This window comes from Streptomyces sp. NBC_01190 (assembly GCF_045039895.1).
In the GTDB taxonomy this organism is placed as follows: Bacteria; Actinomycetota; Actinomycetes; order Streptomycetales; family Streptomycetaceae; genus Actinacidiphila.
In genome coordinates this window covers 6576028-6690599 of sequence record NZ_CP108580.1, presented here as the reverse complement: position 1 = coordinate 6690599, position 114572 = coordinate 6576028, and the positions used below count along the sequence as shown (strand labels likewise).

Below are 114572 nucleotides of genomic sequence, written 5' to 3'. Positions count from 1 at the left end.
GGATCCCGGCGGTGATCGGTACCGCCCTTCTGGGCCCTTGTCGGGCTTTCCTGATTCACCCTATGGCACCCTTCATGAGCAGCAACGACCGCATCAGCTACAGCTACGAACCGGGGCGATGAGGCTATGGGACGGGTCACCGAGCGGCGCCGTGTACTGCGGATCAGGGACGGAGCGGCCGGCCACCGGGCGGACACGCTGGTCGCCGAGGAGCCGCTGGAGATCAGGCTGAACGGGCGGCCGCTGGCGATCACCATGCGGACCCCGGGCGACGACTTCGCGCTGGCGATCGGCTTCCTGGTGAGCGAGGGCGTGGTCGCGGCGGCCGACGAGGTGGCCTCGGTGGTGTACTGCGCGGGGGCCACCGCCGACGGGGCGAACACGTACAACGTCGTCGATGTGGCGCTCGCGCCCGGGGTTCCGCTGCCGGACATCACGCTGGAGCGCAACGTCTACACGTCCTCCTCGTGCGGGCTGTGCGGCAAGGCCAGCCTGGACGCGGTACGCACCGCGACCCGGCTGCCGATCGCCGAGCCGGACGGCGCCTGGCTCACCCCGGAGTTGCTGGCGACGCTGCCGGAGCGGCTGCGGGCGGCGCAGGCCGTCTTCGAGCGGACCGGCGGGCTGCACGCCGCCGCGCTCTTCACCGCCGAGGGCGAACTGCTCGACGTCCGGGAGGACGTGGGGCGGCACAACGCGGTGGACAAGCTGGTGGGCAAGGCGCTGCGGGAGGGGCGGCTGCCGCTGGCCGACCGGATTCTGATGGTGTCGGGCCGGGCCTCCTTCGAGCTGGCCCAGAAGGCGGTGATGGCCGGCATCCCGGTGCTCGCGGCGGTGTCGGCGCCGTCCTCGCTCGCGGTGGACCTGGCGGCGGAGTCGGGGCTCACCCTGGTGGGGTTCCTGCGCGGCAGCTCGATGAACGTGTACGCGGGCGAGGCCCGTATCGCGCTGGGGGTCCGCGCGGCGGACTGACCGGCGCGAGGTCCGCGCGGTCCGCGATCACCGCGTCGGCCCGGGGTGGTGCGGGGCGATGGAGCGGCCGTGACAGGGCGGGGCAGATTTCGTGCAGATCCACGGCCGCCCGGCGCTCCCTGGGGCGGCGGGATCGCCGCGCCCTCCTTGTCAGGCAAGGGATGCGCACCTCACCAGCACAAACTTCCGAAAACTCGGGCTGTGCCGTACCTCTCCCGCCGGAGCCGGGGATCGGATACCTTACGGGCCCCCGAGCGCCCTCTAGGAGCACATCAGTTGCGTCAGTTCACTGTGCCACCACTGGTCACAGCGCCTCAGGCCGGCGGCTTGGCGGACGCCGTCTTCGGCAACGCGGCGGCGGCCCCCGACGCCGTGGTGCTCAGCCGGGCCGACGGAGCTGGCGGCTGGCTCGACGTGACAGCAGCGGAGTTCCACGACCAGGTGGTCGCGGTGGCCAAGGGGCTGCTCGCCGAGGGCGTCCGCTTCGGCGACCGGGTGGCGATCATGTCGCGGACCCGCTATGAGTGGACGCTCTTCGACTTCGCGCTGTGGGCGATCGGCGCGCAGTCGGTGCCGGTCTATCCCACCTCCTCCTCCGACCAGGTGCGCTGGATGCTCAACGACTCGGGCGCGGTCGCCGCGATCGTGGAGCACGAGGACCACGCGATGACCATCGGCGCCGCCGTGGACGAGCTGCCCCGGCTGACCCGGCTGTGGCAGCTCGACGCCGACTGCGTCGGTGAACTCACCGAAGCCGGGCGGCAGATCGGGGACGACGTGGTCGAGCGGCACCGCCTCGCGGTCACCCCGGACGCGGTCGCCACCGTCATCTACACCTCGGGCACCACCGGGCGGCCCAAGGGCTGTGTGATCACCCACGGCAACTTCATGGCCGAGACCGACAACGTGGTCGCCCGCTGGGAGCCGGTCTTCGCCGCCAAACCGACCGAGGTGCCGTCCACCCTGCTGTTCCTGCCGCTGGCCCATGTGTTCGGCCGGATGGTGGAGGTGGCGTGCGTACGGCACCGGATCCGGCTGGCGCATCAGCCGAGCATGACCGCCGCCGACCTCATCCGGGACTTCGCCGCCTTCCGGCCGACCTTCGTGCTGGCGGTGCCCTATGTCTTCGAGAAGGTCTTCCAGGCCGCGCGCCGCAAGGCCGAGACCGGCGGGCGGCTCGCCGTCTTCGAGAAAGCGGTGGACGTCGCGGTCCGGCACGCGGAGGCGGTCGAGGCCAAGGCGTTCGGCACCGGCCCCGGACCGAGCGCGAGTCTGCGGATGCAGCACCAGCTCTACGACAAGCTGGTCTACAGCAAGGTGCGGGACGCGCTCGGCGGCCGGGTGCGGCACGGCATCTCCGGCGGCTCGGCGATGGAACGGCGGCTCGGCCTCTTCTTCTGCGGCGCGGGCGTCACCATCTACGAGGGCTACGGCCTCACCGAGTCCACCGCCGCGGCCACCGCGAACCCGCCGGAGCGGACCAGGTTCGGCACCGTCGGTCTGCCGGTCCCCGGCACCACGGTGCTGATCGCGGACGACGGCGAGATCTGGATCAGCGGCGGGCAGGTCTTCGCCGGGTATCTGGGCAACAAGACGGCCACCGACCAGGTGCTGCGGGACGGCTGGCTGGCCACCGGCGACCTCGGCGCGCTCGACGAGGACGGGTATCTGACGATCACCGGACGCAAGAAGGAGATCCTGGTCACCAGCGGCGGCAAGAGCGTCTCGCCGGCGCCGCTGGAGGACCGGGTACGGGCCCATCCGCTGGTGGCGCAGTGCATCGCCGTCGGCAACAACCGGCCCTACGTGGCGGCGCTGGTCACCCTGGACCAGGAGGCGGTCGCCCACTGGCTGACCATGCGCGGCAAGCCGCGGCTGAGCCTGGCGGAGCTGGTCCTCGACCATGATCTGGAGTCCGAGATACGGCGCGCGGTGGTGGCCGCCAACACCCTTGTCTCGCAGGCCGAGTCGATCCGCACCTTCCGCATCCTGGCCGGGCAGTTCACCGAGGAGCACGGCACCCTGACGCCGTCGATGAAGCTGAAGCGGCGGGTGATCGAGAGCGCGTACGCGGGTGAGGTGGAGGCGCTGTACGGGGCGTGAAGCCGTACGGGGGCCGGAGCGGGGCCGGAGCGGTACGGGGTCCGAGAGCCGTACGGGCCCGGCCGCGCGGTCGGCCGGGGTGGACCCGGGCCCGGCGGATCAGCTGCCCGGCGGCCGGTCCCCGGCGGGGAGGGCGCCCTGCTCGTTGAGTTGGCGGGTGCGCGCGCTGAACTCCGAGCGCCACTCGGCGGTCTCGGATTCGACGTTGTCCCGCACCGCGTCCACGAGACGGCCGATGAGCGCCAACTGCCGCTCCACTTCGGCCGGTTCGAGCGGGCCGTGCGGTCGGACGCCGACCGGACCGGCGCGCAGCACGTCGGTGGCCCACTCCAGCCGTACGGCGTTCAGCTCGGCGCGCAGCGCGTGGGCGACGCCGATGTCGCGCATCCAGGTGGAGGAAAGCCCGAAGAAGTGGTCGAAGCCCTTGCAGCCCGCCGCCACGGCGAGCAGGACATAGCCCCAGCCCTGTCCCGAGCCGCCGGCCGCGACCGTACCGAGCGGGACGGCCGCGCCGGCCACCGCGAAGACGATGGCCAGACCCTGGAGGGTCCGGGAGGCGGTGCGCTTGCGCTGCTTGTCCCGCAGATACCAGTCGATGGTGTCCTCGGCGCTCCGCTCGGCCCACTCCCGCAGCCGGGCGAGCGCTTCGCGCTGAGCGGCGGGATCCTCCGCGCTGACCGCGGGAAAGGGCCGAATCTCCAGATCCCGACGCCTCCCCCGGCCTCCGTCCGCCCGCCCCTCCGGACTTGCCATCAGCTCCACCCCCACCCGCCCCCAGTTCCCCGGAAGCCCGAGATTAGCGCCTCAGCGACCGAGCAGGGACCCGGCCCTCCGGGCCCCGCCAGGGGCGCGAGGAACCGCGCGAGCAACCCCCCACCGGCGGACGATCCGGCGCCAACCCCAGGGGGCTGGGCGGTGCGGACCCCCGCCACAGCCCGGCTCGGCGTCACGGTCCCGCCAGGGGCGCGGGGAACTGCGCGAGGACCCCCCACCGGCGGACGATCCGGCGCCAACCCCAAGGGGCTGGGCCGCGGGGGCGGGTGACACCGGCCGACCGGAATCGCCACATTCATGACCTTGCGCGAAGTTCGTTGAAATTTACCTACGCCGAACTACGTAACCGGGCCGCAAGACGCCGGGGCAAGCTCCGTTCATGTGGCCGCCCTACGCTCTTCCCCATGCTGGACTACGACGTCGAGGCGGCGCACTACGACGCGACCCGCGGGGGTGTGCCAAGGGCCTGGTCAGCGGCCCGCGCCATCCTCGCCCTGGTGCCCGAGAGGGCAGGCACCCTGCTGGATGTGGGGTGCGGCACCGGTCTGGTCACCGAGCGGCTGATGCGGCCGGGGCTGCGGGTACTGGGGACGGACGCGTCACCCGGCATGGCCGAGCTGGCCGCCCGCCGCCTGGGTCCCTCGCTGGTGGTGCTGGGCAACGGCCACCGGCTGCCCTTCGCCGACGCCTCGCTGGACGCGGTCAGCGCGGTGTGGCTGCTGCACCTGCTGCCGGACGCCCCCTCCGTGGTCGCCGAGTGCGCGCGCGTGCTGCGGCCCGGCGGCACCTTCGTGACCACCGTCGACAAGGACGCGGGCCACGGCACCGACAGCGACGTGGAGGAGCTGCTGGCACCGTTCCGGGTGCGCAGGGCGTATGACGCGGCGGCCCGGATCCAGGCGGTGGCCTGCGAACACGGGCTGCGCCGGGTCGGCGAGGCCCGCTTCACCGGCCATGGCCAGGGCAGATCACCGGCCGGCACCGCGGGAGAGGTGGCCCAGGGCCACTACGCCGCCGCGCTGACGATCGACGCCGAGCAGTGTGACGGCCTGGTGTCACGGCTGTCCCGGCTGCCCGACCCCGAGGTGCCGCGCGCCGATCCCGTATACAGACTGCTGGCGCTCCGCAAGGAGTACTGAGCCGGACCGGGGCAGCGCGGACCGCGGCGGACCGAGGAGCCGCGCCGGGCCCCGAATCCGCGCCCGAAGCCCCGCCACCACGCAAGCCGTTACGCCGCGCCGACCCCCGAGCGAGGCTCCGTCACGCGTTCGCCGGCCGATCCGGCGGCCGATCCGGCCGCGGCGCGCGGAACGCCGAGCGCCGGTCCGCGCAGCCAGTCCCGGAACACCTCGTGCAGCGCTTCCGCGCCGACCAACGGCTGCTCGGGGAGGGTGAGCTCCACCGGGTGCAGGAGGAAGGGCCGGCTCTGGGCCCCGCCGAGGCCGCCGTGCGAGCCGGCCTGCTCCTCGAAGGCGTGCACCGACCCGGTCACCGGCTCGCAGGCCGAGTTGATCATGAGGTCGGCGGCATGCGGGAAGCCGTGACCGCGGAGCACCGCCGCCGCGGCCCCCGCACCGAAGGGTGCCAGCGGATCGGGTTCCACCACCCGGCCGGTGCCCAGCTCGCGCACACCCCCGGCGGGCCCGAGCACGAGGGCGCCGCGGTCGGCGCAGCGCACCAGCACGAAGCCGATGCCGGGATGGCCGGTCAGCGTGTCCAGCAGGTCGGGACAGCGCCGGTGGATCTCGTCGAGCGTGGCGCGTCCCTCGATCTCGGGGAAGCTGACCAGGCCGAGGTTGCCCGAGGCCAGCACGATCGGTTCGGACGGCGGCCCGGCGCACTCGGCCTCCTCCGCGAGCCGGCCCCTTTCCGGCCGGCGCAGCGCGGTGCGGGCCGCGCCCCGCGCCTCCGCGCCGCCCTTGCGCCGGACCCGCCGGCCGCCGGCGTCGGTCAGCCCGCAGCCGGTCCTGACGAGTTCCCGCAGGTCCGTCCCGTACGCGGCCTCGAAGGTCTCCCCGCCGCTCTGCCCGTGGTCGGAGAGGAGCACGATCCGGTACGGCCGGGGCGCGTACCTGGCCGCGTCCGCGATCAGCCGCACCGAACGGTCCAGCCGGGTCAGCACCTTGCGGGCGTCCTTGCTGTACGGCCCGGAGTGGTGGGCCACTTCGTCGTACGCCACCAGGTCGGCGTAGACCGCCGAGCGGCCCGCCAGCATGTCCCCGATCACCGCCGCGACCGCGACATCGCGTTCCACGACCGTGGCGAAGGCCCGCAGCAGCGGGTAGAGGCCGCCGCGCTTGACGCGCGGCCGGTCACCGCGCAGCCGTGCGGCGGTGGACTCCAGCAGCTCCCTGACCACCTCGGCGCTGAACGACCAGGCGGTGCGTACCGCGTTGGCCGGGTCGGAGAAGTAGGCGAAGTAGCCGGAGCGCGGCCGGCGGATGGTCCCGGCCCGCACCGCGACCGACATCACCAGTGCCGACTGCTCGGCGCCCCCGCTGAAGAGGTTGCCGCGGCTGGCGCCGTCCACCGCGAGCAGTCCGGGCGAGCCGGTGCGTGCCACCGCGCGGCGCTCCAACTCGGCCGCGCTCGACGGGCGGTTGCAGACCATGACCTGCCCGGTCTCCTTCTCGTACCAGCGGAAGGCGGGCACGTCGTGGTTGCTGCCGTGCAGGATCGCCAACTGGCTGGCGCCGGTCTGGCTGCTCCAGTCGGTGCGCCACGGGGTCAGCCGGTGGGTGCCGCCCAGCCAGCCCGCGACGGTGGGCATCGCGGGCGGGGTGCTGGTGAGCGCGTCGTGCAGCACATCGTGGCCGACGCCGTCGAGTTGGAGGAAGACGGTGCCGGGTGTGGCGGGCGGCGGCGGGTCGCCCGCGTGGGGCCGGTGCCGGCCGGCCAGCCGGGCCAGCCGGCGTCCGTAGGCGGCGTCGTCCCTGACGGCGAGCGCGGTGCTGGTCGCGGAGGACGCCGCGGACATCACGGCGGCGATCAGTACGGCGGTGGCCGGTGTCACCTCGCCCCGGCCGTCGGGGGTGAAGCGCAGCGCGATCAGCAGCAGCGAGCCGTTGAGGAAGAAGACCAGGCCGCCGAGGAGAAAGGCCGGGACCAGCAGCAGCGCGCGGACCAGCAGCGGCCACACCAGCGCGCTGAGCACGCCGAAGGCGCCCGCGCCGGCGGCCGCGGTGATCGCTATCTGGGTGGGGCTGTCGCCGCTCGCCGCCTCGATACTGAAGTCCGGCAGGACGGCGGCGAGCAGGGCGAGGGTCGCCGAGGCCACGGCCCACACCGCGAGCACCCGGCCCACGGTTCGCAAGGCGCCACGGGCCGCGGCCCGCCTTCGGCTCTCTCCCGGCAGAATCACCGCACCACCCTGTCATATCCGCTGGTGCCGCGGCTCCCGCGCCGCTCTTGCGCGGGCGAACAGAGGGCATACGCTCGGGGACGGCGGCGGACGGGCGGACAGGCGGACGGGCGGACAGGCGAACGGCGCCAAGTGCCGGCGGACGGCAAAGGGTGACGGCGGTGCCGCGATGGCGCCGGCGGGCCGGTGAAGGGACGGGCGCGGTGACGGTGGAGATCACGTGGTGGGGCCATGCCACGGTGACCGTGCGGGACTCGGGGGTGCGGGTGCTGACCGATCCGCTGTTCACCCGGCGGCTGGCACATCTGCGCAGGCGACGCGGCGCCGTACCGCCGCCGGTCGCGGCCGAGGCGGACGTGGTCCTGGTCTCGCACCTGCACGCCGACCATCTCCACCTGGCCTCGCTTCGCCGACTGGCCCCGGGGACCCCTGTCTTGCTGCCCAAGGGCGCGCTCGCCGCGGTGCCCGGGCTGCGACGGCTGCGGGACCGGCTGCGCCTCGTGGAGGTGGCGGCCGGGGACACCCGGCAGTTCGGGGAGTTGGCGGTACGGGCGGTGGCCGCGTCGCACGACGGACGGCGGCTGCCGTTCGGCCCGCAGCGCGCCCCGGCGCTCGGCTTCGTCCTCGCCGGTGAGGCGCGGACCTACTTCGCCGGCGACACCGGGCTCTTCGACACGATGGCCGACGAGGTCGGGCAGTGCGACATCGCGCTGCTGCCGGTGGGCGGTTGGGGCCCCTTCCTGGGACACGGGCATCTCGACCCGGAGCGCGCCGCGCGGGCGCTGGCCGAGTTGGCGCCCCGAGCCGCGGTGCCGGTGCACTACGGCACCTACTGGCCGATCGGCATGGACGCCGTGCGGCCCGATGAATTCCACCTGCCGGGGCGGGAGTTCGTGCGGCAAGCGGCGCGGATCGCACCGCGGGTGGCGGTGCACCGGCTGGACCACGGGCAGCGCGTGGTGCTCGAGGGCGCCGGGCGGCCGAGCGACTCCGGGCGGGGGGAGGGCAGGTGATCGCCCTGCTGGCGTCGGCCGCCGCGCATCAGACCTCCTCGCAGAGCGCGCAGCAGGCCATCGGCTATCCGTCGCTCTTCCTGCTGGTGGTGCTCGGCTCACTGGTCCCGGTGGTGCCGACCGGCGCCCTGGTGTCGGGCGCGGCGGTGGTCGCCTTCCACCAGACCGATCCGGCGGCGACCGCCGTGGTGTTCGCGGTGGCCTCCGTCGCGGCCTTCCTCGGGGACGTGGCGCTGTACTGGCTGGGGCTGCGCGGGGTCCACTCCCGTAACGGCTCCCGCTGGCTGCACCGGCTCCAGGACCGGGTCGACCCGGGGACGCTGGCCCGGGCCGAACAGCGCCTGGACGAGCACGGGGTGGTGGTGCTCGTGGTGTCCCGGCTGATCCCGGCGGGCCGTATCCCGGTGATGGTGGCCTGTCTGCTCGGCGAGATGCCGCTGCGGCGGTTCGTCCGCGGCGACATGGCCGCCTGTCTGGCCTGGGCGGCGGCGTACGAGGTCATCGGGGTGGTCGGCGGCTCGCTCTTCCCCGAGCCCTGGCAGGGGGTGGCCCTGGCCGTGGGTCTGACCTTCGTCATCGCGGCGGGCCCGGCGGTCCTGCGGCGGCTCCGGGCGGCGCCCGGCGAACCGGGCGAGCCGACCGGGTCCACGGCGCACGGTGGCCGTACCGCTCAGCCCGGCACCGGTGTCCCGCCCGCGCCCCGAACCCCGCAGGACCCGGTGCGGCAGGCGGACGGCTGACCCTGGCGCCGAGGGCCGGACGGCGGCGGCCGGCCCCGTACGGCGCCCCCGGCCCTCACCGGGCCGGCCGCACCGGCCGCGCCTCCAGGGTGCGCGAGCCCCCGACCGGCAGGTCCCACAGCGCCGTCCGCGGCAGGTCCGCCGCCGTCCAGGCCGCGTGCAGCCGGCGCAGCGGTTCCAGCGGGGGTTCGCTGGAGAGCAGGAAGGTGGCCCAGTGCATGGGGGCCATCGCGGCGGCGCCGAGGTCGAGGAAGGCCCGGACCGCCTCCTCGGGATCGATATGGACCGGCCGGAGCAGCGAGCGCGGTGCGTACGCGCCGATCGGCAGCAGCGCCAGCTCGATCCCGGGATGGGCGCGGCCGATCTCCCGGAAGGCGGGGCCGTATCCGCTGTCCCCGGCGAAGTAGAGCCGTGGCCGGGCGGGATCGGAGAGCACCCAGCCGCCCCACAGTGAGCGGCAGCCGTCGGTGAGGGTCCGCCGGCTCCAGTGGGCGGCCGGCACGAAGTCGAACCGGACCCCGCCCAGCTCCGCCGCCTCCCACCAGTCGAGTTCGGTCACCCGGGTGAAGCCGCGCCGCCGGAACCAGCCGGCCAGTCCCGCCGGTACGAACACGGCCGTGCCGCGCGGCAGCCGCTTCAGGGTGGGCGCGTCCAGGTGGTCGTAGTGGTTGTGGCTGATCACCACCGCGTCGACCGGCGGCAGCGCCGACCAGGGCACCCCGACCGGGGTGATCCGGGCCGGGGTGCCGGGGATCCGGCGGGACCAGACGGGGTCGGTGAGCACGGTCAGACCGCCGATCCGCACCACCCAGCTCGCGTGCCCCGCCCAGGTGACGCTGACCGCGCCCGGCCCGGGGCTGGGCACCTCGCCCGGCTCGACCGGCAGCAGCGGTACGTCCTTCAGCGCGACCGCCGACGGCCGCACCACGCACTCGCGCACCACCCGCACCAACTCCCGTACGGTCGGCAGCGGTTCGGTCAGCCGGTCGGCGAAGGAGCGCGGCCAGACGCGGTGTTCGCCCAGCGGGCGCGTCGGGGCGAGGGCCCGCTCACGCTGGTCGGTCATCCACGGCTCCCTTGCGGCGCTGCCTCGGCATCGGTCTCCCCGAGCCGCCCCCGGCACCGGCCGCGGACGGACGGTCCCGGACCACCCGACCCGCCCCGGCCCGGCTCGACCGGACCCGACCGGCTTCGGACGGCTCGGACGGTCCGGGCCGGACTCGCCCGGCCCAAAGGTCAGCCGCCGCCGCCCCGCGACCCCGTACCGGCCGGACCGCTCACCCCCGCCTCTCCCAGCGGTTCGGCGAACGCCTCGGCGAGGGCGGCCACCGCGGCCGCGACATGCGGGACGGAGAGCGGATCCGCGGCGGCCAGCGCGATACGCCGTTCCGTCTCGGTGGCACCGTTGAGCGCGCCGGTGTCGATCCGCACCCGGGGCTCGAACGGATCGTCGCCGAAGCGCTGGCCGCCCAGCACCCGGCGGCCGAGCGCGCCGGCGAGCCGATCCTCGAGACCGGCCGCCCGCAGACCGGCCGCGCCGACCGTCGGATAGAGCTGGAAGGCGGCCTGCGGCGGCCGGCAGACCGCCCCCGCCTCGATGATCACCTTGGCGGCGGCAGCGGCGACCAGCGCGTGCAGCCGGTTGGCGGCGGCCCGGAACTCGGTGACCTCGGCGGGTTCGGTCAGCACATACGTGGTCGCCGCCCCCACCGGGCCCGACTGGACGGCCCGCAGCGCCGCCAGCACCTCGGCGGTCCGCCGCCGCCACGCGGCGCCGTGCACGGTGCCGGGGAAGCGGGCGAGCGCGGCCGGCACCGACGACGGGACCAGGGTCGCCCCGAGGTCGCTGACCACCACCGTGTGGTCGGGCAGCATCTCGGCCGGGCTGAGCAGCACGGTGCGGCGGTGGTGCAGGGTGTCGCTGTAGGTCTCGTCGGAGACGATCAGCAGGCCCGCCTCGGCCGCCGCCTCGCATGTCTCGTGCAGCAGCTCGGGCGGGGTGACCGTGCCGCTCGGGTCGTCCACCGCGGACAGCACCAGCAGCCGGGGGTCCCCGCCGTCCGCGCGGGCCCGCCGGACCGTCTCCATCAGCGCGATCGGGTCGGGCACACCGCCGCCCTCGGCCGGGGTGGGCACGGTGTGGATCCGGCGGCCGAGCAGCCGGACCACCGGGGCCTGCCAGGCGGCCGACGGACGGGCGAGCACCGGCTCGCCCTCGGTCGAGGCGAGCAGCGCCAGCAGCAGCGGTTCGGCGCCGGGCGCGGCGAGCACCTGGCCCGGCTCGACGGCCAGGCCGCGGCGGGCCCAATAGCCCTCGGCGGCGGCGAGCAGCCGGATGCCGCCGCCGGGCGGCTGCGCCGCCGCCGAGCGGTCCAGGCGCGGGTCCCAGTACGCGGGCATCGGCAGCCCGGGGTCGGGCCGCAGGTCGTACGGCAGGGCGAGCCGCATTGCTGCACCTCCGCTGGGCGGGGGCCGTCCCGGCGTACGGCCCTATCAGCCCACCTTCCCCCGGCGCGGCGCTTCCCGCACCGCGAGCGGGCCGACCGAGCGGGCAGCCGGCGCCGGGCCGGGTCTGACCGACAGCGCCGTCCGCCCGCAGGGCGGGACCCGCGGCGTCCGGTGCTCTCCCCCAGGCTCCGTCCGGGGCACCCCCAGATCGCAAGGGCGGTGGGGGCACCCCCAGCGGTAGCTGTTTATCAGACGCGGCCCAGGGGGTCAGGCACCGCTCAGCAGCGCGGGCAGGTCGCGCATGTCGGCGAAGACGGTGGTGCCGGGGCCTTCGAGCCAGGCGGCGGGGGTGAGCCCGCCGCAGTAGCCATAGCAGCGCATCCCGGCGGCGCGGGCCGCCTGGACGCCGTAGCGGCTGTCCTCCACGACCACGCAGCGGTCCGGCGCCACGCCGAGGCTGCGGGCCGCGTGCAGGAAGAGATCGGGGGCGGGCTTGCCCCTGGGCACATCGGCGGCGCTGAAGATCCGCCCGGCGAACCGTTCGTAGAGCCCGGTGCGGCCGAGGGTGTGGCGCAGCCCTTCGTGACCGGTGCTCGACGCCACGCAGGTGCGCGAGGTGATCGCGTCGAGCGCCTCGACCACGCCGTCCACCGGGGCGAGTTCGCGGTCGAAGGCCTCCCGGTACAGCCGCTTGTACGGGATGTCCCAGCCGGCCGGCAGCGGGTGGCCGAGATGCCGCTCCACCTCGGCGGTCATATCGGCGAAGGAGCGGCCCACGAATCGCTCGACCACCTCGTCCTCGGTCATCGGCCAGCCGAGTTCGGTGAGCACCCGGACGTCGATCCGCACCGCGATCTTCTCGCTGTCGACCAGCACCCCGTCGCAGTCGAAGATCACCAGTTCGGGTGCCGGCCGGCTGTCCGGCGGGTTCTGACCGCTCACCCGGGGAGCGTACAGCGGCGGCTTGTCGGGCCCGCCGCAGGGTAATCGGCCCTCATGACGTCTCCCTGGAAGGGTCCCTGGAAAACCTGGGACCAGGCGCTGTTCAGCGCTGTGGCGAACCGGCACTGGCCCGGCGCTGAGCCGGTGCTGCCCCGGCTCAGCCGGTCGGCCAACCACGGCAGGCTGTGGTTCGCGGTCGCGGCCGGCATGGCGGTGACCGGTGGCCGCAGCGGCCGCCGGGCCGCGATGCGCGGCCTGAGTTCACTGGCGCTCGCCTCACTGACCGCCAACACGGTCGGCAAGGGCGCGTTCCAGCGGAGCCGGCCGCTGCTCGACGCAGTGCCGGTGATACGGCGCCTGCACCGGCAGCCGATCACCACCTCCTTCCCTTCCGGGCACTCCGCGTCGGCGGCTGCCTTCGTCGCCGGCGCCGCCATGGAGTCGAGCGCCTGGGGCACCGCGCTGACGCCGGTCGCCGCGAGCGTGGCCTTCTCGCGCGTCTACACCGGGGTGCACTACCCGAGCGACGTGGTGATCGGCGCCGCGATGGGTGTCGGCGCGGCGCTGACGGTACGCGCGCTGGTGCCGCCCACCTCGCCGCGGCCAGAACCGGGCCCGGCCACCAGGGCGCCCTCGCTGCCCGAGGGCGAGGGGCTGCACGTCGTGGTGAACACCGCCTCGGGGCCGCCGCCCCTGCTGATGACGTCGGCCGAGCGGATCCGCGCGGTGCTGCCGCGGGCCGCCGTCACCGAGCGGACCGAGGACGACGACCTGACCGAGCTGCTGGAGAAGGCGGCGCGGTCAGCGCTGGAGGCGGGCGGCGCGCTGGGAGTGTGCGGCGGCGACGGTACGGTCTGCCGGGCCGCCGAGATCGCGCTGCGGCACGGTCTGCCGCTGGCGGTCTTCCCCGGCGGCACCCGCAACCACTTCGCCTTCGACCTCGGCTTCTCCTCGGTCGAGGACACCGCGGTGGCGCTGCTGGCCGGCCGGGCCTCGACGGTGGACGTGGCCCGGCACACCGACACGCTGACCGGCGAGAGCGGGGTCTTCCTCAACACCTTCAGCATCGGCTCGTACCCCGATCTGGTACGGATCAGGGAGCGCTGGTCGCGGCGGGTGGGAAGCTGGCCGGCCAGTGTGCTGGCCGCCGTGCACGTGCTGCGGCACTGCTCCCCGGTCGATCTGGAGATCAACGGCAAGCCGCGTTCGGTATGGCTGCTCTTCGCCGGGAACTGCGACTATTCGAGCTGGGGGCCCGCCCCGGTGCGGCGCGGGGACCTGTCGGACGGGCTGCTCGATGTGCGGATCGTGGACGGCGGGCCCTTCGCGCGGACCCGGATGATGGGCGCGGCGCTGACCGGCGTCCTCACCGGTTCGCCCGTCTACACGGTGGCGTCGGTCAAGCGACTGCGGGTGCGGGTGCCCGGCGAGGGCGTCCACCTCGCCTACGACGGTGAGGTGGCGCCCGCGCCCGGCGAGCTGCTGCTGGACAAGGTGCCGGGCGGCCTGGTGGTCTACCGGAGCTGACGGCTCCCGCGGGGCGCCGGACAGGGGTCGGCGGCGGCACGGGGATCGTGCCGCCGCCGGCTTCGTACCGCTCCGACACCGGGCTGCTCACCCGCCTGTCGCGCCGGGCTCGTACCAGGGTCGTCCCGGCTCCTACCCGGGTCGGCTCAGCTGTCGCTGACCAGTCCGGCCAGCGCCCGCACCCCTTCGCCGGAGATGCTCAGCGCGTCCTCGCTGCCGGTGTCGATGGACAGGATCAGCTCGTCGGACGGCCAGGCACCGCTGAGCGCGGCGAGCTGGACGAGCCGGTAGCGGTTGGTGGCCGGAAGTGCCTCGGCCATCCGGGTCTCGGAGGTGAACACGGGGACGAGCTGGCGGCCGTCCTCCTGCTCGTAGACCGGGAGCTGGATCTCGCGGGGCGGCGTGTCGTCCGCCCCCGCCGCGGCGTCGTCGGGGTAGTCGTCGACCGCCGGCACCGGCAGCAGGACCTCGCTGACCGCGAGGGTACTGAGCGCGATGACGTTCTCGCTGCCGGAGGCGATCTCGTGCAGGGCGCGCTGGGCCGGAGGCAGGGCGCCGTCGGGGTTCATGTCCGTCATGCCGAGCATCCTCTCGCCGCGTCGCTTCGCGGTCCGCGGGATCAGTAGGGGCCAATGAGGTTCATGAGGCCATTGGGTTTCCAAAGGTGGCTGAGCCCGGCGCGTACCCACGGTCAGCCGGAGCATGCCGCCCGGGCCGGAAATCGCCGCCGGGACCGGCGTGCGCCCCGGGCGGGCAGGCCGCTCCGGCGGCGGACGGCTGTGCGAGGGTGAACGGATGCGATACATCATCATCGGCGCGGGCGCGATCGGCGGCACGATCGGCGGGCGGCTCTTCGACAGCGGTCACGAGGTCGTCCTGGTGGCGCGGGGCGCTCATGGCAGGGCGCTGCGTGAACACGGACTTCGGCTGGAACTCCCGGACGGGACACGCGAGTTGAGCGTCCCGGTGGCGGAAGGACCGGCGGACCTGACCCCGCGCGGCGACGATGTGCTGGTCCTGGCGACGAAGACGCAGGACACCGCGGGCGCGCTGGCGGTGTGGGGGACGTACGGCGACCGGCCGGCGGTGGTGTGCGCCCAGAACGGGGTGGAGAACGAGCGTCTCGCGCTGCGCCGCTTCCGCGATGTGCACGGGATGTGCGTTTGGCTGCCCGCCAGCCACCTGGAGCCCGGCGTGGTGCGGGCGCCGTGCGCGCCGCTGACCGGGATTCTGCACCTCGGCCGCTATCCGTCGGGATCGGACGGTACGACGCGGCGGATCGCGGCCGATCTGGCGGTCTCGGGGTTCGCCGCCCCGGTCACCGACGAGGTGATGGCGTGGAAGTACGCCAAGCTGCTGGCCAATCTCGGCAACGCGGTCCAGGCGGTGTACGGGTCCGACGAGGAAGGCCCGGCCTCGCGGCTGCACCAGCGGGTACGGACCGAGGGCGCCGCGGTGCTCGCGGCGGCCGGGATCGCCCACATCACGGACGCGGAACAGGCCCGGGTACGCGGCGACCGGATGCTGATCCAGCCGCTCAAGGGCGGTGCGCGGGGCGGCGGTTCGTCATGGCAGAGCCTGGTCCGCGGTACCGGCTCGATCGAGTCGGACTATCTCAACGGTGAGATCGTGCTGCTGGGCCGCCGGTTGGGCGTGCCGGTACCGGCCAACGAGGCGTTGCAGCGGACCGCCGGCCGCTTCGCCCAGGAGCGCCGCAAGCCCGGCGAACTGACGCCGGACGAACGGGCGACGCTCCTGGGCGCGCTCGAAGGTGCCTAGGCCGTGTCTGACAAATCCCTCCCCCAGCTACCGCTGGGGGTGCCCCCACCGCCCTTGCGATCTGGGGGTACCCCCGGACGAAGTCTGGGGGAGCACCAGACGCCGCGGGCCCCGCCCTGCGGGCGGACGACGCTACTTCTAAAACACGGCCTAGTGCTCCTCCCGGCAAGCTTTGCCCCGTCGCGGCACTAGCTCACTTCTCCGGTGCCGCGGCCGACTGCTCCGGCCACATCCGGAAGTCGTAGGCGGCGGGCAGCGGGTGCTCCTCGCGGGCGCGGGCGCGGATGGCTTCGTCCACCGGTCCGTCCCCCGCCAGCAGGCGCTCCGCGATCGCGAACCAGAGGTCGCTCAGCGCCTGGGCCCCTTCGCGCAGGTCCGGCACGGCGAAGCCCTCGTCGAAGAGGGCGCGGGCGCCCGCCGCGTCCCCCAGGGCCAGCGATACCCGGGCCCGTAGCAGCCGGATCCGGCCGCCGTCGAGCGGTTCCGTACCGCCGGCGGCGGGGCGGGCGAGGACGCGGGCCGCCTCGGGGAGGCGGCCGGCCGCCAGCAGCACGGGCACCGCCTCATGAGTGAGGGCGCGCTGGACGGTACGGGCGGCCTCGGCCGCCTCCTCCGTCCACTCGGGCTGGTCCGGAGGGCCGGGACGGTCCGCACGGTCCGGACCGCCGGGGCGGTCCGGACGGCGCGGAAACGTCGTATGGAGGCTGTCGTAGGCGGCCAGGTACCGCTCGGCCGCCCGCTGTGTCTCCCCCGCCTCGGTCTCGGCGACGGCGAGGGCCCGCAGCGCCCAGGGCGAGCGGTGGGCGGCGACGGAGCGTTCCCAGCTCCGTACCGCCTGGGCCCGGTCGCCCGCCGCCCACTGGGCGATACCGAGGTGGTAGTCGCGGAACCACGCGTTGCCGGAGTAGGTGTCGGCGGACTCCAGCAGCTCGCGCCACTCCGGGGAGACCGGGCCGGGACCGGGGGCGGCGTCGGCCGGCGGCCGGGGAAGGACGCCGGACACCAGCAGTTCGAGCCAGGGCTGCTGGGCCTCGCCCAGCAGAGTGGCGGGGAACGGCGTGCCAGGCAGGTGGTGGTGGCCGCGCTCGGCCTCCAGGGCGCCCCAGCCGGACCCGGTGGCGAGCACGTCCTTGGGGTCGGCGTCGGCGTGATCGAGCCAACTCTCGTACGCCGCCCGCACGGTGGCGCGCGGCAGGACGGCTTCGAGCCTCCCCTCGGCCTCGGCACGGGCCGCCGACCAGTCGGCGCCGTGCACCAGCGAGGGGTCGGCGTCGAGCGGACCGTACGCCTCCAGCCAGGAGAACTCCGAGTCGGCCGCCATCGGGATGTGTTCGAGCTGGGTACGGGCGAGGCCGGCCTGGATCTCCAGATAGCCGCCGGTGCCGGGTTCGGTGAGCCACTCCTGCCAGCGCCGGCCGCCACGGCCTCGGCCCCACCGGAAGAGCTTGCGGCCGCGCAGCAGGTCGGTGGAGGTGTGGACCAGGCCGTGCCCGTCGCCGTCGAGGGCGGTGATCCAGCGGCGGTCGTCGCCCTCGATGTCGAAGAAGTAGTCGGCGGCGTGTTCGGCGCGGGTGGTGTAGGTGATGTCCGGGGCGCCGTCGGGGCGTTGCGGGGCCCGCGGGTCCGGCGCCGCTTCCGGGCCGCGCGGCACCGGCACACGGCTGAGGGGGCGGGTGTAGCCGAAGTGCCAGGCGGCGTCGGCGGGGGCCAGCACGCGGGTGTGCTCGCTCTCGGGGACGGCGATGTTGGACCACCAGTAGGCGGGCACCACGCGGTGGTGCGGATTGCGGACCCGGATGCCGACGTAGAGGAAGTCGGAGTCGGCGGGCAGCCACAGGTCGATCTGGAAGGGCAGGTCGCGCAGCCGCTCCCACTCCCACAGGCGCAGCATCTCGCCGCCGTCCGGGGCGGGGACGCGGGCGGCGTGCAGGGGGGCGCAGGTGTGGGCCCAGTGTCCGGTGGCGCCGAGGTTCCATTCGACGCCACCGGAGAACCAGGCACCGGCCAGTGCCAGGTCGGCGGGCTGGAACACCGGGTTGCGGTAGAGGAGTTCGCGGCCGGTCGGCTTGTGCAGCAGGGAGTACAGCCGGCCGCCGAGACCGGGCAGCACGGTGGCGCGTATCCGCTCGTTCTCGATGACCAGGGCGTCGAGTTCGGCCGGGGCGCGGTCCCGGCCGTAGCCGTCGAGGACCGCGACCGGGAGCACGGAGCGCAGCGGTGCGTAGCCGATCTGCCGGGCCATGTCGGCGGGCAGGCCTTGGCGGTCGCGCGGGTCGAGCTTGTGGAGTTCGTCGAGCGGGCGGAGGGCCGGCAGCGGGTTCTCCGGGCCGAGGGGGGCGGCCGGAATGCTCACAGCGGTACGTCGCACGGTCGTAGCCAAAGCCACCTCATCCTGCCTGCGTTGCCGTCGCACCTGCCGCGGCGGCCTGCTGATGACCATGGAACAGCTTTCCCGGCCCGCCCGCCAGGGTCAGCCCGGGTCGGGTTGGACGCGGCGGCGCGGGTGCGGGCGGGCACGGTGCGGGCGCGGGGCGCGGGCCAGGGGAACGTCCACGGCGCGGGCGCCAGGCCTCCTGCGCCGCCGCTATACCACCTTGTCGCCCCTCACCACGGACAATTCCCCGGCCACACCCCGGGTGGCGGGGCGATCCCGCCGCGCGCGGGTTCCCGCTGCTACAACGGACGCCATGACGACTTCGCACTCTCCCGTGCCCGTACTGCCGTTCGCCGATTGGCTGGAACTGATCGACGATCGGTCCGCCGCGCTGCGCGTCGCCGCGGAAGCGGCGGATCCGCGGGCGCGGGTGCCCGGCTGCCCGGACTGGACGGCGCGGGATCTGGTCGCCCATCTGGGAGAGGTGCAGCGGTTCTGGGCGGCGACGGTGGCGGCCGGACCGGCGGCGCGGCCGCCGGCCGAGGCGTCGGTGCCACAGTCCGAGCCGGCGGGCGACCTCCTCGCCTGGTCCGCGGAGTCCACCTCGCTCCTGCTGGAGACGCTGGGTACGGCCGGGCCGGACACCGAGTGCTGGACATGGTGGGCGGAGTCCGGAAATCCGGCCACCTCGGGCGCGGTGGCCCGCCACCAGATGCAGGAGGCCGCGGTGCACGCCCGGGACGCGCAGGAGACCGCGGGCACCACCGAACCCCTGCCCTCGGACCTGGCGTTGGACGCGCTCGACGAGTTCCTGCACGTGGGATTCGGCTCGATGGACGGCTGGCCGCACGCGCCGGCCCGGGTCGCGCTCGCCTCGGACGAGGGGCACGCCTGGACGCTGATCCTGGACTCCACGGGGGCGTCCGCGGTCCGCGGCGGGCCGGGCGGCGGCCCGGAGGCGGACGCGGTGCTCTCCGGTTCCGCGAGCGATCTGCTGCTCGCCCTCTTCCGCCGGGTTCCCTGGGACGGTCCCGGGCTGCGGCTGATCGGCGATCCCGACCTGGTGCGCCAGTTGGTGGTCTGGCCGCCGCTGGGCTGAGGACGTACCGTCCTGACGAAGGGGTGATGCGGAGATGCCCATGTCGGGTCGAAGGTGGCGGTCGGCCGGTGTGGCGGCCGGGGCGCTGGCGCTGCTCGCGGGATGCACCTCCGGTGGCGGATCCGCCGACGCCACGTCGGAGCCGGCGCCGACAGGTTCGGTGCCTCCGCCGGTGGGCAGTGTGGCGCATCCGCGCCCGGTCGGTTGCGTGGAGGGCAGCGTCCGGGCCCTGCCCTCCGCCGGCTCGGCCTCCTCCTCGGCGTCCGCCCGATCCCCCGGCTCCCCCGCCTCCCCCGCCCCTCCCTCCTCTGCCGGCTCGACCGGTCGCGCCACCCCCCGCTCGACCCCGGCCGCCGGCAAGGACGTGACGGTCGGTCCGCTGACCTGGCGGGGCCTCGGCGCTCTGGCCACCGGGGACCAGGACGCCCACAGCGTCCACAACGCCGACGGCTGGCACTACCGCGTCGACTCCGAGGTGGCGGACGCCCAGGTGGTCACCGTCACCGTCGGCCCCGACGAACGGGCCCGCGCCGGGCTCCAGTACGGCCTCGCCTCCGGCATGGCGCCGGCCCCCGCGGTCACCTTCCACGGCTGCCCGGGGGTCTCCACCGTCTTCATCGGCGCGTTCTTCGTCTCCGGGGACGGCCGGGCCTGTGTGCCGCTGGACGTACGGGTCGGCGACGGTCCCCCGCGCCGTGTGGTCGTCTCCTTTTTTCACGGTCCCTGCCCTGCGTAGGCTGATGTCCATGACCGAGCCCACGAACGACGCGGCCCACCCCGACAGCTCAGCCGGCCCAGCGGACTCCACGGAGCCCGAGCCCGATCCCGAGGTGATCGAGTTCGCCGGCAAGCTGTTCGAACTGGCCCGGCAGGGAAACACCCCCCAGTTGTCCGCGTACATCGACGCCGGACTGCCCACCAACCTCACCAACGACCGCGGCGACACCCTGCTGATGCTCGCCGCCTACCACGGTCACGCCGACACGGTGGAGGCCCTGCTCGAACGCGGCGCCGACCCGAACCGGGCCAACGACCGCGGCCAGACGCCGCTGGCCGGCGCGGTCTTCAAAGGCGCGCAGGACGTGATCGTCGCCCTCCTCGAAGGCGGCGCCGACCCGGGCGCGGGCGCCCCCTCGGCGATCGACACGGCCAAGGTCTTCGGCAAGGACGAGCTGATCTCGCTCTTCGGCGGCCAGTGATCGTGCCGCCGGCCGGTGGTCCGGATACGACCGCAACAGCCGCTCTGCGCCGGTGACGACCCGCAGGAGCATCGCGGCCGAGCGCGCAGTTCCCCGCGCCCCCGTCGAGGCCGCGCCCCCAGGGGCGCGAGGAACTGCGCGAGCAACCCACCACCGGCCGGCGGCCCGGACACGACCGCAACAGCCCCTTCGCGCCGGAGACGACCCGCAGGAGCATCGCGGCCGAGCGCGCAGTTCCCCGCGCCCCCAACGGGGCCCCGCCGGCCGCAAAGTCGAGGCCGCACCCCTGACGGGCGCCGCTGACCGCAACGTCGAGGCCGCACCCCCCAGGGGCGCGGGGAACTGCGCGAGCAACCGGCCACCGGCCGGTGGTCCGGACACGACCGCAACAGCCCCTTCGCGCCGGAGACGACCCGCAGGAGCATCGCGGCCGGACTGCGGCGCCGCCGCGGCCTCCCAACACCTCAGGCCAGCGCCCGCGCCCTCGCCGCCAGGCGTGCCGCGCCCTCCTCGGTCAGCGAGCCGTGCAGCCGCAGGCGTGCGATGCCGCCGTCGGGGTGGATCTCGACCCGGGCGTGGGTCGCGGACACCGGGTCGACCAGGAAGCGGTGCGCCGTGTCGGGCTGGAGGCGGACCCGGGTCAGCAGGGGCACCCACGGTCCGTCCGCGCCGTCGCGGACGGCGAGGGACGCCCACCCCGCCGCGTTCCCCTTCAGATAGGCCGTGTCGATCTCGACGGCCCGGATCCCGCCCTGGGCCGCCAGCCGGTACTCGATCCAGTCATGGCCGGTGTCACGCCGGCGGCGGGTCTCCCAGCCGTCGTCCATCCGCCGCGAGCCGCCCGGCAGGATGGTGTGCTCGGGCGGCGAGTAGAAGCGGTCGGAGGCGTCCTCCACCCGGCCGCCGTTGGCCAGCGCCACCAGGTCGAAGGTGCCGAGCGCGGCCAGCCAGCCGGGATCGGGGACCACCTCGCCGTGGACCCGCAGCCGGGCGATGCCGCCGTCGGGGTACTGACGGAGCCGCAGATGGGTGAAGCGGCGCTCCGGGCGGATGGCGAAGGCGTTCCGGGCGTGGCCGCCGACCGCCGTACGGGGGACGAGTTCGGTCCACACCACCTCGGGCGCGAGCAGCTCCTCGGGGGCCGCCGACAGGGCCTGGGCGGTGGCCTCGACCGAGACGGCCCCCGGGTGGTTGCCCCGGAAGTGCGCGGTGTCGACGACGATGCCGCGGATCACTCCCGGCACCCCGAGCCGTACCAGCGCCCAGTCGTGGTCGCCCGGCTCGGGGTGGGGCGCGTCGGCGGACCGGCCGCGCCTGCGCCGGGTCTCCCAGCCGTCCATCACCTTGCCCTTGTGGCCGAAGCGCTCCGGGTCGAAGTGGGCCCGCCCGGGCAGCAGCAGGTTCTCCCGCTCGGCGAAGAACTCGTCGTTGGCCGCGATCACCCCGGCGCCCAGCCGCCGGTCGGCCAGATCGGGCAGGCTGGTGAAGGGCAGCTCGGTGGTCCGGTAGTCCGCGTAGGGGTCGCCGCCGCCGTAGGGCCGCGCGTCCCCGGTGAAGGCGGTCAGCGGGGTGAAGGGCTGCTCCTCGGCGGCCACCCTGCCGACCTCGCCCACCATTCCCTCCGCCTCGGCCTCCTGTTCCCCCTGTTCCTCGTGCTCGTCCGGCTCGTCCGGCTCGTTCCGCTGATCCATCGTCATCCCCTCGTCGTCCTCTCCCGTCCCGGCCGGCCCGGGCGTCGCGTCGCCGCCCGTCATCTCCCCACTCTCGGCCACGCCCACCCCGGATCCGCGACGGCACGCACGCCGGGGCCCGCGACGGCGCCGCACCGCCGGCCGCCGCGACCAGGCCGCCCAGAGGAGCCGGTCAGTGCGCCGCCGGGCCCTCCCGGTGCTGCCGCGGGCTGACCCCGCGCACCCGCCTGAAGGCCGCGCTCAACGCGAACGGGCTGCCGTATCCGACGTTGCGGGCCACCGCCGCGATCGTGGCGTCGGGCCCGCGCAGCAGATCCGCGGCGAGGGCGAGCCGCCAAGTGGTGACGTAGGCCATGGGCGGCTCGCCGACCAGCTCGGTGAACCGCCGGCCGAGGACCGCCCGGGAGACCCCGGACCCGGGGCGGGCCGGCGGGCGGGCGGGCGGGCGGCGGCGGGTAGAGTCGGGCGCGGGTCGCGGCCGGTGAGGGTGGCGGACCACCGGGGAGCGGCCTTGCGGCCCGGATGGGCGTCGACCGCCCGGGCGCCGCACATCGGCGAGGCGATACGGCTGTGGAGGCCCGGTGGAACTGCGGTACGGACTCAATCCCCAGCAGCAGCCGGCGAGCGCCGAGCCGGTGACGCCGGGCGCGTGGCCGCTGCGGGTGCTGAACGGCGCTCCCTCGTACCTCAACCTGCTGGACGCGCTGGCCGGTTGGCGGCTGGTGCGGGAAACGGCCGAGGCGCTGGGGCGGCCGGTGGCGGCGTCCTTCAAACATGTGTCGCCCGCGGGTGTCGCGCTGGCCGGCCCGGTGGACGGCCCCACCGCCGCCTTCTACGGATTCGATCCGGCAGGCGGCATCAGCGGTCCGCTGGCGAGCGCGTACGTCCGGGCCCGCGACGCCGATCCGAAGGCGTCGTACGGCGACTTCGCGGCCGTCTCGCACCCGGTCGACGCCGAACTCGCCGCGCTGCTGGCCAGGGTGGTGTGCGACGGGATCGTCGCCCCGGGCTTCGAGGCCGGTACGGTGGCCGCGCTGAGCACCAAGAAGCGTGGCCGCTTCCTCGTCCTGGAGGCCGACCCGGCTCATGTGCCACCGGCGTTGGAGCACCGTGAGCTGTACGGACTGCGGCTGACCCAGGCACGTGACGACGTGTTGCTCACCCCGGCGCTGCTCGCCGACGTGGTGTGCGGCGAACAGCCCCTGCCCGCCGCGGCCGCCGAGGATCTGCTGCTCGGCCTCGCCGTGGTGCGCCACAGCCGGTCCAACGCGGTCTGTTGTGTGCGGGACGGGATGACCCTGGGGATCGGCGCGGGTCAGCAGTCGCGGGTGGACTGCGTCAAGCTGGCCGGTGCCAAGGCCGCCACGTGGTGGCTGCGGCGCCATCCGGCCGTCCAGGCGATGGAGTTCGGGGCGGCGGTCCGGCGCCAGGAGCGGGTCGGCTGGCAGGTCAGGGTCGCCGAGGGCGATCTGACCCGGCACGAACGCGCCCGGCTGGCGGAGGCGTTGACCGTGCCCGGCACGGAACCCACCGCCGAGCAGCGGCGGGAGTGGGCGGCGCGGCTGACCGGCCTGGCCTTCGCCTCGGACGGCGCGCTGCCGCTCCGCGACAACGTCGACCACGCGGCCCGCTACGGAGTGCGCTGGATCGCCGAACCGGGCGGCTCCCTGCGCTCGGCGGAGGTCGCGGAAGCCTGCCGGGAACACGGGATCACCCTGGTGCGGACCGGCTTGCGGCTCCTCCAGCACTGACCCCGGCGCGGGGCGGCGATGGCCGCCGCCTTCCGGCCGGGCTCACACCGGATAACACTCGCCATGGATATAATATCCATGTACCGTATCGCGCCATGAGCAGCGCACCGATGGAACCCACCGCCGGCTACCTGGTCTGGCGGCTGTCGATCAAGTGGCGGGTCGCGGTGGACCAGGCGCTGGCTCCGCTGCGTCTCACCCACGCCCAGTACGTGGTGCTCTCCTCGGTGTTCGGCATGGAGCGGGCCGGACTGCCGCCGAGCCAGCGCGAGTTGGCGGACCACACCGGCCTCGAACCGCTGTACGTCTCCAAGTTGGCCCGCCAACTGGAGGCGGACGGCCAGTTGCGGCGCACCCGGGACGCGAAGGACACCCGCGTCGTACGGCTGGAACTCACCGACCGCGGCCGCGCCGACGTACGCCCCGCCATCCGCACCGTCCAGGCACTGCTCGACCGGCTGCTGGCCCCGCTGGGCGGCCGGGACGATCCGCGCACGGCGGCGCTGGTCGGCGATCTCACCGAGCTTCTGCGCGCGCCTCTCGACCCGTCCGCCTGACCGGAAGGACCGTTGGCCATGCCCGAGACATCAGTGCTCGACTCGACGATGTACTACGAGGACGCGGGGAGCGGGACCACCTTCGTCTTCCTGCACGGAAACCCGGCCTCCTCCCATCTGTGGCGGAAGGTGCTGCCCGGCATCGGCGGCGGCCGGCTGCTCGCGCCCGACCTCATCGGCATGGGCCGCTCGGGCAAGCCGGAGAGCGCCTACCGGTTCGACGACCACGCCCGCTATCTGGACGCCTGGTTCGACGCCGTCGCGCCGGACCGGGTGGTGCTGGTCGGCCACGACTGGGGCGGCGCGCTCGCCCTCGACCGGGCGGCCCGGCATCCGGGCCGCGTCCTCGGCGTCGCCTTTCTGGAATCCATCGTCAAGCCGATGGACTGGGCGGACCTGTCGCCCCAGGCACGCCGGCGCACCGAACTGATCCGCACCCCGGGCGCGGGCGAGGAGATGGTCCTGACGCAGAACCTGTTCGTCCGCCAGGCCTTCACCGGCGGCGTCCTCACCCCGGTCGACGCCGAGGATCTCGCCGTCTATCTCGCGCCGTTCCCGACCCCGCGAACGCGGCGGCCCATCCTCGCCTGGGCTCGCCAGATGCCGCTGGGCGGCGAGCCGGCCGAACTGATCGCCCGTATCGAGGCGTACGACCACTGGCTCGCCGAGAGCGCCGACGTCCCCAAACTGATGATGACCTTCGAGGGCTCGCCCACCCTGCTCGGCGGCCCCGCGTTCGCGGCCTGGTGCGCCGCCCACATCGCCGCCCTGGAGACCGTCCCCTGCGGCCCCGCGGGCCACCACGCCCCCGAGGACCGCCCGGCCGAGATCGCCGCCGCGATCTCCTCCTGGTCCGGCCGGCACGGCTGGATCTGACGGCCGCCTCCCGCGAAGGGCCCGCCATGGTCCGCGTCGGAGTCATGTCCCACCGGGGTCGTCGAAGGAGCCGTGCCGGCCCTCGCCCGCGGTGAACCGGGCGGCGCCCTCGGCGGCCTCCCGCAGCGAGATCCGGCCATGGGCCAACTCGCCTGCCAGCGCGTCCTGTTCGGACCTGCCGTGCTGTTCGAGCAGCGCGAGCCGGTCCTGGCGCAGACAGGTCTGCGGAAAGGCGGCGAGTTCGGCGGCCAGGCGCTCGGCGGCGGCGCGGGCGGCGCCCCGGGGTACGACCCGGTTCACCAGGCCGATGGCGAGTGCTTCTTCCGCGTCCACCGGCCGGCCGGTGAGCACCAGGTCCATCGCCCGGCTCGCGCCGATCAGCCGGGGCAGCCGCACGGTGCCGCCGTCGATCAGCGGCACCCCCCAGCGACGGCAGAAGACACCGAGAACCGCGTCCTCCTCGGCGATCCGCAGATCGCACCAGAGCGCCAACTCGAGTCCGCCGGCCACCGCGTGACCGGAGATCGCCGCGATCACCGGCTTGCCGAGGCGCATCCGGGTCGGACCCATCGGACCGTCCCCGTCGTCGGCCACCCGGTTGCCGCGCTCGGTGCCGATCGCCTTGAGGTCGGCGCCCGCGCAGAAGGTGCCGCCGTCACCCCACAGCACGGCCACGGCGGCGTCGTCGTCCGCGTCGAACTCCCGGAAGGCGGCGGCGAGCCGCTCGGCCGTCGGCCCGTCCACCGCGTTGCGCGCGGCCGGCCGGCACAGCACCATGGTGGTCACGGGACCGGCGCGCTCCACACGTACCGATGGCGCCGCCCGGTCCGGTCGCCGGTCCACCGCCCGGTCCGGTCGCCGGTCCACCGCCTGATCCACCGCCTGTTCCATGGGGCTGCCCTGTCCGTCGGCCCGCCGACCCGTCGGTTCGGCGGTCAGCGGTGCTCCTGGACCAGCACCGCCGAGGTGTCCGGCACCAACGCCCGGAAGACATGGGCGACATCACCCGGATAAACCACGTAGTCGCCCGGATGCAGCTCGATCGGGTCCTCGACCACGCCCACCAGCGCCCGTCCGGCACACAGGACGACATGCTCGACGACGCCGGGCATGTGCGGGTCCGAGTCGCGGGACGAACCGGGCTGGGCGGACAGGAGAAAGAGGTCCCGGCGGGCGTTCGGCGGGCAGGAGGCGAGCAGCGTGGCCACGTAGTCCGCGCGTTCCGCCGCGAACGCCATGCCCTCGCCCGCCCGGACGAGCCGCACCTGGGGCCGGGGCGGGTCCACGAGTTGGGCGAAGGGCACATCGAGGGTGACGCTCAGCGCCCACAGCGTCTCCACACTGGGGTTGCCCGCTCCCGACTCCAGTTGGGAGAGCGTCGATTTGGCGATACCGGCCCGCCGGGCGACCTCGGCGAGGGACAACCCGGTCCGGCGGCGTTCGCGTTGCAGCGAGGCGGCGATCGCGGCGAGCGGTGCGCCGGACCCCGGGCCGGCCTTGGCACCGGCGGCTCCGCCGCCGCCGACTCGGGGGCTCGCACTGTCCGCCATGGTGGCCGATCCCCTCTCCCCCGGCTTCTGCCGGTCTGCCGGTCTGCCGGTCTGCCGCAGACGCTCCCACAGCGCGTCGCGGCTCGCACCACCGGGCCGTCCACAGCCCGCTTCGTTCGCCATAGACGTCGGTTCGTTCGCCTTGACGAACGAACCTGACGCGTCGTTCAGTATACGATGTGAATCGTTCGATATGGCGAACCCTCGCGGGCGACGCCGAGAAGACCCTTGTCCGGGACATCGCTCTGGTCTGCCTGGCCGACGCACTCGTCGGCGTCTCCTTCGGCGCGATCGCGGTGGGCCTCCGGCTGCCGCTCTGGCTGCCCACCCTTTTGTCCTTGGTCGTGTTCGCCGGCGCCTCGCAGTTCATCTTCATCGGGATCGTGGGCGCGGGCGGCAATCCGGTGGCGGCGGTCGTCGCCGGACTGCTGGTCAACACCCGCCATGTGCCGTTCGGTTTCACCGTCGGCGACGTGTTCGGCCCGGGGTGGCCGCGGCGGCTGCTCGGCAGCCATCTGATGGTGGACGAATCGGTGGCCTTCACCCTGGCGCAGCACGAGCCCCGACGCCGCGCACTCGCCTACTGGCTGTGCGGACTCGGCATCTTCGGCTGCTGGAACGCCGGCGTGGTGGTCGGCGTGCTCGGCGGTCGCGCGGCGGGGAACACCGATGCCCTCGGCCTCGACGCGGCCTTCCCCGCGGTCCTCCTCGCCCTGCTGCTGCCGTCCCTCGACAGCGCGGCCACCCGCAGGGCCGCCGCGGCCGGCGTGGCCGTCGCGCTGGCCGCGACCCCCTTCCTCCCGGCCGGCGCGCCGGTGTTGCTCGCGCTGGCCGGAGTCGCCGCCGGCCTCCCCCGCCGCGAACCCGCGGCCCCATGCCCATCCCCGTCCGCAGCCGTAGCCGCACCCGCACCCGCACCCGCACCCGCACCCGCACCCGCACCCGCCGTAGGATCCACGGACCCGCGGCCGGCCGATCGGACCGCCTCATGACCTCGACCACCGCCCTCGTCGTGGCCACCGCCGTCCTCGGCGCCGGCACCTTCGCGTTCCGGCTGGCCGGGCCCCTGCTGCGCTCCCGCGTCACCCTCTCCCCGCGCGTGGAGCGGCTGACCGCCGTCGCCGTGGTGGTGCTGCTCGCCGCCCTCGTGGCGACCTCGGCGCTCACCACCTCCCACGACTTCGCGGGCGCCGCCCGCCCGGCCGGTGTCCTTCTCGGCGGTGTCTGCGCCTGGCGGAAAGCCCCCTTCGTCGTCGTGGTGGTGGCCGCGGCCGGCACCACAGCGGTCCTGCGCCTGCTCGGGGTGGCCTGACCGCGCGGCACCGAAGAGCTGACGCAACGTCAGCGGTTTGCCGGGAAAGGCGAGTTCAGAGCGGGCCCCGGCACCGGAAGATCGGCGCGAATCGGAGCTGACAGAAGGATTCCAGATCGTGTTACGTGTCATGTCTCCGTCGATTCACACAGGGCCGTCACCGTCCTCGACGGAGAACCACCCCCGCAATGGAGGACCCGTGACCCGTCCGATCACCCGTCGTCGAGTTACCCTTCGACCCCGCGCGGCGCTGCGTACCGCGCTGCTCGGCACGCTGACCGCCTGCCTGGCCTTCGCCGTCGCCGGTCCGGGAGGGGGCGCCGCGGCGTCCGCCGCCGACCCGGGTTCGCTGCCGCTGTCCGGTGCCACCGTCTCCGGGCTGCACAACACCTACGACCCCGCCACGTTCCCCTATCTGGCGCAGGCGCTCGACACCGGCACCTCGATGATCGAACTGGACGTCTGGGACGACTTCTTCACCCAGGAGTGGAAGGTCAGCCACTCCAGCCCGACCGGCAACGGCAACAACTGCGTCGACGCGTCCTCGGCCGCGCAGCTCTACTCCGGCGGCACCAACAAGGACCTGGAGAGCTGCCTCGACGACGTGCGGGTGTGGCTCGGCGCGCACCCCGGGCACGGTCCGCTGGTCATCAAGCTGGAGATGAAGGCGGGCTTCCAGTCCACCTTCGGTATGAGCCCGGCCAAGCTGGACCAGTCGATCAGCGCGCACCTCGGCAGCGTGGTCTTCAAGCCGAACGACCTGCTCAACAAGCCGGGCGGCGGTCAGTACGCCACCCTGGACGACGCCGCCAAGGCGGGCAACTGGCCCACCCGGCAGCAGCTCGCGGGCAGGGTGCTGCTGGAGGTCATCCCGGGCACCGTCGAGGAGGCCAACCCGACCGACACGCTGTGGACGGACAAGGAGTACGCGCAGTACCTCCGCGACCTTCACACGCAGGGCAAGACCGCCCAGGCGAACATCTTCCCCTCCGTGCACAACGCGGCGGCCGGCGACCCGCGCACCCGCTACTCGGACACCACCCTGCGCCCCTGGTTCGTGGCGTTCGACGGTGACGCGGCCACTTACCTCAACGGGTCCATCGACACGAGCTGGTACGACACCAACCACTACCTGCTCTTCATGACCGACGCGCAGAACGTGACGCCGGCCCTGGACGACGTCAACCCGTCGCCCGCCGACGCGGCGGCGCGGGTCGCGCTGCTGGCCAAGGCGCACGCCACGGTCGCGTCCAACGACTGGAAGGGCCTGCCGGACGTGCAGTCCCTGGTGTTGCCGCGCGGCTAGGGCGCAGCACTCACGGAGGGTCCGGCTCCGCGCCGGGGGTTCTCGGCCGCCGTACGGGGCGGCGGCCGCGAGCACCCGGCGCTCTGGCCGTGCGGCGAGACGGGGCCGAGATCGGTCAGGCGGTGAGCGAGGCGCGGTCGCCCATGACGATCACCGGGTGGTCGGCCGGCAGCAGCGTCCGCAGCAGTTCCACCATGCGGGCGGCGGGAATGCTCACACAGCCGTGGGTCGGGCCGCCGTGGTCGACGTGCACCCAGATGCCCCCGCCGCGGCTCGCGCCGAGCGGTTGGCTGCCGTCGAGCGGCGACGTACCGGCGACGCGGTTGTAGTCGATGGCGATCACATAGTCGAAGGCCTGGTCGAGCGGCTCCCCGTCGAAACCGACCCCGCCGGCGCGGAAGGCCGCCGAGCGGTGGTACGGCAGTTTCGAGCCGGGGTCGGCGTCGAGGCCACCCGCGTCGTGCAGGGTGAACACCCCGATGGGACTGTGCAGATCATCCGAGTGGTGGTCATCGGTCCAGCCGTGCAGCGCGTTGTGCGCCGGCCAGGTGGCACCGGGCCGCCAGTGGCCGTCGTCGGTGCGGGACCACAGGGTGACCAGGGTCCGCGAGGAGTTCTTCGCCTGCCCCGAGGCGACGAGCACCTGACGGCTCGCGGCCGGGATCCTGGCCCGGGTGCGCGGGCCGAGCCCGGGGATCGCGGCGGGGTAGGCCACCGCCGCCTTCGCCTGGTCCGGTCCGGTGGGCCGGCCGGCCGGCACGGGCGCACCGGCGGTCGTGGCGGCCGACGCGGCGGCGGTGCGGCCCCCGTCGGCGGCGACGGCGGTGCCGTTGTGCCGCACCAGCACGAGACAGCCGGCGCCGGCCACCACCAGGCCGACGGCTCCGGCGGTCGCCAGCACCACCCGGCGCCTGGCGGCACGCCGAGGGCGCCGGTGGCGGTTGCGGCCTTCATCGCTTCGCCCCCCGTGGGGCGCGTCGGCAGGAATGGGAGTCATCACGTCAATCTTCGCAAAGCTTGCGCCTTCGCTAACCCCCCAGCCCCCTCTACCGCCCGTTTTGCCCTACACATCACCTTCGTGCCACAGCCGTCGGGGTGACGGTGGGTCGGCAAGGGGGCGACCGGCGGGGCCGCGAGCCGTCAGCGCAGCGCATTGTGGACGGCCAGCAGCAGACGCCATACGTATGCGGCGAAGTCGGCCGGGCCGAGGGGGACTTGGCCGTGCAGCCAGTCGGCGAGCAGCCCGGTGAAGGTGGCGGCGATGGCGGCCGCGGCCAGTTCGGGGCAGGGGGCGCCGGCGGCGACCCGCTCGGCCAGCGACCGGGCGCGCAGTTCGCGGTGCAGGAGGGTGCCGAGCGGACCGCCCCCGCCGTCGGGGAGCAGGGTGCGGTAGAGGTCGGCGCGGCGGTGGACCGCCGTCAGGAAGCCGACGAGCGGGTCGGGTGGCGCGGCGGCCGACGGCGTACCGGTCCAGGCGTGCAGCGCGTCCACCCCGTCCCTGACGATGTCGGCGCACGCGTCGACGGCGAGCGCCTGGAGCCCGTCGTAGTGCAGATAGAGCGTGGCCCGGCCGACCCCGGCGCGCCGTGCCACCGCCGCCAGACTGACCTGGCTCAGCGCCCGCTCCTCGCACTCGGCCAGCAGCGCGGCCCGCAGTCTGGCCCGGGTCCGCAGCGTCCGCGGGTCGACGGGACCTGCGGCGGCGACCATCCCGGTCGGATGCGCGGCGCCGGACCGCTCGGGTGTCACGTGGCGAGCAGCACGGCCGCGAGCGCGACGGCCGCGGGGGCGAACTGCACGTACAGGATCTTGCGGGAGGCGGTCACCGCCCCGTACGCGCCGGCGAGGATCACACAGCAGAGGAAGAACACCTGCGCCTGGAAGCCCACCGGGTCCGCGGCCACCAGCCCCCAGACCAGGCCCGCGGCCAGAAACCCGTTGTAGAGGCCCTGATTGGCGGCGAGCGGCGCGGTGGCGCGGGCGCCGGCCGGGTCCAGGCCGTGCAGCGCCCGACCGCGCGGGCCCTGCCACAGGAACATCTCCAGTATCAGCACATAGAGATGGAACGCGGCGACCGCCGCGACCAGCACATTGGCGAGAACGTGCACCGTATCCCCCTGAGGTCGGCCGGACACCGAACGGTCTTCGGTCGGTTCCTGTCAGTTTCTTGTCAGTTCCTGGACAACTGTACAGGAACTGACGGGTGTTCACTCCTACCGGAGCAGTGCGGACACCAGCTCCGCCGGTCGGCTCAGCGCGACCAGATGACCGCCGGGCACCTCCTCGACCCGGACCCCCGCGCCCAGCCGCTCGCGCACGACCCGCTGTTGGAAGGAGAGCGGGAAGAAGCGGTCGTCCCGGCCCTGGAGGAAGCGCGTCGGCACGTCCGGCCACCGCTCCAGCGGCCACGGCTGGGCGAAGATCCCGGCCGGCGGCCCGGCGGAGGGCGCCGCGAACGCCTCCTCGGCGATCTCGTCGGGGACGTCGTGGAAGAAGTCGGTGCGTACGTCGAACTCCGCGGCGGGGCCGGTCCGTCCGCTCGCGGCCGCGTACGCGGCCCGGGCCACGGCCTGGCCGGTGTTGTCCCACCAGTCACCCGCCGTCTCACCGGGCCTCGGCACCATCGCGTTGACGAGCACCAGCCGGTCCACACTCCGCCTGACGCAGACCAGGGGCGCCGAGAAGCCGCCGAGCGACTGGGCGACGAGTGTCAGCGGGCCGGCCGCGACGGCTCCGGCAGCGCCGGCGGCTCCCGCGGCGCCGCTGACGGCCGCGGTGATCGCGTCGGCGAAGGTGTCCAGGTCGCTGTCGGGCGCGCCGGGCAGATCCAGCGTCACCACGTCGTGGCCGCGCGCCTTCAGCAGCGGTACGACCCGGTGCCAATACCAGGCCGCGCCGTCGGCGCCGGGAACGAGTACGTAAGTCGCCATGCCAACCACTCCGATGCCACTGCCGGTCCGCGCGGATCGAGACCGCGGGTCACCCTCAACCTAAAGGCGATGCCGCGGGCAGCCGGGTGACTCGCCGTCGCCCGGCCATGGGGCTCATTCCCGGGTAGCGCCGCGCTGTCCGTCGTCGGCGGGTACGAGGACCCGGCCGCCTGTCCGCGGGGGGAGTTCCGGGCCCGGGACCGGCGGCGCCTGGCGACGGCCGACCCGCGGCGCCAACGGTTGGGCCGCACGCCCGAGTGGCGTCTTCGAGGGCGGCGGGGCGGAGAACGTCTCCGCGGCGGGCTTCGCCATCGCCGCCCGGGGGGTCGCACCGGCGGCCGTCGATGGGGCGGCGGCGGCGACCGTACCGCTCCTGGCGGCCATCGCCCGCCCGCCGTGCCCGACCACCGCGCACAGGGCCACGCACAGCGCGGCCACCGCGAGCGCCCCCGCGGGCAGCATGCCGCCGTATTCCGCCCGTCCGCGTCGCCGTCCCCTGCGCCCCATCGCCCCGACCTCTCAACCGCCGCCGTCTCCGACCACGCAGGAGACCGCGGCGGACCGGCCCGGATAACGGAAATCTCGGGCCGGTCCTGGGGAAGTCCGCGGGAAATCCGGGGAGCGCGGGGCGGGGTGGTCTCACACGCCGTAGACGCCGTCCAGCCAGTGCTTCAGGTCGGCGCCGAGCGCGTCCGGGTCCGCGTCCGGGGCGAAGTCGTGCACGGTGACACCGACCGTGGCGCCGAAGTGGTTGCGGCCGAAGAAGCGGTACATCGCCTCCTTGGTGCGGACGCCGATGAAGTACTCGTCGCGGTAGTCCAGGGCGGCGTCCACCGCGTGCGCCCGGCCCGGGAGTTGGACCTGGACGGCGCTGCCCGCGGCCGCGTCGGGGGCGAGTCCGAGGGCGCGGCCGGCCACGGTCAGGGCGTCCGGGGCGCCCGCCGCGGCCGAGCCGTCGGCCCCGGCGAAGACCGCCGGGCGGCCGGTGAAATGCAGCAGATACTGGCGCAGGGTGTGCAGATAGAAGTCCGTGTGCTTGTCGGCTCCGTCGTACTGGTTCTCCCAGTCGTCGACGAAGATGCCGCTGTGCACGTAGCGGACCCATGAACCGCCGCCCTCGCGCGGCTCGATCAGGTGGTCGAGCTGGTTGAAGGTCTGCCGCGGCGCGTCGTCCGGGCTCTCGGTGCGGCCGGTGAGGCGGTGCGGCGGATCCCAGGCGGTGACGGTGCCGCCGAAGGGGGCCGCGCCACCCGCACGCGGTTCGTACTCCATGGGCCACAGCCACCCCGCGGTGCCGGTGCTGACCGCCTCCCAGACCTGCTCGGGGCTCGCCTCGACCTCGAACTCGCGGACGATCTCGAACTTCTTCGACATGGTGGTTCAGTGGCTCCTTTTCTCTGACGTTCCCTGACACTCACTGACACTCACTGACGTTCTCCGACACTCACCGACGGCCGCCGCGGTGGGTGGTCGGGGCGTGGGGGCGGCGGGGGGGATGGAGGCGGCGCATGGGGTGACACCGCTCATGGGGCCGGCTCCGTGAGGGCCGGGCCGCCGGGTGGGCCCGGCCGCAGGGCGGCCGGCGGATCCGGCTTCACCGTCGGGTGGAGGGCGACGACGATGCGGTGCGACCGGCCGCTCCCGGCCTCGGGCTGGTGGTACTTGGCCACCAGCGCGCCCACCCCTCGGGTCAACTCCTCGACGAAGGCCGCCCGTTCGGCGGCGGTGCCGAACCGGACCTCGCCGTCGAGCGCATAGGTGGCGACCCGCTGCCGGGCACGGTCGGCGCCGGTGATCAGCGTGCCGACGTCCCGGACCAGCCGGGCGGCCACGGCCAGCAGCCAGCGCGCCGAGAGCTGGTCCCGGAAGCGGGCCGGATCCGGCTGCACGGCGGCGAGCGCCAGCGGCGAGATCACGTACGACGCCGCGGTCGCCCGCATCAGCCGCTCGGTGACATTGCCCTTGCGCCGCTCCCCGGAGAGCTCGATCAGGCCGTGCTTCTCCAGGGCCCGCAGGTGGTAGTTCACCTTCTGCCGCGGCAGGCCGACCCGGGCGGCGAGCATCGTCGCCGACGCGGGTCCCGCCGCCAGTTCGGCCAGCAGCCCGGCCCGTATCGGATCCAGGGAGACCGCGGCGGCCGCCGAGTCCTCGATCACGCTCACATCCAACATGACTCCAGCGTTTCACCGAATACTTTATTTGTCCAGGAGGGCTTACTTGTCGGTGAAGGCTGCCGGTGAGGGCGCCGGAGCGGGCCGCGCCGGACACCTCGGTGGAAAGGTGATCGGACCACCCGCCCGCGATACGGCCGACCATCCGTCCGCTCATCTGATCGTGATATGTACTGCGTAAGGGGGGGCGGTGGTGGTGCACGGCCCTGGGGAGCAGTCGACAGAGGGGGCCGCTGTATGCCGTTGATCCGACGTCTTTCCGACGCGGGGCCAGCCCGTTGGAGAGCCGCCTTCCGGTCCGCGCCCCGGATGGATCCCGGCTACGGCGATCCCCGGCTGGCCGCGCTGCGTGCCGCCGCGACCGGCCCGGGTACCGACGGCGGCCGCTGGCCGGGGATCGCCGGGCAGCTCTCGCTGGCGGTGGACGGCGAGGATCTGACCTGGCTGGTCGAGGGCCTCGCCTCGGTCGACGGCACCGAGGCCTGGATCGGCGCGGTGGCGGCCGAAGCACCGGACCCCGCGCTGCCGCTGCTGGTCTCCGGCGCCCGGCACATCGAGTGGGCGTGGCAGGCCAGGACCAGGAAGATGGCCAAGTACGTCTCCAAGGAGCAGTTCGAGGTCTTCCACGCCCGACTGGCCGTCGCCGAGGAGCAGTTGTACGAGGTGGCCGAGCGCGAGCCCGACTGGGCCGCGCCCTGGTACTTCCTCCAGATCGCCGGCCGCGGGCTCCAGGTCGGACAGCGGCTCGCGGCCCGGCGGTTCGAGGCCGCTGTCCGCCGCAGCCCCGGCCATCTGGCAGGCCACCGGCAGCAGTTGCAGCAGGTCTGCGGCAAGTGGGGCGGCTCGCACGCGCAGATGCACGACTTCGCCCGTCAGGCGATGCTCGGTGCGCCCGAGGGCAGCCCGCTCGGCGAACTGGTCGCCATCGCGCACCTGGAGCACTGGCTTGACGAGGAGGCCGGCGCCGACACGCGGTACATCCGGCGCTCCGACGTCGTCGTGGAGCTGTACGAGGCCGCCGAACGCTCCGTGCACCACCCGGATTTCGTCCGCCGCCGTGACTGGACCCGGAGTTTCAACACCTTCGCGCTCGCGTTCGCGCTGGCCGGTGAGAACGAGGCGGCGCGCGACCTGTTCCGGGTGCTCGAAGGCAGCGTCACCGAGTTCCCGTGGATGTATCTCAACGGACACGACCCGACCGTGCCGTTCCGCGAATGGCGCTCCCGCGTCGGAGCGTGACCCGCCGCGGGCGGCAGTCCGCCGCGCTCGACCCACCCGCCACGCAACCCCGTACGAGCCCCCCGCCGCCGGGCCAAGGCCCTGGTGGGCCGTGGACCCGTCCGCCGACGAGAAAGCCGCCTTCGGTGTCAGAAGCACAGACAACCCACACCTTCCAGGTCGACCTGCGCGGCCTGGTCGACCTGCTCTCCCACCATCTCTACTCCAGCCCGCGCGTCTACCTGCGTGAACTGCTCCAGAACGCGGTGGACGCGATCACCGCGCGGCGGGCGCTGGACGCCGACGCCCCGGCCCGGGTGACCGTACGGACGGCGGACGGCCGGCTGACCGTCACCGACACCGGGGTCGGGCTCACCGAGGCGGACGTGCACCGCTTCCTCGCCACCATTGGCCGCAGTTCCAAGCGGGGCACCGACGGTGGGCTGGACGGCGCCGAACTCGCCTCGGCCCGCGCCGACTTCATCGGCCAGTTCGGTATCGGGCTGCTGGCCTGCTTCGTGGTGGCCGACGAGATCACGGTGACCACCCGCTCGGCCGCCGACCCCTCGGCGCCCGCCGTGGAGTGGCGCGGCGGCTCCGACGGCCGCTACGCGATCCGTACGCTGCCGGCCGGTTCGGTCACCGAGCCCGGCACCACCGTCACACTGGTGCCGCGCCAGGACGCCGCCGAGTGGACCCGTCCGGACCAGGTCGTCGCGCTGGCGCGGCACTACGGAAGCCTGTTGCGCCACCAGGTGGTGGTCGTCGACGGTGACGGCCGGGAGACCCGGATCGACCGGACGCCACCGCCGTGGCTGGCGCCGCACGGTTCGCCGCTCGCCCGGCGGGAGGCACTGGTCGAGCACTGCCGGCAGACCTTCGACTTCACGCCGCTGGACACCATCGACCTCGATCTGCCGCTGGTGGGGCTGCGCGGCGTCGCCTACGTCCTGCCGACCTCGGTCCATCCGTCCCGGCAGGCCGGACACCGGGTCCACCTCAAGGGCATGCTGCTCTCCGACCAGGCGAGCGAACTCCTGCCGGAGTGGGCGTTCTTCGTGCGCTGCGTGGTCGACGCCGACAGTCTGCGGCCGACCGCCTCCCGGGAGGCGCTGTACGAGGACGAGACGCTCGCCGCGATCCGTGACGCGCTCGGCGCCCGGATCAGGGACTGGTTGACCGGTCTTTCGGCCAGCGACCCGGCGCTGCTGCACCAGTTCATCGCCACCCACCACCTCGCCGTCAAGGCGCTGGCCCGCTACGACGACGAGTTGCTGCGGCTGCTGCTGCCGTGGCTGCCGTTCGAGACCACCGACGGCCAGGTGACGCTGGACGAGTTCGCCCGCGCCCACCCGGTGATCCTGGTGACGCAGACGGTGGAGGAGTTCCGCCAGGTGGCCCCGGTCGCCAGCGCCGCCGGCCTCGGTGTGGTCAACGGCGGCTACGCCTACGACCGGGACCTGGTGCACCGGCTGCCCGAGGTCAGGCCGGGATCCTCGGTGGTCGATCTCGACCCGACCACCGTCACCGCCCATCTCGACGCGGTGGACCCGGCGGCGGAGCTCGCCGCGGCGTCCTTCCTGCACACGGCGCGGCAGGTCATCGCCCAGTTCGACTGCGATGTGGTGCTGCGCAGCTTCCACCCGGTCAGCGCGCCGTCGCTGCTGCTCGACAACCGCGAGGCACGGCACGAGCGGACCCGTACCGAACTCGCCGCCGACGCAGGCGGGTTGTGGGCGGACATCCTCGGCTCGCTGCGATCCCAGGCGCCGCGCGCCCAGTTGGTGCTGAACCACCTCAACCCCCTGGTCCGGCGGGCCGCCTCCATCAGCGAACCCGGCCTGGCGGTGACCGCGGTGGAGGCGCTCTACGGCCAGGCGCTGCTGCTGACCAGGCGGCCGCTGCGGGCGACGGAGAACGCGCTGCTCAACCGGGCCTTCATCGGCCTGCTCGACCACGCGATGCACGACACCGCGCGCGACGGGCGGGAGGAGTCGTGATGCCGGACACCCCGGAAGCCGTCCTGGAGGCGCTGCGCGAGAACAACGACCGCCCGTTCGGGCGGCCGCGGACCGTGCGGGCCGAGGAACTCGTCGAGGCGGCCGAGCAGTTGGCGGACACGGGCCTGCTGGTCACCGCGCTGTTCGAGCTGATGTCCGCCTATACGTACGCCGGTGAGGACCGCAAGTCGCCGGTGGTCTTCGCGCGGATCGCCCAGCTCTGGGACAGCCGCCCCGAGGACTTCAGCGCATGGGAGGAGCACCAGTTCTACTGGCGCTACAAGTGGGTGACGACCGCGCTGCTCCAGGTGCCGGAGGTGCCGCTCGCCGCGGTCGAGCGGTGGACCGGGGAGATGCGGGACCGCTACCGCAAGGCCGGCCACGGCATGCAGCCGGTGTACGCGATGCGGCACCGGATCGCCGAACACACCGGGGCCGGCACCGACCTGGCCTACGACCTGTGGGTGACCCGGCAGCGGACCGACCTCAGCGACTGCGAGGCGTGCGAGACCCGGTATCAGGCGCTGCATCATGTGGCGGCCGGCGACGACCTTCGGGCGCTGGAGATCTGGGAGCCGGTGCTGACCGGTCAGCAGACCTGCATGGAGGAGCCGTACGCCTCCATGGCGTACGCGCTGCTGCCGCTGCTGCGGACAGGCCGGCTGGACGCGGCGCGCTCGTACCATCTCAGCGGCTACCGGTTCGCGCGCGGCAAGGGGGACATGGCCGCGGTGGTCGGCCGCCATCTGGAGTTCTGCGCGCTGACGCGCAACGAGGGGCGCGGACTTGAGGTGCTGGCGGAGAACCGGGGCATGTTCGAGGGCGCGGGCGCGCCCCTTGACCGGCTCGGTTTCCTGATCGGTGTGGAAGTCCTGCTGGGCCGCCTCGCCGTGCTGGGCCACGAGGAGCTCGCGGTGCCCGGTCCGCCCGGCCGTCATTGGACGGTGGACGCGTTGCTCGCGCGGGTGCGCGCCGACGCGTCCGCGCTGGCAGCGGCCTTCGACGCGCGCAACGGCACGCCGGCCGTCGGCGAGCGGCGGCTGGCCCGGCTGCGGGTCGGGCCGCTGGTGGCCGAGCCCTTGCCGCTGGGCATACGGGCCCGCGCGGTCGAAGCGGCCCCCTCGGCGGCGTTCGAGCCGGCCGGCACCGCGCCGGACGCCGGCGCCGCCGCCGATCCGGAGATTCCGGCGGACTTCGCCGAACTCCTCACCCGGGCGCGGGAGTTGTCGGAGATCGGGCGCCCTGACGCGGACACGTTCTGGGAGCGCGTCCGCGCGCACCACGACGCGGCGCACTACACGCACGACGAGCGGGTCGGACCGGACGTCCTGCTACGGGCCGAACTCGCGGAACAGCGGGCCTTCGACGGCTTCGACCGCGAGGAGTGGGAGCAGGCGCGGCGGGTCATGCTGGAGGCGGCGGGGCTCTTCGAGCAGGCCGGTCTGCCGGGCCGGGCGTCCGCCGCCCGGGCCCGGGCGGCGACAGCGCTCTTCGCCGCGAACGAGCTGGATCCCGCCATGGACTGCTCGGGGGCGCGGGCCGAGCTGGAAGCGGAAGTGCGGCTCGCCGAGAAGTTGTGGGAGGCGGACGAGGGCGCGAGCGCGGGCCGGGAGTCGGCCGGGGCGGCGGCGGATCAGCACGTCGGCGCCTGGGGCGGGACCGGAAACGGCGGCGCGACCGGCCGGGCGGCGGAAGGGAGCCCGGGGGCCGGCCCGCGGATCGGGGCCGACCGCTATCTCGCCGTCCTCCAGTGCGCGGCCATGGCGACCCGGCACGCGCTGCTCGCCGAACTGCCGGAGCCGTCCGAGGCCGCGCGGGCGGACTTCGACGCCTCGATCGACCGGCTGCGCCGGGAGGCGGAACGCCTGGGCTCGCCCGCACGGGGGTCCGCGGCCCGGCAGTACGCCGCCGATGTCGCCGCGCGCGGCGGCCGGTTCGAGGAGGCGGGCGAGGAGCTGGCCGCGGCGCTGGCGCTGATCGAGACCGCGCGGCAGCCGTGGCGCAGCCCGCGCCCGCTGGCCCTGCTGGCACAGATCAAGGTGCAGAGCGGTCAGGCCGCCGAGGCGGTGCCGCTGATCCATCAGGCGCTGGCCGCCGCCGCCCGCTGGCCCGACGCGTCCCTCTCGCTCGGCCCCTTCCACGCGCTGCTCGGCCACGCCTGCGCGCACTCCGGTGACCACCCGGCCGCGATCCGGTACCTCGCGCAGGCCGCCGACCGGCTGGACCGCGAGGGCTCCGACGAGCACGCGGCGCAGGTGCGGCTGGAGTTGGCGGACCTGCTGGCGAGGGAAGGACGGCAGGCCGACTCCGTGGCGGTGCTCGAGTCGGTGGTGCTGGGCGAGACCGGGGGGTTCGAGCCGCGGCTGCTCGCCCAGGTCCGGCTGAATCTGGCCCGCGGTCTCGCCGCGCTCGGTGAACAGCGCGCGGCGGCCGAGGAGTTCCTGGGGCTGGCCGACGCGGTGGCGGAGTGGACCGACGAGCAGTTCACCCACACCCTGGTGGCGTGCGAGGCCGCGGTCGCGCTGGCGAAGGCCGGCCTGTGGGAGGCGGCCCGTACCGCGTACGCGCGGGCGGTCGCCTGCCACGCGAAGGCGCCGCGTCCGGCCCCGACGGCCGCCATGATGCGGGAGTTCGCCCGGCTCACCATGGCCGAGCGGGAAGCCGAAGGGCTGGAGTCGGCGCTCACCCATCTCGCCGAGGCCGACGAGGTGTGCGCCCAGGTCCCCGTGGACGTGGAGGACTTCGTCCTCTGGTACGAGACCGGCGCCAACCACTACCAGCGCGGTCGCGCCTACGCGTCGGCGCAGGCCTTTCCGGACGGCCTCGCCGCGATGGAACGCGCCATCGCCGCTTATGAGTCCGGCGGCCACGCGGGTGAGGAGCCGCGCGCGGAGGCGGTGCGGATCGCCGCGCTGATCGAGGGCAACGCCCTGGGCGCGGTCGACGCGGCCACCGCCCGGCTGGACGCGGCGATCGCCCGCTGCGCGTCGGCCGGCTTCCCGGCGGCCGCGGCGACCCTGGCGTCGGTGCGCTCGGGAATCGCCGAGCGGTGACGCGGCGCGGGAGCCGGCCACGAGGCCCGGCCCGTACGGTCGGGCCCCGCACCGCCTCCGCCGCCCCCCGCAGCCCCCGTCCTGCCGCGCCGAACGACCGCGATCAGCGGTGACCGGCCGCGCGCTCCGCGACCAGCGGTTACGCCGGCCGGTCCGGGGCCGGCCGCGGGCCGTGGTCGCGCATCGCCCGCTCGACCACGGCTTCGAGGTCGGCGTGGTGGGCGCCCTTCCAGTAGGCGCGGCCGCAGTCGGCGCACTGGGCGAAGACGTCGTAGGTCTTGCGGGTGCCGTCGGCCAACTGGCCCCGCACGGTCTCCTTGTCGGCGGGCACGAGCGGGCCGTTGCAGGCGACACAGCGGGTCCACGGCGCGAGTTCGGGGGCGAACCGTTCGAGGACGTCGTCGAGTTGGCGGTCCGGGCGGTCGCTGTAGACGTAGCCGCCGGCCCACAGTTCACGGCGGCGCAGCAGGCCGCGGTCGCGGGAGAGCAGCACCCGCCGCTCCTTGGCCGACAAGGTGGCCAGCGCCGGGTCGCCGATGTCCGTGCTCTGGTAGGCGGTGTCGACGCCGAGCAGCCGCAACCGGCGGGCCAGCGTGCCCAGATGGACATCGAGCAGGAAGCGCAGCGGTGCGCCCGGCACCTGTTGGGGCCGGGTCACGGCATCGACCTGGACGTCCGCTCCGTCGCCGGGCACAAAGGCGCGCGGGACATCGCGGCCGCCGACGGTGAGGCGGCCCACTTCGGTGAGCGGGATGCCCAGGGATTCCACCACGTGCCCGAGCGACGAGGAGCCGTCGGTCACCACCTCGGTCGACTCGCCGCGCCGCTCGGCGGCGAGGAACACCCGGAGTTCGGCCGGGACCCGTACGGTGACGCGCGGTCGGTTCACCGGCCCAGCATGCCACCGGGCCCAGCGCGCCGACCACGGGGTTTGCCGGGTCGCGCCTCAGGACGCCGGTGGTCGCCGCCGCTCGTCAGAGGTCGTAGGTGACCGTGACCGGTGCGTGATCGGACCAGCGCAGGTCGTAGGAGGCGGCGCGTTCGACCACGGCGTGGGTGGCCGTCCTGGCCAGCCCCGGGGTGGCGACCTGGTAGTCGATGCGCCAGCCACTGTCGGCATCAAATGCCTTGCCGCGGTACGACCACCAGGAATAGGGGCCGGTCGCGTCGGGGTGGAGATGGCGGACGACGTCGGTCCAGGGGGTGAGGACCGTGCTGAGCCAGGCGCGCTCCTCGGGCAGGAAGCCGGCCGACTTCTGATTGGCCCGCCAGTTCTTGAGGTCGGCCTCCCGGTGGGCGATGTTCCAGTCGCCGCAGACCAGGGCGTGGGTGCCGCCGGCCGCGGCCTTCGCGTGCAGATCGGTCAGGTGCTCGTGGAAGGCGTCCATGAAGCGGGTCTTCTCGGTCTGCCGTTCGGTGCCGACCTCGCCGGACGGGAGGTAGAGGCTGCCGACGGTGAGGCCGGGGCCCACGTCGGGCAGGTCGATCTCCAGGTAGCGCCCGGCCGCGTCGAACTCGGCCGAGCCGAAGCCGACCCGCACGTCCGCCGGGGCACGCCGGCTGAAGACGGAGACCCCGGCCCGGCCCTTGGCTGCGGCCGGCGCGTGGTAGGCGTGCCAGCCGTCGGGGTCGCGCAGCTCGGCCGGAAGCTGGTCGGGCTCGGCGCGGACCTCCTGAAGGCAGATCACATCGGCGGCGGTGGACTCCAGCCAGGCCGAGAAGCCCTTCTTGGCGGCGGCGCGCAGTCCGTTGACGTTCACGGTGGTGACGATGGTGGGCACCCGGGGACCCTATCCGGGCGGCTCACCGGCCCGGTTGCCACACCCGGCTCCCGGACATACGTACGAATATCGTACGCTGTGGGCGTGGAGATCAGAACGACGCGCTACGACGCCCCCGACGCCGTGAAACTCAACGATCTGGTGCAGCAGGAGTACGTGCGCCGGTACGGCGACGGCGATGTGACCCCCATGGACGCGGCCCACTTCGATCCGCCGCGCGGCCTGTACCTGCTGGTCTACGACTTGGACGGCACCCCGGTGGCCAGCGGCGGCTGGCGGGCGCAGGACGCCTCGCCGGAGGGCTTCGCCGACGGGGACGCGGAGATGAAGCGGATGTTCGTGCTGCCCGAAGCGCGTGGCCGCGGGCTGGCGCGGGCGCTGCTCGCCGAACTGGAGGCGACCGCGAAAGCCGCGGGGCGGCACCGGATGGTGCTGGAGACCGGGCTGAAGCAGCCCGAGGCGATCGCGCTCTACCGGTCCAGCGGATATCTTCCGGTGCCGAAGTTCGGGGTGTACCGGCACGACGAGCTCAGCGTCTGCATGGGCAAGGGCCTCACCGCGGACCTCGCGGTCTAGGGTCCGCCGTTCGGATCCCCGCGGCGGCGCGGGCGGCGCGGCGGCCGACCGGACCAGCCGGGAGGCGGGACCGCGAGGCGTTGTCGGGCCGGGTGGCCGAGCCGGGCAGGCGCGCTATTTCCCGCGCAGCTCCTCGTAGACCGCGACGACGCTGCGCACCTGCTGCTCGACCTGGTCGGCGATGGGCACCCAGCGGGGGCGGTAGGCGCGCTCGTACGCCGCGCACCACTCGTCGACCAGCCGGGTCACCCGCGGCAGATCGGCGATCCGGCGGAGCATCGCCGCGGCGCGCAGCGGGATGCGCTGGGCGTAGACCTGGATGCTGGTCACGCGGGCGGTGGTCATCGGCGGCAGCGGCGCCGAGCCGGGCGGGCGGACCGCGGGGTCCCACTCCGAGGACAGCCGCGGCCCGATGGAGACCAGCTCACGGACGGTGCGCAGCATGGGCCCGTCGGGGCCGATGAGGTGCGGGTCGATGCGGCCCATCACCCGGGCCACTCTGGGCAGGTCGCGGCGCAGGGCGGCGCCCGCGGTGCGCAGCGCCCGTTCAGGGGCGGGGTGCGGGGTGGTGTCGGCGCTCCGGTCGCAGGCCCACATGGGGACTTCGACGATCGCGGTCACCCCGTCGTAGCGGCGGGCCCTGGCCCAGGTGGAGTGCGCGCCGTCGCCGGCCGCCGGGTCGGAGGCGGGCGGCATCACATAGACACCGGGGCCGGGGCTCGGCCACTGGAACGCGTCGGAGGAGCCACTCTCCAGCGGTATGTCCAGTTCGGCCGCCGATTTGCCGATCCGCTCCGGGACCCCGGGGATCTCGCTGGTGAGCTGGACGAAGCTGCCGCCGACGTCGATGCCGTGCAGCGAGCACTGGAGGACCGGGCGCAGTGTGTCGAGGACGCCGACCAGGGCGCGCGTCTCGGGCAGCGCGGCCGCCCCCACCTCGCCGTCATGGGAGAGCCATTCCGGCTGCTCGGCGGCGCAGGGCCGGAAGAAGTGCTCGTAGTGCCGGCGCAGGGTGTAGGGCCCTCGCAGCCAGGGCTCGTTGAGCGCCGCGCCGTCCGGATCGATGCAGAGCAGGAAGTGCCAGACGCTGCCGTCGTCCTCGCCCCGCTCGCACTGCTCGGCGATCCGGCCGGCCAGCCGCAGCACGGAGGCGCCGCCGACAGCGGCCTCGTTGGCATGAGGTCCGGCCACCACCAGCACGTTCCTCACGCCCTGACCGACCGTCAGCATCAGCAGGGGGCGGCCAGCCCGCGATCTGCCCACCGCCCCCATACGACAGATCCCCGGATATCTCATCGTCAGCGCCCGAGCACCCTCGGTTATCTCGGCCGTCGTCGGATATCGCTCTCTCGTCACGGCAATCCCCCTGGAGCCGAGCACGTAGTGGCTGCGACCGCCTTACGACATCGGACTCGATCCCGTTAGTAGGTCACGGCCCCACGAGGGTGTCAACGGTGCTACTTCGCACTCGGTCACGTTTTCCCCCGGCGCCGGACGGCCGGTCGCCGTGCTGTACGCGCGGCCCCGGAGCCGGTACGGCGATTGACGGACCGCGGGTCGTCGGGGGTGGCCCGGTCCTTACGGAATACGGACGGCGGCCCTCGGCGGAGCCCGGGCCGTGGTCACTGTCAGTGCCGGGTGGCAGACTCGACGCATGACCAGCTCTCCCGCATCCGTGGCCCCCGGGGACCTTCCGCAGCGGCGCCGGCGGATCCTCGTGGTGGACGACGACCCGACCGTCGCCGAAGTCGTGGCCGGCTATCTCGACCGGGCGGGCTTCGACGTGGAGCGGGTCGCGGACGGGCTGTCGGCGGTGGCCAGGGCGGCGGCGGTGCGGCCCGATCTGGTGGTGCTCGATCTGATGCTGCCGGGCATGGACGGTCTGGAGGTGTGCCGGCGGATCCGGGAGGACGGGCCGCTGCCGGTGGTGATGCTCACCGCGCGTGGTGACGAGGACGACCGGATCCTGGGCCTTGAGGTCGGCGCGGACGACTACGTGACCAAGCCGTTCAGCCCGCGCGAGCTGGTGCTGCGGGTGGAGTCGGTGCTGCGGCGGGCGGGCGGCACACCCGTCGCCGGGCCCTGGCTGCGCTCCGGCGCGCTGACCCTTGATCCGTCGGCCCGCCGGGCCACCCGCGGTGGGGCCGAACTGGCCCTGACGATAAGGGAGTTCGACCTGCTCGCCTTCTTCCTGCGGCATCCGGGCCGGGTGCTGTCCCGGGACGAGCTGATGCGGCGGGTGTGGGGGTGGGAGTTCGGCGATCTGTCGACGGTGACCGTGCATGTGCGGCGGCTGCGGGAGAAGATCGAGGACGACCCGGCAAGGCCCCGGCTGATCAGCACGGTATGGGGTGTGGGCTATCGCTTCGACTCGTCGGACCCGGCGGATCGTGGGGCGGCGGGCCCGGTGGAGGACCTGGTCGAGGGCCTGGCGGCGGACACGGCGGCGGACAGGGCGGCGGACACGGCGAACGGCCTGGTGGCGGGCCCCGCCGAGGGCACGGGCGCGGACGAGGGTGGGCGGCGTGCGTGATCTGACGGTCATCGCGGCGTATGCGGCGGTCGGCGCGGCGGCGGCCGGTCTGCTGGGCGCCTTCGTGCTGCGGCTGCTGCGGCACCGCTCGGTCGCGCTGTCCCTGGCGGTGGTCGCCGCGGTGACCGTCGCGGCGATGCTGGCGGGCACCTTGTCGGTGGCGTGGGCGATGTTCCTGTCCGAGCACGATCTGGGGGTGGTGACGACGGTCTGCGCGATCGCGGGGGTGGTCTCGCTCGCCGTGACGCTGCTGCTGGGCCGCCAGGTGGTGGCGGGCAGCAGGGCGCTGACCCTGGCGACCCGGGCCTTCGGCGACGGTGACCCCTTCGCGGCGCCGGCCGGCGCCCCCACCGCGGAACTGGCCGAACTCGGCCGGGAGCTCGCCGCCACCAGCGCCAAGCTGGCCGCCTCCGCCGAGCGGGAGCGGGCGCTGGAGGCGTCCCGGCGGGAACTCGTCGCGTGGATCTCGCACGATCTGCGGACCCCGCTGGCCGGGCTGCGGGCCATGACCGAGGCGCTGGAGGACGGCATCGCGGTGGACCCGGCGCGCTACCACCAGCAGATCAGGGCCGAGGTGGACCGGCTGAGCGGCATGGTGGGCGACCTCTTCGAGCTCTCCCGCATCCAGGCCGGGGTGCTCGCGCTGTCCCCGGCGCGGATGTCCGTCTATGACCTGGTGGGCGACGCGATCGCCGGCGCCAATCCGCTGGCCGCCGAGCACCGGGTGCGGCTGGTCGGGGACGGCGTCGAGCCGATACCGGTGGAGGTGGACGGCCGGGAGATGACCCGGGTGCTGGCGAATCTGCTGACCAACGCGATCCATCGCACCCCGGCCGACGGGACCGTGGCGGTCTCCGCCCGCCGGGACACCTCGTCGGACTCGGTGGTGCTCTCCGTCACCGACGGCTGTGGCGGCATTCCGGCGGACGACCTCCCGAGGGTCTTCGACACCGGCTGGCGGGGTACGGGTGCCCGCACCCCGCCGGCCGGCGCCGGCCTGGGGCTCGCCATCGTCCGGGGCATCGTGGAGGCCCACCACGGCCGCGCCGCCGTCCGCAACGTCCCCGGCGGCTGCCGCTTCGAGGTGGTGCTCCCGGCGGCCCCGAACTGACCGCCGGGCCGAGCGGGCCGACCGGCTCGACCAGGGACGAACAGGGCCGACCCGGCCGACCGGGGACGAACGGGGCCGACCGGGACGGTTCTGACCGGCGGGAAGCCTTCGGCCGTCGCCGGTCAGAGAAGTGCGGGCACCTCCAGGGTGAGCGTGGCGGCGTCCGCGTCGAGCACGGCGGGCACACCGAGCGGGATGGTCAGCGTCGAGGGGCAGTGGCCGAAGCCGAACTCCTCCACGATCGGCACCCCGAGCCCACCGAGCCGGTCCAGCATCAGGGCGCGGATCTCCTCGTAGGGCCCGCAGTCCTGCCAGGAGCCCAGCACGACACCGGCGACGCCGTCGAGCCAGCCGGAGCGCACCAACTGGGTCAGGATGCGGTCCAGCCGGTACGCCTCTTCGCCCACATCCTCCAGGACGAGGATGCCGCCGGACGCGGACGGACGAGCGTAGGGCGTGCCCAGATCGGCGGCGAGCAGACTCACGCAGCCGCCGAGGGTGACGCCCGCCGCCCGGCCGGGCACCAGGGTGCGTGCGGTCGGCGAGGTCAACGTCCGCTCCTCCTGCGGGCTGAAGAGCAGCCGGCGCAGCCGCTCCTGGCTCGGGCGGTCCCTGACGAAGGTCTCGGTGGCGGCCATCGGCCCGTGCAGGGTCGCCAGGCCCAGCCGGGTGGCGAACGCCTCGTGCAGCGCGGTGATGTCGCTGTAGCCGATGAACGCCTTGGGCGGGGCGTCCCGCATCGCCCCCCAGTCCAGCAGGTCCACCATGCGCTGCACCCCGTATCCACCGCGGGCGCAGAGCACGGCGGACAAGGTGGTGTCGCACCACGCACGCTGGAGGTCGGCGGCGCGCTCCTCGTCGCCGGCCGCCAGATAACCGGTCGGATGCCCGGCCAGCACATGGGGAGCCACCACGGGCTCCAGGCCCCAGCCACGCAGGATGTCGAGGCCGGCGTCGAGCCGGTCGGCCACCACGGGTCCGCTGGGCGCGACGACGCCGATCCGGTCGCCCGGCGCGAGCCGGGGCGGACGGGTCAGCGCGGGCGCGGACGCGGCGGACGGGTCGACCACGAGTTTCAGCAGATCGCCGCTCACCGGGTCAGCTCCAGCACCGGCACGCCGGCCGGGGTGAAGCCGAACACCTGCCCGTAGAGGGACAGCTCGGCCTCCAGGCTCCGCATCATGGTGTCGAGGCGGCGGAAGCCGTGGCTCTCCCCCGCGAAGGCGATGTACGCGTGCGGGATGCCGCGTCCCGCGACCTGGGCCAGGAACCGCTCGCACTGCACTGGCGGGCAGATGACGTCGTCGAGCCCCTGGAGCAGCAGGAACGGCACGGTGATCCGGTCCGCCCGGCTGACCGGTGAGCGCTCCCGGTACCGCTCCGGCACCTCGTCCACCGGTCCGACCAGCGACTCCAGGTACTGGGATTCGAAGTCGTGGGTCTCGCCGCCGCTCTTCGACCAGCCGGTCAGGTCGAGGATCGGGTAGAGCACGGTGCCGCAGGCGTAGGTGGTGGTGGAGGTGAGGGCCGCGGCGCTGGTCCAGCCGCCGGCGCTGCCGCCGCGGATGGCGAGCCGGTCCGGGTCGGCCGCGCCTTCGGCGGCCAGCCCCTCGGCGACCGCCGCGCAGTCCTCGACGTCGACCACGCCCCACTGCTCGCGCAGCCGGTTGCGGTAGGCGCGGCCGTGACCGGTGGAGCCGCCGTAGTTGACCTCGGCGACGCCGATACCGCGCGAGGTGAAGTAGGCGATCTCCAGGTCGAGCACCATCGGGGCCCGGCTGGTGGGACCGCCGTGCGCCCACACCACGTAGGGGGCGGGTCCTTCGCCGGCCGCCGCCGGGTTGCGCGGCGGGTAGATGTGGGCGTGCACCTCACGACCGCCGGGACCGGTGAACACCCGGGCGACGGGCTCGGGGAGGTAGGCCGGGTCGACGGTGTCGTGGTGCGCGCTGCCGATCACCCGGGTGTAGCCGGTGGCGGCGTCCAGCTCGACGACCTCGGCGGAGGTGCCGGCGCTCGCGGCGACGCCCACCACCCGGCTGCCGGCGGCGGCCAGGGTCGAGCTCCACTCGGTCCAGTGGCCGGCGGTGTCGGCGACCTCGCCGGTGGCGGGGTCGAGCAGGCCGAGCCGGACGGCGCCGACGCCGTGCAGTACGGCGATCAGGCCGTGGTCGAGCGGCAGGAACCAGCGCTGGCCGAGCCGCCACAGCGGTCCGGCGAACTCCTCGGCGCGCGGGCAGAGGCCGACCGCGGCGCCGGTCGCCGGGTCGACCCGGTGCAGATTCCACCAGCCGGTGCGGTCGGTGGCGGCGATCAGCGTGCCGTCGGCGGCCCATTCGGCCTGGGCCACCGACTCCTCGGGGCCGCCGATGAGGGTGCGCGCGGGGCCGAGGACCCCGCCGTCCTGGACATCGGCGATCCGCAGTTCGGTGCCGTCCCACGGCATCAGCGGGTGGTCCCAGGCGAGCCAGACCGCCTGCCGGCCGTCCGGGGAGAGCCGCGGCGCGGTGACGAACCGGTGGGCCGGGGCCGTGAGTTCCCGCACCCGGGTCCGGTCGTCGGCGGCCGAGCCGTCGAGCGGCACGGCCACGGGCAGCCGGTGGCAGTCGCTCGGCCCCTCACCGGTGAACTCCTCGAGCACCGCCCACACCTCGCCGCGCTCGGGGCGGACGGTGAGGTCCGCCCAGCGCAGCCCGCCACCCACCGCCGAGAGGGGGGTGAGCGGGCGCGGCGCGGTCTCCGGCTCGTCCGGGCGGAAGAGATAGAGCCGCTGGTCGCCGTGGTGGACGAAGACGATCAGCGGGGCGCCGGCCACGATCGCGCCGGCCCAGGGGATGCCGCCGTACTCGATGAGGCGACTGCGGACGTTCCACGGCGCGGGCAGCGGGCACTCCTCGGTGCCGTCCGCGCGGCGGCGGATCAGGGCGCGCCGGCCGGACTCGGCGGGCCGGGGCGCGGTCCACCACACCTCGTCGCCGACCGTCCCGACGTATTCGGGGCTGCCGTCGTGCGAGGCGGCGGTGGCGGCGTCGATGGGGGACGGCCAGGCGCCGTAGGCGATCTGCGGCAGGGCGAGCGCGGTCATCGGCGGACCTCTCCGTCGGGCGAACCGGTGGCCAGGTGCGAACCGGTGCCGCCGGTCCGTCCGGGTGCTCGCACGGGGCGCCGCGCGGCCGCGGGCGAGCCGTCGGCGGGCACCGCCCCGGTCCCCAGCAGGAAGCGGTTCAGCACACGCACCCCGAAGTGCAGCGCGTCCACCGGGACCCGTTCGTCCACACCGTGGAAGAGCGCCTGGTAGTCGAAGCCGGGCGGCAGCTTGAGCGGGGAGAAGCCGTAGCCGGTGATGCCGAGCCGGGAGAACTGCTTGGCGTCGGTCCCGCCCGACATGCAGTAGGGCACCACGTGGGCCCGCGGGTCGAAGTGTTCCAGCGCCTCACGCATGGCGGCGAAGGCGGGCGCGTCCACCGGGGCGGTGAGCGGCACTTCGTGGTGGTAGTAGTCCCACGACACGTCCGGGCCGGTGAGCCGGTCCATGGTGGCGGTGAACTCCTCGTCGCCGCCCGGCACGATCCGTCCGTCGACGAAGGCGGTGGCGGCGCCCGGGATGACATTGACCTTGTAGCCGGCGTTGAGCATCGTCGGGTTGGCGCTGTTGCGGACGGTGGCCCGGACCAGGTCGGCCGCGGGGCCGAGCCGGTCGAGCAGGGTGTCCACGTCGTCCAGGTCCGCGGGCACCCCGTGCAGGGCGGCGAGTTCGGTGAGCGAGGCCCTGACGGTGTCGGTGATCCGGGCCGGCCAGTGGTGTTCGCCGATCCGTGCGACGGCGGCGGCGAGCCGGCTGACGGCGTTGGCGTGGTTGACCTTCGAGCCGTGGCCGGCCTTGCCGTGCGCGGTGAGCTTGAGCCAGGCGGTGCCGCGCTCGCCGGCCGCGACCGGATAGATCCGCAGGGTGTCGCTCGCGTGGAAGGTGTAGGCACCGGACTCGCTGATGCCCTCGGTGCAGCCCTCGAAGAAGTCGGCGTGCTTCTTGACCAGGTACCCGGAACCGTAAGCGGCGCTGTCCTCCTCGTCCGCGGTGAAGGCCAGCACGATGTCGCGGGGCGGGCGCTGCCCGGTGCGGGCCCAGGCGCGGACGGTGGCGAGCACCATCGCGTCCATGTTCTTCATGTCGATGGCGCCGCGGCCCCAGACCACACCGTCGTGGATCTCGCCGGAGAACGGCGGCACACTCCAGTCGGCGGGCTCGGCGGGCACCACGTCGAGGTGGCCGTGGACGAGCAGGGCGTCGGCCGCCGGGTCGGTGCCGGGGATGCGGGCGACCACGTTGGCCCGGCCGGGAGCGGATTCGAGGATGCGCGGTTCGATACCGGCGTCGGCGAGCTGCTCGGCCACGTACTCGGCGGCGAGCCGCTCATGGCCGTCACCGCCGCCGCGGTTGGTGGTGTCGATCCGGATCAGGTCGGAGGTGAAGCGCACCACCTCGTCGAGAGCCCGCGCGTCGACGTCGGCGGCTCCTTCGGCCGGCCGGCCGGCGGACTCGGCGATCTGCTGCTGCTCAGCCATACTGTTCCTCCACGGCCTGCGAGACGAGTGTGGTGACGGCCTTGAAGGCTCTGATGCCCTCGTACATGGTGGGCAAGGTGTAGGCGACCAGCCGTTCGCCGGTGCGCTCCACGCCGGGCACCACGGCCGCGGCCCCGGCCAGGTGCACCGCGTCGAATTCCACCTCGACCGTGAACGGTCCGGCCTGCGCCGGTTCGTGCCGCACGGCCAGCGCGGTGGCCTCCTTGGCCGCGGCCCCGATGTCGGCGGCGGTGCGGGCGGGTGTCCGGCACACCGCGGCGTACCGCGACACGTAGTCCTTCACGGCGACGGTGCGGGCCTGCGGCGCGTATCCCTGGGCGTCGAGGCCGGTGCGGTCGTCGCCGGTGACGAGCACGACCGGCACACCGTACTCCGCGACGACCAGCGCGTTGAGCCGGCCCTCGCTCGCGGGCGCGCCGTTGACCCACACCCCGGTGATGGAGTTGGCGAGGTAGGTGTGGGCGAGCACTCCTTCGGTGCCGGCGCCGGTGTGATAGCCGACGAAGGCGACGCCGTCCACGTCGCCGTGCTGCACCCCTTCGACCATGGAGAGGTCCTTGTGCCGTCCGGTGAGCATCTGCGCCCGGTCGTCCAGCTTCTCCAGCAGCAGGTTGCGCATGGTCCAGTGCGCCTCGTTGATGAGCACCTCGTCCGCGCCGCCGTCGAAGAAGCCCCGCACGGCGGCGTTGACATCGGAGGTGAACATATGGCGGCAGCGTTGCCACTGCTCGCTGCCGGGCAGCACGTCGGCCGGCCAGGTCACACCGGTCGCGCCTTCCATGTCCGCCGAGATCAGGATCTTCATGCGCAGCACGTTACGCGGCGTCGGGAGGTCGCTGCCAGAGCCGTTGCCCGACCTGTGGACAACTTCAATGGTCTATACCACTGTTGAGTGGCCCGCACACCCCTTCACCAGCCCTTTTCACCCGATCGCCACACGCGCGACCGTCATGGCGAACTCGATGAACGGCGACGGTTGTTCATCCGCCGTGCGCGCCCGCGGCGGCCGTCGCCGCCCCGCCGCCGACCGGCCCGGGGCACTCCGCGGACCGCCGAAAAACCCTTGGCGTATTCCGCCGGTCCATGATTCGTTGACCCAGACCCAGACCCAGACCCACCGCCGCCGGGCATGAAGAGGCCGGATGCGTCCATGAGGGAGGTATGGACTCATCACGACTAATTCGGACGCCCGCCCGCGCATAAGCAACCGAACCGACCGTGCTAGCGTCCGAAGTCTCTGTTCGAGCTACGCTCCTGCGCGGCAGTTCGACCCCGCCGGACGGGACCCCGGCCGGGACGCTCAGCCCCCGCTACCGGAAGAGGCCATGTGACCACCTGGCAGCAGCCCGCGCGCTTCGGCGTCGTCCGGGCACCGCGGGCACTCATCAGGAGGGTCGACCCGCGCCACCCCGTTGTGCTCGCCACGGCGATCTCGGCGGTGCTGCACCTGGTGTGGGCCCTCTTCCTGGCCAAGGACTCCGGCGACATGGCCGCCCAGTACGCGTGGACCAACTTCATACGCGCACATCCCTCCGCCTCGTACAACCTCTCCTGGTACGGCGGTATCCACCCGGCGTCGTACAGCATCCTCTCCCCGTACATCATGGCGACGCTCGGGGTCAGGACCACCGCGGTGCTCGCCGGCACGCTCTCCACGACGGTGGCCACGGCGCTGCTGGTCCGGTCGGGGGTGAAACGTCCGCTGCTGCCGGTGCTGTGGACGGTGTTCGCTCTTTGGTGTGATGTCATCTCGGGCCGGGTGACCTTCGCGCTCGGCATGCTCTTCGCCCTGGTGTCGACCGCGCTGCTCTTCCCGGCCGAGAAGGCGGTCCGCGGGCACTCCTCCCGGCTGGCGGTGGCCACCGCGATGGCCGCGCTGGCCACCATGTGCAGCCCGGTGGCCGGGCTGTTCCTGCTGGTCGTGGCGGCGGCGCTGTTCCTCGGCAAGCGGCGCAAGGACGCCTACGTCCTGGCCGCCGCGCCGCCGGTGGTGGTGGGCGCGACCTCGCTGCTCTTCCCCTTCTACGGAGTGCAGCCCTTCAAGTGGTATTTCGCGATCATCCCGCTGGCCATCGCGGTGGTGATCGCGCTGGTGGTGCCGAAGTCCTGGCGGTCGGTGCACCTCGGCGCCGCGGTGTACGCGCTGGGTATCGCGCTGACCTGGGCCATCCCGTCGCCGATCGGCAGCAATGTGGAGCGGCTCTCGCTGCTCTTCGGCGGCACCGTGATGCTGATGGTGGCGATGGGCAGCACCTGGGGCACCCGCCGCACCGTAGCGGTGTGGCTGGCGTTCGCCGGAGTGGCGGGGTGGCAGATCACCCGGCCGATCGTGGACCAGGTGACCACGTCCGTGGTGGCCTCGACGGTCAAGAACGCCGGCCCGCTCATCTCCGAACTGCGCGATGTACGGGCCGACCGGGGGCGGGTCGAGGTGGTCCCGCTGCGCTCGCACTGGGAGGCGACCGGCCTGTCGCCGTACGTCAACCTGGCCCGCGGCTGGAACCGGCAGGCCGATGTGGAGCGCAACCCGCTCTTCTACGACGGGACGCTCACCGCCGACTCCTACCGGGACTGGCTGCGCCACTGGAGCGTCAACTACGTGGTGCTTCCGGCCGACCGGCCGGACGGCGCCGCGGTCGCCGAGGCCGCGCTGGTGGCGGCCGGGCAGACCTGGCTGCGGCCGGTGTGGCACGACGCCAACTGGCGCCTCTACCAGGTCACCGGCGCCGCCCCGCTCGCCGACCCGCCGGCCGTGGTGGACGAGGCGGGGCCCGCCGAGCTGACGGTGACGATGCCCCGGCCCGGCTCGGTGGTGCTGCGCATCCCGTGGTCCCCGGTGCTGGGCGTCGAGGGTGCCTCCGACAACAAACACGGCTGTGTGACGGCCGACGGCGACTGGACGCGGCTGTACGCGCCGACGCCAGGCAAATACCGGATCGGCGGCAGCTACGCGCTGATCCGCGGCACGCAGTGCGACAAGGAAGAGGTCAAGAGCGGCAACGGCACCGACACCGAATCCCCCGCCGACCAGTAGGGGCGGGGGCCGGTGGGGCCGGTGGCCTCTCTTGGCCGCCGAGCCGGGATCGCGCGGGCCGGCGCGGCTTCCCGGTGTCGGGCCGGGCCAGGCTAGGCCCGCGCTAGGCCGCGCTAGGCCGCGCTAGGCCGCGCTAGTCTTCGTGGCCCAGTTGGAGATCCCGTTCGGTGCGGCCGCCGCCGGCCACCTGAAGCACCGTCGCCACCGGCGGGTAGCCCGCCGCGATCACGGTGTACTCCCCCGCCGCCAGGTCCACGAACCGGAAGTGACCGTCGGAACCCGTGGTCACCGAGTCCACCACGTTGCCCGCCGCGTCCAGCAGGGTGACCCGGGCGTCCTCCACCAGTCTGCCGCCGGGCGCGCGGACGACACCGCGCAGCACCGCGCCGCCGGCCAACTCCACGTCCTGCCGGGTCTCGCGGGACGCCTGCACCGACACCGGCAGCGCGGTGGGCCGGAAGGCGAGCGCGCTGGCCGCCAGGGTGTACTCGCCCGCGACGAGTTCGGTCAGCGCGTAGAGGCCCTCGCGTCCGCTGCGGGCGCTGGCCACCACGTCCCCCCGCACATCGGTGAGGGTCACCACCGCGTCCCTGACCGGGGTGCCGTCGGCGGTCCGCACCGCCCCCGCGAGGCGTCCGGCTCCGCCGAGCACCACATCCAGCTCCACCGGATGGTCGCCCACGGTGATGCTGACCGCCTGCGGCTGATGACCGCCGGCCGCGGCGATCAGAACGTAACTGCCGCTGCCCGGGGTGCTGAGCGCGTACCGCCCGTCCTCGGTGGTGGCGCCGCGGCCGACCTGGCGGCCGGAGACGTCGATCAGGGTGAGGGCGGCGCGGCCGACGGTGGTGCCGTCGGAGTGCTGGACGGTGCCGCAGACGGCCACCCCGCCCAGCGGCGCCCGGCGGGCACCGGGCACCGGCGCTTCGGGGCCGCTCTGCCCGTTGGCGGCGCGGGTGTCGGTGAGGACACCGCCGGCCGGGGTGCGGGCGGGGTCGTAAGGGGTGTCGTAGGGAACGTCGTAGGCGGGTTCGTACGCCGTCGGGGCGGTGGGGCCGTGCTGGGTCACCAGGGGTTTCTCCTTGAGCAGGAAGGCGAAGAGGAAGCCGAGGACGAGGACCGGCACCAGATAGAGGAAGATCCGGGGCATCGCGTCGGCGTACGCGGTGATGTAGCCCGCGCGCACCGGCCCCGGCAGGGTGCGGACCAGTTGCGGGGTGATCGACTGGGGGTCGGGCAGCTTGACGCCGTGCGGGAGTTCGACGGCCAGCCGCTTGGCCAGCCGGTTGGCGAACAGCGTGCCGAAGACGGCCGCGCCGATCGAACCGCCGATCTGCCGGAAGTAGTTGTTGGCGCTGGTGGCGCTGCCGATGTCGGCGGGACGGACCGAGTTCTGCACCGCGAGCACCAGCACCGGCAGGATCATGCCCATGCCGAGACCGAGCACCGCCATATAGAGGCTGTACGCGAGCTGCGAGGTGTCGGCGTCCAGCAGCGACAGCAGATACATACCGATCACGGAGAGCGCGCCGCCGACGACCGGGAAGATCTTGTAGCGGCCGGTGCGGCTGATCAGCTGTCCGCCGACGATGGAGGCGGCCACGACGCCGAGCATCATCGGCAGCATCAGCAGCCCGGAGCCGGTGGCGCTCGCGCCCTCCACCATCTGGAGGAAGGTCGGCAGATAGCTGGCCGCGCCGAAGAGCGCGACGCCGACGACCGCGCCGATGATCGCGGAGGTGGTGAAGACCCCGTCACGGAAGAGCCGCAGCGGGATGACCGGCTCCACGGCGAAGCGTTCGACGAGCAGGAAGAGCAACGCGCACACCACCGCGCCGACGCCGAGGCCGAGGATCTCCCGCGACCGCCAGCCGTAGGTCGAGCCGCCCCAGGTGGTCAGGAGCACCAGGCAGGTCGATCCGGCGGCCAGCAGCAGGGAGCCGAGGACGTCGAGCTTCGGCCGGGTCGGCGGTTTGGCGCGTCTCAGCACCACACTGATGACCGCGAAGGTGACCAGGCCGAACGGCACGTTGATGGAGAAGCACCAGCGCCAGGAGGCGTGGTCGGTGAAGAAGCCGCCGAGCAGCGGTCCCGCGACGGAGGCGACACCGAAAGCGGCGCCGATCAGGCCCATGTAGCGGCCGCGCTGCCGGGGCGGCACGATGTCGGCGATGATCGCCTGCACGCCGATCATCAGCCCGCCGCCGCCGATGCCCTGGACGGCGCGGAAGGCGATGAGTTCGTCCATCGTGCGGGACCAGGCGGCGAGCGCGGAGCCGGCGACGAAGATGAGGATCGCGCACTGGAAGACGATCTTGCGGCCGAAGAGGTCGCCGAGTTTGCCGTAGATCGGCAGGCCGATGGTGGAGGCCAGCAGATAGGCGGTGACGACCCAGGACATCTTGTCGAGGCCGTGCAGCTCGCCGACGATCTTCGGCAGCGCGGTGGCGACGATCATCTGATCGAGCGCCGCCAGCAGCAGGGCGAGCATCAGGCCGAGGAAGACCAGCCGGAGCCGGCGCGGGCTGAGTTCGCCGGCCGCGGCCCCGGGGTCTCCGTGGCCGGCCGGCCCGCCGCCCGGTGGCTCGCCCCCCTGGCCTCTCGGGCCGCCCGGCTGGGGCGGCGCCGCCTCCGCATCCGTCGCCGTACGCTCGATCAGCGTGCCACTCACTCCTGCCGCTCCCCTCGTCCCGCCTGCTTCGCCACCGTTTCCCGCTGGAGGCGACAACGACGAACAGGCGCGACGATTCTCAGGAAGTAGCGAAAACCACCCTTATCGGTGAATGATCGGGAAGCGAGCGCCCGGACACCCGGCCCGGCCGGTCGTCGTTACGGCTGTCCCGGCCCTTCCACGTCGGAGGCGAGCGAGCCGAGCACCGCGTCGTAGATCCGGCTGATGCCCTTGGGGGCGAAGGTCCGCTCGAAGAAGCCGCCGATGCCGCCGGCGCCCTGCCAGGTGGTGACGACCACGACCCGGCTGCGGCCCTCGCCGGCCGGGGTGACGGTCCAGGTGCTGACGAAGCTGGAGTTGCGGTCGGTCTCGACGAGCTGCCCGGGGGTGGGCGCGGTGACGTCGAAGAGGAAGTCGCGGATGCGCTTCTTGGTGGCCTGGAGCTTCCAGTGCACGACGGTGCCGGCGCCCTTGCCGCCCTCCACGACCTCGTACTCGCTGAACTGCTCGGGGAGCAACCGGGCGCGGGTGCCGGCGTAGTCGGCGAGCGCGTCGTACACCCGCTCGGGTTCCGCCTCGATGATGCGCTCGGTGGTGGCCTCGACCAGCGCCATGACGTTCCTCGTTCCGTGGGTCGGTGACTGGGGTGTGTACCGCACGCCGTGTGTCGCGCGTCGCACAGCCAATCACATCCGCTTTTCGAATTTCTGTTCTATTGTGGCCGAGGAGGAGGGGACCGACGACCGAAGGAGGACGCGATGCGCTGGGACCGGCTCGACCGCGACGATTCCGCGGGTGCGCTGTTCGGTACGGACGCGGTGACGACCCGTACCTTCGACACCCCCGGCTTCCGGGGCATCACCTTCCACGAGATACGGGCCCGCACGATCATCAACAAGGTGCCCGGCATGTCACGGATGCCGTTCGAATGGACGGTCAACCCGTATCGCGGTTGCAGCCACGCGTGCGTCTACTGCTTCGCCCGCAAGACCCACAGCTATCTGGACCTCGACACCGGCCGTGACTTCGACTCGCAGATCGTGGTGAAGACCAACGCCGCCGAGCTGCTGCGCCGCGAACTGGCCGCGCCGCGCTGGCAGGGGCAGCACATCGCCATGGGGACCAACGTCGACTGCTACCAGCGGGCCGAGGGGCGGTACCGGCTGATGCCCGGCATCCTGGAGGCGCTGCGGGACCGGGCCAATCCGTTCTCGATCCTCACCAAGGGCTCGCTGATCCTGCGCGACCTCGAACTGCTGCGGCAGTCCGCCACCGTGACCGAGGTGTCCCTCGCGCTCTCCGTCGGATTCGTCGACGGCGAGCTGTGGCGCACCGTGGAGCCGGGCACGCCCTCCCCCGAGACACGGCTGGCCGTCTGCCGCACCCTCGCCGAGCACGGCCTGGCGCCTTCGGTGCTGATGGCGCCGGTGCTGCCCTTCCTCAGCGACTCCCCCGAGCAGTTGCGGGCGACGGTGCGGGCGATCGCGGCGGCGGGCGGCGCGTCGGTGAGCCCGATCGTGCTGCACCTGCGGCCGGGCGCCCGCGAGTGGTACATGGCGTGGCTGGCACGCCACCACCCGCATCTCGTACGGCGCTACGAAAGCCTGTACGCGGGCGGGTCGTACGCGGCCAAGTGGTATCAGCGGCAGATCACCCGCCAGGTGCACGAGTTCGCGGCGGAGTTCGGCTGCGGGCCGCTGCCGCGGGGGCGGCAAGTGACGGACCCGGCGGCGGCCGAAGAGACCGGGACGGCCGCCGCCGGCTCCGAGGCGGCGACCGGTCGGGGCGGTCGGGGCGGTCGGGGCGGTCGGGGCGGTCGGACCGATCCAACCGACCCGACCGGTCCGACCGTTCCCGCACCGGCGGCCGCCGGTGCGCGGGCCGGCGAGAATATCCAGCTCACCCTGCTCTGATCTTCCGTAGAGTCCCGGCATGGTGCGTACGAGGGCGATGACCCTGGAGGACATGGCGGCCGTTTCCCGGCTCCGGATCGAGGGATGGCGGGCCGCGTACGCCGGCATCGTGCCGCGGAGCTATCTGGACGCCATGGACCCGGACGAGGAGGCGGCCCGCCGCCGGGAGTGGCTGGCCACGTCGGCGGGCCGGGTGCGGAACCTGGTGGCCGTCCAGCCCGGCGGTCCTGCCTATGAGGAGAGCGGGGCCGGTCCGGAGGGTACGGGCAACGGGGGGATCCGGGCGGGTGGTGCGCGTGGCGCGGACGGGGAGATCGTGGGCTGGGCCGCGTTCGGCCCGTACCGCGGGGAGCCCGAGACCACCGCGGACGGCGAGTTGTACGCCCTCTACGTACGCCCCGACCGGATCGGCACCGGGGTGGGCCGTGCGCTGATCGCCGCGGTGATCGATCGGTCGGCCGGCCTCGGGCGGCGCCGCCTGCTGCTGTGGGTGCTCGCCGACAACCACCGGGCCCGTGGCTTCTACGCCCGGGCCGGCTTCACCGCCGACGGCGCGGAGACGACGGACCGCTACGACGGGTTGCCGCTGACCGAGCTGCGGTATGTCCGTCCGCTGGCTCCGCCTCCTGGTCCAGCAGCCCCCTGAACACGGGGTGTTCCGCGGCGGCCCGCAGCGCCTCTTCGCCGGCCGCGGGCAACGGCTCGCGGGCGCTCAGGGTGCGCAACCCCCGGGCGCAGGCCACCGCGACCCGGTCGTGCCCGGGCTGCCCCTCGGCGAGCAGCCGCCGCAAGGTCGTGGTGAGCGCCGCCGCGGCCTCGGGCGCGCGGAGTTCGACGAGCAGGCGGATGGCGGGCAGCGCGTAACCCACCCGCAGCGGATTGGTGGCGAGCGCGGCGGCGGCCCGGCCGGTGCGCGGATCGCCGAGGCGCAGCAGCGCGGTCGCCGCCCGGCCGGCCCGGGTCTCGTCGCGGTAGTTGAGGAGCAGCGCGAGCGTCTCGAACGCGCGCCGGTCACCGGCCTCCGCCAACTCGACGGCGGCGTCCTCCCGTACGTCGAGCGGCTGTCCGGGGGCGGTGAGGACCGCGGCGAGGCGGTCGCGTGACGCGGAGTCCATCGGCCCACTCTAGGGTCGGCAGCTCTCCCGCTCCGGCCGCCCGCGCGGCGGCGCACGGTCGCCCGGACCACCCCGTGGGCCACCGCGGCGACGGGGCCGCCCATCGATAGGCCGCTCATGTGAAGAAGGTTCGCATCACATGGGCGCAGGGTCTGGCCATGAAGTTACTCGCGGGTTACCCTCGGCTGGACGGGTGTTCGGCGGTCGGTGACGCAGCCGCCGGGCATCGGTTCGTCGTCGGTTCGTCGCGGCTCGACCCAGTTCACACCTGCTCACTTCAGCTCACTTCAGCTTGAAACAGCCACGTTCGACAGCGCCGGCGGGACCCCGGGACAGGGTCCGGCCGGCCGGTTCGCGCGGGCGCGCGGTGCATCACCGCGCCTGGCCCGCGACTCCTTCACCCTCCGCCGTGGCCGGCGCTCCGACGCCCCGGTGCCTCACGCTTCTGGAGTCACGCGATGAACCCTCCGTCCGCCCTTTCGGCGTCCCCCACGTCCGCCGCATCCTCCTCGTCCACCGCATCCCCCTTGTCCCCCACGTCCGCCGAACCGGCAGAGCTCTCAGCCCCCTCGGCGCCCCCCGTCACCTCCCGTCTCGCCGTGGCCGTCGTCGGTCTCGGCACCATGGGCACCGGCATCGCCGAAGTGCTGGCCAGGGGCGGCCATCAGGTGATCGGCATCGACGTCAGCGACGCCGCGACCCGCCGGGCGGCGACCCGGTTCGAGGCGTCCACCGCGCGGGCGGTCGCACGCGGGCGGATGTCGGCCGCGGAACGGGTCGGCGCGCTCGCCAGGTTCCGTACGTCGGTCGCCCTGACGGACGCCGCCGCGGCCGATCTGGTGATCGAGGTGGTGGACGAGCGCTACGCCACCAAGCGCGAGGTGATCACCGCGCTCGACCGGATCGCCAAGCCGGGCGCGATCCTGGCCACCGGCACCAACGCGCTGTCGGTCACCGGGCTGGCCGCCGAGACGGCCCGTCCCGACCGGGTGCTGGGGCTGCACTTCTTCGCGCCGGCCCAGGCGATGCGGCTGGTCGAGGTGGTGTCCACCGTGCTGACCTCGCCGGAGGCGACCGCGGCGGTCATGGCGCTCGTCCGCGGCTTGGGCAAGGAGCCGGTACCGGTGGGCGACCGGCCCGGCTTCATCGCCGATGGACTGCTCTTCGGCTATCTCAACCGGGCCGCGGCGATGTACGAGGCCGGATACGCCACCCGGGAGGACATCGACGCCGCGATGCGGCTCGGCTGCGGCCTTCCGATGGGCCCGCTGGCGCTGCTCGACCTGATCGGGATCGACACCGCGACCACCGTGCTCGACGCGATGTACGAGGCCGGCCGCGGCCGGCCGCACGCTCCCGCGCCGGTGCTGCGGCAGCTCACCGCGGCCGGGCTGCTGGGCCGCAAGTCGGGCCGCGGCTTCTACACGTACGCGGCCCCCGGCGACCCGGCGCCGGTCCCGGACGCGCGGCCGCCCGGCGGCGCCCGCTCTCCGGCGGCCGACGGGCGGCGCGTGCGAACCGTGGGCGTGGCCGGTTCGGGGACGATGGCCGCCGGCATCGCGGAGGTCTGCGCGACGGCGGGTCTCAATGTGGTGCTGACCGCCAGGAGCCCGGAGAAGGCCGGGTCGGCGCTGGCGCGGATGGCGGCGTCGCTCGACCGTTCGGTGGCCAAGGGACGACTGACGCCGGGGCAGCGGGACGAGGCGGTGGCCCGGGTGACGCCGGCCGGTTCCTACGACGCGCTGGCCGGCGCCGATCTGGTGGTGGAGGCGGTGGCGGAGGATCTCCCGGTGAAGCGGCGGCTCTTCCGGACGCTCGACGAGGTGTGCCGGCCGGGCGCCGTACTGGCCACCACCACGTCCTCGCTGCCGGTGGTGGCGATCGCCCGTGCCACCGCGCGCCCGCAGGACGTGGTGGGCCTGCACTTCTTCAACCCGGCGCCCGCCATGCGGCTGGTCGAGGTGGTCAGGACCGTGCTGACCGCCGACGATGTGGTCGCCACCGCCCACCAGGTGGCCGGCCGGCTCGGCAAGCACGCGGTGGACTGCGGCGACCGGGCCGGTTTCATCGTCAACGCGCTGCTCTTCCCCTACCTCAACGACGCGGTGAAGATGGTGCAGGACCATTACGCGACCGTGGACGCCGTCGACACGGCGATGAAGCTGGGCGGCGGTTATCCGATGGGGCCTTTCGAGTTGCTGGACGTGGTCGGCCTGGATGTGTCGCTGGCGATCGAACGGGCGCTGCACGAGGAGTTCCGCGACCCGGGTCTGGCACCGGCCTCGCTGCTGGAGCAGTTGGTGTCCGCGGGCTGTCTGGGCCGCAAGACCGGCCGGGGTTTTCGCGAGTACGGGGCCCGTTGAGGGGCGGCGGGGCGAGAGCTGAGCGCGAACCCGGCGGCCCGGGGCGGTTTTCCCCCGACCGCCGGGCCCGGCGGTTCGGCGTGTTACGTTCCCCGCATGCCCCAGTCCGTGAAGTCCGGCGCCCCCGAGACCGCGAACGGCCGCCGCGTCGCCGCCCAGCGCCACCGGGTGCGCCAGGACCTCGCGGCGGCGGCGATGCACCTGTTCGCGACGCAGGGGTACGAGGCCACCACCGTCGACGAGATCGCGGCCGCCGCCGGGGTGGCCCGGCGTACCTTCTTCCGGCACTTCCGCGCCAAGGAGGAGGCGATCTTCCCGGACCACGACGACACCCTGGTCCGGGTGCAGGCGGTGCTGGACTCGGCGGACCCGCGCGAGCACCCGCTGGACACGGTGTGCCGGGGGATCACCGAGGTGCTGCGGATGTACGCGCAGGTGCCGGAGGTGTCGGTGGAGCGCTATCGGCTGACCCGCGAGGTGCCGACGCTGCGCGAGCGCGAGATCGCCTCGGTGGCCAGGTACGAGCGGCTGTTCACCCGGTATCTGCTGGGGCACTTCGACGAGGGCGCGCACCGGGACGGCGACGACGACCCGCTGCTGGCCGAGGTGGCCGCCTCCGCGGTGGTGGCGGCGCACAACCATGTGCTGCGGCGCTGGCTGCGGGCCGGCGGCAAGGGCGATGTGGAGGCGCAGCTCGATCATGCCTTCGAGGTCATCAAGACGACGTTCGGCAATGGGATCGGTGCCGGCCGGATACCGTCCCGGGTGGCGGTCGAGCCGGCGACCACGGTGTCCCGGCACGGCGAGGTGGTGGTCGCGGTGGCCCGTACGGACGCCTCGCCCGCCGAGATCCTGCGCACCATCGAGGAAGCGCTGCGCAAGGCCTGAGGCCCTGCCCGTATGTCCTGCCGCCATGCCCACTATGCCCGCTATGCCCTGCCCCGGATGCCCCTGCCCGGCACGCGCCGGGCGGCCGCTGTCGCTCATGTGCGGGCCGCGGTTCACAGCTGAGTGAAATTCTTGGCACCCAGTGTCTTTACCACTGGCACGCCGTGCCATAACCTGTCCGGCACCGGGCGGCCGTCCCACCGCCCCTGAGCCTGCGTCACAGGCCCGCCGCATCCCCGCGGCCCCTTCACCCTGACGACTTCGAACTGCTCATCCGCTCGGCGAACCGACGACGGCACGCGATCCCTCGACGCCCTCAACACCCGCGTTTCCAGCCGGAGGCGAGTCATATGAAGGAAATCCTGGACACCATCCTCGCGCCGGACAGTTCCGCCGCCGACTTCGCGGCCGTGCGACTGCCCGAGACGTACCGCGCGGTCACCGTGCACAAGGACGAGGCCGAGATGTTCGCCGGCCTCGCCACCCGGGACAAGGACCCCCGCGCGTCACTGCACCTGGAGCAGGTGCCGCTCCCCGAACTCGGCCCCGCCGAAGCCCTCGTGGCGGTGATGGCCAGCTCGGTCAACTACAACTCGGTCTGGACGTCGATCTTCGAACCGGTCTCCACCTTCTCCTTCCTTGAGCGTTACGGACGGTTGTCGCCGCTCGGCAAGCGGCACGACCTGCCCTACCACGTCATCGGCTCCGACCTGTCCGGTGTGGTGCTGCGCACCGGGCCCGGGGTGAACAAGTGGCGGCCGGGCGACCGGGTCGTCGCGCACTGTCTGAGCGTGGAGTTGGAGTCCCCCGAAGGGCACAACGACACGATGCTCGACCCGGAGCAGCGGATCTGGGGCTTCGAGACCAACTTCGGCGGCCTCGCGGAGATGGCGCTGGTGAAGGCGAACCAGCTCATGCCCAAGCCGGAGCACCTCACCTGGGAGGAGGCCGCGGCCCCCGGTCTGGTCAACTCCACCGCCTACCGGCAGCTCGTCTCGCGCAACGGCGCCGGCATGAAGCAGGGCGACAACGTCCTGATCTGGGGGGCGGGCGGCGGACTCGGTTCGTACGCGACCCAGTTCGCGCTGGCCGGCGGCGCCACCCCGATCTGTGTGGTGTCCAGCCGGGAGAAGGCGGAGATCTGCCGGCGGATGGGCGCCGAGGCGATCATCGACCGCGGCGCCGAGGACTTCAGGTTCTGGAAGGACGAGCACCACCAGGACCCGCGCGAGTGGCGGCGGTTGGGGGCGCGGATCCGCGAACTGACCGGCGGGGAGGACGTGGACATCGTCTTCGAGCACCCGGGCCGGGAGACCTTCGGCGCCTCGGTGTACGTCGCCCGCAAGGGCGGCACCATCGTCACCTGCGCGTCCACCAGCGGGTTCCTGCACGAGTACGACAACCGCTATCTGTGGATGAGCCTCAAGCGGATCGTCGGTTCGCACTTCGCCAACTACCGCGAGGCGTGGGAGGCCAACCGGCTGGTCGCCAAGGGCCGGATCCATCCGACGCTCTCCCGCACCTATCCGCTGGCCGACACCGGGCAGGCCGCCTACGACGTCCACCACAACCGCCATCAGGGCAAGGTCGGGGTGCTCGCGCTGGCGCCCGAGGAGGGGATGGGCGTGACCGACCCGGTCCTGCGGGCCGAGCACCTGCCGGCCATCAATCTCTTCCGGGACGCCCCCGCGGCGGCCGCCCGGCCGGGCCGGGCCGCCTGATGACGGCGGAGGCTGCCGAGCCGGCCACCACAGCGGCCACCGAACCCGGCGGCGAGCCGGCCGCCGGGCCGGCCGCCCGGCAAGCCATCGCGCCGGGCCCGAGGCCCGGCCGGGAGCGGGACCGCCCCTGGCTGATGCGGACCTACGCCGGGCACTCCACCGCGGAGGCGTCCAACGCGCTCCACCGCCGCAATCTCACCAAGGGCCAGACCGGCCTGTCCGTCGCCTTCGACCTGCCGACGCAGACCGGCTACGACCCGGACCATCCGCTGGCCCGCGGCGAGGTCGGCCGGGTCGGTGTCCCGGTCTCTCACCTCGGCGACATGCGGCGGCTGTTCCAGGACATACCGCTGGAGCGGATGAACACCTCGATGACCATCAACGCCACCGCGATGTGGCTGCTGGCCCTCTATCAGGTGGTCGCCGAGGAGCAGGGCGCGGACATCAGCACGCTCCGGGGGACGACGCAGAACGACATCGTCAAGGAGTACCTGTCCCGGGGTACGCATGTCTTCCCGCCCGGTCCCTCGCTCCGGCTGACCGCGGACCTGATCACGTACACCGTGCGTCATCTGCCCCGGTGGAACCCGGTCAACATCTGTAGCTACCACCTCCAGGAGGCGGGGGCCACGCCGGTGCAGGAGATCGCGTACGCGATGTCCACCGCCGTGGCCGTCCTGGACGAGGTGTTCGCCTCCGGGCAGGTGCCGCCGGAGCGGCGCGGCGACGTGGTGGGACGGATCTCGTTCTTCGTCAACGCCGGGGTGCGGTTCGTCGAGGAGATGTGCAAGATGCGGGCCTTCGGCCGTATCTGGGACACCGTGACGCGGGAGCGCTACGGGGTCCGGGACCCGCGCCAACGGCGTTTCCGCTACGGCGTGCAGGTCAACTCCCTCGGGCTGACCGAGGCCCAGCCGGAGAACAACGTCCAGCGCATCGTGCTGGAGATGCTGGGGGTCACCCTCTCCAGGGACGCCCGTGCCCGCGCGGTCCAACTCCCGTCGTGGAACGAGGCGTTGGGCCTGCCCCGGCCGTGGGACCAGCAGTGGAGCCTGCGGATGCAGCAGGTACTGGCCCATGAGAGCGACCTGTTGGAGTACGAGGACATCTTCGCCGGCAGCCTTGTGATCGAGGCGAAGGTCGCCGAACTGGTCGAGGCCGCGACCGCCGAGATGGACCGGGTGCGGGAACAGGGCGGGGTGCTGGCCGCGGTGGAGTCGGGGTATCTGAAGTCCCGGCTGGTCTCCTCGCACACCGAGCGGCGGGCCCGGATCGAGTCCGGCGCCGAGAAGGTCGTCGGGGTGAACTGCTACCAGGCCACCGAGCCGAGCCCGCTGACCGCCGATCCGGACACGGCGGTCATGACGGTGGACCCGGCCGGCGAGGCCCGGGTGGTCGCGGCGCTCACCGCCTTCCGGTCGAGCCGTGACGAGCGGCGGAGCCGGGCGTCGCTGGCCGCGCTGCGTGCGGCGGCGGCCGGCGCGGAGAACCTGATGGCGGCCACCCTGGAGTGCGCCAGGGCCGGTGTCACCACCGGCGAGTGGTCGGCGGCGCTGCGGGATGTCTTCGGCGAGTTCCGCGCGCCGACCGGGGTGGGCGGCGCGCCGCTCGCGGTGACGGCGGAGCCGGGCGGCGAGTTGGCGGCGGTACGCCGCAAGGTCGCCGACACCGCGGCCCGGTTGGGCGGCGGCCGGCTGCGGCTGCTGATCGGCAAACCGGGCCTGGACGGCCACTCCAACGGGGCCGAGCAGATCGCGGTGCGGGCCCGGGACGCCGGTTTCGAGGTGGTCTACCAGGGGATCAGGCTGACGCCGGAGCAGATCGTCTCGGCGGCGGTCGCCGAGGACGTGCACTGTGTCGGGCTGTCGATCCTGTCCGGTTCGCATGCCGCGCTGGTGCCCGACGTGGTGGAGCGGCTGCGCCGGGCCGGGGCGGACGACATCCCGGTGATCGTCGGCGGGATCATTCCGCCGGCGGACGCCAGGGAGTTGCTGGCCGCCGGTGTGGCCGCGGTGTTCACCCCGAGGGACTTCGGAATCACCGGGATCATCGGCCGGATCGTGGACGAGATCCGGCTCGCCAACAAGCTGGAGGTCTGACCGTGCGGTTCGGGCGCACCTATGAGGAATTCGACGTCGGCGCGGTGTACCGGCACTGGCCGGGCAAGACGGTCACCGAATCCGACGACCATCTGTTCTGTCTCCTCACCATGAACCACCACCCGCTCCACCTCGACGCCAACTACGCCGAGAAGACGACGGAGTTCGGCCGGAACGTGGTAGTGGGCAACTACATCTACTCGCTGCTGCTCGGTATGTCGGTGGCCGACGTGTCCGGTCAGGCGATCGCCAATCTGGAGGTGGAGTCGCTGCGGCATGTGGCGCCCACCTTCCACGGCGACACCGTCTACGGCGAGTCCACCGTGCTGGACAAGCGGCTGTCCGCGTCGAAGAGGGACCGCGGCATCGTGCGGGTGGAGACCAGGGGCTACAACCAGGACGGCACCCTGGTCTGTGTCTTCCGCCGCACCGTGATGGTGCCGACCGCCGACTACCTCGAACAGCGCGGCGGCGACCAGCCCGGCCGCCCGAGCGAAAGGAGCTGACATGGCCGACCGGCTCGCCCGCACCGACGGTCTCACCGACGTCCAGCAGGAGATCCTCGCCGCCGTCCGCGGCTTCGTCGACAAGGAGATCCTGCCGGTCGCCACCGAACTGGAACACCGCGACGAATATCCGACCGAGATCGTCGAGGGCCTGCGGGCCATGGGTGTCTTCGGTCTGATGATTCCCGAGGAATACGGCGGCCTCGGCGAATCACTGCTGACCTACGCGCTCACCGTGGAGGAGATCGCCCGCGGCTGGATGAGTGTCTCCGGCATCATCAACACGCACTTCATCGTCGCCTACCTGCTGCGGCAGCACGGCACCCGGGAACAGAAGGAGTATTTCCTGCCCCGGATGGCCACCGGCGAGATACGCGGCGCGTTCTCGATGTCGGAGCCGGGCACCGGTTCCGATGTGGGGGCGATCCGCACCAGGGCCGTACGGGAAGGCGACACCTATGTCGTCAACGGCCAGAAGATGTGGCTGACCAACGGCGGCTCGGCCGGTCTGGTGGCCGTGCTCTGCCGGACCGACGAGGGGCAGCCGGCCGACGCGCCGCCGCACCGGTCGATGACCACCTTCCTGATCGAGAAGGAGCCCGGCTTCGGCCCCAACGCCAAGGTCCCCGGGCTGACCGTGCCCGGCCGGATCGAGAAGATGGGCTACAAGGGCGTCGACACCACCGAACTGGTGCTGGCGGACGTCCGGATCCCGGCGGACCGGGTGCTCGGCGGGGCGAGCGGCCGAGGTTTTTACCAGATGATGGACGGCGTCGAGGTCGGCCGGGTCAATGTGGCCGCGCGCGGCTGCGGGGTCGCCCGGCGTGCCTTCGAACTGGGCATCTCCTACGCACAGCAGCGGCACAGCTTCGGCAAGCCGATCGCCGAGCACCAGGCGATCCAGTTCAAATTGGCCGAAATGGCCACCAAGGTGGAGGCGGCCCACCACATGATGGTCGGCGCGGCCCGCAGGAAGGACTCCGGGCAGCGCAATGACCTGGAGGCCGGAATGGCCAAATATCTCGCTGCGGAGTACTGCAAGGAGGTCGTTGAGGACGCTTTCCGTATCCACGGCGGCTACGGGTACTCCACGGAGTACGAGATCGAGCGGCTCTACCGGGAGGCCCCGATGCTGCTGATCGGCGAAGGTACCGCCGAGATCCAGAAAATGATCATCGGACGGCGGCTGCTTGAGGAGTACCGCCTGCCGGGCTGACCTGAGCACATCGGTCCCAATTGTCATGATTTGTCGAAGGTATTTTGCGACCGAAGGTCACGGTGTGTCATCGGTGAGGGCATCGGAACCAGCCATCGACTCGCCCTCCAGCTTGCCCAGTTGCCCGTGTCAGCCGATACCATCGAGTAAAGCCGCCGTCCCCTGAAGCAATTCGCGGCATCCTCCGCTACGAAGGTCTTCCATGCCCCACAGCCATTCCTCTGCACCACGCGGCCGGGTCCGCCTCGCGCGCGGAGCGTCGCCGTGGCTCCTCCCGACCGTTGCCGCCTCGGCGGTCAGCCTGACCCGAGCGCGTCGCTCCGCCCGCTGGGCGACCGTGGCCGTCCCCGCCACCGCACTCGCGGCCGGCATGCTGTGGTTCTTCCGCGACCCCGAGCGGGAGATCACCGAAGGCCGGGTGATCTCGCCCGCCGACGGTGTGGTGCAGAGCATCATGCCGTGGAAGGACGGGCGCACCCGCGTCGCGATCTTCATGAGCCCGCTGAACGTCCATGTGAACCGCGCCCCGCTCGCCGGCACCGTCACCTCCGTCGAGCACATCCCCGGCGGATACGTACCGGCGTTCAACAAGGAGAGCGAGCACAACGAGCGGGTGATCTGGCACTTCGACACCGAACTCGGTGACATCGAGGTGGTGCAGATCGCCGGCGCGGTGGCCCGGCGCATCGTGCCTTACGTGCCACGGGGCTGCAAGGTCGAGCAGGGTGACCGGATCGGGCTGATCCGCTTCGGCTCCCGGGTGGACATCTACCTTCCCGAGGGTGTCGCGCCCGCGGTCGAGGTCGGGCAGACCACCACGGCTGGGGTGACTCGCCTTGACCGTGCTTGAGCCGGAAACACAGTCGGCGGCGTCCTCGGTGTCGTCGGCGCCCGGCGGGTCCACCGCCTCCTCGACGTCGTCCTGGGTGAGCGAGCTGGAGAACGAGGTCGGCGACCTGCCGCTCTCCACCCGGCTGTCCATCGCGGACACGCTCACCCTCGGCAACGCGATCTGCGGCTTCATGGCCGTGTACTTCACCACCACCGGCGTGCTGGTGCCGCACCTCATGGGCACCAACGACGGCGCGATGTCCAAGCACAGCGCGGCCAACGCGGTCACGCTGATGCTGCTGGCCTCGGTCTTCGACCTCTTCGACGGGCTGGTGGCGCGCAAGCTGCGCAGCTCCGCGATGGGCGCGGAACTGGACAACCTCTCCGATCTGATCAGCTTCGGACTCGCCCCCGCCTACTTCGTGGTCGTCTGGGGCATCGTCTCGGACAACGCCCACGGCAAGGTCGCGGCGCTCGCCGCGGTCCTGCTTGTGCTGGCGGTGGTGCTGCGGCTGGCCCGCTTCTCCTGCACGACGCTGCGGGAAGGCGTCTTCCAGGGCATGCCCAGTCCCTTCGGGGCGATGACGGTGGTCTCACTGGTGCTGCTCGAGCTGCCGTTCGTGGTGACGGTGGTGGGCATCGTGGGTGTCGCCTGGCTGATGGTGAGCCGGGTCGAATACCCCAAGCCGCGCGGACGCCTGGCGCTGATCACCTTCTTGTGGACGCTCATCAGCATGGGCTGCCTGGCCGCGTGGACACTCGGTGTCCCCGGTGGACACAGCCTCCTCCAGGCCGGTGCCGCGCTCCAGTGCTGCGCCGCCGCGGTCATCCCCTGCTTCGCGACCACCCGCCGGGTCAACACGATCCGCGCCAACCGCCGCGAGGCCCGCGCCGAAACGGCACGCTGACCCTCAGGCCGCCGGGCTCTCCAGGCCCCGGTTCCCCGCGCACAGCGGGGGGACCGGGGCCTTCGGCGTGCTTTCGCGTCGCAGCGGACGGTACGGACCCGGCCTGGTGAAACGTCCAGGACCCCGGCGGGTCGAGCCGACCGGGCGGACCTGCGGGCGGACCTCCGGGCGGAGACCTGCCGGGCGGGTCAGGGGGCGATGAGCAGGAAATCGCGGGCCAGCGCGGCCGAGACCCGTTCGAGGAGCGGTCCGGCCTCGGCGACGCAACGGTCGAGGTCCGGTTCGATCGCGTTGAGGGCGTAGGCGCGGCGGATACCGGCGGCGCCCAGCGCGGCCGCGGGGAGCGCGAGCCGCCCGCAGACCGCGACGACCTCGATCCCTTGGGCGCGCGCCGCCTGGGCGACGCCGATCGGGGCCTTGCCGTGCAGGGTCTGCTCGTCGAGCGAGCCCTCGCCGGTGATCACCAGGTTGGCCCGGGACAGCGCGTCGGCGAAGCCCAGCACCTCCATCAGCACCTCGATGCCGGCCCGGAAGGTGGCCCCCAGCCCGACCAGCGCGCCGTACCCGATGCCGCCGGCCGCCCCGGCGCCCGCCGCCCGCGCCGCTCCGACCGCGCGCGGCCCGAGGGTGGCGGCCATCACCTCGACATAGCGGCTCAGCGCGGCGTCGAGCGCGGCCACCTCCTCGGCGGTGGCGCCCTTCTGCGGGCCGTAGACGGCCGCCGCGCCCCTGGGGCCGAGCAGCGGATTGTCGACGTCGCCGGCGAGTACGAGTTCGACGCCGCCGAGCCGTGGGTCGAGGTCGGCGAAGTCCACCGTCGCCAGCGTGGCCAGCGGTCCGCCGCCGGGGGCGACCGGCACCCCGCCGGCGTCGAGCAGCCGCGCGCCGAGCGCGCTGAGCATGCCGGCCCCGCCGTCGGTGGTGGCGCTGCCGCCGACACCGAGCACGATCGCGCGGGCCCCCGCGTCGAGCGCGGCGCGGATCAGCTCACCGGTGCCGTAGGTCGTCGCGGCGAGCGGTGCGAAGAGCCCCGGCGGCAGCAGTCGCAGCCCGGACGCCTCGGCCATCTCCACCACGGCGCGGCCGTCCAGCAGGGCGAACGCCGCCTCGACCGGTTCACCGAGTGGTCCGGTGACCGTGACGGTACGGCGCTCGAACCCGGCGGCCACGGCGGCGTCCACCGTGCCGTCGCCACCGTCCGCGACCGGCAGTGACTCGACGACGAGCCCGGGCACCACCGTCCGCAGGCCGACCTCGACATGCGCGGCCACCTCGACAGCGGTCAGCGAGCCCTTGAACTTGTCCGGGGCGACCAGCACCCGCGCCGCCGATCGAGCTTCACCGTTCGACACCTTGTCACTTCCCAACCGTCACGGAACGTCGCGCCCCTTCGGACCCTATCCCGGGACGGCACGGCTGCTCGCGGACGCCACTCAGGGCCTCCGGCGGGCAACGCGGACAACCGGCGGATCGGTCGCACACCCGGGTGCGGGCCGGTCGTGGCCGCTTGCCCTCCCCCAGAGCTTCGCCCTGGGGGGACCCAGCGCCCCTGGCGGGCCCCAACCGCCGATTCAGCCGCCGACCGGCGGGCGCGTTCGCGCGATCGTGTGATCCGACCGCGCCCGAGGTGACGGCAACGGCCTTTAAATTGAGCGTATGAGCACCGACTTCGCCACGTATCTCGCCGGACTGCCCCGGATCCTCGCCGGGGCCAACACCCTCTTCAGGTCGGCCGACGGCCGGCTGCTGCTCGTCGAGCCGAACTACCGGGACGACGGCACCTGGACGCTGCCCGGCGGCACGATCGAGTCCGACCAGGGGGAGACCCCGCGGGAGGCGGCCCGCCGGGAGACGCTTGAGGAGATCGGACTCGATGTCGTCCCCGGCGCCCTGCTCGCTCTCGACTGGGTGATCAGCCCCGGCCGACCGCCGCTGACCAGTTTTCTCTACGACGGCGGCGTGCTGAGCGAGCAGCAGCTCGCCGCGATCCGGCTCCAGGAGGAGGAGCTCGACTCCTGGGAGCTGGTGCCCGCGGACGCCATCGACCGCTACCTCACCCCGGGCGCGACCCGCCGGATCCGGGCCGCCCTGACCGCGCTGCCCCCCGCCACCGCCCCAGCCGAACTCGTCAACGGCCGCCCGGCCACCCCCTGACTCAGCACTCGGGCCCCGCCAGGGGCGCGAGGAACCGCGCGAGCAACCACGTCCGGTCCGCAGCCAGGGTGCGACCGTTCCACCCCGTCGGCCAGAGCCCCCGCTCAGAGCCGGGGAATGTCGAAGAAATACGTCAGGCCGCCGGCCAGCCGGATGTCGCCCTTCACCTTGAGCTTGCGGGTGAAGAAGAGGGTGGGCCCTGAGGCGTTGCCGGAGACGAGTTTGAGGAAGTCGGGGCCGGCCGCCGTCAGGGCGAGCTGGGGCGCGCGGTCGGTCCGCTCCGGCGTAACCGTGCAGGTGCCGTGGGCGATATGGGTCTCGTAGACATCGCCCTCCCCCTCGCCGTCGGTGATCGTCCACCGGATGAGGGCGTCACGGTCACCGGCGGCCGACGGCCGGAAGTGGGTGTTCATCCGGCCGAAGACCTCGTCGAGCACCCGGCGCCGCTGCGGTCCCGCCATCAGCTCGGCGATCCGCCGGGCGGGCAGCTCCTTGACGATCCGGGCGAACTCCTTGGGCTCCACCGCGCCGAAGTCGAGGGTTTCCAGGTCCAGATCGTCCAGGGCCGCCATCCGCCCCACCTTCCTGACTTCCGAGTAAGTTTACTGACGGGTAAGCCTAGTTTCGGTGCCTGCCCCCGGCAACCCCGGGAAATCGGGGCCCGGACGGCGCGGGACCGGCGGTACGGTCGCGGGATGAGCGGTGGACCCGATGTGGCGTCGATGGCGGCGGCGATCGCCGGGGTGCCCGGCGTGGTCGGGGTGCTGCTCGGCGGCAGCCGCGCCCGCGGCGCCCACCGGCCGGACTCCGACTGGGACCTCGGTATCTACTACCGGGGCGCCGTCGACACCGCCGGGCTGGCCGCCCTCGCCGCCGAGCTGACCGGCGAGCCGGTGGCGGTGGCCGGCCCCGGCGGCTGGGGGCCGTGGGTGAACGGCGGCGCCTGGCTCACGGTGGACGGCATGGCCGTGGACTGGATCCTGCGTGATCTGGACCGGGTCCGCACGGTCTGGGCCGAGTGCCGCCAGGGCCGCTACGAGGTGGGGATCCAGCCCGGCCATCCGCTCGGCTTCTGGTCGCCCTGCTACCCCGGCGAGGTCGCCCTCGGCCGCCCGCTGGCCGATCCCGGGGACGAGCTGGCCGCGCTGCGGGCCGAAGTCGGCCGCTACCCGGAGAAGTTGCGCACCGCGCTGGTCGAAGCGGCCTGGGAGGCCGATTTCTCGGTGGTCGGCGCCGCCAAGTCCGCCAGGAGCGGCGACACTCTGCATGTCTCGCTGTGCCTGTCCCGCGCCTTCGGCGTGCTGGCCCAGTCGCTGCACGCCCATGCCCGCACCTGGTGCCTGAACGAGAAGGGCGCGCTCGCCGCTGCGGCCGGGCTGCCGGGCGCGCCGCCCGGGTGGGCCGCCCGGGCCGCGGCCCTGCTGGGCGGATGCGGCAGCACGGCGGCGGAGTTGAGCCGGACCGTCGCGTCGGCGTCCGTACTGGTGCGGGAGGTCAGGGAGTCGCTGGCCGAGTGACGCCGCCGGGTCTTTATCGCTCGCCGCGGGCGCGGTGGGCGTCCTACGCTCGACGGCATGAGCACCCGCAAGCCCCTCGTGGCCCTGCTGACCGGCGCCGGGATCTCCACGGACTCCGGCATCCCCGACTATCGCGGCCCCCAGGGCCTGTGGCGGCGCGACCCCACGGCGGAGAAGCTCGTCACCTTCGACACCTACATGACCGATCCGGAGATCCGCCGCCGGGCCTGGCGGATGCGGCGGGACAGCGAGACCTGGCGGGCCCGGCCCAACGTCGCGCACGAGGCGATCGTGCGGCTGGAGCGGGCCGGTGTCCCGGTGCGGGTCATCACCCAGAACGTCGACGGCCTCCACCAGCTCGCCGGACTCACCCCGCGCAAGGTCCTGGAACTGCACGGCACCGCGCGGACGGTCCTGTGCACGGTCTGCGGGGCCCGCGGCGAGATGGCGGAGGCGCTCGAACGGGTCGCGGCCGGCGAGGAGGACCCCCGCTGCCGGGCGTGCGGCGGCATCCTCAAGTCCGCGACGGTGATGTTCGGCCAGCGCCTCGACCCGCGGGTGCTGGCCGACGCGGTGGCCATCGCCAGGGGCAGCGACGTCTTCCTCGCGGTCGGCACCAGCCTCCAGGTCCAGCCCGCCGCGTCGCTCGCCGCGATGGCCGCCGAGAGCGGCGCCCGCCTGATCATCGTCAACGCCGACCCGACCCCGTACGACGCGCTGGCCGCCGAGGTGATCCGCACGCCCATCGGTACGGCGCTGCCGCCCCTGCTGGCGAGCCTCGCGGCGGGTTTCACCGCGGCCGGAGCCGAGACGCGCACGGCCGCGGAAGCCGCCGACCCCGCCGCCAACTGAGGGTCGGCGGTGGTGAAAGCAGCCTCGGGGCTACTCCCGCCGCGACGCGTGGCGCAGATGGCGCAGGACCGCGCGCGCGGCGTTGTGCCCGCTCATGCCGTGGACGCCGGGGCCCGGCGGGGTGGCCGAGGAGCAGAGGAAGACCCCGGGGCGCGGGGTGGCGTAGGGGCTCGTGGTCGGCCGGGGACGGAGCAGCGTCTGCACTCCTGAGAAGGCACCGCAGGCGATGTCCCCGCCGACGTAGTTGGCGTTGCGGGTGGCGAGTTCGGCCGGACCGGTGACCGCGCGGGCCAGCACGAGGTCGCGGAAGCCCGGGGCGAACCGCTCGATCTGCCGCTCGATCGCGTCGGTCGCGTCCCCCCGCCAGCCCTGCGGGACGTGCGCGTAGGCCCAGAAGACGTGCTTGCCGGCCGGCGCCCGCGAGGGGTCGACCACGGTCGGCTGCGCGGTGATCAGGAACGGCGTCTGCGGTGACCGCCCGGTGACCGCCCGGTTGAGCGCGTCGCCGATCTCGGTGGCGGAGTGGCCGAGATGGACGGTGCCGGCCCGGCGGGCGGCGGGCGCGGTCCAGGGCACCGAGCCGTCAAGCGCGTAGTCGACCTTGAAGACGGCGGGTCCGTACCGGTAGTTCCGGTAGACGTCGCCGAGCGCGGCGATCCGGGCCAGCGCGGTCGGCGAGGTGTCGAAGACATACGCGCGGGCCGGCGGCAGCTCGTCCAGCTTGCGTACGGTGACGCCGGTCCTGATCTCGCCGCCGAGTTCGGTGAACAGGCCGGCCAGCGCGTCGGAGATCGCCTGGGAGCCGCCGCGGGCCACCGGCCAGCCCCGTTCGTGCGCGGCCAGCGCGAACATCAACGCCATCGCGCCGGTGAAGGGTTCGGTCAGCCGGGAGATGGCGTGCCCGGCGAGCCCGGCGATCAGCGCCCGGCCCTTGGGGTCGCGGAAGCGCAGCGCGAGCAGCGCGGCCGGCGGGGTGCCGGTGAGCCCGAACCGCAGGAAGCGGTAGGGGTCGCGGGGCAGTCCGGCCCACGGGGGCCGGAAGAAGTCGGCGGCGAGGGCGTCCCAGTGGCCGAGGTAGGGGGCGAGCAGCCGCCGGTAGGTGCCGGCGTCGCGGGGGCCGAGCGAGGCGGCGGTCTCCCCGGCGGTCCTGCCGAGGACCGCGGCGGTGCCGTCCGGGAAGGGGTGCGCCATCGGCACTTCGGGGTGCAGCCACTCCAGCCCGTGGTCGGCGAGCGGCAGGGTGCCGAAGACGGGTGAGCCGACGCCGAAGGGGTGCACGGCCGAGCAGGGGTCGTGGCGGAAGCCGGGCAGCGTCAGTTCCTCGGTGCGGGCGCCGCCGCCCACCGTGTCGGCGGCTTCGTAGAGGTGCACGGAGAGGCCGGCGCGGGCGAGTTGGACCGCGGCGGTGAGCCCGTTGGGTCCGGCGCCGACCACCACCGCGTCGGCCACCACCGCCCGGCTCATCGGCCGGCCGCCTCGGAGCCGGGGGTGCCGGAATCGCCGGGGGCGCCCGGGGTGCCGGGCCCCGCTGAGGCGCCTGGGGCACCTGGGGTGGCCGGGCCGCCCGCGGCGAGCAGGCCGACGATACGGCGGGCCGTCTCCTCGTCCCGGGCGACCGTGAACGGCAGCGCGTTCCCGCCGGGGACGCCGAACGGCTCCCCCGCCGTGGTCAGACTCGTCCCGCCCGCCTCGGTGACCAGCAGCAGCCCGGCGGCGTGGTCCCAGGGCGCCTCCCAGAAGAACGCGACCCCGTCGGCGAGGCCGCGCGCCACCTCGACGTAGCCGAGTCCGGCGCTGGTGAGGCAGGGGACGGTGGTGACGCCCGCGGCGGTCAGCCGCCCGATCACGGCGCGCTCGCCGTCGGTACGGAAGACCGGGTTGGAGATCCACACCCGCAGCGGCTCCCGCCCGGTCGCGGTGCGCAGCCGCTTGCCGTCGAGGTGGGCGCCCTGCCCCCGGCGGGCGGTGGCGAACAGGTCGAGCTGCGGGGCGTACGTCCAGCAGGCGACCGGCTGCCCGCCGCGGACCAGGGTGACCAGGGTGGAGAAACCGACATCGCCGCGGACGAAGGCGGCGGTGCCGTCGATCGGGTCGATCACCCAGACCGGGTCGGCGCCGCGCAGCCGGCCGAGCAGCGTGGGGTCGGCGCTGACCGCCTCCTCGCCGACCACCACGGAGCCGGGCAGCAGCGCGGTCAGCCGCTCGGTGAGACGCTCCTCGGCGAGCCGGTCGGCGGTGGTGACCAGGTCGTGCGGACCGTTCTTCTGCACGATGTCGGCGTCGGCGAGGCGCCGCCAGCGCGGTACGACCTCGGCCGCGACGACCTCCCTGACGGTGTCCGCGACGGCGGCGAAGAGCGCGTCCGTGACACCTTCCGCTGCCGCTGTCCCCGTACTGACCGCGTCGACCTCGTTGCCCATACCGCCATCCAATCAGACCCCGGCGCCGCCCGGCTCGGGGCCGGGGAGCGCCGGGTGTTTCAGCGCAGCGCCGGGATGATGTGCTCGCCGTAGGCGTCGATCACCGCTTCCTTGGCGTCGTGCATGTTGTAGACCGCGAACTGGTCGACGCCCAGGTCACGCAGCGCCGCCAGCTTGGCCAACTGGGCCCGCGGGGTGCCGATCAGGCAGAAGCGGTCCACGATGTCGTCCGGCACGAAGGCGGTGTCGGGGTTTCCGGCGCGGCCGTGGTGGGAGTAGTCGTAGCCCTGGCGTTGCCTGATGTACGCGGTCAACTCATCCGGCACCAGGGCGGAGTGCTCGCCGTAGCGCCGGACCAGGTCGGCCACGTGGTTGCCGACCATGCCGCCGAACCAGCGGCACTGCTCACGGGCGTGGGCGAGCGCCTCCGGCGAGTCGTCGGCGGTGACGTACGCGGGGGCGGCGACGCAGACGGTGACGGCGGCCGGGTCGCGGCCGGCCTTCTCCGCGGCGTCCCTGACCGCCTTCACCATCCATTCGGTGAGGAAGAGGTCGGCGAGTTGGAGGATGAACCCGTCCGCCCGCTCGCCGGCGAGGGCCAGCGCCTTGGGGCCGTAGGCGGCCATCCAGACCGGCAGCCGGCCGTCGGTGACCCAGGGCAGTCGCAGCGGGACGCCGCCGACCTCGGCCTCGCGGCCCTCGGCGAGGTCGCGGATGACCGGGATGGCCTCGCCGAGCCGGGCCAGCGTGTCCGGCGGCCGGCCCGCCACCCGCATCGCGGAGTCGCCGCGTCCGATGCCGCAGATGGTGCGGTTGCCGTACATCGAGTTGAGGGTGGCGAAGGTGGAGGCGGTCACCTCCCAGGTGCGGGTGCCGGGGTTGGTGACCATGGTGCCGACGGTGAGCCGCTCGGTACGGTCGAGGATGCGGCTGTGGATGACGAAGGGTTCCTGCCACAGCACGGCGGAGTCGAAGGTCCAGCCGTGGGTGAAGCCGTTGCGCTCGGCGCGGCACATCAGGTCGACGACTTCACTGGCAGGCGGATCGGTCTGGAGCACAAGGCCGAAGTCCATGGCGCCGCTTCCTTGGTCGGGGTGCCGGCTTGATCGGGTGCTGGCTTGGTGAGGGTGCCGGCTTGGTCAGGTTGACGGGAGGGTGGGGCCCGGCTCAGTCCAGGTACTGGCAGATGCCGCGCGGTGTGTAGCGGCCGTGGCCGGCCCGGCCCACGTACGAACCGTCCTGGATGACGGGCACACCGCGGGAGAGCACGGTCCGCACCTTGCCGGTGATCCGCCGGCCCTCATAGGCGCTGTAGTCGACGTTCATATGGTGGGTCTCGGCGGACAGCACCTGTTCGGCGTGCGGGTCGTAGATCACCACATCGGCGTCGGCGCCGGGGGCCAGGGTGCCCTTGCGCGGGTAGAGGCCGAACATCCGGGCCGGCGCGGCGCAGGCGATCTCGATCCAGCGGCGGCGGCTGATCCGCCCCTCCACCACGGCCTGGTGGAGGAGGTCCATCCGGTTCTCCACCCCGGGCAGGCCGTTGGGGATCTTGGAGAAGTCGTCGCGGCCCATCTCCTTCTGCCCGTTGAAGCAGAACGGGCAGTGGTCGGTGGAGACCACCTGGAGATCGTCGGTGCGCAGCCCCTGCCAGAGCGCGGCCTGGTGCTCACGCGGGCGCAACGGCGTACTGCACACGTACTTGGCGCCCTCGAAGTCGGGCTCGGCGAGGTTGTCGGTGGACAGGAAGAGGTACTGCGGGCAGGTCTCGCCGAAGACCGGCAGCCCCTGGTCACGGGCCGCGGCCAGTTCGGCGACGGCCTGCTGGGCGGAGACGTGCACGACGTAGAGCGGCGAGCCGGCCACCCGGGAGAGCTGGATGGCCCGGTGGGTCGCCTCGGCCTCCAGCAGGGCGTGCCGCACCTCGCCGTGGTAGCGAGGGTCGGTCTTCCCGGCGGCGAGCGCCTGCTCGACGAGCACGTCGATGGCGATGCCGTTCTCCGCGTGCATCATCACCAGGCCGCCGTTGCCCGCGGCGCGCTGCATGGCCCGCAGGATCTTGCCGTCGTCGCTGTAGAAGACGCCCGGGTAGGCCATGAACATCTTGAAGCTGGTGACGCCCTCCTCCACCAGGATGTCCATCTCCTTGAGCGTCTCGTCGTTGACGTCGGAGACGATCATGTGGAAGGAGTAGTCGATGGCGCAGCGGGCGTCGGCCTTGTCGAGCCAGGCGTCGAGCCCGGAGCGCAGGGAGCGGCCGACGTTCTGGATGGCGAAGTCCACGATGGTGGTGGTGCCGCCCCAGGCGGCGGCGCGGGTGCCGGTCTCGAAGGTGTCGGAGGCGGTGGTCCCGCCGAACGGCATCTCCATATGGGTGTGGGCGTCGACGCCGCCCGGGATGACATAGGCGCCGGCGGCGTCGATCACCTCGGCGTCTATCTCGTGCCAGCCCTGGGCGACCGAGGAGTCGGCGGCGGCGACCGCGGCGATCCGGCCGCCTTCGATCAGCACATCGGCGTGTGCCTCGTCGGCGGCGGTGATGACGAGGCCGCCGCGGATCAGGGTGCGGGAGGTGGTCACAGCACGCTCCCGCCGGCCGGCCCGGACTGGGCTTCGAGGGTGGACTGCGCCTGCTTGAGGGCCGCTTCGAGGGCGGCGGCGCCCTCCTCCGCCTCGGCGACGGTCAGCGAGAGCGGCGGGGCGATCCGCAGCGCGTTGCCGGCCCGGCCGCCCTTGCCGATCAGTACGCCCTGCTCACGGGCGGCCTCCAGCACCAGCCCCGCGGCTTCGGGCGACGGGGTGTCGGTGCCGGGCGCGACCAGTTCCACGCCGAGCATCAGGCCGCGGCCGCGCACCTCGCGGACGATGCCCAGCCCGGCGCCGACCGCCTCCAGACGCGCCTTGAGCAGGCCGCCGACCCGGCGGGCGTTGCCCTGGAGGTCGTGGTCGAGCAGATAGGTGAGGTTGGCGAGCGCGCCCGCCGCGGTGACCGGGCTGCCGCCGAAGGTGGAGATCGAGTTCGCGGTCAGGCAGTTCATCACCTCGGCGCGGGCCACCACCCCGCCCATGGACATGCCGTTGCCGATGCCCTTGGCGAAGGTGAGGATGTCGGGCGGCCCGCTCTGTCCGTGTGCCTGCCAGCCCCAGAAGTGGTCGCCGGTGCGGCCCCAGCCGGTCTGCACCTCGTCGGTGATCCACAGGATGCCGTGCCGGTCCAGCACCTGCTTGAACGTGGCGAGCAGCCCGTCGGGGCCCGAGGTGAACCCGCCGACGCCCTGGACCGGTTCGGCGATCAGCGCGGCCACCGTGCCGTTCGCCTGGCCGAGCATGTCCTCCAGGTCCTCGACACACGCGGCGGTGAACTCCGCGTCGCTCAGCCGCGCGAACGGCCCGCGGCTCCGCACGCCGCCGTGCACGTAGAGCGTCTGGAGCGGCGAGAGGCTGGTCGGCGACCAGGCGGAGTTGCCGGTGATGCCGATCGAGGTGAAGGAACGGCCGTGGTAGCTGTTGCGCAGCGCCAGGATCTGGTTGGAGCGGCGGTAGGTGGTGGCGAGCAGCAGCGCGGTGTCGTTCGCCTCGGTGCCGGAGCTGGTGAAGAACACCCGGGCGTCGGGGATGCCGGACAACCGGGCGACCCGCTCGGCGAGTTCGACGGCCTGGTGGTTGAGGTAGAGCGTCGAGGAGTGCAGCAGCCTGGCGGCCTGCTCGGAGACGGCGTGGGTCACCTCGGGCAGCGCGTGGGCGGTCATGGTGGTGAGGATGCCGCCGAAGAAGTCCAGATAGCGGCGGCCCTCCGCGTCCCAGACATGGCGGCCCTCGCCGTACGCCAGCGCGATCGGCCGCGCGTAGTACGTGGCCAGCCAGTCCGGGAGGACGGCCTGGTGGCGGGCGTGCAGCGCCGCGTGCTGGTTCTCGGTCACGGTGGCCATCACGCTCACGCTCCTGTCAGGTCGCCGTAGGCCTCGGGCCTGCGGTCCCGGTAGAAGGCCCAGGTCTGGCGGACCTCGTCGATCAGGTCGAAGTCGAGGTCGCGGACGAGGAGCTCCTCCTTCTGGTCGGAGGCGGCGCCGTCCACCAGTTGGCCGCGCGGGTCGACGAAGTAGCTGGTGCCGTAGAAGTCGTTGTCGCCGTACGGCTCCTTGCCGACCCGGTTGATGGCGGCGATGAAGTACTCGTTGGCGACGGCCGCGGCGGGCTGTTCGAGCTGCCAGAGATACGCCGACAGGCCCCGGCTGGTGGCCGACGGGTTGTAGACGAGCTGGGCGCCGGCCAGCCCGAGGGCCCGCCAGCCCTCGGGGAAGTGGCGGTCGTAGCAGATGTAGACGCCGATCCGGCCGACCGCGGTGTCGAAGACCGGCCAGCCCAGGTTGCCCGGCTTGAAGTAGTACTTCTCCCAGAACCCCTCGACCTGCGGGATGTGGTGCTTGCGGTACTTGCCGAGGTAGCTGCCGTCGGCGTCGATCACGGCGGCGGTGTTGTAGTAGACCCCCGGCTGCTCGACCTCGAAGACCGGGACCACGATCACCAGGCCGGTCTCCCTGGCGAGCTCCCGCATCCGCTGGACGGTGGGGCCGTCGGGGACCGGCTCGGCCCAGCGGTAGTGCTCGGCCTGCTGCACCTGGCAGAAGTAGGGGGCGTTGAACACCTCCTGGAAGCCGATCACTTTGGCGCCCTGCGCGGCGGCGGCGCGCGCGTGTTCCTCGTGCTTGGCGATCATCGTCTCGCTGTCGCCGGTCCAGGTGGCCTGGACGAGCGCGGCCCGCACGACATTGCTCATGAGCAGCTCCTCTGACGTGGCGTCACGTCGGTTCTACGCACGTAGATCCCAGCCGTGGGAAGAACGTAGAAGCGCGGAGACCACTGTGGCAAGAGGGCCGGCGTTACCGGCCCAAGACGTTTCGATTTCCGGTCAGGGCGACCCGTTCGGCGGTGCGGGCGCCTGCTGCGGACGGCGTACGGGTCATGGTCACCGGTCCGGCGCGGCCGCGCGGTCACCGGCCGGTCACCGGTCGGGCAGGCCCGCGCGCCGGAGCGCGGCGACGATGTCGCGCCGGCGGGACCTGGAGACGCGGTCGGCGGCGGCGAGCAGTTCCGCGGTGAGCTCCGGCGTGGTACGGGCGACCTCAACGGCGTCCTCCGGGGTGCGGGTACGGGTGAGGGTCTCCAGCAGGTCGCCGGTCTCGGCGGTGCGGGCGTTGCCGTGCAGGACGGCGGCGACCCCGGCGATGTCGGCGGCCGGCCGGGCGGCGGCCTGGCGCAGCAGGTTGCCGCAGTCCTCGGCGCGGCCGTCGGCGGCGAGCGCGGTGGCGGCCGCGGCGAGGGCGACGGGCGGCAGCGCGGCGACCTCCCAGAGCAGGGTCGCCACGTCGGCGGCAAGACCGGTGCGCTCCAACTCCCGTGCCAGGTAAGGCAACCGCTCGGCCGGGCCCTCGGCGGCCTCGCACAGGACGAGGTAGGCGGCGCCGGTCTCCCCGGCCTTGCGCAGGGCGCCGAGCCGGGCCGCCCCCACCTCGGCCTCGGCGGCCCAGCGGGGGTCGGCGACCCGGGGCGGCGGGGCGGGAGCGGGTTCGGCGACGCCGGCGAACCGGGCGCCGCGCAGCGCGGCTCTCCTGGCCGGGGCGGCTGGTACGACCGGGGTGGCCGTCTGCCCGGCGGGGGCGGTGGGCGCGCCGGCGAAACGTGCCCCGCGCGGCTTGGCCGGCCCGTCCGCCGAAGGGATCAGGTCCGGCGCCGCGGCGGGCGTGGCGGGCGCGCCGGCGAACCGGGCGCCGCGCGGCGCGGGCACCGACGGCACCGACGGCTCGGGGGCGTCGGGCGCGAAGCGCGCGCGACGGGAGGCGGGCACTCCCGGCGGCACGCCGAGCCCCGCCCCGCCCGGCAACCGGCGCCGCCCGGTGCCGGGAGCGGGCCCGGCCGGATCCCCGCCCCCGGAGTGCGCGCCACCCCGGGCATCCACCCCGGCCGCTGACCACACCCCACCGGCCGTTTCCCGCCCAACCCCACCCGCGGCCTCAAACCCCGACCACCCCGCGTCACGACCACTCCGGCCGTCAGCGCCCACTCCGCCGTACCCGGACCACTGCTCGACGTCCCCAACCTCCGGGTCCGCACCGGCCGTAGCGGCGAACCCCGACCGCCCGGCATCACGACCACTCCGGCCGTCGGCGACCACCCCGCCGTACCCGGACCACTGCTCAGCGTTCCGGACCTCCGTGTCCGCACCGGCCGTAGCTGCGAACCGCGACGGGGATCCGTCAGGAGCGTGCCGGTCGCCGGGGAGGTGCTGGGGCGGCGGGGTCGGATCGTCGGTGGGGGTCGTTCGCCAGGAGGGGGCGCGGGGGGTCCGGCGGGGGGCGTCGGGGGTGGCCGCGGAGGGCGCCGTGAAGGTGTCGGCCGGGCCGGTGGGCTGGTCGAGCGGGGCAGCGCCGCCTCCCGTGCGGGCCCAGAACTCCTCGCCTCTTTCCACCGCCGTGAGCCGGGCGCCGAGTTCGGCTAATCGGGCCGCCGCGCGCTCGCGGTCGTCGCGGGCCCAGGCCAGGGCGTTGGCCAACCGGGCCGACGTGCCCGGGTCCGCCCCGGCGGCGGCCTGGTCGACGGCGTGGGCGGCCTCGCGTTCCCGGCGGATCGCGAGGTCGCGCACGCCGGTGATGGCGTCGAAGCGGGCCCGTAGGGCGTGGACGGCGCCGGGCGCGGCGTCCGTGGCGGCGACCGCGGCACGGTGCAGGGACTGGGCGCGGGCGCTCTCCGCCGGGTCGGGCGCGGTGCGCCGGCCGGCCGCGAGGTCGTGGAGCAGCGCCTGCACGACGTCCCAGGGCGGAACCTCCGCGCCGCTCTGGTACGCCCGCGCCGCGCCGGGCTCGCGTTCGGCGAACACCCCGTACCAGCTCGGCCGCTCACCGAGCGCGGCCACCAGCGACCGGAAATAGTGCGCAAAATCCGTTGTCGCCCGGGCCAGTTCCGTTCTCACCACGTCCTCCGCCCCGCCTTCGCCGCCATTCCGTCCCGCATTGCACACCCGGCGCGTTACGGCCCTGCTACAGCGGGTTTTCATCTGCCGACGGCATTCGACAGGCAACCTTGCGAGTCCGCCGTCCCGGTTTTACGGTGAGTGGATGCCGAATCGGGACCAGGCGCGCGCCGCGAACGAGCTGACGACCGTGTTGTCCCAGCTCACCCGGCGGCTGCGAGCCGCCTCCGGACGGGACGAGCTGACGCCCTCGCAGCGCTCGGTGATGAGCCGTCTCGGCCGCGAGGGCCCGGCGACCACCGCCGCGCTCGCCCGCGCCGAACGGGTCCGGCCGCAGTCGATGCGGGCCACCCTCGCCGCGCTGGAGGAGCGGGGCCTTGTCGCCCGCACCCCGCATCCGACCGACGGCCGCCAGGTCGTCCTCTCCCTCACCCCCGCGGGCACCGATCTGGACGGCTCGGGACGCCACGCCCGCCGGAGCTGGCTCGCCGAGGCGGTGGCGGCCGAGCTGACCCCGGCCGAGCAGCGCGCCCTGACGGCCGCGATCCCGCTGCTGCGGCGGCTGGTGGAGTCCTGACCGGCGCGGGTCGGCCCCCGCCGCCCCGCCAGTACCGCCAGTTCCGCCTACGAGCACCGCTGCCAGGTGACGGTGGCGACCGGCCGGCTGACCGTACGGACGCCGACGCGCACGCCCGCGCGGCCGGCGGGAGGCACGATCTTTCCGCGGCTCGGCGCGGCGGGCAGCACGGCGGAGATCATCGCCCCGCTGCCCGCCGCGGTCGCCGGCTGAGCCGACTCAGCCGACTCAGCCAGCCACGTCAGCCACATCGGCCAAGCCGGCAGAGCCGGCCTGTCACCGGATGGTCAGTGCCCGGCCGGCCTGACCACCGCGGCCGAACCGCCGCCGCGCCTGACCGGCTCGGCCGCGGCCAGCCATCGGCCGTCGGGCAGCCGCTGGATCCCGGTGGCCGCGCCGATCTCCGGGTTCTGTGTGAAGTGGTGCCCGATTCCTTCCAGTTGGGCCTTGAGCGGGCTGTTCCAGAGCGCGGGTTCCAGCTCCGTACTGGCCGCGTTGCGCTGGCTGGCGCGCGGCGCGGCGATCGCGTCCACCAGCGGCAGCCCGCGGTCGACGTGTTCGGTGAGCACCTGGAGCACCGTGGTGATGATGGTGGCGCCGCCGGGTGAGCCGACGGCGAAGTCCGGGCGGCCGTTCTTCAGCACGATCGTCGGCGAGATCGAGGAGCGGGGCCGCTTGCCGGGTCCCGGCAGGTTGGGGTCGGGGACGCCGGCCGCGGCCGGCACGAAGGAGAAGTCGGTGAGCTCGTTGTTGAGCAGGAAGCCGCGGCCGGGGACCGTGATGGCGCTGCCGCCGGTCTGCTCGATGGTGAGGGTGTAGGCGACGACGTTGCCCCACTTGTCGGCGACGGTGAGGTGCGTGGTGTTGTCACCTTCGTAGGTGGTCGGCGCGGTCGGGCCGCCGGCGCCGCAGGGGGCCGGGTGGGCGGGGTCGCCCGGCGCGAGCGGGCTGGTGAGCACCGCGTCGTCCTTGATCAGGCAGGCCCGGGAGGCGGCGAACGCCTTGCTGGTCAGTCCGGCGGTGGGCACCTTCTCGAAGGCCGGGTCACCGACCCACCGGCCGCGGTCGGCGAACGCGATCCGGCTGGCCTCGATGTAGTGGTGGAGGTATTGCGCCTCGCTCGCGTCGGCGAGGTCGGTGTGCTCCAGGATGTTGAGCGCCTCGGCCACGGTGGTGCCGCCGGAGGACGACGGGGCGGGTCCGTACACGTCGAGCCCGCGGTAGGCGGTGTGCGTCGGCGCCTGCTTCTTGGCCTGGTAGGCCGCCAGGTCGGCGGTGGTCAGGTCACCGGTGCGGACCACCCGGGTGGCGGCCGGGTCGACGGGCGGCTTGCGCACCGTACGGACGATGTCGGCGCCGATGTCGCCGTGGTAGATCGCCCCGATCCCCTTGGCGCCCAACTCCCGGTAGGTGCGGGCGAGGTCGGGGTTGCGCAGGGTCGCGCCGACGGCCGGCGGCTGTCCGCCGGGCAGGAAGAGCTTGGCGGTGGCCGGGAAGTCCTTGAAGCGGTCCAGGTTGGCCGCCGTCTGCGCGTTGAAGGTCGCGTCCACGGTGAAGCCGGTGCCGGCCAGCTTCTCGGCGGGCTTCAGCACGTCGCCGAGCGAGCGGGTGCCCCAGGAGTCGAGCGCGGTCTGCCAGGTGGCGGCGGTGCCGGGCACGCCGACGCTTCGTCCGCTGGTGACGGCGTCGGCGAAGGCGAGTGGCTGCCCGTTCTCCACGAAGAGCTGGTCGGTGGCGCTGTGCGGGGCGGTCTCCCGGCCGTCGATGGTGAAGACCTGGTGCCGGGCGGCGCTGTAGTAGACGAAGTAACCGCCGCCCCCGATGCCGGAGGAGTACGGCTCGGTGACGCCGAGCGCGCCCGCGGTGGCCACGGCCGCGTCCACCGCGTTGCCGCCGTGCTTGAGGACGTCGATGCCCGCGGCGGTGGCGTCGGCGTCGACGCTGGCCACCGCTCCCCCGTAGCCGACGGCGAGCGGGCTCTTGGCCGCCGGCTGTCCTTGCGGTGGGCGGTGATGGGCCGGCGCGGCGGCGGTGACGGCGCCGATGGTGGCGGTCACCGCCAGCGCCGCGACCGTGCGTAAGGCGATGCGGCGGACCGGCCGCCCACCGCGGACCGATGGACGAAGCCGTGCTCGTTGTTGTGCCCGACGGTTGATTCCCATTGCGGAGCCTCCAGTCAACGACCGTCCCGGCAGCGTAACTTCACCCCACCCGTCCCGTCATGGCCATCGGCCCGGCAGCTCGGACCGGGTCGGGGGAAGGCGGTCGGCCGGTCCGCAGCCGGTCCGAGGCCGCTACGGAGCCGGCCTGCGGCCGGTACGCGGTCGGCATGCGGCCGGTACGGAAGAGGCTGCCGGGGCCGCCGACACCTGACGTCCCGGCTCGAACACCGCTACGATCCGCGCCATGAGCGACAACGCACGCGACCTTGTCCTCGCGCTGGCCGGTCTGGTGATCGGCGCGGCTCTCGGCTGGTTGGTCCGCGGCTGGCTGTCCGGCCGGCGGCTGCGGCGCAAGCAGCGCTTCTTCGGCCTGCCCAAGGACTCGGAGTGCCTGCTGGTGGTGCCGCGCGACGCGGGCGCCCGGGGCTGGAGCCTGGCCAGGCACGACGCCTTCTCCATGCTGGAGCTGTCCGCGGTGATCAAGGAGTGCGGGGCGCACGCCGAGGTGCTGGCGCACGACACCGCGTGGCAGGGTTTCGGGGCCAGGACCGAGTTCTGCATCGGCGGCCCGCAGGCCAACCTCCGGCTGGCCGCGCACCTCAGGTCGATGCTGCCGGGCGTCGAGATCAACACCGACCCGGCGCCGGGACCCGGACAGAGCGCGATATCCGTCGGCGGCGAGACGTACCCGCTGGAGAAGGGCGCGGTGGAGTACGTGCTGCTGGCCCGGCTGGCCGCGGCCCGCGACTCCGGCAACGACCGGCCGGTCTTCCTCTCCTCCGGCCAGGTGGGGATAGCCAACCAGGCCGCGGTCCGCTATCTTGCCCGCCACCACGCCCGTCTCGCCCGCAAGTACGGGGTCGACGCGACCTTCTGTCTGCTGCTGCGGGTGGTCAACTCGCAGGCGTACGGATCCGATGTGGTCGAACTGGTCGGCGACGTCACCAAGGCGGCGACCGCGGGCAAGGCCGCCCTCGCGGTCGGCGGACTCAGTCGGCCAGACCGATCACCAGCCACATGATGGCCGCCCCCGCCACCGTGAACGCCAGCGTGGTGCTCGACGGGTGCGGGCTGTGCGCCTCCGGCAGGATGTCGGACGTGGCGAGGTAGAGCAGGAAGCCGGCGAAGAACCCGAGGTAGAGGCCGAGCGCCCCCGGCGGGATGGTGAAGGCCAGGGTGATCGCGGCGCCCACCACCGGGGCGAGCGCGTCGGCGCCGAGCAGCAGTTGGGCGCGCCGCTGGCCGTTCCCGTAGAGCCGGGTGATCGTGTAGGTGTTGAAGCCGTCGGCGAAGTCGTGCGCCACCACCGCGATGGCGACCACGGAACCCACGGTGTTCCCCGCCTGGAAGGCGGCGCCGATGGCGAAACCGTCCAGCACGCTGTGGCCGACCAGGGCCGACGCGGCGGCCAGCCCCACGCCCTTCACCGGGTCGTGGGCGTGGCCGTGGCCGTGCGTGTGCTGGGCGTACTCCCCCTCGTGGGCCCGGTGGATGGCCACCGAGCGCTCCACGATGTGCAGGGCCAGGAAGCCCGCGACGAACATCAGCAGCGCGGCGGGCACCCCGAACACATGGTGCGGCTGGGTGCGCAGCGCCTCCGGCAGCAGGTCGAAGCCGACCACACCGAGCATCAGCCCGGCGGCGAGGCCGAGCACGAGATGGCGGCGGTCACCGATGCGCTGTGCGACGAGGCCGCCTATCAGAGTCATCGCGAACGCGCCCGCGGCTATCAGGACCGGCATGGGGTCATGATCCATGACGCCGTACCCGCTCGCGACTCAGGGTCGCCTTACCCTCGGTGACCGGCCAGGGCGGGCCGGGTCGGGGCGGGCCGGGTCGGCGGCGGGCCGACCCGGTCCGGGGGCCGGGACGGGGCTAGCCGGCGGAACCGGTCGCGGCGCCCCGGGCCTCGCGTTCCCGGCGGGCGTCGGTGATGTCCAGGAAGACCCGGTCGGCGGCCGGCCACTTCTCCTGGATGGACTGCCGGATCCGCAGACTCACCTCCTCGACCCGTTCGCTGTCCATCCCGGGCAAAAGGTCGATCCGCGCCGCCACCAGGGTGGAGTCCATGCCGAGCCGCATCGTCAGCAGCTCCTCGACGGTGTCCACCTCGGGCTGGGCGACCAGGAGCTGCTCGATCTCGTCCCGCAGGTCGGCGTCGGCGGCGACCCCGATGAGCTGGCCGTGAGCGGTCCGGCCCAGGCTGAAGGCGACGAACATCAGCAGCACGCCGATCGCGATCGACGCGGCCGCCTCACCGACCGCGTTCCCCGTCGTCATGTGGACGACCAGGCCGGCGGCGGCGAGCAGCACGCCGATCACCGCGGTGCCGTCCTCGGCCAGTACGGTGCGCAGCGCCGGATCGCTGGCGCCCGCCCCGGAGCGGCGGGACTGGACCACCGCTTTCAGCAGGGACGCGCCCTCGGCGAGCAGCGAGATGAAGAGCACGATCAGACCGGCGAGATAGCCGCTGAACGACTCACGCTCACTGCTGCCCAGCGCCTCCACACCCTGGTAGAAGGAGAAGACCCCGCCGAGGACGAAGATGCCGACGGCCGCCAGCAGTGACCAGAAGTAGCGCTCCTTGCCGTAGCCGAAGGGGTGGTCGCTGTCCGGGGCCCGGCGGGCGCGGCGCAGCGACAGCAGCAGGAACACCTCGTTGAGGCTGTCGGCGACGGAGTGGGCGGCCTCGGACAGGAGCGCCGGCGATCCGGCGAAGAGGCCGGCGGCGGTCTTGGCGACGGCGATCACCAGATTCGCGGCGAGCGCCACCAGTACCGCGCCGCGGGTCCCCGCGTCGCGCCCTTGTTCTGCCATCCCTTGTCCTCCTGACTGCGCACCGCCGGCGGCTGCCGGTCACGGTGCGTAAGACGGTCCGCGTCGTGACGGCACGCGCGGGTCGGCTCACTCCCGGTGGGTTTCGCTGTGACTTTCGTGTTCCCCGCCGTTTCCCGGGCATCCGCCTCTCAAGGAGGTGCCGTGTATGTCCGTTTACGACCACTACGAGCAATCCGCCGTGCAGCTCGCCGTCAATGACCACGAAGTTGGCATCGGCCCGTTGATCCTCGGGATCCTGATCGTGATCGTGCTGATCCTGGGCGTCTGGCTCGGTATCCGGCGCGTCGGCCGCGGTCCTGGTGTGCCCCGCGGCAAACGGGCGCGATCCGGTGCCTGGCAGACGCGCCAGGAACACGACACCGGCGCGCCGGACGACCATGGTCCCGGCCACCAGGAGCCGGGCCCGCGCACCCACGAGTCGCGCCAGCCGGAGCCTGACGAGATGCCGCGCGACGGGCGGCGCCGGCTGCCGTACGAGGTGCACAGCTCCGGTGTGAAGGGTGGCCGGCTGCGGACGCGCCCGAAGCGGCACGGCGGGCACAACGTCGACTGACGGCGGGGCGGATCGGCCGTAACGCGTCCGAGGTGGTGGGCGGAACCCGATCAGGGGTTCCGCCCACCACCTCGTCGGTCTCCGGCCGGGCCGGCCGGTCAGTCCGCCAGCGCCCGCAGCCGTCTGGCCGCGGGTCCCAGCGAGCGGCCCCTGGCCGGCAGCAGCCCGTCCCAGGGCCCCTCGGCGGCGTGCTGGAGCGCGTTGCGGATCGTCCAGCGGCGCGCGTCGAGCGCCGGGTCCTCCAGCGCCTCCCGGGTGATCGGGGCGGCCACCGGCGCGCCCGGCAGCGCCCGTACGGACCAGGGGGCGACGGCGGTCTGCGCGTAGCCGTTGCGCAGCACGTCGAGGTAGAGCCGCCGGCCGCGGTCGTGCTTGCGCGGCTGGGTGGTCAGCTCGTCGGGATGGCGCGCGGCCAGGGTGTCGGCCACTTCCCTGGCGAAGTCCCGTACCTCGTCGACATCGGCCTGCCGGTCGAGCGGCACCACCAGGTGCAGGCCCCGGGAGCCGCTGGTCATCGGCGCCCAGGGCAGTTCCAGCTCGTCCAGCAGTTCGCCGAGCGCGCGGGCGGCCCGGCGGACCGCGGCGAACGGATCGCCGGCCCCGGCCCGCCCGCCGCCCGGGGCGTCCGTCGGATCGAGGTCGAACACCATCCGGTCGGGCTGCCGCGGCCGGTCCGCCCTCGACTGCCAGCGGTGCAGCGTGGTGCAGCCCTGTCCGGCCAGGTAGACCAGCGTGTCGGCGGTGTTGGCCAGCACATGGGTGACCGTGCCGCCCTCCTTCGCCAGCTCGGTGCGCTTGATCCAGTCCGGGTAGTGCGACGGCGTGTTCTTCAGCATGAAGCGCGGCCCGTCGATACCGTCCGGATGGATCTCCAGCATCAGCGGCCGGTCCCTGAGGTGCGGCAGCGCGTACGCGGCGATGTCCCGGTAGTACGCGGCCAGGTCCGCCTTGGTGACGGCCGGGGCCCCGGCGCGGGCCGGGAAGAGTTCCTTCTCCGCCCGCGCCACCCGCACCGCGTGGCGGCCGGCCCCGACCGTCACCGTACTCATCGGACGCCGACCAGCGTGCGGGCGGCCGCGGTGATGGCGTCGGCGTCGATGCCGACCGCGTGGAGCTGCTCGTCGGGGGTGGCCGAGCCGGGGATGACGTTGACGCCGAGCCGGGTGGTCAGCGGCATCGGGTGGCCGTTGCCGAAGGATTCCAGCACCGCGTCGCCGATGCCGCCCTCGGGGTGGTGGTCCTCGACGGTGACGAACCGGCCGGTCGCGGCGGCGGCCTCCCGCAGCGTCATCACGTCCACCGGCTTCACCGAGTACAGGTCGATCACCCGGGCGTGGATGCCCTCGGCGGCCAGCCGGTCGGCGGCGGCGAGCGCCTGGGGCACCGTGACGCCGGCGCCGATCAGGGTCACCTGGTCGTCCGGCCCGGAGCGCAGGACCTTGCTGCCGCCGATCGGGAACTCCTCGTCGGGCCCGTAGATCACCGGGGTGCCGGCCCGGGTGGTGCGCAGATAGGTGATGCCGGCCCGGTCCGCCATGGCCGGCACGAGCTTGGCGGTCTGGTTGGCGTCGCAGGGGTAGAGCACCGTGCTGCCGTGGATGCAGCGCATCATGGCGATGTCCTCGACCGCCATCTGGGAGGGGCCGTCCTCGCCGATGGAGACACCGGAGTGGGAGCCGTAGATGTTGAGGTCGGTACGGCTGATCGCGGCCATCCGCAGGAAGTCGTGGGCCCGGGTCAGGAAGGCCGCGAAGGTGCCCGCGTAGGGCTGCCAGCCGCGCACCTGGGTGGCCACCGCGGTCGCGATGAGCTGCTGTTCGGCGATGTAGCACTCGATGTACCGGTCGGGGTGCTTCTTCTCGAAGAGCTCCGCCTTGGTGGAGTCGCCGACCTCGCCGTCCAGGACCACGATGTCCCCGCGCCGGGTGCCGGCCGCGGCGAGGGCCTCGCCGAACGCCTCCCGGGTGGCCACCTCGGACCCCAGCTCGTACACCGGCAGCGCGGCGGTCGGGTCGCCGTCGTGCGCGGGCCGCTCGGCGGCCTCCGGGGGCGAGACCCGGACCAGGATGTCGCGGACGCCGCCGAGCTCGCGGATCGCCTCGTCCGGGTCGGGCACCGGCTTGCCGTGCTTGCCCTCGCGGTTCTCGACGGAGGCGACGCCCTTGCCCTTCAGGGTGTGGGCGATGATCGCGGTCGGCTTGCCGCGGGTGGCGAGGGCCTCGGCCATTGCCTCGTCGATCGCGTCGATGTCGTGGCCGTCGATCTCCACGGTGTGCCAGCCGAAGGCGCGGATCCGCCGCCCGTAGGCGTCCAGGTCCCAGCCGTGCCGGGTCGGGCCGCGCTGTCCGAGCCGGTTGATGTCCAGGATCGCGGTGATGTTGTCCAGTCCGTCGTCCCCGGCCTGCTCGAACGCCTCCCACATCGAACCCTCGGCGAGTTCACTGTCCCCGCACAGCACCCAGGTGCGGTACGGCAGGTGGTCCAGGCGCTTGCCGGTCATCGCGATGCCGACGCCGATGGGCAGGCCCTGGCCCAGCGAGCCGGTCGCCACGTCCACCCACGGCAGCTTGGGTGTGGGGTGGCCCTCCAGCCGGCTGCCGAGCTTGCGGTACGTCGTCAGCAGCTCCTCCTCGCTGATCGCGCCGGCCGCCTTGTAGACGGAGTAGAGCAGCGGCGAGGCGTGGCCCTTGGAGAAGATGAGGTGGTCGTTGCCGGGGTGCGTCGGCTGGTCGAAGTCGTAGCGCAGATGGCGGGTCATCAGCACGGCGAGGAGGTCCGCCGCGGACATCGAGGAGGTGGGATGTCCCGAACCGGCCGCCGCCGCGGCACGTACCGAATCCACTCGCAGCTGCTGGCCGAGTTCGGCGATCTCTTCGTCGGTGAGGACCTTTTCTGGGCTGGCCGTGTTCATGAGGGGCTTTCTCCTTCGTTGGCGGTTGGTCGGGCGTTGGCGGCTGGTCGGGCTCAGGTGCTGTGCGGCGGCTTGCTCTCCGGCGGATCGGTGAAGCGCTGGCCGTCCGGCTGCCAGCGGGGCAGTTCGGGTGCCGCGCTGTCGAGCGGCACCGCGAAGGACTGGACCATGCCGAGCTGGACGGCCTGCTTGGGCAGCACCGCGTCGAGCAGCCAGTCGGCGGCGACCCTGACCCGGTTGCCGGGCATGGCCATCAGGTGGTAACCGCGGGTGACCGCGCCGGCGGCGACGCCGGACAGCGGCACGTTCAGCGGGTTGGCGGCGGCCTTGGCGCCGCCGAGGTCCACCACGAAGCCGAGGTCGTGGTGCTTGTACGCGCGGGTCTCGCCGTACCCGTAGGAGGCCGCGATGTTGTTGGCGAGGGTCTTGCCCTGCCGCCCGGCGTGCTGCGCGGTCATCGGGGTCACCGAACCGGGACGGGTGACGTCGGGGACCGCGGCGGCGTCGCCGGCCGCGAACACGTCCGGGTGGCCGGGGACCACCAGATCGGGTCCGACCTCCAGCCGCCCCTTCTGGGCGGCCAGGCCGACCGAGTCGACCAGCGGGTCGGGGCGGACGCCGACGCACCAGATGAGGCTGCGGGTGGGGACGTTCTCCCCGGTGTCGAGGAAGACGCCGTCGGCGGTGGCCTCCTTGACCGAGTGGCCGGTGCGCACCTCCACACCGCGCTTGCGCAGCACCCGGTCGGCGGTGCGCGACAACCGCTGGTCGAGTTCGGGCAGCACCCGCTCGGCGATGTCCAGCAGGATCCAGCGCGGCGGGTCGCGATGTTGCAGGGTACGGTGCTTGCGGACCAGGGCGTCGGTGTAGAGCTTGCCCTGGGCGGCCACCTCGGTGCCGGTGTAGCCGGCGCCGACCACCACGAAGGTGCAGCGCGCCTGGCACTCGGCCGGGTCGTCCGTCCCGCCGGCCATCTCTATCTGCCGGGTGATGTGGTCCCGCAGATACAGCGCCTCGGGCATCCCCCGGAAGCCGTGCGCGTGCTCGGTGACGCCCGGGATCGGCAGCAGCTTGTTGACGCTGCCCACGGTGAGCACCAGCCGGTCGTACGGCATGGTGCCCGGATTCCCCTCCGGGTCGGTGTACGAGACCGCGTGCCCGTCCAGATCCACCCCGTCGACCTCGCCGAGCACCAGCCGGGCGTCGGGCAGGCTGCTCGGCAGCGACACCGTGACCCGGCGCGGATCGAGCACACCGGAGGCGACCTGGGGCAGCAGGGGCAGATACAGGAAGTAGTCGGTGGGGTTGATCAGGACGATCTCGGTCTCGTCACGCAGACCGCGGTGCCGGGTCAGGGCCCGAGCGGCGTGGTATCCGGCGAAACCGGCGCCGACGATGACAACACGGGATCGGGACATGGGGGCGCTCCCTTCCTCAGGCTGCGGGTGCCCGAGAGGGAGCGGGACAAACAGGGCGGGCCGCCCCGGGGCGATCAGGGGGTGCCCGGGAGTGCCCAGCGGGGTGCCGGGCCGGTCCGTGAGTGCGCACCGCCCCGCGGTCAGCCCAGGACGCGGTGGACCAGGGTGTCGCGTTCGGTCTGCGGGATCGCGGTCCAGCGCATGCCGCGCAGCGCGCCCTCCAGGGCCAGCAGGGTGTGGGTACGGGCGTCCGCGGGCAGGTCGGGGCTGATCTTCTCGAAGGCCCGGCCGGAGCCGAGGCGGCGCAGTTCGACGGCGTCACCGACGCCCGCTCGGCGCAGGCGGTCGGCGAGCACCGCCCCGATGTTCGGCAGCTGCTGAAGGGAGTCCACGTGGTGCCTCCGGTACAAGCTGGTGGGTGCGTTCGGCGCCCATCATGCACATGGTGGGGCGCCGGGCCGGGAGATCCGCGGCTGACACGCCCGTGGCGGTCCCCCGCGGTGGTGACGGCACACACCCGCCTGCCAGCTTGTCGCCGGCTGTTCCCCGGCCGAGGCGTGGTTGGGCGGGGTTGCGCGTGGCCAGGCGCGACTAGGCCGTGTCTGACAAATAGCGTCGTCCGCCCGCAGGGCGGGGCCCGCGGCGTCTGGTGCGTGCGCTCGCAAGGCGGAGGGTCGTCCTCGTAGTGGGCCTACTCGGACGACTCCGACAACGCAGCGAGCGTGCGTGCCAGGCGTCGCGGGGCAGGCGGGATTTGTCAGACACGGCCTAGGCCCGGTTAGGCCCGGCTAGTCTTCGGAAGCCTCGGCGAGGACCTGGGAGAGTTCGGGGGAGCCGTTCTCGGCCCAGTCGTGGCCCAGCTCCACCGGGTCGATCTCCCGGCCGGAGGCGAGCCGGACCACCGGGTGGCCGTCGGGCCAGATCTGCCAGGCGGCGCCGGGCACGGTGAGCACGATGACCGTGCCGAGGTAGAGACCCGCGTCGTTGCCCAGCCAGGTCAGCGTCTCGGGGTCGTCGCGCCAGCTCGGCACGAGCTGGTCCAGGGCGGAGAGCGAACCCTCGGAGCCGTCGAGCTCCACGCCTTCGGCGGCGGCCCGCGCCCGCAGCAGCTCGCACTCGGCGAGGAGTTCGTCGATACCGGTGGCGTCCTGGGAGATTTCCATGGCGCCCAGCCTGGCACCTCGGACCGCGGCCGACCACCGCCGGGGCCCGGGCCGCCCCGACCGTCGCCGGTATGTGACCTTGGCGCGCCGTCCCGCACCGCTCGGCGACGGCCGGCCCGTCCTCAGAGGTCCAGATCGACGACCACCGGCGCGTGGTCCGAGGCGCTCTTGCCCTTGCGCTCCTCGCGGTCCACGTACGCGTCGGAGACCCCCTTGGCGAACGGTTCGTTGCCGTAGACCAGGTCGATCCGCATGCCGCGGTTCTTGGGGAAGGCGAGCTGGCGGTAGTCCCAGTACGTGTAGGGGTGGTCGTACTTCAGCGGGCGGGGGACCACATCGGTCAGTCCGGTGCCGCGCAGCGCGGCGAGCGCGTCCCGCTCCTCGGGGGTGACGTGGGTGAGGCCCTCGAAGAACCGCGGGTCGAAGACGTCGTCGTCGGTGGGCGCCACGTTGTAGTCCCCGAGGACGGCGAAGGGCCGCTCCCCCGCCGCGTCCCCGGAGACGGCCGCCGTCAGGGCCTCCAGCCATCCAAGCTTGTAGCCGAAGTGCGGGTGTCCCACCTCGCGGCCGTTGGGCACGTAGACCGACCAGACGCGGACCGGACCGCAGGTGGCGGCGATCGCCCGCGGCTCCACCACCCCGTCGTACTCCGGGGCGGCCGGCAGATCGTCGACCACGTCCGCCAGGCCGACCCGGGAGATCACCGCGACGCCGTTCCACCGCCCGCTCGCCCGCACCGCCGCCTCGTAACCCAGCTCGCGCAGCTCGGCGTGCGGGAACTGCTCAAGGGTGCACTTGGTCTCCTGGACGCACAGGACGTCCGTGCCGCTGCTCTCCAGCCACGGCAGCAGGCGCGGCAGACGGGCGGTGATCGAGTTGACGTTCCAGGTGGCGATCCGCATGCCTGACAACCTAGCGGGTGGGTCCGACAGCGGTGCCCCCGGTGGCGGCCCGGGCCCCCTCCCGGCCCCCGTCCCGGCCCGCGGCCCGGCGGCTACACCTCGGTGCCGTCGCCCGGCGTCAGCCGCAGATGGTCGGCGCCGGCGAGGTTGCCGATCTGGAGGTCGTAGAGCGGCCGGGCCAGGTCGGTGAGCAGCGCGTCGTGGACGTCGATGGCGCGCTTCGGCTTGACCTCGCGGACGTACTCGATCACCTCGGAGATCTTGTTCCAGGGTGCCTGCACCGGCAGCATCAGCGTGTCGACGGGGTGGTTGGGCAGGGTGAACGCGTCGCCGGGGTGGAAGACCGAGCCGTCCACCAGATAGCCGACGTTGGTGATCCGGGGGATGTCGGGGTGGATCACGGCGTGCAGTTCGCCGTGCACCTGGACGTCGAACCCGGCGACGGTGAAGGCGTCACCGTGGCCGACCGTGTGCACTCGCCCGGGGAAGGCGGCGGAGAGCTTGTCGGCCACGCTGGCCAGCGTCCACAGTTCGGCGGCCGGGTTGGACTGGAGGCCGGCCCGCAGCCGCTCCTCGTTGAAGTGGTCGGGGTGCTCATGGGTGACGAGGATGACGTCGGCGCCGATCGCCGCGTCCTCCTCGCTGAAGACGCCCGGATCGATGACGAGGGTGCGGTTGTCCTTTTCCAGCCGTACGCAGGCGTGCCGCTTCTTGGTCAGCTTCATCCCGTCATCCTCCTATGGCTGCCGTGTCTCCGGTGGCTCCAGGGTCGCCGGGGTCTCCCGCTGCTCCCGAGGTTCCCACCGGCTCGTCCACAGCTCGTTCCCGTGGCTCGCTACTCCTTCCCCCCGGTGAGCTCTTGGACCACCGTCCTGGCGGTATCGATCGCGGCTCTGGCCGCGGGCAGCCCGCAGTAGACGGCGGTGTGCAGCAGCGTCTCCTCGATCTCGGCCGGGGTCAGACCGTTGCGCAGCGCGGCCCGGGTGTGTTCCGCCAGTTCGCCGAGCTGGCCGAGGGCGGTCAGCGCGGTGAGGGTGAGGAGGCTGCGGGTGCGCCGGTCGAGACCGGGCCTGCCCCAGACCTCGCCCCAGGCGTAGCGGGTGGCGAAGGCGTCGAAGTCGGCGCCGAAGTCCTCGGCGCGGGCCAGCGCCTCCGTCACGGCGGCGTCGCCGGTGAGCTCGCGGCGGATCCGCAGCCCCTCGGCGTACCGGTCGGGACCGGCCGCCGCCGCGCCGGGCGCGGCGGCGCGCGGGGTGACCGGCGGCGGCGCTGGGGCGAAGGGCACCGGGGCCTGGGTGTGATCGGTCCAGGCGGCCCGGAAGTGCCGGGCCAGCAGGTCGCCGACGGCCGCGGGCTCCTCGACGGGCGCCAGATGCCCGGTCGCCGGGACGACCGCGAGCCGTGCGTCGGGTATGCCCGCGACCAGCAGCCGGGCGTCGGCGGGCGGGGTCTCGGAGTCGTCGGCGCCGGCCACCACCAGCGTCGGCACGGTGATCTCGCCGACCGCCTCCCGGATGTCGAAGGCGGCCAGCGCCTCGCAGGCGGCGACATAACAGGCCGTGTCGGTGCTCCTGACCATCTGCACCGCCCACTCGGTGATCGCCGGCTGGGTGGCCAGGAACGCCTCGGTGAACCAGCGCTCGGGGGTGGCCAGCGCCGTTCGGTCCAGGCCGTTGGCGCGGACCAGCACACCGCGCTGGCGCCAGGCGTCGGCGGTGGCGTAGCGGGCGGCGGCCGAGACCAGCGCGAGGGCGGCCACCCGGTCGGGCCGCAGCAGGGCCAGCCGGGCGCCGATGGCCGCGCCGAGGCCGCAGCCGGCGTAGCCGAAGCCGTCGATGCCCTCGTCGTCGAGGACGGCGAGCAGCCGCCTGGCGAGGTCGTCGACGGAGTAGGCGGGGTCGGCGGGCGCGCCGCCGTGTCCGGGCAGCTCGTAGCGCAGCACCCGCCAGTCGCCGCTGAGCAGCGGCAGTTGGCGGTCCCACATGTGCCAGGTGGCGCCGAGCGCCGGACCCAGCACGAGCACCGGGGCGTCGTCGGGGCCGTCGAAGCGGTATTGCAGCGGGGGCTGCAACAGGTCGTCACGGTCGTCGTACCCGTCGCTGAACGTGTCGTACGCCGGGGCGGCCTGGTCGGTCGTCTCGCTCATCGCCTCACGCTATCGAGTGAAGGCGGGGGTGGGGTCACCCGCCCCCGAAGCCATGCTGAAAGTTGACGGTGGACACGACGTAGACCGTCGGCGTGTCGGGGTAGGTCAGATCGACGGCGATGGAGTGGTCCGGCTTGTCGCCCGCCTGGTGGAGCGCGACCCCGGCGTACGGCCGGGGCACCGCGAAGTTCCAGCCGACCGCCCTGGCCTGGGCGGGGGTGATGGCGGGCCGGCCGGTGCTGAGCGCGGGACGGCTGGTGCCGATCTTCGCCAGGAAGGTGTCGAGGCCGCCCGCGGTGGTGGTGAACTGCGCGTACAGCACGCTGACGTCCCAGGAGTTGGTCTCCAGGTAGCCGGGACGGACGGCGCCGGGCGGGAACGCGACCTGGTAGATGCGCTGCTGGAGCGCGCTCGGCGCGGCGAGGGTGAGGTGGCGGGCGGCGGCCTCCTGCTGCTTGCTCTCGCCGCTGTCACGGCTCTGTTCCGCGGAGATGAGCACGTATCCGATGGGGACGAGGACCAGCAGCGGCAGCACGGTCCAGCGCACCCAGGGCGGGGCCTCGCGGGAGTCGCGGCGCTGGTCGGTGAGGTACCGGGGGTCAGCGGCGTTGACGGGCGCGGCGGGGTCGTCGGGGTCGGTGGGGTCGAGGGAAGGGACGGTGGTGACGGTGGCGAGGGGCTTCATCACTTCTGCCTGCCCGCTGGTGGTGGTCGGGTCGGCCCGGTCGGCCGACCCGGTTGGGTGGGCCGGCCGGTCCGGTTCCGCGGTCGCGATGCGGTGATCGGAGGCGGTGCGGTGGTCGGAGGCGGTGCGGTGGTCGGGGGCGGTGCGGTGGTCGGGGGCGGTCGTCACGAATCGGCCTCCTGCCGTCCGTACGCCCGACCGTAGCGCTCATACCGCTCGACACGGCGCCGGTTGGCCCGGCGGAAGCGGCGGGCGACCAGCCGGGCCAGGTCGGCGGCGCCCACCATCCCCGCCTCGGGTCCCAGTTCGGCCTTGACGATCCGTGCCTCGGGCCGGTAGCCGCGGCCGGTGAGGTTGCGCCGGAAGGCGTCCCTGGCCGGATTGATCAGCAGGTCGTCGGCGGCGCTGACACCGCCGCCGATGACGAAGCAGGAGGGGTCGAGGGCGGCGGCCAGGTTGGCGAGGCCGACGCCGAGCCACTGCCCTATGTCCTGGAAGAGCTCGACGCACATCGCGTCGCCCTGCCGGGCCAGCTCGGTGATCAGCGGTCCGGTGATGTCGCGGATGCTGCCGCCCACCCGGTCCACGATCCCGTACGCGACGGGCGAGTCGGCCACCGCCATCTCCCGGGCCTCCCGGACCAGGGCGTTGCCCGAGCTGTACTGCTCCCAGCAGCCGCGGTTGCCGCAGGCGCAGCGGTGGCCGCCCGGCACCACCTGCATATGGCCGAACTCGCCGGCCACCCCGAAGCGGCCCCGCTTGACCCGGCCGTCCTCCAGGATGGCGCCGCCGATACCGGTGCCGAGGGTGATCATCACCAGATCGCTCTCGCCCCGGGCCGCGCCGAAGCGCCACTCGGCCCAGGCGGCGGCGTTGGCGTCGTTGTCGACCACCACCGGCACCAGCAGCCGTTCGGCGAGGCGGTCGCGCAGCGGTTCATCGCGCCAGGCCAGGTGCGGGGCGAAGAGCACCCGGGAGCGGTCGGCGTCCACCCAGCCGGCGGCGCCGATGCCGACGGCGTGCACGTCGTGCCGCTCGGAGAGGTCGAGCACCAGCTCGACGATGGTGTCCTCGACGACCTTGGGGCTCTTGGACTTGTCCGGGGTCTCGGTCCTGATCTTCTCCAGGATCGTGCCGTCGGCGTCCACCACCCCGGCCATCACCTTGGTGCCGCCGATGTCGATGCCGACGGTGGGGACGCGGGGGGCGGTCAGGTGGGAGCGCCGCTCCCGGCGGTCGCGTACCCCGACGTTCTGCCACACCGTGGCCCGGGCGGCGCCGCCGCGGTAGACACGTTCACGATTGGCACTCAAGCGATGGTCTCCGGGTCAGTGCTGACAGGGGGCGTACCACTCGGGCCGGTGCCGGCACCCGGGTCTTCACCGCTGGTCACGGCGGTCGTGCGGTTCAGTTCGTGCGTCAACTCGTCGAGCTCGCTGCCACCGGCCATCTCCCGGGTCAGCGCGTCAAGGGTAATGTCCTTCTTCAGGTGGCTGCCCGCCATCGCGCCACGCTTCAGCAGCACAAATCGGTCTCCGACCAGGTAGGCGTGGTGCGGATTGTGGGTGATCAGCACGACGGCGAGTCCCGCGTCGCGGGCCGCGGCCACATACTTCAGCACCACTCCGGACTGCTTGACGCCGAGTGCGGCGGTCGGCTCGTCGAGGACCAGGACCTTGGCCCCGAAATGGACCGCCCTGGCGATGGCCACGCACTGGCGTTCGCCACCCGAAAGGGTGCCGATCGGCTGGTCGACGTCCCGCAGGTCGATGCCCATCCGCAGCATCGCCGCGTGCGTGGTGGCCCGCATCGCGGCCACGTCGAGCCGGCGCAGCGGGCCGCGCCCCTTGGTGGGCTCCGAGCCGAGGAAGAAGTTCCGCCACACCGGCATCAGCGGGACCACCGCCAGGTCCTGGTAGACGGTGGCGATGCCGCGGTCGAGCGCCTGGCGCGGCGAGCTGTGCCGTACCTCCTCGCCCTCGATCCGCAGGCTGCCGGAGTCGTGCGGGTGCAGTCCGGCGATGATCTTGATCAGGGTGGACTTGCCCGCGCCGTTGTCGCCGAGGACACAGGTGATCTCGCCGGGATGCGCTTCGAGCGACACACCGCGCAGCGCCCGGACGTTCCCGTAGGACTTGGCGACGTCGGTCAGCTCGACCAGCGGGGCGGCGGTGACGGTCGGGGTGCTCATCAGGTGGCCTCCGCACGCCTGCGGACCCAGGCGTTGAGCAGGGCGGCGAGCAGCAGCATCGCGCCGAGGAAGAACTTGAACCAGTCCGGGTTCCACTGGGCGTAGACGATGCCCTTGTCGGTCATGCCGAAGATGAGCGCGCCGACCGCCGCGCCGATGGCGCTGCCGTAGCCGCCGGTCATCAGACAGCCGCCGATGACCGCCGCGATGATGTACTGGAGTTCGTTGCCGACGCCCTCGCCCGACTGCACCACGTCGAACGAGAAGAGCAGGTGCTGCCCGGAGACCCAGGCGCAGAAGGCGACCGCCATGTAGAGCCCGACCTTGGTGCGGGCGACCGGGACGCCGACCGCCCGGGCCGCGGCGGCGTTGCCGCCGACCGCGAAGATCCAGTTGCCGATCCGGGTGCGCAGCAGCACCCAGGTGGCCACCGCGACCAGGCCGAGCCACCACAGGATGGTCACCTGGAGGTCGACCGAGCCGATCGTCCAGTGCGAGGCGAACACGTCCCGGGCGGCCGGGAAGCCCTCCATGTCGCCGATGGACTTGGTGGAGACGGTGCCGCTGATCAGCTTGGTCAGGCCGAGGTTCAGTCCGGCCAGCATCAGGAAGGTGCCCAGCGTGATGATGAAGCTGGGCAGCTTGGTGCGGACCAGCATGATCCCGTTGAACGCGCCGAGCGCCAGGGTGACCAGCAGCGAGACGCCGACGCCGCCCCAGACGTTGGCGGTCATCTGGAAGCTGAAGATCGACGAGATCAGCGCGGAACTGGTGACCATGACGCCGGCCGACAGGTCGAACTCGCCGCCGATCATCAGCAGCGCCACCGGCACCGCCATGATGCCGAGGGTCGAGGACGCGTACAGCACGGTGCCGAGGCTGGAGGTCTGGAGGAACGGGTCGGCCACGATCGAGAAGAAGACGAAGACGGCCGCGGCGCCGACCACCGCGCCCACCTCGGGGCGCCCGAGCACCCGGCGGGCGATCGAGGACGGGGCCAGCCGCTCGTCCGCGGTGAGGCCGGTCACCTGGTCCCCCGCTTGGTGTAGGCGAGGAGGGCGTCCGCGCTGTCCTTGGTGACGACCTGCGGGCCGGTCAGGACCGGCTGGCCGCCGCCGAGGGTGTCGCCGTTGTAGCGGTAGAGCCACAGCAGGTCGATCGCCTCGTAGCCCTGGAGGTAGGGCTGCTGGTCGACGGCGAAGCCGATGGTGCCGTTCTTGAGCGAGGTGGCGACCTGGGCGTTCAGGTCGAAGGTGTCGATCTCGGCCTTGGAGCCGGCCTCGTCCCTGGCCTTCGCGGCGGTCGCCGCGTAGGGCGCGCCGAGGGTGACCACCGCGTCGATGCTGGGGTCGGCCTGGAGCTTGGCCTGGATGGTGGACTGCACATCGGGCATGTTGGTGCCGTTGACGTAGAGGTTGTCCATCCGGCCGGAGAAGTGGGCCTTGGCGCCGGCGCACCGCTGCTCGTGGCCCACATTGCCCTGCTCGTGCAGGACGCAGAGGGCGTGCTTCTTGCCGCGCTTGTCGAGTTCGTCGCCGACCGCCTGGCCGGCGATCGTCTCGTCCTGGCCGATGTGGGTGATCGCGCCGAACTTCCTGGACTCCTCGGACCCGGAGTTGATGGTGATCACCGGTATGCCGGCCCGCTCGGCGCGGGCCACCACGGTCTTCATCGCGTCGGGCTTGGCGAGGGTGACGACCAGTCCGTCCACATGGCTGTCGATGGCGGCCTGCACCAGCTGGGACTGCTCGTTGGCCTGGTCGCTGTTGGAGTAGACGAACTTGATGTTGTCCTTGGCGGCCGCCTGCTTGGCGCCGCTCTGCACGATGTCCCAGAAGGTGTCGCCGGCTCCCGAGTGGGTGACCATGGCGAACGTCCAGTGCGGGGTGTTCACGGCGGAGCCGTTGGCGGCGAGCCTGTTGGCCCGGTCCTCGGCCCGCTTGCCGCCGGTGCTGCTGCAGCCGGCGAGCGCCGTCGCGCCCAGCACCGCCGCCAGCACCACGACGAGCGTCCGCCGTGGGCCGCCGCGCCCCGGTCGTCCCGTCCTTCCCGACCCTGCCTTCGCCACGTGCCTGCCTTTCCGTGCTGTTCCTGGTGCCACCGGGGATACTGCGCCACCTGAGCTGTAAAGCGCTTCGAGCGACCATCCCGGCGGCCCAAGTATCCGTCAAGGGGTAGGGCCGCTCTCCGGCCAGGGGTACGGCGGGCACAACCGGTGCGCACCGGGGCCGGCGGCGGCTTTCCGGCCGGGGTCGCTCGGCCACGCGCCCGGTCGGTGCCAACTGGCCTACGGCGTACAAGAGTTGTACGTGTCCCGGCGTCGTCCGCCGGGCGCGTGAGGGCCCCGCCCACCGGTCCGGAAGCGGCGATCGCGCCGGCCGGCGGCGGCCGAAGAACCGCCCAGAGGCCCTAGACGCCCCACTCCGCGCGCACGTCGGCGAAGAACGCGTGGAAGCCGGGGAACGTCTTCTTGACGCACGCCGGGTCGTCGAAGCGTGTGCCGGGGGTGCGCAGGCCCGCGACGGCGAAGCTCATCGCGATGCGGTGGTCGCCGTGGCAGGCGATCTCCACCGGCGCCGGGGTGCCGGGCCGGATCTCGATCCAGTCGCGGCCGGTCTCGACCTGGATGCCCTGGCGGCGCAGATTCTCCGCGCACGCCTCAAGGCGGTCGCACTCCTTCACCCGGGTGTTGTAGACGTCCTCGATCCGCACCGGGCCGTCGGCGAAGGGGGCGATCGCGGCGAGCGTGGGCATGGTGTCGGAGATATCCCGCATATTGACGGTGACACCGGAGAGCCGGCCGGTGCCGGTGACGGTGGTCGCGTCCGGGCCGATCTCGACCTCGGCGCCCATCCGCCGCAGCACGTCGACAAAGCGCAGATCGCCCTGGAGGGCGTCGGCGCCGAGTCCCGGCACGGTGGCGCTGCGCCCGGCCAGCGCCGCGGCGGCGAAGAAGTAGCTCGCGGTGGAGGCGTCGGGTTCGATCGGGTAGTCGGTGGCGCGGTAGCCGCCGGGCGGCACCACGAAGGTGTCGCCGTCGCGGGTCACCTCGGCGCCGAAGCGGCGCATCATCGCCAGCGTGATCTCGACATACGGCGCCGAGACGATGTCGGTGACCCGGATCCGCAGGCCCTCGGCGGTCAGTGGACCGGTGAGCAGCAGCGCGGTGAGGAACTGGGAGGACAGGCCCGCGTCGAGGTCGACGGCGCCGCCTTTGATGCCGGCCGCGACGACGGTCAGCGGCAGGTGGCCCGGTGCCTCCTCGTGGGTGAGGTCCACGCCGAGTGAGCGCAGCGCCTCGGTGAGCGGGGCGACGGGCCGCCGGCGCATCTGCGCGGAGGCGTCGAACCGGAAGGTGCCGGTGCCGGCGGCGGCGAGGGCGGGCAGGAAGCGGGCCGCGGTGGCCGCGTCCCGGCAGTAGACATCGGCCCGCTCCACCGCGGGGCCGGCCGGGCGGCCGGTGATGCGCCACGCCTGCGCGCCACGCTCGACGTCGTACCCGAGGCCGGTCAGGCCGGCCGCGAAACCGTCCGTGTCGTCGGAGAGCAGCGGTCGGCGCAGTGTGCTCACTCCGTCCGCCGCGGCGGCGAGAAAGAGGGCGCGGGCGGTCACCGATTTCGAGCCGGGTACGGCGACGACGGACACGGATTGCCTCCTGGCGGGATCACGGCGGAGGACCGCTCGGCCCCCGCCGTGAGTCTAGGACGATCCCGGCCCGCGTCAGCTCCGTTCGCCACCGTCCAGCCCAGCCCAGCCCCGTCCAGCCCCGTCCAGTCCCGCGCCCGGGACGGCGCGGTCCGGTCGTGGGCTAGGGCGTGTTTTAGAAGTCCCTCCCCCAGCTACCGCTGGGAGGTGCCCCCAGTCTCACGGCGTCTGGCACGCACGCTCGCTGCGTTGTCGGGCTCGTCCGAGTAGGCCCACTACAAGGACGACCCTCCGCCTTGCGATCGCACGCACCAGACGCCGTGAGCCCCGCCCTGCGGGCGGACGACGCTACTTCTAAACCACGCCCTAGTACCGCACCGGGAGCCGGTGGACGCCGCGCATCAGGGGGCTCGACCGCCAGTGCAGTTGGCCCGGTTCGCCGTCGAGAGCGAGTTCGGGGCAGCGGGCCAGCAGGGAGGTGATCGCCATCCGGCCCTCCATCCGGGCCAACGGCGCGCCCAGGCAGTAGTGGATGCCGTGGCCGAAGGCGAGATGGCCCCGGGTGTCCCGGCGGATGTCGAAGGTGTCCGGCGACGCGTACCGCCCCGGGTCACGGTCGCCGGCCGCGAGGACGACCCCGACGACCTGGCCGGCCGGCACCAGGCAGCCGCCGATCTCGGTGGGCTCCCGGGTGAAGCGGTAGGTCGCCCGCTCCACCGGCCCGTCGTACCGCAGCATCTCCTCGATCGCGCCGTCCATCAGTCCGGGATCGGCGCGCAGGGCGGCGAGTTGGTCGGGGTGGCGGAGCAGCGCGAGCACACCGTTGGCGATGAGGTTCACCGTCGTCTCGTGGCCGGCGACGAGCAACAGGAAGGCCATCCCGACCAGTTCCTCGGCGGAGAGCTGATCGCCCTCCTCGTCCCTGGCCCGGATGAGGGCGCTCAGCAGGTCCTCCCGCGGGCCGTCGCGCCGCTTCTCCTCGATCAGGCCGGCCAGACAGGTGCTGAGCTCCTTCGCCGCGCGGGCCTCCTCGTCGTAACTCTCGCTCTCGCCCATCACCTTGCGGGACAGCGCGCTGAAGGTGGACCGGTCCAGGTCGGGCACGCCGAGCAGTTCGCAGATGACGGTGATCGGCAGCGGAAAGGCGAGCGCCTCGATCAGGTCGGCGCGGTCCGCCACCAGCATCCGGTCGAGGAGCCGGTCGGTGATCTCCTGGACGCGGGGGCGCAGCGCCTCTATCCGGCGGGAGGTGAACTCCCGGGCGATCAGCTTGCGCAGCCGGGTGTGGCGCGGGGTGTCGGACTCCAGCATGTTGGCGCTGATGGTGAAGATGTCCTGCGGATCGTCGAGTACGGTCCGCCAGTCCTTGCTGAGCCGGGGGTCGGCGAGGGCGGCGCGCGCCTCCTCATAACCGACGATCAGCCACATCTCGCCGCTGGTGGGCGTGTTGACGTGATGCACCGGCCCCTGTGCACGCAGCCGGCCGTAGACGGTGTACGGATCGGTGACGAACTCCTGCCCGTAGCCCGCCAGATCGATGATCTCGCTGACGCTCATCTGCTTCCCCCTCCTCCCGCTGTGGCGCCCCCGAGTTCACCGTAGCCACGGCCACCGCCGTACCGCGTCCACCGCAAGAACTAGGCCGAACGGGTGAGCAGCGCGGCCGGACCGCCAGCGGCGGGACCGGATCAGCGCACGTCGGCGAGGCGTTCGAGCAGCTCGGTGAGGCGCTTGGTGACGGTCTCCCGGTCGCCGTCGGTGAGCGCCGAGCCCATGCCGACCGCGACGGCGCCCGCGGCGACCCAGCTGGGGGCGGCCGCGACGGTGATGCCGCCGATGGGCAGCAGCGCGACCTGCGGGATGATCGCGCGCAGGTCGACCACCCAGTCCGGGGTGTAGGCGGTGGCCGGGTAGAGGGCGAGCGCGTCGGCGCCCAGCTCCATGGCCCGGACCGCCTCGGTGGGGGTGGCGACACCGGGGAAGACCGGGATGCCGTAGCGGTGGCCGGTGCGCAGCACCTGCTCGTCGAGGTTGGGCGAGAGCAGGAAGCGGGCGCCCGCCTCTATCGCCATCCGGGCGGACACCTCGTCCAGTACGGTGCCCGCGCCGATCACGGCGTCGTCGCCGACCTCGCGGACGAGGGTGGTGACCGCTTCCAGGGCGAAGGGCGTGGTGAGGGAGATCTCCAAGGTGGTCAGCCCGGCCGACAGCAGGGTGTCGGCGGTCGCCGCGGCCTGGTCGTAGCTCTCGCTGCGGATGGTGGCGAATACCCGCTGGGCCAGTGCGGCCCGGGTGGTCTCCCAGCGGTACACGGCGTATCGCCCACCTTCCTCGGGGTCTGCGCGGCGGGGTGCGGCGCTGTGTCGCGCTGCTCGGGGTCAGCACGTTACTCGCAGTGGGCGCCCGTGACAGGCGCCCGGACGGCAGCGTCACCTCACCGTGACTTCAGGGGAGCATGGGCCCCCTGGGGCCCCCGATTCATTCCGCGTAGACCGCGACGTGCCTCCACGCGGACCCCGGCCCAGCCGATGACGGTGTGATGTCGATCACTTCCGCACCCCGGATCCCGCCGGGCCGCGGGCCGCTCAACCCAGGTGTGTCGCGGCCCCGCTCAGCCCGTGTGCGTCGAGAAGAGGCCGCCGGTCGGTCCCTGCTTGTCCCCGCCCTGGGCCTTGCGCAGCGCATTGGCGAGGCCTTCGATCGTCATGGACTGGAGGATCACCCGGCCGTTGCCCTCCAGGGTGGCCAGCGACAGGCCCTCGCCGCCGAAGACGGCGTTCATGATGCCCTGGCGGTTGAGGCCGCCGATGCGCTGCACGCCGTACTGGACGCCCTCCTCGAAGGCGACGATGCAGCCGGTGTCCACCTCGATCCGGCCGCCGAAGTCGGCCGGGTTGAGGTCGATGAAGTTGCCCGCGCCGGCGATGATCACGGTGCCCCGGCCGGTGAACTTCTCCAGGATGAAGCCCTCGCCGCCGCTCATGCCCTGCCGGCCGCCGGCGAAGGCGATGCCGAACTGCACACTGTCCTCGGCCGCGACGAAGGCGTCCTTCTCGGCGAACCAGGCGCGCGATCCGTCGAGTTCCAGGGCCCGCATCTCGCCGGGCAGCACCCCGGCGAAGCCGACCGTGCCCTCGCCGCCGGAGGCGGTGAAGTACTGGAAGGCCAGCGACTCACCGGCCAGGGCGCGCTGGCCGACCTGCATGGCGGTGCCCATGGCCTGCCGCAGCAGTCCGCCCATGCCGCCGGAGCCCTGCTGGCCGGGGGCGCCGCCGCCCTGCCGGTTGCCGGGGCCGCCGAGCCGGGTCTCCATGGCCACGTTGGAGGTCTTGAAGAGGAACTTGCCCGCCTCGCAGTACACCGTCTGGCCGGGGTTGAGCGTACAGACGGCCATCTGCATGGCGTTGCCGACGATCTGCTGCTGCAGGGTCACAGCGGGCTCCTAGGTCACACGCGGGCGGGGCATACCGAGTCAAAGGGATCAACGTACCGCGCGGGCGATTCGGTTCCGCAGGGCGTCGGGCCGCTCGGGCCGGCCGCCGTCGGGGCCGCCGTCCTGGGCCGGGACCCGTACCGCCCGCTCGCCGCCGGTGTCGAGGAAGCGGGCCAGCGGCAGGGTGGCCGCGCCCACGGTGACCGCGTCGGCGCCGAGCCGGCCGAGTTCGATGGAGGTCTGCGCGCAGGGGTGGTGCAGCGCGTAGGCGGCGGCGACCTCCCGGACGGCGGGCAGCAGCCGGGGGCCGAGCAGCAGCCCGGCCCAGCCGCCGATCACGATGCGCTGCGGGTTGAAGAGGTTGATCAGGTCGGCGATGCCCGCGCCGAGGTACTCGGCCGCCTCGGCGAGCAGCGCCGCCGCCTCGGGATCGGTGTCCGCCGCGCCGAGCAGGGCGGCGAGCCCCAGTTCCTCGCTGACGCCCTCGGGCGCGGCGTGCCAGCGGCCGAGCAGCGCCTCGGCGCCCACATACGCCTCCAGGCAGCCGCGGGATCCGCAGCGGCAGACGCGTCCGCCGACCTGGAGAGTGGTGTGGCCCCACTCGCCCGCGCTGCTGCTGGCGCCGTGGTACGGACTGCCGTCGGCGACGACGGCCGCGCCGACACCGGAGCCGATCAGCGCGATGACCACGTTGCCGGAGCCGCGGCCGCCGCCGAACCACATCTCGGCCTGGCCGAGGGTCTTGGCGCCGTTGTCGACGAAGAGCGGCAGCGTGGTGCCGGCTCGCAGCAGCAGGCCGAACGGCACCGCGTCCCAGCCGATGGTCTGGCTGTGCACGACGATGCCGGCGCCATCGCCAGGGGCGCGGCCGGCGCCCCGGGCGTCGTCGCCCTGCTGCACGATGCCGGGCACGCCGATACCGACGCCGAGCACCTCGTCCTCGTCGACGCCCGCCTCGCGGACCACCGACTCGATGCCCTGGAGGGCGAGCCTGACCACGTGGTCGACGTCGTGGCCGCTGTCGGAGAGCGGCAGGTCGGCGGAGGCCCGTTCGGTGAGGGCGAGGTCGAACAGCTCCACCCTGACCCGTGTTTCGCCCACGTCAACGCCGATGACATAGCCGTAGAGCGGGGCGACCTGGAGCAGGATCCGCGGCCGGCCGCCGTCGGACTCCACGGCGCCCGCCTCCTCGACCATGCCGTCGGCGATCAGCTCACCCACGACGTTGCTGATCGAACCGGCGCTCAGGCCGGTGTCCCGACCCAACTCCTGACGGCTGAGAGGGCCTTCGAAATACAAATGACGCAGAAGCGATGCACGGTTGCCCCGCCGCAGGTCACGCACGGTCCGCTTGCCGCGCTCCGCCATCAAGTCTCCCCTCCAGGCCGTCCGTCGGAAATCTATCGCTGCACAGGGTCTTGACGCCACCTTTTCTCACAAGTTAAATCACGGCCTGAATTAAGGCACAGGCGCTGTTCACTTCCTGAAGCGATCCCACCCCCTGAGAGGGAACCGGTATGCGCACCTCCAGCACCTCCAGCAGACTCCTCGCGGCCACCGCCCTCGTGGCCGCGCTGGGTCTCACCCTGTCCGCCTGCGGCGGCGGCTCGAGCGACGACAACAGCGGCAAGAGCTCCGGCGACGCCGGCAGTCTCAAGGGCCAGACCATCACGTACTGGGCGAGCAACCAGGGCACCAGCCTGGACAACGACAAGCAGGTGCTCACGCCCGAGCTGAACAAGTTCACCCAGCAGACCGGCATCAAGGTCAAGCTGGAGGTCGTAGGCTGGGCGGACCTGCTCAACCGCATCTTGGCGGCGACCACTTCCGGCCAGGGCCCGGACGTCCTGAACATCGGCAACACCTGGTCGGCCTCCCTCCAGGCCACCGGCGCGCTGCTGCCGTGGGACACCGCGAACTTCAACAAGATCGGTGGCAAGGACCGCTTCGCGCCCGCCGCCATCGCCTCGGCCGGCGAGGCCGGCAAGGACCCCGCCGCGGTGCCGCTGTACTCGATGGCGTATGGCCTGTACTACAACAAGAAGCAGTTCGCGGACGCCGGTCTGACCCCGCCGAAGACCTGGGACCAGCTCGTCTCCGACGGCAAGGCGCTGACCAAGGACGGCCACTACGGCCTGGCGGTCGAGGGCGGCAACGGCTCGGAGAACATCCACCACGCCTTCGTGCTCGCCAAGCAGCGCGGCTCCGACTGGTTCGACGCGTCCGGCAAGGCGACCTTCGACACCCCGGCCAACGTCGCCGCGGTCAAGCAGTACGTCGACTTCATCGCCGCCGACAAGATCGCCGCCAAGGGCGACGCGGAGTACGCGCAGAACCAGACCATCACCGACTTCGCCACCGGCAAGGCCGCGATGATGATGTGGCAGTCCGCCGCGACCTCCATCAAGGCGCACGGCATGACGCCCGACCAGTACGGCGTGGTGCCGGTGCCGACGCAGACCGAGGGTGCCACCGGCGACGCCGGCGTCACCTCGATGGTGGCCGGCATCAACCTGGCGGTCTTCAAGAACAGCAGCCACCAGGCCGCGGCGGTCCAGCTCGTCAAGTTCCTGACCAGCACGCCCGAGCAGAAGATCCTCAACGGGACCTACGGCTCGCTGCCGCCGGTCAAGGAGGCGCAGAGCGACGCCGCCTTCCAGACCCCCGACCTGAAGGTCCTCGCCGGTGTGCTCGGCAGCTCGGCCGCCCCGCTGCCCCAGGTGCCCAACGAGAGCCAGTTCGAGACCCTGGTCGGCACCGCGGTGAAGGACCTCTTCGCCGACGCGGCGGCCGGCAAGAGCGTCACGGACGACTCCGTCAAGGCCGCGCTGACCAAGGCGCAGCAGCAGATGCCCGCGTCGTAAGGATCGGCTCTCCATGACTGCCACCGCCCCTCCTCGGAGCGCTCCCGAGGCCGGTCCCCCCAGCGGCAAGCCCGCTGCCGGGGGCCGGCTCCGGCCGCGTATCCCCGTCCGGCTGCGCCAGATCGGCCTGCCGTACCTGCTGCTGTTCCCCGCGCTGATCCTCGAACTGCTGATCCACCTGGTCCCCATGGTGTTCGGCATCGTCATCAGCTTCAAAGGGCTGACCCAGTTCTTCATCCGGGACTGGGGCAGCGCGCCCTGGTCGGGTCTCGACAACTACAAGCTGGCGGTCAAGTTCAACCAGCCCGTCGGGCAGGCGCTGCTGCACTCGTTCTGGGTGACCTGCGGCTTCACCCTGCTGTCCGTCGCCTTCTGCTGGCTGATCGGCACCACCGCGGCGATCCTGCTCCAGGACGCCTTCCGCGGCCGCGCCCTGCTGCGCGCGATCTTCCTGGTGCCCTACGCGCTGCCGGTCTACACCGCGGTGATCACCTGGACGTTCATGTTCCAGCAGGACACCGGCCTGGTGAACCACGTACTGCACGACCAGCTCCACCTCACCTCGGACAAGCCGTTCTGGCTGATCGGTCCCAACAGCTTCTGGGCGCTGGTCATCGTCTCGGTGTGGAAGGGCTGGCCGTTCGCGTTCCTGTGCCTGATGGCCGGACTCCAGAACATCCCGCGCGAGCTCTACGAGGCCGCCGCGATGGACGGCGCCGGCATCTGGCAGCAGATCAGGAAGATCACCATGCCGTCGCTGCGCCCGGTCAACCAGGTGCTGGTGCTGGTCCTCTTCCTGTGGACGTTCAACGACTTCAACACCCCGTATGTGATGTTCGGTCAATCGGCGCCACACGCCGCCGACCTGATCTCCATCCACATCTACCAGTCGTCGTTCATCACCTGGAACTTCGGCTCCGGCTCCGCCATGTCCGTGCTGCTGCTGCTCTTCCTGCTGGTGGTGACGGCGATCTATCTGCTGCTCACGAGGAAGCGGGGCGAACCCGATGCCTAGGATCCCCGTAGAGCCGTCACCGATGGCCGCGCCGAAGTCCTTCCTGTGGACCCGGCGCGTCATCCTGACGCTGCTGCTGCTGTTCGTGCTCATCCCTGTCTATGTGATGCTCAGTTCCTCGCTGAAGAAACTCCAGGACGTGCAGGGCACGTTCAAGTGGATACCCAGCGGTCTGACCATCAGGCCTTACATCGACATCTGGTCGACCGTGCCGCTGGCGCACTACTTCATGAACTCGCTCATCGTCTCGGTGAGCGCGACAGTGCTCTCCGTCGCGGTGGCGATCTTCGCCGCCTACGGCGTCAGCCGCTACCGGTTCGCCGGTCGCAAGATCTTCACCGTGACCGTGCTGTCGACGCAGATGTTCCCCGGCATCCTCTTCCTGCTGCCGCTGTTCATCATCTTCGTCAACATCGGGAACTCCACCGGCATCCAGCTCTACGGCAGCCGGCTCGGCCTGATCATCACGTACCTCACCTTCTCGCTCCCCTTCTCGATCTGGATGCTCGTCGGGTACTTCGACTCCATCCCGCGCGACCTCGACGAGGCTGCGAAGGTGGACGGCTGCGGCCCGTTCGGCGCGCTGTTCCGGGTCGTGGTGCCGGCCGCCATCCCCGGCATCGTGGCGGTGTCCGTCTACGCGTTCATGACGGCCTGGGGCGAGGTCCTCTTCGCCTCCATCATGACCAACGACAGCACCCGCACGCTCGCCGTCGGCCTGCGCGGATACGCCACACAGAACGACGTCTACTGGAACCAGGTCATGGCCGCCTCGCTCGTCGTGAGCCTGCCTGTGGTCGCCGGATTCCTTGCCCTGCAGCGTTACCTCGTCGCCGGACTGACCGCCGGCGCCGTCAAGTAACCCCACCGAAAGGTAACTTGTGAACGACCTGAGCGCTCTTCCCGCCGATTTCATCTGGGGCGCGGCCACCGCCGCTTACCAGATCGAGGGCGCGGTGGACGAGGACGGCCGGGCCCCGTCCATCTGGGACACCTTCTCCCACACCCCCGGCAAGGTCGCGGGCGGCGACACCGGCGACGTCGCCTGCGACCACTACCACCGCGTACCCGAGGACCTGGAGCTGATCAAGGCGCTGGGCCTCGACGCCTACCGCTTCTCCGTGGCGTGGCCGCGGATCATCCCCGGCGGCGGCGGCGCGGTGAACGCGGCAGGACTCGCCTTCTACGACCGGCTCGTCGACGGGCTGCTGGAAGCGGGCATCACCCCCAACGCGACGCTGTACCACTGGGACCTGCCGCAGGCCCAGCAGGACCGCGGCGGCTGGCCCGAGCGGGAGACCGCCGAGCGGTTCGGCGAGTACGCGGCCGTGGTCGGCCAGGCGCTCGGCGACCGGGTGAAGGACTGGGCGACCCTCAACGAGCCGCTGTGCTCGGCGTGGATCGGCCACCTGGAGGGCACCATGGCGCCCGGCTGGACGGACCTCACCGCGGCCGTCCGCGCCTCCTACCACCTGCACGTCGGACACGGCCTGGCCGTGCAGGCGCTGCGGGCGGCCCACTCCGACCTGCGGATCGGCATCGTCAACAACCTCAGCCCCTGCG

The 114572-nt window shown here is 73.2% G+C and carries 101 protein-coding genes and 1 pseudogene (1 of these 102 running past the window's edge); 44 read left to right on the top strand and 58 right to left on the bottom strand.

Annotated features, from left to right (window positions below):
* Window positions 1–126 precede the first annotated feature (126 nt).
* The gene (gene fdhD, locus OG519_RS28080) at window positions 127–972 is read left to right on the top strand and encodes a formate dehydrogenase accessory sulfurtransferase FdhD (protein ID WP_405589545.1); all 846 of its coding nucleotides are present in this window, start codon (window positions 127–129) and stop codon (window positions 970–972) included.
* Between the two features lie 276 nt (window positions 973–1248).
* The gene (locus OG519_RS28075; RefSeq protein ID WP_405589543.1) at window positions 1249–3075 is read left to right on the top strand and encodes an AMP-dependent synthetase/ligase; all 1827 of its coding nucleotides are present in this window, start codon (window positions 1249–1251) and stop codon (window positions 3073–3075) included.
* A 99-nt stretch (window positions 3076–3174) separates the two neighbouring features.
* On the opposite strand, the gene OG519_RS28070 is transcribed toward OG519_RS28075, so the two are convergent.
* Window positions 3175–3828: an SLATT domain-containing protein gene (locus OG519_RS28070; protein WP_405589540.1), complete on the bottom strand. Its 654-nt coding sequence runs from the start codon at window positions 3826–3828 to the stop codon at window positions 3175–3177.
* Window positions 3829–4253: 425 nt separating this feature from the next.
* Between OG519_RS28070 and OG519_RS28065 the strand changes: the two genes are divergently transcribed.
* Window positions 4254–4988 (top strand): class I SAM-dependent methyltransferase, encoded by a 735-nt coding sequence (locus OG519_RS28065; protein WP_405589537.1) that lies wholly within the window; start codon window positions 4254–4256, stop codon window positions 4986–4988.
* A gap of 89 nt (window positions 4989–5077) precedes the next feature.
* On the opposite strand, the gene OG519_RS28060 is transcribed toward OG519_RS28065, so the two are convergent.
* A complete protein-coding gene (locus OG519_RS28060; protein WP_405589534.1) occupies window positions 5078–7162 on the bottom strand; it encodes an alkaline phosphatase family protein in 2085 nt (694 codons plus the stop codon).
* Window positions 7163–7413: 251 nt separating this feature from the next.
* Here OG519_RS28060 and OG519_RS28055 point away from each other — a divergent pair, with 251 nt between their 5' ends.
* Together OG519_RS28055 and OG519_RS28050 are read left to right on the top strand one after the other, a co-directional pair.
* Window positions 7414–8223: an MBL fold metallo-hydrolase gene (locus tag OG519_RS28055; RefSeq protein ID WP_405589531.1), complete on the top strand. Its 810-nt coding sequence runs from the start codon at window positions 7414–7416 to the stop codon at window positions 8221–8223.
* The gene (locus OG519_RS28050) at window positions 8220–8963 is read left to right on the top strand and encodes a DedA family protein (RefSeq protein ID WP_405589525.1); all 744 of its coding nucleotides are present in this window, start codon (window positions 8220–8222) and stop codon (window positions 8961–8963) included. Before OG519_RS28055 ends, OG519_RS28050 begins: the two co-directional genes overlap by 4 nt.
* 55 nt (window positions 8964–9018) lie before the next feature.
* Here OG519_RS28050 and OG519_RS28045 read toward each other — a convergent pair whose 3' ends face one another.
* The 3 genes from OG519_RS28045 to OG519_RS28035 all read right to left on the bottom strand — a co-directional run bounded on the left by OG519_RS28045 (window position 9019) and on the right by OG519_RS28035 (window position 12353).
* Window positions 9019–10029, bottom strand: coding sequence for an MBL fold metallo-hydrolase (locus OG519_RS28045; protein ID WP_405589522.1), 1011 nt, complete (start codon window positions 10027–10029; stop codon window positions 9019–9021).
* Window positions 10030–10199: 170 nt separating this feature from the next.
* Entirely contained in the window at window positions 10200–11411 is a 1212-nt protein-coding gene (locus OG519_RS28040) for an aminotransferase class I/II-fold pyridoxal phosphate-dependent enzyme (protein ID WP_405589520.1), read from the bottom strand.
* Between the two features lie 267 nt (window positions 11412–11678).
* Entirely contained in the window at window positions 11679–12353 is a 675-nt protein-coding gene (locus OG519_RS28035; protein ID WP_405589517.1) for an HAD family hydrolase, read from the bottom strand.
* 54 nt (window positions 12354–12407) lie between these two features.
* Between OG519_RS28035 and OG519_RS28030 the strand changes: the two genes are divergently transcribed.
* Window positions 12408–13880: a bifunctional phosphatase PAP2/diacylglycerol kinase family protein gene (locus OG519_RS28030; protein WP_405589514.1), complete on the top strand. Its 1473-nt coding sequence runs from the start codon at window positions 12408–12410 to the stop codon at window positions 13878–13880.
* Window positions 13881–14026: 146 nt separating this feature from the next.
* On the opposite strand, the gene OG519_RS28025 is transcribed toward OG519_RS28030, so the two are convergent.
* The gene (locus OG519_RS28025) at window positions 14027–14458 is read right to left on the bottom strand and encodes an SseB family protein (RefSeq protein ID WP_405589511.1); all 432 of its coding nucleotides are present in this window, start codon (window positions 14456–14458) and stop codon (window positions 14027–14029) included.
* Window positions 14459–14675: 217 nt separating this feature from the next.
* Between OG519_RS28025 and OG519_RS28020 the strand changes: the two genes are divergently transcribed.
* On the top strand, window positions 14676–15659 hold the full coding sequence (locus OG519_RS28020; RefSeq protein ID WP_405589510.1) for a ketopantoate reductase family protein: 984 nt from the start codon (window positions 14676–14678) through the stop codon (window positions 15657–15659).
* 193 nt (window positions 15660–15852) lie between these two features.
* Here the strand turns inward: OG519_RS28020 and OG519_RS28015 are convergent, their stop codons facing one another.
* Window positions 15853–18039, bottom strand: coding sequence for a DUF5107 domain-containing protein (locus OG519_RS28015; protein WP_405589507.1), 2187 nt, complete (start codon window positions 18037–18039; stop codon window positions 15853–15855).
* A gap of 307 nt (window positions 18040–18346) precedes the next feature.
* Between OG519_RS28015 and OG519_RS28010 the strand changes: the two genes are divergently transcribed.
* From OG519_RS28010 to OG519_RS28000, 3 genes are read left to right on the top strand one after another with little or no spacing between them, the layout of a single operon-like run.
* Window positions 18347–19132: a maleylpyruvate isomerase family mycothiol-dependent enzyme gene (locus tag OG519_RS28010; RefSeq protein WP_405589504.1), complete on the top strand. Its 786-nt coding sequence runs from the start codon at window positions 18347–18349 to the stop codon at window positions 19130–19132.
* Window positions 19133–19172: 40 nt separating this feature from the next.
* Window positions 19173–19868 carry a hypothetical protein gene (locus OG519_RS28005; RefSeq protein WP_405589502.1) on the top strand — a complete coding sequence of 232 codons (696 nt, stop codon included), beginning with the start codon at window positions 19173–19175 and terminating at the stop codon, window positions 19866–19868.
* Between the two features lie 4 nt (window positions 19869–19872).
* Window positions 19873–20331 carry an ankyrin repeat domain-containing protein gene (locus OG519_RS28000; RefSeq protein ID WP_405589500.1) on the top strand — a complete coding sequence of 153 codons (459 nt, stop codon included), beginning with the start codon at window positions 19873–19875 and terminating at the stop codon, window positions 20329–20331.
* Between the two features lie 464 nt (window positions 20332–20795).
* Here OG519_RS28000 and alc read toward each other — a convergent pair whose 3' ends face one another.
* Complete coding sequence (gene alc, locus OG519_RS27995) at window positions 20796–21947, bottom strand: allantoicase (protein WP_405593067.1); 1152 nt, start codon at window positions 21945–21947, stop codon at window positions 20796–20798.
* A 247-nt stretch (window positions 21948–22194) separates the two neighbouring features.
* Window positions 22195–22437, bottom strand: a pseudogene (locus OG519_RS27990) (helix-turn-helix transcriptional regulator); the annotation flags it as partial.
* A 166-nt stretch (window positions 22438–22603) separates the two neighbouring features.
* Here OG519_RS27990 and OG519_RS27985 point away from each other — a divergent pair.
* The 3 genes from OG519_RS27985 to OG519_RS27975 all read left to right on the top strand — a co-directional run bounded on the left by OG519_RS27985 (window position 22604) and on the right by OG519_RS27975 (window position 25206).
* Window positions 22604–23773, top strand: a complete 1170-nt coding sequence (locus OG519_RS27985; protein WP_405589497.1) for a phosphoribosylaminoimidazolecarboxamide formyltransferase — start codon at window positions 22604–22606, stop codon at window positions 23771–23773.
* A gap of 95 nt (window positions 23774–23868) precedes the next feature.
* On the top strand, window positions 23869–24330 hold the full coding sequence (locus OG519_RS27980; RefSeq protein ID WP_405589495.1) for a MarR family winged helix-turn-helix transcriptional regulator: 462 nt from the start codon (window positions 23869–23871) through the stop codon (window positions 24328–24330).
* 18 nt (window positions 24331–24348) lie between these two features.
* A complete protein-coding gene (locus OG519_RS27975) occupies window positions 24349–25206 on the top strand; it encodes a haloalkane dehalogenase (protein WP_405589492.1) in 858 nt (285 codons plus the stop codon).
* A gap of 42 nt (window positions 25207–25248) precedes the next feature.
* On the opposite strand, the gene OG519_RS27970 is transcribed toward OG519_RS27975, so the two are convergent.
* The gene (locus OG519_RS27970) at window positions 25249–26049 is read right to left on the bottom strand and encodes a crotonase/enoyl-CoA hydratase family protein (protein ID WP_405593065.1); all 801 of its coding nucleotides are present in this window, start codon (window positions 26047–26049) and stop codon (window positions 25249–25251) included.
* A gap of 92 nt (window positions 26050–26141) precedes the next feature.
* Window positions 26142–26756: a helix-turn-helix domain-containing protein gene (locus OG519_RS27965; protein ID WP_405589489.1), complete on the bottom strand. Its 615-nt coding sequence runs from the start codon at window positions 26754–26756 to the stop codon at window positions 26142–26144.
* A gap of 179 nt (window positions 26757–26935) precedes the next feature.
* Between OG519_RS27965 and OG519_RS27960 the strand changes: the two genes are divergently transcribed.
* The 3 genes from OG519_RS27960 to OG519_RS27950 all read left to right on the top strand — a co-directional run bounded on the left by OG519_RS27960 (window position 26936) and on the right by OG519_RS27950 (window position 29374).
* Window positions 26936–27748, top strand: coding sequence for an AzlC family ABC transporter permease (locus tag OG519_RS27960; protein ID WP_405589486.1), 813 nt, complete (start codon window positions 26936–26938; stop codon window positions 27746–27748).
* Window positions 27745–28068 carry an AzlD domain-containing protein gene (locus OG519_RS27955; RefSeq protein ID WP_405589484.1) on the top strand — a complete coding sequence of 108 codons (324 nt, stop codon included), beginning with the start codon at window positions 27745–27747 and terminating at the stop codon, window positions 28066–28068. The genes OG519_RS27960 and OG519_RS27955 overlap by 4 nt, the downstream gene beginning before the upstream one ends.
* Before the next feature lie 199 nt (window positions 28069–28267).
* Window positions 28268–29374 (top strand): phosphatidylinositol-specific phospholipase C domain-containing protein, encoded by a 1107-nt coding sequence (locus OG519_RS27950; RefSeq protein ID WP_405589481.1) that lies wholly within the window; start codon window positions 28268–28270, stop codon window positions 29372–29374.
* A gap of 115 nt (window positions 29375–29489) precedes the next feature.
* Here OG519_RS27950 and OG519_RS27945 read toward each other — a convergent pair whose 3' ends face one another.
* The 7 genes from OG519_RS27945 to OG519_RS27915 form a co-directional block, all read right to left on the bottom strand.
* Window positions 29490–30275, bottom strand: coding sequence for a L,D-transpeptidase family protein (locus OG519_RS27945; protein WP_405589479.1), 786 nt, complete (start codon window positions 30273–30275; stop codon window positions 29490–29492).
* A gap of 239 nt (window positions 30276–30514) precedes the next feature.
* Window positions 30515–31084, bottom strand: coding sequence for a TetR/AcrR family transcriptional regulator (locus OG519_RS27940; RefSeq protein WP_405593063.1), 570 nt, complete (start codon window positions 31082–31084; stop codon window positions 30515–30517).
* Window positions 31085–31119: 35 nt separating this feature from the next.
* Window positions 31120–31482, bottom strand: coding sequence for a DUF1304 domain-containing protein (locus OG519_RS27935; protein WP_405589477.1), 363 nt, complete (start codon window positions 31480–31482; stop codon window positions 31120–31122).
* Between the two features lie 105 nt (window positions 31483–31587).
* Window positions 31588–32304: an alpha/beta fold hydrolase gene (locus tag OG519_RS27930; protein ID WP_405589474.1), complete on the bottom strand. Its 717-nt coding sequence runs from the start codon at window positions 32302–32304 to the stop codon at window positions 31588–31590.
* A gap of 114 nt (window positions 32305–32418) precedes the next feature.
* On the bottom strand, window positions 32419–32766 hold the full coding sequence (locus tag OG519_RS27925) for a hypothetical protein (protein WP_405589471.1): 348 nt from the start codon (window positions 32764–32766) through the stop codon (window positions 32419–32421).
* Between the two features lie 177 nt (window positions 32767–32943).
* A complete protein-coding gene (locus OG519_RS27920; protein WP_405589469.1) occupies window positions 32944–33678 on the bottom strand; it encodes an SRPBCC domain-containing protein in 735 nt (244 codons plus the stop codon).
* A gap of 149 nt (window positions 33679–33827) precedes the next feature.
* Entirely contained in the window at window positions 33828–34475 is a 648-nt protein-coding gene (locus tag OG519_RS27915; protein ID WP_405589466.1) for an ArsR/SmtB family transcription factor, read from the bottom strand.
* Window positions 34476–34784: 309 nt separating this feature from the next.
* On the opposite strand from OG519_RS27915, the gene OG519_RS27910 reads away from it, so the two are divergent.
* The 3 genes from OG519_RS27910 (at window position 34785) to OG519_RS27900 (ending at window position 40746) form a co-directional block, all read left to right on the top strand.
* A complete protein-coding gene (locus OG519_RS27910) occupies window positions 34785–35714 on the top strand; it encodes a hypothetical protein (RefSeq protein ID WP_405589463.1) in 930 nt (309 codons plus the stop codon).
* A 125-nt stretch (window positions 35715–35839) separates the two neighbouring features.
* Window positions 35840–37693 carry an HSP90 family protein gene (locus OG519_RS27905; RefSeq protein ID WP_405589460.1) on the top strand — a complete coding sequence of 618 codons (1854 nt, stop codon included), beginning with the start codon at window positions 35840–35842 and terminating at the stop codon, window positions 37691–37693.
* Entirely contained in the window at window positions 37693–40746 is a 3054-nt protein-coding gene (locus tag OG519_RS27900; protein ID WP_405589457.1) for a hypothetical protein, read from the top strand. The genes OG519_RS27905 and OG519_RS27900 overlap by 1 nt, the downstream gene beginning before the upstream one ends.
* 139 nt (window positions 40747–40885) lie before the next feature.
* Here OG519_RS27900 and OG519_RS27895 read toward each other — a convergent pair whose 3' ends face one another.
* Both OG519_RS27895 and OG519_RS27890 read right to left on the bottom strand, forming a co-directional pair.
* On the bottom strand, window positions 40886–41635 hold the full coding sequence (locus tag OG519_RS27895) for a Mut7-C RNAse domain-containing protein (protein ID WP_405589454.1): 750 nt from the start codon (window positions 41633–41635) through the stop codon (window positions 40886–40888).
* A gap of 85 nt (window positions 41636–41720) precedes the next feature.
* Window positions 41721–42527 (bottom strand): exodeoxyribonuclease III, encoded by an 807-nt coding sequence (locus OG519_RS27890; protein WP_405589451.1) that lies wholly within the window; start codon window positions 42525–42527, stop codon window positions 41721–41723.
* A gap of 84 nt (window positions 42528–42611) precedes the next feature.
* Here OG519_RS27890 and OG519_RS27885 point away from each other — a divergent pair, with 84 nt between their 5' ends.
* A complete protein-coding gene (locus tag OG519_RS27885) occupies window positions 42612–43103 on the top strand; it encodes a GNAT family N-acetyltransferase (RefSeq protein ID WP_405589448.1) in 492 nt (163 codons plus the stop codon).
* A gap of 114 nt (window positions 43104–43217) precedes the next feature.
* Here the strand turns inward: OG519_RS27885 and OG519_RS27880 are convergent, their stop codons facing one another.
* A complete protein-coding gene (locus OG519_RS27880) occupies window positions 43218–44459 on the bottom strand; it encodes a M14 family zinc carboxypeptidase (RefSeq protein ID WP_405589446.1) in 1242 nt (413 codons plus the stop codon).
* A 298-nt stretch (window positions 44460–44757) separates the two neighbouring features.
* On the opposite strand from OG519_RS27880, the gene OG519_RS27875 reads away from it, so the two are divergent.
* Both OG519_RS27875 and OG519_RS27870 read left to right on the top strand, forming a co-directional pair.
* Window positions 44758–45636 carry a response regulator transcription factor gene (locus OG519_RS27875; RefSeq protein WP_405589444.1) on the top strand — a complete coding sequence of 293 codons (879 nt, stop codon included), beginning with the start codon at window positions 44758–44760 and terminating at the stop codon, window positions 45634–45636.
* Window positions 45629–46747, top strand: a complete 1119-nt coding sequence (locus tag OG519_RS27870) for a sensor histidine kinase (protein ID WP_405589441.1) — start codon at window positions 45629–45631, stop codon at window positions 46745–46747. Before OG519_RS27875 ends, OG519_RS27870 begins: the two co-directional genes overlap by 8 nt.
* A 122-nt stretch (window positions 46748–46869) precedes the next feature.
* On the opposite strand, the gene OG519_RS27865 is transcribed toward OG519_RS27870, so the two are convergent.
* Genes OG519_RS27865 through OG519_RS27850 form a run of 4 tightly spaced genes read right to left on the bottom strand, consistent with a single transcriptional unit; the run spans window position 46870 to window position 52136 of the window.
* Window positions 46870–47841 carry an LD-carboxypeptidase gene (locus OG519_RS27865; RefSeq protein ID WP_405589438.1) on the bottom strand — a complete coding sequence of 324 codons (972 nt, stop codon included), beginning with the start codon at window positions 47839–47841 and terminating at the stop codon, window positions 46870–46872.
* Window positions 47838–49832 carry a prolyl oligopeptidase family serine peptidase gene (locus tag OG519_RS27860; RefSeq protein WP_405589435.1) on the bottom strand — a complete coding sequence of 665 codons (1995 nt, stop codon included), beginning with the start codon at window positions 49830–49832 and terminating at the stop codon, window positions 47838–47840. Before OG519_RS27860 ends, OG519_RS27865 begins: the two co-directional genes overlap by 4 nt.
* Window positions 49829–51310, bottom strand: coding sequence for a M20/M25/M40 family metallo-hydrolase (locus OG519_RS27855; protein WP_405589432.1), 1482 nt, complete (start codon window positions 51308–51310; stop codon window positions 49829–49831). Before OG519_RS27855 ends, OG519_RS27860 begins: the two co-directional genes overlap by 4 nt.
* On the bottom strand, window positions 51303–52136 hold the full coding sequence (locus OG519_RS27850) for a M55 family metallopeptidase (protein ID WP_405589429.1): 834 nt from the start codon (window positions 52134–52136) through the stop codon (window positions 51303–51305). Before OG519_RS27850 ends, OG519_RS27855 begins: the two co-directional genes overlap by 8 nt.
* A 522-nt stretch (window positions 52137–52658) precedes the next feature.
* Here OG519_RS27850 and OG519_RS27845 point away from each other — a divergent pair.
* Window positions 52659–54365: an MFS transporter gene (locus tag OG519_RS27845; protein ID WP_405589426.1), complete on the top strand. Its 1707-nt coding sequence runs from the start codon at window positions 52659–52661 to the stop codon at window positions 54363–54365.
* A 133-nt stretch (window positions 54366–54498) separates the two neighbouring features.
* Here OG519_RS27845 and OG519_RS27840 read toward each other — a convergent pair whose 3' ends face one another.
* Entirely contained in the window at window positions 54499–57036 is a 2538-nt protein-coding gene (locus tag OG519_RS27840; RefSeq protein ID WP_405589423.1) for an MFS transporter, read from the bottom strand.
* 158 nt (window positions 57037–57194) lie between these two features.
* The gene (locus OG519_RS27835; RefSeq protein ID WP_405589420.1) at window positions 57195–57650 is read right to left on the bottom strand and encodes an SRPBCC family protein; all 456 of its coding nucleotides are present in this window, start codon (window positions 57648–57650) and stop codon (window positions 57195–57197) included.
* A gap of 144 nt (window positions 57651–57794) precedes the next feature.
* Here OG519_RS27835 and OG519_RS27830 point away from each other — a divergent pair, with 144 nt between their 5' ends.
* Together OG519_RS27830 and OG519_RS27825 are read left to right on the top strand one after the other, a co-directional pair.
* On the top strand, window positions 57795–58949 hold the full coding sequence (locus OG519_RS27830; RefSeq protein WP_405589417.1) for an Rv2578c family radical SAM protein: 1155 nt from the start codon (window positions 57795–57797) through the stop codon (window positions 58947–58949).
* A gap of 19 nt (window positions 58950–58968) precedes the next feature.
* Window positions 58969–59595: a GNAT family N-acetyltransferase gene (locus OG519_RS27825; protein ID WP_405589414.1), complete on the top strand. Its 627-nt coding sequence runs from the start codon at window positions 58969–58971 to the stop codon at window positions 59593–59595.
* On the opposite strand, the gene OG519_RS27820 is transcribed toward OG519_RS27825, so the two are convergent.
* Complete coding sequence (locus OG519_RS27820) at window positions 59489–60064, bottom strand: adenylosuccinate lyase (RefSeq protein WP_405589411.1); 576 nt, start codon at window positions 60062–60064, stop codon at window positions 59489–59491. The genes OG519_RS27825 and OG519_RS27820 overlap by 107 nt on opposite strands.
* A 458-nt stretch (window positions 60065–60522) precedes the next feature.
* Here OG519_RS27820 and OG519_RS27815 point away from each other — a divergent pair, with 458 nt between their 5' ends.
* From OG519_RS27815 to pssA, 8 genes are all read left to right on the top strand, one after another.
* Window positions 60523–62427, top strand: coding sequence for a 3-hydroxyacyl-CoA dehydrogenase family protein (locus OG519_RS27815; RefSeq protein ID WP_405589409.1), 1905 nt, complete (start codon window positions 60523–60525; stop codon window positions 62425–62427).
* A gap of 96 nt (window positions 62428–62523) precedes the next feature.
* Entirely contained in the window at window positions 62524–63315 is a 792-nt protein-coding gene (locus OG519_RS27810) for a TetR family transcriptional regulator (protein ID WP_405589407.1), read from the top strand.
* A gap of 350 nt (window positions 63316–63665) precedes the next feature.
* Window positions 63666–65036: a crotonyl-CoA carboxylase/reductase gene (gene ccrA / locus OG519_RS27805; RefSeq protein WP_405589405.1), complete on the top strand. Its 1371-nt coding sequence runs from the start codon at window positions 63666–63668 to the stop codon at window positions 65034–65036.
* A gap of 134 nt (window positions 65037–65170) precedes the next feature.
* Window positions 65171–67135 (top strand): protein meaA, encoded by a 1965-nt coding sequence (locus OG519_RS27800; protein ID WP_405593061.1) that lies wholly within the window; start codon window positions 65171–65173, stop codon window positions 67133–67135.
* Between the two features lie 2 nt (window positions 67136–67137).
* Window positions 67138–67641 (top strand): MaoC family dehydratase, encoded by a 504-nt coding sequence (locus OG519_RS27795; protein WP_405589402.1) that lies wholly within the window; start codon window positions 67138–67140, stop codon window positions 67639–67641.
* A 1-nt stretch (window position 67642) separates the two neighbouring features.
* Entirely contained in the window at window positions 67643–68857 is a 1215-nt protein-coding gene (locus OG519_RS27790; RefSeq protein ID WP_405589400.1) for an acyl-CoA dehydrogenase family protein, read from the top strand.
* A 202-nt stretch (window positions 68858–69059) separates the two neighbouring features.
* Window positions 69060–69707, top strand: a complete 648-nt coding sequence (locus tag OG519_RS27785) for a phosphatidylserine decarboxylase (RefSeq protein ID WP_405589397.1) — start codon at window positions 69060–69062, stop codon at window positions 69705–69707.
* The gene (gene pssA, locus OG519_RS27780) at window positions 69694–70596 is read left to right on the top strand and encodes a CDP-diacylglycerol--serine O-phosphatidyltransferase (RefSeq protein WP_405589395.1); all 903 of its coding nucleotides are present in this window, start codon (window positions 69694–69696) and stop codon (window positions 70594–70596) included. The genes OG519_RS27785 and pssA overlap by 14 nt, the downstream gene beginning before the upstream one ends.
* Before the next feature lie 188 nt (window positions 70597–70784).
* Here pssA and OG519_RS27775 read toward each other — a convergent pair whose 3' ends face one another.
* Entirely contained in the window at window positions 70785–71948 is a 1164-nt protein-coding gene (locus tag OG519_RS27775) for a glycerate kinase (protein WP_405589392.1), read from the bottom strand.
* 304 nt (window positions 71949–72252) lie between these two features.
* Here OG519_RS27775 and OG519_RS27770 point away from each other — a divergent pair, with 304 nt between their 5' ends.
* On the top strand, window positions 72253–72750 hold the full coding sequence (locus OG519_RS27770) for an NUDIX domain-containing protein (RefSeq protein WP_405589389.1): 498 nt from the start codon (window positions 72253–72255) through the stop codon (window positions 72748–72750).
* 104 nt (window positions 72751–72854) lie between these two features.
* On the opposite strand, the gene OG519_RS27765 is transcribed toward OG519_RS27770, so the two are convergent.
* A complete protein-coding gene (locus tag OG519_RS27765) occupies window positions 72855–73322 on the bottom strand; it encodes an SCP2 sterol-binding domain-containing protein (RefSeq protein WP_405589387.1) in 468 nt (155 codons plus the stop codon).
* Between the two features lie 123 nt (window positions 73323–73445).
* Here OG519_RS27765 and OG519_RS27760 point away from each other — a divergent pair, with 123 nt between their 5' ends.
* Complete coding sequence (locus OG519_RS27760) at window positions 73446–74267, top strand: nucleotidyltransferase domain-containing protein (RefSeq protein ID WP_405589384.1); 822 nt, start codon at window positions 73446–73448, stop codon at window positions 74265–74267.
* Between the two features lie 57 nt (window positions 74268–74324).
* A complete protein-coding gene (locus OG519_RS27755) occupies window positions 74325–75119 on the top strand; it encodes an SIR2 family NAD-dependent protein deacylase (protein ID WP_405589381.1) in 795 nt (264 codons plus the stop codon).
* A 30-nt stretch (window positions 75120–75149) separates the two neighbouring features.
* Here the strand turns inward: OG519_RS27755 and OG519_RS27750 are convergent, their stop codons facing one another.
* The 7 genes from OG519_RS27750 to OG519_RS27720 form a co-directional block, all read right to left on the bottom strand.
* Window positions 75150–76583 (bottom strand): phytoene desaturase family protein, encoded by a 1434-nt coding sequence (locus OG519_RS27750; RefSeq protein ID WP_405589379.1) that lies wholly within the window; start codon window positions 76581–76583, stop codon window positions 75150–75152.
* A complete protein-coding gene (locus OG519_RS27745; protein WP_405589376.1) occupies window positions 76580–77539 on the bottom strand; it encodes an inositol monophosphatase family protein in 960 nt (319 codons plus the stop codon). The genes OG519_RS27750 and OG519_RS27745 overlap by 4 nt, the downstream gene beginning before the upstream one ends.
* Window positions 77540–77598: 59 nt before the next feature.
* The gene (locus OG519_RS27740) at window positions 77599–78612 is read right to left on the bottom strand and encodes a TIGR03842 family LLM class F420-dependent oxidoreductase (protein WP_405589373.1); all 1014 of its coding nucleotides are present in this window, start codon (window positions 78610–78612) and stop codon (window positions 77599–77601) included.
* Between the two features lie 94 nt (window positions 78613–78706).
* Window positions 78707–80119 (bottom strand): dihydropyrimidinase, encoded by a 1413-nt coding sequence (gene hydA / locus OG519_RS27735; protein ID WP_405589371.1) that lies wholly within the window; start codon window positions 80117–80119, stop codon window positions 78707–78709.
* Window positions 80116–81468: an aspartate aminotransferase family protein gene (locus OG519_RS27730; protein WP_405589368.1), complete on the bottom strand. Its 1353-nt coding sequence runs from the start codon at window positions 81466–81468 to the stop codon at window positions 80116–80118. The genes hydA and OG519_RS27730 overlap by 4 nt, the downstream gene beginning before the upstream one ends.
* A 5-nt stretch (window positions 81469–81473) precedes the next feature.
* Window positions 81474–82316, bottom strand: a complete 843-nt coding sequence (locus OG519_RS27725; RefSeq protein ID WP_405589365.1) for a nitrilase-related carbon-nitrogen hydrolase — start codon at window positions 82314–82316, stop codon at window positions 81474–81476.
* A 225-nt stretch (window positions 82317–82541) separates the two neighbouring features.
* Window positions 82542–84506 carry a hypothetical protein gene (locus tag OG519_RS27720; protein ID WP_405589362.1) on the bottom strand — a complete coding sequence of 655 codons (1965 nt, stop codon included), beginning with the start codon at window positions 84504–84506 and terminating at the stop codon, window positions 82542–82544.
* Between the two features lie 145 nt (window positions 84507–84651).
* Between OG519_RS27720 and OG519_RS27715 the strand changes: the two genes are divergently transcribed.
* Both OG519_RS27715 and OG519_RS27710 read left to right on the top strand, forming a co-directional pair.
* Entirely contained in the window at window positions 84652–85083 is a 432-nt protein-coding gene (locus tag OG519_RS27715; RefSeq protein WP_405589359.1) for a MarR family winged helix-turn-helix transcriptional regulator, read from the top strand.
* 66 nt (window positions 85084–85149) lie between these two features.
* A complete protein-coding gene (locus OG519_RS27710) occupies window positions 85150–85296 on the top strand; it encodes a hypothetical protein (RefSeq protein WP_405589356.1) in 147 nt (48 codons plus the stop codon).
* Between the two features lie 74 nt (window positions 85297–85370).
* On the opposite strand, the gene ggt is transcribed toward OG519_RS27710, so the two are convergent.
* Window positions 85371–87140: a gamma-glutamyltransferase gene (ggt, locus tag OG519_RS27705; protein ID WP_405589353.1), complete on the bottom strand. Its 1770-nt coding sequence runs from the start codon at window positions 87138–87140 to the stop codon at window positions 85371–85373.
* 349 nt (window positions 87141–87489) lie between these two features.
* On the opposite strand from ggt, the gene OG519_RS27700 reads away from it, so the two are divergent.
* A complete protein-coding gene (locus OG519_RS27700) occupies window positions 87490–88266 on the top strand; it encodes a hypothetical protein (RefSeq protein ID WP_405589350.1) in 777 nt (258 codons plus the stop codon).
* Here OG519_RS27700 and OG519_RS27695 read toward each other — a convergent pair.
* On the bottom strand, window positions 88235–88987 hold the full coding sequence (locus OG519_RS27695; protein ID WP_405589347.1) for a ZIP family metal transporter: 753 nt from the start codon (window positions 88985–88987) through the stop codon (window positions 88235–88237). The genes OG519_RS27700 and OG519_RS27695 overlap by 32 nt on opposite strands.
* A 133-nt stretch (window positions 88988–89120) precedes the next feature.
* Window positions 89121–90062: a cation diffusion facilitator family transporter gene (locus OG519_RS27690; protein WP_405589345.1), complete on the bottom strand. Its 942-nt coding sequence runs from the start codon at window positions 90060–90062 to the stop codon at window positions 89121–89123.
* Window positions 90063–90228: 166 nt separating this feature from the next.
* On the opposite strand from OG519_RS27690, the gene OG519_RS27685 reads away from it, so the two are divergent.
* Window positions 90229–90636, top strand: a complete 408-nt coding sequence (locus OG519_RS27685; protein ID WP_405589341.1) for a DUF6479 family protein — start codon at window positions 90229–90231, stop codon at window positions 90634–90636.
* 98 nt (window positions 90637–90734) lie between these two features.
* Here OG519_RS27685 and ligD read toward each other — a convergent pair whose 3' ends face one another.
* The 18 genes from ligD to OG519_RS27595 form a co-directional block, all read right to left on the bottom strand.
* Window positions 90735–91685, bottom strand: a complete 951-nt coding sequence (ligD, locus tag OG519_RS27680) for a non-homologous end-joining DNA ligase (RefSeq protein WP_405589339.1) — start codon at window positions 91683–91685, stop codon at window positions 90735–90737.
* On the bottom strand, window positions 91682–93547 hold the full coding sequence (locus tag OG519_RS27675) for a transketolase (RefSeq protein WP_405589337.1): 1866 nt from the start codon (window positions 93545–93547) through the stop codon (window positions 91682–91684). Before OG519_RS27675 ends, ligD begins: the two co-directional genes overlap by 4 nt.
* Before the next feature lie 53 nt (window positions 93548–93600).
* Window positions 93601–94965 (bottom strand): NAD(P)/FAD-dependent oxidoreductase, encoded by a 1365-nt coding sequence (locus OG519_RS27670; protein ID WP_405589334.1) that lies wholly within the window; start codon window positions 94963–94965, stop codon window positions 93601–93603.
* 140 nt (window positions 94966–95105) lie between these two features.
* The gene (locus OG519_RS27665; protein WP_405589331.1) at window positions 95106–95357 is read right to left on the bottom strand and encodes a TfoX/Sxy family DNA transformation protein; all 252 of its coding nucleotides are present in this window, start codon (window positions 95355–95357) and stop codon (window positions 95106–95108) included.
* A 396-nt stretch (window positions 95358–95753) separates the two neighbouring features.
* Window positions 95754–96128 (bottom strand): DUF6278 family protein, encoded by a 375-nt coding sequence (locus tag OG519_RS27660; RefSeq protein ID WP_405589328.1) that lies wholly within the window; start codon window positions 96126–96128, stop codon window positions 95754–95756.
* A 122-nt stretch (window positions 96129–96250) separates the two neighbouring features.
* Window positions 96251–97030 (bottom strand): exodeoxyribonuclease III, encoded by a 780-nt coding sequence (locus OG519_RS27655; protein WP_405589325.1) that lies wholly within the window; start codon window positions 97028–97030, stop codon window positions 96251–96253.
* A 92-nt stretch (window positions 97031–97122) separates the two neighbouring features.
* Window positions 97123–97755: an MBL fold metallo-hydrolase gene (locus tag OG519_RS27650; protein WP_405589323.1), complete on the bottom strand. Its 633-nt coding sequence runs from the start codon at window positions 97753–97755 to the stop codon at window positions 97123–97125.
* A 110-nt stretch (window positions 97756–97865) separates the two neighbouring features.
* Entirely contained in the window at window positions 97866–99176 is a 1311-nt protein-coding gene (locus OG519_RS27645; RefSeq protein WP_405589320.1) for an alpha/beta fold hydrolase, read from the bottom strand.
* A gap of 34 nt (window positions 99177–99210) precedes the next feature.
* Window positions 99211–100029: a hypothetical protein gene (locus tag OG519_RS27640; protein ID WP_405589317.1), complete on the bottom strand. Its 819-nt coding sequence runs from the start codon at window positions 100027–100029 to the stop codon at window positions 99211–99213.
* The gene (locus OG519_RS27635) at window positions 100026–101174 is read right to left on the bottom strand and encodes an ROK family glucokinase (protein ID WP_405589314.1); all 1149 of its coding nucleotides are present in this window, start codon (window positions 101172–101174) and stop codon (window positions 100026–100028) included. Before OG519_RS27635 ends, OG519_RS27640 begins: the two co-directional genes overlap by 4 nt.
* Window positions 101171–102052: an ATP-binding cassette domain-containing protein gene (locus OG519_RS27630; RefSeq protein WP_405589311.1), complete on the bottom strand. Its 882-nt coding sequence runs from the start codon at window positions 102050–102052 to the stop codon at window positions 101171–101173. Before OG519_RS27630 ends, OG519_RS27635 begins: the two co-directional genes overlap by 4 nt.
* On the bottom strand, window positions 102052–103080 hold the full coding sequence (locus OG519_RS27625) for an ABC transporter permease (protein ID WP_405589308.1): 1029 nt from the start codon (window positions 103078–103080) through the stop codon (window positions 102052–102054). Before OG519_RS27625 ends, OG519_RS27630 begins: the two co-directional genes overlap by 1 nt.
* Window positions 103077–104048: a sugar ABC transporter substrate-binding protein gene (locus OG519_RS27620; protein ID WP_405593059.1), complete on the bottom strand. Its 972-nt coding sequence runs from the start codon at window positions 104046–104048 to the stop codon at window positions 103077–103079. Before OG519_RS27620 ends, OG519_RS27625 begins: the two co-directional genes overlap by 4 nt.
* 413 nt (window positions 104049–104461) lie before the next feature.
* A complete protein-coding gene (gene aroA / locus OG519_RS27615; protein WP_405589305.1) occupies window positions 104462–105697 on the bottom strand; it encodes a 3-phosphoshikimate 1-carboxyvinyltransferase in 1236 nt (411 codons plus the stop codon).
* 366 nt (window positions 105698–106063) lie between these two features.
* The gene (locus tag OG519_RS27610) at window positions 106064–107254 is read right to left on the bottom strand and encodes a cytochrome P450 (RefSeq protein WP_405589303.1); all 1191 of its coding nucleotides are present in this window, start codon (window positions 107252–107254) and stop codon (window positions 106064–106066) included.
* A gap of 131 nt (window positions 107255–107385) precedes the next feature.
* Window positions 107386–108009, bottom strand: coding sequence for a bifunctional 4-hydroxy-2-oxoglutarate aldolase/2-dehydro-3-deoxy-phosphogluconate aldolase (locus OG519_RS27605; RefSeq protein WP_405589300.1), 624 nt, complete (start codon window positions 108007–108009; stop codon window positions 107386–107388).
* 299 nt (window positions 108010–108308) lie between these two features.
* Entirely contained in the window at window positions 108309–109130 is an 822-nt protein-coding gene (locus OG519_RS27600) for an AIM24 family protein (protein WP_405589297.1), read from the bottom strand.
* 48 nt (window positions 109131–109178) lie between these two features.
* Complete coding sequence (locus OG519_RS27595; protein ID WP_405589295.1) at window positions 109179–110498, bottom strand: ROK family transcriptional regulator; 1320 nt, start codon at window positions 110496–110498, stop codon at window positions 109179–109181.
* A 149-nt stretch (window positions 110499–110647) separates the two neighbouring features.
* Here OG519_RS27595 and OG519_RS27590 point away from each other — a divergent pair, with 149 nt between their 5' ends.
* The 4 genes in view from OG519_RS27590 to OG519_RS27575 are tightly spaced (at most 22 nt apart) and all read left to right on the top strand, a layout consistent with a single transcriptional unit that may run on beyond the window.
* Window positions 110648–111994, top strand: coding sequence for an ABC transporter substrate-binding protein (locus tag OG519_RS27590; RefSeq protein ID WP_405589292.1), 1347 nt, complete (start codon window positions 110648–110650; stop codon window positions 111992–111994).
* Between the two features lie 13 nt (window positions 111995–112007).
* Entirely contained in the window at window positions 112008–113009 is a 1002-nt protein-coding gene (locus OG519_RS27585) for a carbohydrate ABC transporter permease (protein ID WP_405589289.1), read from the top strand.
* A gap of 22 nt (window positions 113010–113031) precedes the next feature.
* Window positions 113032–113871, top strand: coding sequence for a carbohydrate ABC transporter permease (locus tag OG519_RS27580; protein ID WP_405589286.1), 840 nt, complete (start codon window positions 113032–113034; stop codon window positions 113869–113871).
* A 19-nt stretch (window positions 113872–113890) separates the two neighbouring features.
* Window positions 113891–114572, top strand: the 5' portion of a protein-coding gene (locus OG519_RS27575; RefSeq protein WP_405589283.1) for a GH1 family beta-glucosidase. 674 nt of this gene lie beyond the right edge of the window; only the first 682 of its 1356 coding nucleotides appear in the window; the start codon lies at window positions 113891–113893; its stop codon lies beyond the right edge, outside the window.

Excerpts from the sequence above, each read along its gene's own strand:
- OG519_RS28025 (WP_405589511.1), bottom strand. The coding sequence starts at position 14,458 with ATGACGGACATGAACCCCGACGGCGCCCTGCCTCCGGCCCAGCGCGCC.
- OG519_RS27790 (WP_405589400.1), top strand. The coding sequence starts at position 67,643 with ATGGCCGACCGGCTCGCCCGCACCGACGGTCTCACCGACGTCCAGCAG.
- OG519_RS27965 (WP_405589489.1), bottom strand. The coding sequence starts at position 26,756 with ATGGCGGACAGTGCGAGCCCCCGAGTCGGCGGCGGCGGAGCCGCCGGT.
- OG519_RS27785 (WP_405589397.1), top strand. The coding sequence starts at position 69,060 with ATGCCCCACAGCCATTCCTCTGCACCACGCGGCCGGGTCCGCCTCGCG.
- OG519_RS27700 (WP_405589350.1), top strand. The coding sequence starts at position 87,490 with ATGAGCGACAACGCACGCGACCTTGTCCTCGCGCTGGCCGGTCTGGTG.
- OG519_RS27825 (WP_405589414.1), top strand. The coding sequence starts at position 58,969 with ATGGTGCGTACGAGGGCGATGACCCTGGAGGACATGGCGGCCGTTTCC.
- OG519_RS27690 (WP_405589345.1), bottom strand. The coding sequence starts at position 90,062 with ATGGCAGAACAAGGGCGCGACGCGGGGACCCGCGGCGCGGTACTGGTG.
- OG519_RS27695 (WP_405589347.1), bottom strand. The coding sequence starts at position 88,987 with ATGCCGGTCCTGATAGCCGCGGGCGCGTTCGCGATGACTCTGATAGGC.
- OG519_RS27820 (WP_405589411.1), bottom strand. The coding sequence starts at position 60,064 with ATGGACTCCGCGTCACGCGACCGCCTCGCCGCGGTCCTCACCGCCCCC.
- OG519_RS27610 (WP_405589303.1), bottom strand. The coding sequence starts at position 107,254 with ATGAGCGTCAGCGAGATCATCGATCTGGCGGGCTACGGGCAGGAGTTC.
- OG519_RS27580 (WP_405589286.1), top strand. The coding sequence starts at position 113,032 with ATGGCCGCGCCGAAGTCCTTCCTGTGGACCCGGCGCGTCATCCTGACG.
- OG519_RS28030 (WP_405589514.1), top strand. The coding sequence starts at position 12,408 with ATGACGTCTCCCTGGAAGGGTCCCTGGAAAACCTGGGACCAGGCGCTG.
- OG519_RS28010 (WP_405589504.1), top strand. The coding sequence starts at position 18,347 with ATGACGACTTCGCACTCTCCCGTGCCCGTACTGCCGTTCGCCGATTGG.
- OG519_RS28000 (WP_405589500.1), top strand. The coding sequence starts at position 19,873 with ATGTCCATGACCGAGCCCACGAACGACGCGGCCCACCCCGACAGCTCA.
- OG519_RS27755 (WP_405589381.1), top strand. The coding sequence starts at position 74,325 with ATGAGCACCCGCAAGCCCCTCGTGGCCCTGCTGACCGGCGCCGGGATC.
- OG519_RS28065 (WP_405589537.1), top strand. The coding sequence starts at position 4,254 with ATGCTGGACTACGACGTCGAGGCGGCGCACTACGACGCGACCCGCGGG.
- OG519_RS27655 (WP_405589325.1), bottom strand. The coding sequence starts at position 97,030 with ATGCGGATCGCCACCTGGAACGTCAACTCGATCACCGCCCGTCTGCCG.
- OG519_RS27715 (WP_405589359.1), top strand. The coding sequence starts at position 84,652 with ATGCCGAATCGGGACCAGGCGCGCGCCGCGAACGAGCTGACGACCGTG.
- OG519_RS27745 (WP_405589376.1), bottom strand. The coding sequence starts at position 77,539 with ATGGGCAACGAGGTCGACGCGGTCAGTACGGGGACAGCGGCAGCGGAA.
- OG519_RS27675 (WP_405589337.1), bottom strand. The coding sequence starts at position 93,547 with ATGAACACGGCCAGCCCAGAAAAGGTCCTCACCGACGAAGAGATCGCC.
- OG519_RS27765 (WP_405589387.1), bottom strand. The coding sequence starts at position 73,322 with ATGGCGGCCCTGGACGATCTGGACCTGGAAACCCTCGACTTCGGCGCG.
- OG519_RS27590 (WP_405589292.1), top strand. The coding sequence starts at position 110,648 with ATGCGCACCTCCAGCACCTCCAGCAGACTCCTCGCGGCCACCGCCCTC.
- OG519_RS27925 (WP_405589471.1), bottom strand. The coding sequence starts at position 32,766 with ATGCTGCCCGCGGGGGCGCTCGCGGTGGCCGCGCTGTGCGTGGCCCTG.
- OG519_RS27980 (WP_405589495.1), top strand. The coding sequence starts at position 23,869 with ATGAGCAGCGCACCGATGGAACCCACCGCCGGCTACCTGGTCTGGCGG.
- OG519_RS27875 (WP_405589444.1), top strand. The coding sequence starts at position 44,758 with ATGACCAGCTCTCCCGCATCCGTGGCCCCCGGGGACCTTCCGCAGCGG.
- OG519_RS27975 (WP_405589492.1), top strand. The coding sequence starts at position 24,349 with ATGCCCGAGACATCAGTGCTCGACTCGACGATGTACTACGAGGACGCG.
- OG519_RS27750 (WP_405589379.1), bottom strand. The coding sequence starts at position 76,583 with ATGAGCCGGGCGGTGGTGGCCGACGCGGTGGTGGTCGGCGCCGGACCC.
- OG519_RS27685 (WP_405589341.1), top strand. The coding sequence starts at position 90,229 with ATGTCCGTTTACGACCACTACGAGCAATCCGCCGTGCAGCTCGCCGTC.
- OG519_RS27770 (WP_405589389.1), top strand. The coding sequence starts at position 72,253 with ATGAGCACCGACTTCGCCACGTATCTCGCCGGACTGCCCCGGATCCTC.
- OG519_RS27830 (WP_405589417.1), top strand. The coding sequence starts at position 57,795 with ATGCGCTGGGACCGGCTCGACCGCGACGATTCCGCGGGTGCGCTGTTC.
- OG519_RS27860 (WP_405589435.1), bottom strand. The coding sequence starts at position 49,832 with ATGACCGCGCTCGCCCTGCCGCAGATCGCCTACGGCGCCTGGCCGTCC.
- OG519_RS27955 (WP_405589484.1), top strand. The coding sequence starts at position 27,745 with ATGACCTCGACCACCGCCCTCGTCGTGGCCACCGCCGTCCTCGGCGCC.
- OG519_RS28005 (WP_405589502.1), top strand. The coding sequence starts at position 19,173 with ATGTCGGGTCGAAGGTGGCGGTCGGCCGGTGTGGCGGCCGGGGCGCTG.
- OG519_RS28040 (WP_405589520.1), bottom strand. The coding sequence starts at position 11,411 with ATGCGGCTCGCCCTGCCGTACGACCTGCGGCCCGACCCCGGGCTGCCG.
- OG519_RS27900 (WP_405589457.1), top strand. The coding sequence starts at position 37,693 with ATGCCGGACACCCCGGAAGCCGTCCTGGAGGCGCTGCGCGAGAACAAC.
- OG519_RS27855 (WP_405589432.1), bottom strand. The coding sequence starts at position 51,310 with ATGGCTGAGCAGCAGCAGATCGCCGAGTCCGCCGGCCGGCCGGCCGAA.
- OG519_RS27730 (WP_405589368.1), bottom strand. The coding sequence starts at position 81,468 with ATGGCCACCGTGACCGAGAACCAGCACGCGGCGCTGCACGCCCGCCAC.
- OG519_RS27910 (WP_405589463.1), top strand. The coding sequence starts at position 34,785 with ATGGATCCCGGCTACGGCGATCCCCGGCTGGCCGCGCTGCGTGCCGCC.
- OG519_RS27930 (WP_405589474.1), bottom strand. The coding sequence starts at position 32,304 with ATGGCGACTTACGTACTCGTTCCCGGCGCCGACGGCGCGGCCTGGTAT.
- fdhD (WP_405589545.1), top strand. The coding sequence starts at position 127 with ATGGGACGGGTCACCGAGCGGCGCCGTGTACTGCGGATCAGGGACGGA.
- OG519_RS27920 (WP_405589469.1), bottom strand. The coding sequence starts at position 33,678 with ATGTCGAAGAAGTTCGAGATCGTCCGCGAGTTCGAGGTCGAGGCGAGC.
- OG519_RS27810 (WP_405589407.1), top strand. The coding sequence starts at position 62,524 with ATGCCCCAGTCCGTGAAGTCCGGCGCCCCCGAGACCGCGAACGGCCGC.
- alc (WP_405593067.1), bottom strand. The coding sequence starts at position 21,947 with ATGGTGGGCGAGGTCGGCAGGGTGGCCGCCGAGGAGCAGCCCTTCACC.
- OG519_RS27670 (WP_405589334.1), bottom strand. The coding sequence starts at position 94,965 with ATGTCCCGATCCCGTGTTGTCATCGTCGGCGCCGGTTTCGCCGGATAC.
- OG519_RS27740 (WP_405589373.1), bottom strand. The coding sequence starts at position 78,612 with ATGGACTTCGGCCTTGTGCTCCAGACCGATCCGCCTGCCAGTGAAGTC.
- OG519_RS27760 (WP_405589384.1), top strand. The coding sequence starts at position 73,446 with ATGAGCGGTGGACCCGATGTGGCGTCGATGGCGGCGGCGATCGCCGGG.
- OG519_RS27585 (WP_405589289.1), top strand. The coding sequence starts at position 112,008 with ATGACTGCCACCGCCCCTCCTCGGAGCGCTCCCGAGGCCGGTCCCCCC.
- OG519_RS28045 (WP_405589522.1), bottom strand. The coding sequence starts at position 10,029 with ATGACCGACCAGCGTGAGCGGGCCCTCGCCCCGACGCGCCCGCTGGGC.
- OG519_RS27835 (WP_405589420.1), bottom strand. The coding sequence starts at position 57,650 with ATGGCGCTGGTCGAGGCCACCACCGAGCGCATCATCGAGGCGGAACCC.
- OG519_RS27630 (WP_405589311.1), bottom strand. The coding sequence starts at position 102,052 with ATGAGCACCCCGACCGTCACCGCCGCCCCGCTGGTCGAGCTGACCGAC.
- OG519_RS27940 (WP_405593063.1), bottom strand. The coding sequence starts at position 31,084 with ATGGTCGCCGCCGCAGGTCCCGTCGACCCGCGGACGCTGCGGACCCGG.
- OG519_RS27725 (WP_405589365.1), bottom strand. The coding sequence starts at position 82,316 with ATGAGCAATGTCGTGCGGGCCGCGCTCGTCCAGGCCACCTGGACCGGC.
- OG519_RS27815 (WP_405589409.1), top strand. The coding sequence starts at position 60,523 with ATGAACCCTCCGTCCGCCCTTTCGGCGTCCCCCACGTCCGCCGCATCC.
- OG519_RS27650 (WP_405589323.1), bottom strand. The coding sequence starts at position 97,755 with ATGAAGCTGACCAAGAAGCGGCACGCCTGCGTACGGCTGGAAAAGGAC.
- OG519_RS27915 (WP_405589466.1), bottom strand. The coding sequence starts at position 34,475 with ATGTTGGATGTGAGCGTGATCGAGGACTCGGCGGCCGCCGCGGTCTCC.
- ccrA (WP_405589405.1), top strand. The coding sequence starts at position 63,666 with ATGAAGGAAATCCTGGACACCATCCTCGCGCCGGACAGTTCCGCCGCC.
- OG519_RS27850 (WP_405589429.1), bottom strand. The coding sequence starts at position 52,136 with ATGAAGATCCTGATCTCGGCGGACATGGAAGGCGCGACCGGTGTGACC.
- OG519_RS27800 (WP_405593061.1), top strand. The coding sequence starts at position 65,171 with ATGCGGACCTACGCCGGGCACTCCACCGCGGAGGCGTCCAACGCGCTC.
- OG519_RS28020 (WP_405589510.1), top strand. The coding sequence starts at position 14,676 with ATGCGATACATCATCATCGGCGCGGGCGCGATCGGCGGCACGATCGGC.
- ligD (WP_405589339.1), bottom strand. The coding sequence starts at position 91,685 with ATGAGTACGGTGACGGTCGGGGCCGGCCGCCACGCGGTGCGGGTGGCG.
- OG519_RS28070 (WP_405589540.1), bottom strand. The coding sequence starts at position 3,828 with ATGGCAAGTCCGGAGGGGCGGGCGGACGGAGGCCGGGGGAGGCGTCGG.
- OG519_RS27595 (WP_405589295.1), bottom strand. The coding sequence starts at position 110,498 with ATGGCGGAGCGCGGCAAGCGGACCGTGCGTGACCTGCGGCGGGGCAAC.
- OG519_RS27660 (WP_405589328.1), bottom strand. The coding sequence starts at position 96,128 with ATGGAAATCTCCCAGGACGCCACCGGTATCGACGAACTCCTCGCCGAG.
- OG519_RS27645 (WP_405589320.1), bottom strand. The coding sequence starts at position 99,176 with ATGAGCGAGACGACCGACCAGGCCGCCCCGGCGTACGACACGTTCAGC.